Annotated in this window: 91 protein-coding genes and 2 pseudogenes (1 of these 93 only partly in view); 17 read left to right on the top strand and 76 right to left on the bottom strand. The window is 37.7% G+C overall.

What is annotated here, in order from left to right:
• Nucleotides 1-649 precede the first annotated feature (649 nt).
• A pseudogene (locus tag ABIB40_RS08580) lies at nucleotides 650-2,050 on the top strand (sugar porter family MFS transporter).
• Nucleotides 2,051-2,132: 82 nt separating this feature from the next.
• The gene (locus tag ABIB40_RS08575; RefSeq protein ID WP_354358016.1) at nucleotides 2,133-4,499 is read left to right on the top strand and encodes a GH92 family glycosyl hydrolase; all 2,367 of its coding nucleotides are present in this window, start codon (nucleotides 2,133-2,135) and stop codon (nucleotides 4,497-4,499) included.
• Nucleotides 4,500-4,735: 236 nt separating this feature from the next.
• Here ABIB40_RS08575 and ABIB40_RS08570 read toward each other — a convergent pair whose 3' ends face one another.
• The 32 genes from ABIB40_RS08570 to ABIB40_RS20710 form a co-directional block, all read right to left on the bottom strand.
• Entirely contained in the window at nucleotides 4,736-7,258 is a 2,523-nt protein-coding gene (locus ABIB40_RS08570) for a heavy metal translocating P-type ATPase (protein WP_354358014.1), read from the bottom strand.
• A 70-nt stretch (nucleotides 7,259-7,328) separates the two neighbouring features.
• On the bottom strand, nucleotides 7,329-7,889 hold the full coding sequence (locus ABIB40_RS08565) for a helix-turn-helix domain-containing protein (protein WP_354358012.1): 561 nt from the start codon (nucleotides 7,887-7,889) through the stop codon (nucleotides 7,329-7,331).
• A gap of 95 nt (nucleotides 7,890-7,984) precedes the next feature.
• Nucleotides 7,985-9,316, bottom strand: a complete 1,332-nt coding sequence (locus ABIB40_RS08560) for an APC family permease (protein WP_354358010.1) — start codon at nucleotides 9,314-9,316, stop codon at nucleotides 7,985-7,987.
• A 27-nt stretch (nucleotides 9,317-9,343) separates the two neighbouring features.
• Nucleotides 9,344-10,375, bottom strand: coding sequence for a class I fructose-bisphosphate aldolase (locus tag ABIB40_RS08555; protein ID WP_354358008.1), 1,032 nt, complete (start codon nucleotides 10,373-10,375; stop codon nucleotides 9,344-9,346).
• Between the two features lie 4 nt (nucleotides 10,376-10,379).
• Complete coding sequence (locus ABIB40_RS08550; protein WP_354358006.1) at nucleotides 10,380-12,584, bottom strand: phosphoketolase family protein; 2,205 nt, start codon at nucleotides 12,582-12,584, stop codon at nucleotides 10,380-10,382.
• Nucleotides 12,530-12,763, bottom strand: a complete 234-nt coding sequence (locus tag ABIB40_RS08545; protein WP_354358004.1) for a phosphoketolase family protein — start codon at nucleotides 12,761-12,763, stop codon at nucleotides 12,530-12,532. The genes ABIB40_RS08550 and ABIB40_RS08545 overlap by 55 nt, the downstream gene beginning before the upstream one ends.
• A 12-nt stretch (nucleotides 12,764-12,775) precedes the next feature.
• Complete coding sequence (locus tag ABIB40_RS08540; protein ID WP_354358002.1) at nucleotides 12,776-13,975, bottom strand: acetate/propionate family kinase; 1,200 nt, start codon at nucleotides 13,973-13,975, stop codon at nucleotides 12,776-12,778.
• Entirely contained in the window at nucleotides 13,972-14,598 is a 627-nt protein-coding gene (locus tag ABIB40_RS08535) for an HAD family hydrolase (RefSeq protein ID WP_354358001.1), read from the bottom strand. Before ABIB40_RS08535 ends, ABIB40_RS08540 begins: the two co-directional genes overlap by 4 nt.
• A 56-nt stretch (nucleotides 14,599-14,654) precedes the next feature.
• Entirely contained in the window at nucleotides 14,655-16,886 is a 2,232-nt protein-coding gene (locus tag ABIB40_RS08530; protein WP_354358000.1) for a copper-translocating P-type ATPase, read from the bottom strand.
• 86 nt (nucleotides 16,887-16,972) lie between these two features.
• Nucleotides 16,973-17,227 carry a hypothetical protein gene (locus ABIB40_RS08525; protein ID WP_354357998.1) on the bottom strand — a complete coding sequence of 85 codons (255 nt, stop codon included), beginning with the start codon at nucleotides 17,225-17,227 and terminating at the stop codon, nucleotides 16,973-16,975.
• A 104-nt stretch (nucleotides 17,228-17,331) separates the two neighbouring features.
• Nucleotides 17,332-17,538: an SHOCT domain-containing protein gene (locus ABIB40_RS08520; protein WP_354357996.1), complete on the bottom strand. Its 207-nt coding sequence runs from the start codon at nucleotides 17,536-17,538 to the stop codon at nucleotides 17,332-17,334.
• A gap of 207 nt (nucleotides 17,539-17,745) precedes the next feature.
• Complete coding sequence (locus ABIB40_RS08515; RefSeq protein ID WP_354357994.1) at nucleotides 17,746-17,973, bottom strand: heavy-metal-associated domain-containing protein; 228 nt, start codon at nucleotides 17,971-17,973, stop codon at nucleotides 17,746-17,748.
• A 140-nt stretch (nucleotides 17,974-18,113) separates the two neighbouring features.
• Complete coding sequence (locus ABIB40_RS08510) at nucleotides 18,114-18,482, bottom strand: DUF6799 domain-containing protein (RefSeq protein WP_354357992.1); 369 nt, start codon at nucleotides 18,480-18,482, stop codon at nucleotides 18,114-18,116.
• Between the two features lie 158 nt (nucleotides 18,483-18,640).
• A complete protein-coding gene (locus ABIB40_RS08505) occupies nucleotides 18,641-18,916 on the bottom strand; it encodes a DUF5676 family membrane protein (protein WP_354357990.1) in 276 nt (91 codons plus the stop codon).
• A 19-nt stretch (nucleotides 18,917-18,935) separates the two neighbouring features.
• Nucleotides 18,936-19,127 (bottom strand): hypothetical protein, encoded by a 192-nt coding sequence (locus ABIB40_RS08500; protein ID WP_354357988.1) that lies wholly within the window; start codon nucleotides 19,125-19,127, stop codon nucleotides 18,936-18,938.
• Nucleotides 19,128-19,229: 102 nt separating this feature from the next.
• A complete protein-coding gene (locus ABIB40_RS08495; RefSeq protein ID WP_354357986.1) occupies nucleotides 19,230-20,012 on the bottom strand; it encodes a four-helix bundle copper-binding protein in 783 nt (260 codons plus the stop codon).
• A 19-nt stretch (nucleotides 20,013-20,031) separates the two neighbouring features.
• Nucleotides 20,032-20,244 (bottom strand): SHOCT domain-containing protein, encoded by a 213-nt coding sequence (locus ABIB40_RS08490; RefSeq protein WP_354357984.1) that lies wholly within the window; start codon nucleotides 20,242-20,244, stop codon nucleotides 20,032-20,034.
• A 224-nt stretch (nucleotides 20,245-20,468) separates the two neighbouring features.
• The gene (locus tag ABIB40_RS08485; protein ID WP_354357982.1) at nucleotides 20,469-21,077 is read right to left on the bottom strand and encodes a helix-turn-helix domain-containing protein; all 609 of its coding nucleotides are present in this window, start codon (nucleotides 21,075-21,077) and stop codon (nucleotides 20,469-20,471) included.
• Nucleotides 21,078-21,349: 272 nt separating this feature from the next.
• Entirely contained in the window at nucleotides 21,350-21,739 is a 390-nt protein-coding gene (locus ABIB40_RS20715; protein WP_502931055.1) for an HYC_CC_PP family protein, read from the bottom strand.
• A gap of 536 nt (nucleotides 21,740-22,275) precedes the next feature.
• Nucleotides 22,276-22,605 carry a hypothetical protein gene (locus ABIB40_RS08480; protein WP_354357980.1) on the bottom strand — a complete coding sequence of 110 codons (330 nt, stop codon included), beginning with the start codon at nucleotides 22,603-22,605 and terminating at the stop codon, nucleotides 22,276-22,278.
• 596 nt (nucleotides 22,606-23,201) lie between these two features.
• A complete protein-coding gene (locus tag ABIB40_RS08475) occupies nucleotides 23,202-23,480 on the bottom strand; it encodes a DUF6799 domain-containing protein (RefSeq protein ID WP_354357978.1) in 279 nt (92 codons plus the stop codon).
• Between the two features lie 287 nt (nucleotides 23,481-23,767).
• Nucleotides 23,768-24,250, bottom strand: a complete 483-nt coding sequence (locus tag ABIB40_RS08470) for a DUF305 domain-containing protein (RefSeq protein ID WP_354357976.1) — start codon at nucleotides 24,248-24,250, stop codon at nucleotides 23,768-23,770.
• 21 nt (nucleotides 24,251-24,271) lie between these two features.
• Nucleotides 24,272-24,799: a DUF2231 domain-containing protein gene (locus ABIB40_RS08465; protein ID WP_354357974.1), complete on the bottom strand. Its 528-nt coding sequence runs from the start codon at nucleotides 24,797-24,799 to the stop codon at nucleotides 24,272-24,274.
• A gap of 10 nt (nucleotides 24,800-24,809) precedes the next feature.
• Nucleotides 24,810-27,461 (bottom strand): multicopper oxidase domain-containing protein, encoded by a 2,652-nt coding sequence (locus tag ABIB40_RS08460; RefSeq protein WP_354357972.1) that lies wholly within the window; start codon nucleotides 27,459-27,461, stop codon nucleotides 24,810-24,812.
• 22 nt (nucleotides 27,462-27,483) lie between these two features.
• Nucleotides 27,484-27,936, bottom strand: a complete 453-nt coding sequence (locus tag ABIB40_RS08455) for a heme-binding domain-containing protein (protein WP_354357970.1) — start codon at nucleotides 27,934-27,936, stop codon at nucleotides 27,484-27,486.
• Between the two features lie 6 nt (nucleotides 27,937-27,942).
• The gene (locus ABIB40_RS08450) at nucleotides 27,943-28,506 is read right to left on the bottom strand and encodes a DUF3347 domain-containing protein (protein WP_354357968.1); all 564 of its coding nucleotides are present in this window, start codon (nucleotides 28,504-28,506) and stop codon (nucleotides 27,943-27,945) included.
• A gap of 41 nt (nucleotides 28,507-28,547) precedes the next feature.
• Complete coding sequence (locus tag ABIB40_RS08445; RefSeq protein WP_354357966.1) at nucleotides 28,548-29,759, bottom strand: efflux RND transporter periplasmic adaptor subunit; 1,212 nt, start codon at nucleotides 29,757-29,759, stop codon at nucleotides 28,548-28,550.
• 1 nt (nucleotide 29,760) lies between these two features.
• Nucleotides 29,761-31,056 carry a heavy metal-binding domain-containing protein gene (locus tag ABIB40_RS08440; RefSeq protein WP_354357964.1) on the bottom strand — a complete coding sequence of 432 codons (1,296 nt, stop codon included), beginning with the start codon at nucleotides 31,054-31,056 and terminating at the stop codon, nucleotides 29,761-29,763.
• A complete protein-coding gene (locus ABIB40_RS08435) occupies nucleotides 31,034-32,281 on the bottom strand; it encodes a TolC family protein (RefSeq protein WP_354357962.1) in 1,248 nt (415 codons plus the stop codon). The genes ABIB40_RS08440 and ABIB40_RS08435 overlap by 23 nt, the downstream gene beginning before the upstream one ends.
• Complete coding sequence (locus ABIB40_RS08430; protein ID WP_354357960.1) at nucleotides 32,268-34,202, bottom strand: efflux RND transporter permease subunit; 1,935 nt, start codon at nucleotides 34,200-34,202, stop codon at nucleotides 32,268-32,270. The genes ABIB40_RS08435 and ABIB40_RS08430 overlap by 14 nt, the downstream gene beginning before the upstream one ends.
• 1 nt (nucleotide 34,203) lies before the next feature.
• The gene (locus ABIB40_RS08425) at nucleotides 34,204-35,493 is read right to left on the bottom strand and encodes an efflux RND transporter permease subunit (RefSeq protein ID WP_354357958.1); all 1,290 of its coding nucleotides are present in this window, start codon (nucleotides 35,491-35,493) and stop codon (nucleotides 34,204-34,206) included.
• A gap of 72 nt (nucleotides 35,494-35,565) precedes the next feature.
• Nucleotides 35,566-36,003 (bottom strand): HYC_CC_PP family protein, encoded by a 438-nt coding sequence (locus tag ABIB40_RS20710; protein ID WP_502931054.1) that lies wholly within the window; start codon nucleotides 36,001-36,003, stop codon nucleotides 35,566-35,568.
• 252 nt (nucleotides 36,004-36,255) lie between these two features.
• On the opposite strand from ABIB40_RS20710, the gene ABIB40_RS08420 reads away from it, so the two are divergent.
• The 3 genes from ABIB40_RS08420 to kdpA all read left to right on the top strand — a co-directional run bounded on the left by ABIB40_RS08420 (nucleotide 36,256) and on the right by kdpA (nucleotide 40,016).
• Nucleotides 36,256-37,599: a sigma-54-dependent transcriptional regulator gene (locus ABIB40_RS08420; RefSeq protein ID WP_354357956.1), complete on the top strand. Its 1,344-nt coding sequence runs from the start codon at nucleotides 36,256-36,258 to the stop codon at nucleotides 37,597-37,599.
• A 523-nt stretch (nucleotides 37,600-38,122) separates the two neighbouring features.
• The gene (gene kdpF, locus ABIB40_RS08415; RefSeq protein ID WP_133575248.1) at nucleotides 38,123-38,200 is read left to right on the top strand and encodes a K(+)-transporting ATPase subunit F; all 78 of its coding nucleotides are present in this window, start codon (nucleotides 38,123-38,125) and stop codon (nucleotides 38,198-38,200) included.
• Nucleotides 38,201-38,294: 94 nt separating this feature from the next.
• On the top strand, nucleotides 38,295-40,016 hold the full coding sequence (gene kdpA / locus ABIB40_RS08410; protein ID WP_354357954.1) for a potassium-transporting ATPase subunit KdpA: 1,722 nt from the start codon (nucleotides 38,295-38,297) through the stop codon (nucleotides 40,014-40,016).
• A gap of 264 nt (nucleotides 40,017-40,280) precedes the next feature.
• Here kdpA and ABIB40_RS08405 read toward each other — a convergent pair whose 3' ends face one another.
• Nucleotides 40,281-40,655 (bottom strand): four helix bundle protein, encoded by a 375-nt coding sequence (locus ABIB40_RS08405; RefSeq protein ID WP_354357952.1) that lies wholly within the window; start codon nucleotides 40,653-40,655, stop codon nucleotides 40,281-40,283.
• Nucleotides 40,656-40,948: 293 nt separating this feature from the next.
• On the opposite strand from ABIB40_RS08405, the pseudogene kdpB reads away from it, so the two are divergent.
• From kdpB to ABIB40_RS08380, 5 genes and pseudogenes are all read left to right on the top strand, one after another.
• Nucleotides 40,949-42,978 (top strand): annotated as a pseudogene (kdpB, locus tag ABIB40_RS08400) (potassium-transporting ATPase subunit KdpB).
• Nucleotides 42,979-43,150: 172 nt separating this feature from the next.
• Nucleotides 43,151-43,717, top strand: coding sequence for a K(+)-transporting ATPase subunit C (locus ABIB40_RS08395; protein WP_354357950.1), 567 nt, complete (start codon nucleotides 43,151-43,153; stop codon nucleotides 43,715-43,717).
• A gap of 192 nt (nucleotides 43,718-43,909) precedes the next feature.
• A complete protein-coding gene (locus tag ABIB40_RS08390) occupies nucleotides 43,910-44,980 on the top strand; it encodes a porin (protein ID WP_354357948.1) in 1,071 nt (356 codons plus the stop codon).
• Nucleotides 44,981-45,118: 138 nt separating this feature from the next.
• Complete coding sequence (locus ABIB40_RS08385; protein WP_354357946.1) at nucleotides 45,119-46,249, top strand: sensor protein KdpD; 1,131 nt, start codon at nucleotides 45,119-45,121, stop codon at nucleotides 46,247-46,249.
• Between the two features lie 21 nt (nucleotides 46,250-46,270).
• Nucleotides 46,271-48,031, top strand: coding sequence for an ATP-binding protein (locus ABIB40_RS08380; RefSeq protein WP_354357944.1), 1,761 nt, complete (start codon nucleotides 46,271-46,273; stop codon nucleotides 48,029-48,031).
• A gap of 250 nt (nucleotides 48,032-48,281) precedes the next feature.
• On the opposite strand, the gene ABIB40_RS08375 is transcribed toward ABIB40_RS08380, so the two are convergent.
• The gene (locus ABIB40_RS08375; protein WP_354357942.1) at nucleotides 48,282-48,461 is read right to left on the bottom strand and encodes a hypothetical protein; all 180 of its coding nucleotides are present in this window, start codon (nucleotides 48,459-48,461) and stop codon (nucleotides 48,282-48,284) included.
• A gap of 215 nt (nucleotides 48,462-48,676) precedes the next feature.
• On the opposite strand from ABIB40_RS08375, the gene ABIB40_RS08370 reads away from it, so the two are divergent.
• Together ABIB40_RS08370 and ABIB40_RS08365 are read left to right on the top strand one after the other, a co-directional pair.
• Nucleotides 48,677-48,844, top strand: coding sequence for an RNA polymerase sigma factor (locus ABIB40_RS08370; protein WP_354357940.1), 168 nt, complete (start codon nucleotides 48,677-48,679; stop codon nucleotides 48,842-48,844).
• Nucleotides 48,845-48,981: 137 nt separating this feature from the next.
• Nucleotides 48,982-51,894, top strand: a complete 2,913-nt coding sequence (locus ABIB40_RS08365; RefSeq protein WP_354357938.1) for a glycosyl hydrolase 115 family protein — start codon at nucleotides 48,982-48,984, stop codon at nucleotides 51,892-51,894.
• A gap of 83 nt (nucleotides 51,895-51,977) precedes the next feature.
• Here ABIB40_RS08365 and ABIB40_RS08360 read toward each other — a convergent pair whose 3' ends face one another.
• The 22 genes from ABIB40_RS08360 to ABIB40_RS08255 form a co-directional block, all read right to left on the bottom strand.
• Complete coding sequence (locus ABIB40_RS08360; protein WP_354357936.1) at nucleotides 51,978-52,466, bottom strand: hypothetical protein; 489 nt, start codon at nucleotides 52,464-52,466, stop codon at nucleotides 51,978-51,980.
• Between the two features lie 278 nt (nucleotides 52,467-52,744).
• Nucleotides 52,745-53,452 carry a DUF2071 domain-containing protein gene (locus tag ABIB40_RS08355; protein WP_354357934.1) on the bottom strand — a complete coding sequence of 236 codons (708 nt, stop codon included), beginning with the start codon at nucleotides 53,450-53,452 and terminating at the stop codon, nucleotides 52,745-52,747.
• Nucleotides 53,453-53,625: 173 nt separating this feature from the next.
• Entirely contained in the window at nucleotides 53,626-54,594 is a 969-nt protein-coding gene (locus ABIB40_RS08350; protein WP_354357932.1) for a hypothetical protein, read from the bottom strand.
• A 514-nt stretch (nucleotides 54,595-55,108) separates the two neighbouring features.
• Complete coding sequence (locus ABIB40_RS08345) at nucleotides 55,109-55,582, bottom strand: group II truncated hemoglobin (protein ID WP_354357930.1); 474 nt, start codon at nucleotides 55,580-55,582, stop codon at nucleotides 55,109-55,111.
• A 34-nt stretch (nucleotides 55,583-55,616) separates the two neighbouring features.
• Nucleotides 55,617-56,120 carry a transposase gene (locus ABIB40_RS08340; RefSeq protein WP_354357928.1) on the bottom strand — a complete coding sequence of 168 codons (504 nt, stop codon included), beginning with the start codon at nucleotides 56,118-56,120 and terminating at the stop codon, nucleotides 55,617-55,619.
• Between the two features lie 11 nt (nucleotides 56,121-56,131).
• The gene (locus tag ABIB40_RS08335) at nucleotides 56,132-56,587 is read right to left on the bottom strand and encodes a MarR family winged helix-turn-helix transcriptional regulator (protein WP_354357926.1); all 456 of its coding nucleotides are present in this window, start codon (nucleotides 56,585-56,587) and stop codon (nucleotides 56,132-56,134) included.
• A 297-nt stretch (nucleotides 56,588-56,884) separates the two neighbouring features.
• On the bottom strand, nucleotides 56,885-57,553 hold the full coding sequence (locus tag ABIB40_RS08330; RefSeq protein WP_354357924.1) for a hypothetical protein: 669 nt from the start codon (nucleotides 57,551-57,553) through the stop codon (nucleotides 56,885-56,887).
• Nucleotides 57,554-57,620: 67 nt separating this feature from the next.
• A complete protein-coding gene (locus tag ABIB40_RS08325; RefSeq protein ID WP_354357922.1) occupies nucleotides 57,621-58,184 on the bottom strand; it encodes a Crp/Fnr family transcriptional regulator in 564 nt (187 codons plus the stop codon).
• Nucleotides 58,185-58,371: 187 nt separating this feature from the next.
• Nucleotides 58,372-59,193 carry a DUF8758 domain-containing protein gene (locus tag ABIB40_RS08320; protein WP_354357920.1) on the bottom strand — a complete coding sequence of 274 codons (822 nt, stop codon included), beginning with the start codon at nucleotides 59,191-59,193 and terminating at the stop codon, nucleotides 58,372-58,374.
• Nucleotides 59,194-59,195: 2 nt separating this feature from the next.
• The gene (locus tag ABIB40_RS08315; protein ID WP_354357918.1) at nucleotides 59,196-60,080 is read right to left on the bottom strand and encodes a DUF488 domain-containing protein; all 885 of its coding nucleotides are present in this window, start codon (nucleotides 60,078-60,080) and stop codon (nucleotides 59,196-59,198) included.
• Between the two features lie 371 nt (nucleotides 60,081-60,451).
• On the bottom strand, nucleotides 60,452-60,940 hold the full coding sequence (locus tag ABIB40_RS08310) for an SH3 domain-containing protein (protein WP_354357916.1): 489 nt from the start codon (nucleotides 60,938-60,940) through the stop codon (nucleotides 60,452-60,454).
• Nucleotides 60,941-60,978: 38 nt separating this feature from the next.
• Nucleotides 60,979-61,464: a hypothetical protein gene (locus ABIB40_RS08305; protein WP_354357914.1), complete on the bottom strand. Its 486-nt coding sequence runs from the start codon at nucleotides 61,462-61,464 to the stop codon at nucleotides 60,979-60,981.
• Nucleotides 61,465-61,522: 58 nt separating this feature from the next.
• Nucleotides 61,523-61,951 carry a hypothetical protein gene (locus ABIB40_RS08300; RefSeq protein WP_354357912.1) on the bottom strand — a complete coding sequence of 143 codons (429 nt, stop codon included), beginning with the start codon at nucleotides 61,949-61,951 and terminating at the stop codon, nucleotides 61,523-61,525.
• The gene (locus ABIB40_RS08295) at nucleotides 61,938-63,830 is read right to left on the bottom strand and encodes a WG repeat-containing protein (protein WP_354357910.1); all 1,893 of its coding nucleotides are present in this window, start codon (nucleotides 63,828-63,830) and stop codon (nucleotides 61,938-61,940) included. Before ABIB40_RS08295 ends, ABIB40_RS08300 begins: the two co-directional genes overlap by 14 nt.
• Before the next feature lie 49 nt (nucleotides 63,831-63,879).
• Nucleotides 63,880-64,986, bottom strand: a complete 1,107-nt coding sequence (locus tag ABIB40_RS08290) for a DUF3298 and DUF4163 domain-containing protein (protein ID WP_354357908.1) — start codon at nucleotides 64,984-64,986, stop codon at nucleotides 63,880-63,882.
• 113 nt (nucleotides 64,987-65,099) lie between these two features.
• Nucleotides 65,100-67,001, bottom strand: a complete 1,902-nt coding sequence (locus ABIB40_RS08285; protein ID WP_354357906.1) for a WG repeat-containing protein — start codon at nucleotides 66,999-67,001, stop codon at nucleotides 65,100-65,102.
• A gap of 65 nt (nucleotides 67,002-67,066) precedes the next feature.
• On the bottom strand, nucleotides 67,067-67,810 hold the full coding sequence (locus ABIB40_RS08280; RefSeq protein ID WP_354357904.1) for a hypothetical protein: 744 nt from the start codon (nucleotides 67,808-67,810) through the stop codon (nucleotides 67,067-67,069).
• Nucleotides 67,794-68,522, bottom strand: coding sequence for a hypothetical protein (locus ABIB40_RS08275; protein WP_354357902.1), 729 nt, complete (start codon nucleotides 68,520-68,522; stop codon nucleotides 67,794-67,796). The genes ABIB40_RS08280 and ABIB40_RS08275 overlap by 17 nt, the downstream gene beginning before the upstream one ends.
• 34 nt (nucleotides 68,523-68,556) lie before the next feature.
• Nucleotides 68,557-70,533, bottom strand: a complete 1,977-nt coding sequence (locus ABIB40_RS08270) for a WG repeat-containing protein (protein WP_354357900.1) — start codon at nucleotides 70,531-70,533, stop codon at nucleotides 68,557-68,559.
• A 21-nt stretch (nucleotides 70,534-70,554) separates the two neighbouring features.
• The gene (locus tag ABIB40_RS08265) at nucleotides 70,555-71,376 is read right to left on the bottom strand and encodes a hypothetical protein (protein WP_354357898.1); all 822 of its coding nucleotides are present in this window, start codon (nucleotides 71,374-71,376) and stop codon (nucleotides 70,555-70,557) included.
• Nucleotides 71,377-71,728: 352 nt separating this feature from the next.
• Entirely contained in the window at nucleotides 71,729-72,058 is a 330-nt protein-coding gene (locus ABIB40_RS08260; RefSeq protein WP_354357896.1) for a DUF4870 domain-containing protein, read from the bottom strand.
• 10 nt (nucleotides 72,059-72,068) lie between these two features.
• Nucleotides 72,069-72,686: a hypothetical protein gene (locus tag ABIB40_RS08255; RefSeq protein WP_354357894.1), complete on the bottom strand. Its 618-nt coding sequence runs from the start codon at nucleotides 72,684-72,686 to the stop codon at nucleotides 72,069-72,071.
• A gap of 328 nt (nucleotides 72,687-73,014) precedes the next feature.
• On the opposite strand from ABIB40_RS08255, the gene ABIB40_RS08250 reads away from it, so the two are divergent.
• A complete protein-coding gene (locus ABIB40_RS08250; RefSeq protein WP_354357892.1) occupies nucleotides 73,015-74,862 on the top strand; it encodes a hypothetical protein in 1,848 nt (615 codons plus the stop codon).
• A 23-nt stretch (nucleotides 74,863-74,885) separates the two neighbouring features.
• On the opposite strand, the gene ABIB40_RS08245 is transcribed toward ABIB40_RS08250, so the two are convergent.
• The 11 genes from ABIB40_RS08245 to ABIB40_RS08195 form a co-directional block, all read right to left on the bottom strand.
• Nucleotides 74,886-75,644 carry an oxygenase MpaB family protein gene (locus ABIB40_RS08245; RefSeq protein WP_354357890.1) on the bottom strand — a complete coding sequence of 253 codons (759 nt, stop codon included), beginning with the start codon at nucleotides 75,642-75,644 and terminating at the stop codon, nucleotides 74,886-74,888.
• 2 nt (nucleotides 75,645-75,646) lie between these two features.
• Nucleotides 75,647-76,060 (bottom strand): ribosomal maturation YjgA family protein, encoded by a 414-nt coding sequence (locus tag ABIB40_RS08240; RefSeq protein ID WP_354357888.1) that lies wholly within the window; start codon nucleotides 76,058-76,060, stop codon nucleotides 75,647-75,649.
• Complete coding sequence (locus tag ABIB40_RS08235) at nucleotides 76,054-76,539, bottom strand: hypothetical protein (protein ID WP_354357886.1); 486 nt, start codon at nucleotides 76,537-76,539, stop codon at nucleotides 76,054-76,056. The genes ABIB40_RS08240 and ABIB40_RS08235 overlap by 7 nt, the downstream gene beginning before the upstream one ends.
• A 251-nt stretch (nucleotides 76,540-76,790) precedes the next feature.
• Nucleotides 76,791-78,164: a cell envelope integrity protein CreD gene (gene creD / locus ABIB40_RS08230; RefSeq protein ID WP_354357884.1), complete on the bottom strand. Its 1,374-nt coding sequence runs from the start codon at nucleotides 78,162-78,164 to the stop codon at nucleotides 76,791-76,793.
• A gap of 52 nt (nucleotides 78,165-78,216) precedes the next feature.
• Nucleotides 78,217-78,513, bottom strand: coding sequence for a winged helix-turn-helix domain-containing protein (locus ABIB40_RS08225; RefSeq protein WP_354357882.1), 297 nt, complete (start codon nucleotides 78,511-78,513; stop codon nucleotides 78,217-78,219).
• Nucleotides 78,510-79,130 carry a hypothetical protein gene (locus ABIB40_RS08220; RefSeq protein WP_354357880.1) on the bottom strand — a complete coding sequence of 207 codons (621 nt, stop codon included), beginning with the start codon at nucleotides 79,128-79,130 and terminating at the stop codon, nucleotides 78,510-78,512. The genes ABIB40_RS08225 and ABIB40_RS08220 overlap by 4 nt, the downstream gene beginning before the upstream one ends.
• A gap of 106 nt (nucleotides 79,131-79,236) precedes the next feature.
• Nucleotides 79,237-79,782 carry a peptide-methionine (S)-S-oxide reductase MsrA gene (gene msrA / locus ABIB40_RS08215; protein WP_354357878.1) on the bottom strand — a complete coding sequence of 182 codons (546 nt, stop codon included), beginning with the start codon at nucleotides 79,780-79,782 and terminating at the stop codon, nucleotides 79,237-79,239.
• Nucleotides 79,783-80,021: 239 nt separating this feature from the next.
• Entirely contained in the window at nucleotides 80,022-81,065 is a 1,044-nt protein-coding gene (locus ABIB40_RS08210; RefSeq protein WP_354357876.1) for a hypothetical protein, read from the bottom strand.
• Between the two features lie 96 nt (nucleotides 81,066-81,161).
• Complete coding sequence (locus ABIB40_RS08205; protein WP_354357874.1) at nucleotides 81,162-82,043, bottom strand: class I SAM-dependent methyltransferase; 882 nt, start codon at nucleotides 82,041-82,043, stop codon at nucleotides 81,162-81,164.
• Between the two features lie 82 nt (nucleotides 82,044-82,125).
• Nucleotides 82,126-82,878 (bottom strand): ABC transporter ATP-binding protein, encoded by a 753-nt coding sequence (locus tag ABIB40_RS08200; protein ID WP_354357872.1) that lies wholly within the window; start codon nucleotides 82,876-82,878, stop codon nucleotides 82,126-82,128.
• Nucleotides 82,878-83,612: an MlaE family ABC transporter permease gene (locus ABIB40_RS08195; RefSeq protein WP_354357870.1), complete on the bottom strand. Its 735-nt coding sequence runs from the start codon at nucleotides 83,610-83,612 to the stop codon at nucleotides 82,878-82,880. Before ABIB40_RS08195 ends, ABIB40_RS08200 begins: the two co-directional genes overlap by 1 nt.
• A 146-nt stretch (nucleotides 83,613-83,758) precedes the next feature.
• Here ABIB40_RS08195 and ABIB40_RS08190 point away from each other — a divergent pair, with 146 nt between their 5' ends.
• The 4 genes from ABIB40_RS08190 (at nucleotide 83,759) to ABIB40_RS08175 (ending at nucleotide 87,159) form a co-directional block, all read left to right on the top strand.
• A complete protein-coding gene (locus ABIB40_RS08190; RefSeq protein WP_354357868.1) occupies nucleotides 83,759-84,451 on the top strand; it encodes an SDR family NAD(P)-dependent oxidoreductase in 693 nt (230 codons plus the stop codon).
• Nucleotides 84,452-84,511: 60 nt separating this feature from the next.
• Nucleotides 84,512-85,231, top strand: coding sequence for a PspC domain-containing protein (locus tag ABIB40_RS08185; protein WP_354357866.1), 720 nt, complete (start codon nucleotides 84,512-84,514; stop codon nucleotides 85,229-85,231).
• A 5-nt stretch (nucleotides 85,232-85,236) separates the two neighbouring features.
• Nucleotides 85,237-86,220, top strand: coding sequence for a toast rack family protein (locus tag ABIB40_RS08180; protein WP_354357864.1), 984 nt, complete (start codon nucleotides 85,237-85,239; stop codon nucleotides 86,218-86,220).
• A gap of 282 nt (nucleotides 86,221-86,502) precedes the next feature.
• Nucleotides 86,503-87,159, top strand: a complete 657-nt coding sequence (locus ABIB40_RS08175; RefSeq protein ID WP_354357862.1) for an RDD family protein — start codon at nucleotides 86,503-86,505, stop codon at nucleotides 87,157-87,159.
• A gap of 80 nt (nucleotides 87,160-87,239) precedes the next feature.
• On the opposite strand, the gene hemJ is transcribed toward ABIB40_RS08175, so the two are convergent.
• The 9 genes from hemJ to hemB all read right to left on the bottom strand — a co-directional run.
• Nucleotides 87,240-87,800: a protoporphyrinogen oxidase HemJ gene (hemJ, locus tag ABIB40_RS08170; RefSeq protein ID WP_354357860.1), complete on the bottom strand. Its 561-nt coding sequence runs from the start codon at nucleotides 87,798-87,800 to the stop codon at nucleotides 87,240-87,242.
• Nucleotides 87,800-88,543, bottom strand: coding sequence for an ATPase (locus tag ABIB40_RS08165; RefSeq protein WP_354357858.1), 744 nt, complete (start codon nucleotides 88,541-88,543; stop codon nucleotides 87,800-87,802). The genes hemJ and ABIB40_RS08165 overlap by 1 nt, the downstream gene beginning before the upstream one ends.
• A 2-nt stretch (nucleotides 88,544-88,545) precedes the next feature.
• The gene (locus ABIB40_RS08160; RefSeq protein ID WP_354357856.1) at nucleotides 88,546-88,779 is read right to left on the bottom strand and encodes a hypothetical protein; all 234 of its coding nucleotides are present in this window, start codon (nucleotides 88,777-88,779) and stop codon (nucleotides 88,546-88,548) included.
• 53 nt (nucleotides 88,780-88,832) lie between these two features.
• On the bottom strand, nucleotides 88,833-89,858 hold the full coding sequence (hemE, locus tag ABIB40_RS08155) for a uroporphyrinogen decarboxylase (protein WP_354357854.1): 1,026 nt from the start codon (nucleotides 89,856-89,858) through the stop codon (nucleotides 88,833-88,835).
• Between the two features lie 32 nt (nucleotides 89,859-89,890).
• Nucleotides 89,891-90,418 (bottom strand): hypothetical protein, encoded by a 528-nt coding sequence (locus ABIB40_RS08150; RefSeq protein WP_354357852.1) that lies wholly within the window; start codon nucleotides 90,416-90,418, stop codon nucleotides 89,891-89,893.
• A complete protein-coding gene (locus ABIB40_RS08145; protein WP_354357850.1) occupies nucleotides 90,418-91,122 on the bottom strand; it encodes a response regulator transcription factor in 705 nt (234 codons plus the stop codon). Before ABIB40_RS08145 ends, ABIB40_RS08150 begins: the two co-directional genes overlap by 1 nt.
• Nucleotides 91,123-91,133: 11 nt before the next feature.
• On the bottom strand, nucleotides 91,134-92,000 hold the full coding sequence (locus ABIB40_RS08140) for a sensor histidine kinase (RefSeq protein WP_354357848.1): 867 nt from the start codon (nucleotides 91,998-92,000) through the stop codon (nucleotides 91,134-91,136).
• Nucleotides 92,001-92,064: 64 nt separating this feature from the next.
• Entirely contained in the window at nucleotides 92,065-93,435 is a 1,371-nt protein-coding gene (hemL, locus tag ABIB40_RS08135) for a glutamate-1-semialdehyde 2,1-aminomutase (RefSeq protein WP_354357846.1), read from the bottom strand.
• Nucleotides 93,436-93,564: 129 nt separating this feature from the next.
• On the bottom strand, nucleotides 93,565-93,901 hold the 3' portion of the coding sequence (gene hemB, locus ABIB40_RS08130) for a porphobilinogen synthase (RefSeq protein WP_354357844.1). Its footprint extends 632 nt past the window's final position; the window shows 337 of its 969 coding nt (coding positions 633-969); the start codon falls outside the window, past its right edge; its stop codon occupies nucleotides 93,565-93,567.

Here is a 93,901-nt window from a genome sequence, read left to right as displayed (position 1 = left end):
GGAAAAAAGATAAAGAAATGGCGTCATCCTATGGTTTAATACATTTCATATAAATCAATGTAAATGACGTTTTGTGCTAAATTGGCTATGGCCAGCCTGGTGGAATCGGCCTAGCAGCTGTTTGGAGGAAAAAACGCCTAAAGCTGCTTGCAGAAGCCGGACACTTTGTAGCTATAAAGAGGATTCGCAGCCTTGCAAGGGAAAAAGCCTAGGGAAAGGCCTCGAACCATCGATGTAAAACAGCTTGGCGAATTTTTACACAAAGAGGTGTCAGCCTTGATTTTTTGTTACTTTTTTATCAAAAAAAAAAGTAAGACGCCCCTCCGGCTAGGAGAACGTAAGGAAGAGTTGGTGGCCATTTTTTATATGATTGAAGGAACGAGCAAATAAAGATGAGATATAATTTAATTACAGTAAGTGACTTATGTAAAAACGGCAATGGTAGCCAGTTGAGGGACAATAACTTTTAAATATTTTCGATTTCTGGATGTCTTCGACTACTTGTCCCGACCATTCGGGAAGCTTAGACTGACAATAAACGAACTTAACCAAACGAGGTTTTTTAATAAATCATTACAATTATCGGCGAAAAAAAACTAAACGAGTATATTTATTTCTTCGCTTAAACATCAACCAAATATCAAATATCATGAAAGGCAAAAAAATTAATCTCAAAATCGTCACCTTGGTCGCTTCTCTAGGCGGCTTCTTGTTCGGTTTTGATATGGCGGTAATTTCTGGTGTGTTACCTTTTGTAGAAAAGCAATTTTCTTTTTCACCGGCTCAAGAAGGATTGTTTGTTTCGATAGCTTTGGTTGGCTGTATCATCGGTGTAGCACTTTCTGGAGAATTAAGCGATAGGATGGGGAGAAAAAAGCCGCTATTGCTTTCCGCAACATTATTTTTTATTTCGGCGCTTGGTTGTGCATTTTTGCCAAGCTTGTCTTAAGTAATTTTTTCAAGACTTTTAGGCGGCATTGGAATTGGTATTGCATCTAATGTTGTGCCGCTTTATATTTCAGAAATTGCACCCGCAAAAATTAGAGGAAGACTGGTAACTTTCTATCAATTTGCGCTAACTTTTGGAATTCTTGTGGCTTACCTTAGCAATGCCGCGTTGGTACATTATGCCACAGACTTTACCAGCGGCAGTCTTTTTCAACATGAAATATGGCGGGTAATGTTTGGAGTTGGAGCAATTCCTGCGTTGTTTTTCCTTATCGGATTATTCGTTGTGCCAGAAAGCCCTAGATGGCTGATCCAAAACGGACGCGTGGCGGAGGGAAGAGACATTATCAGTAGAATTTCGGGGGCTGATGCCGAGATAGCATCCACAGAGTTGACACCACAAAAGGAAGGTTCCTATAAAGAATTATTTGCACCAGGTATGCGTAAAGCATTGTTGATTGGGATTCTGCTTCCACTATTTTCTCAGTTCAGCGGCATTAACGCCATCATTTATTACGGCCCAACAATTTTAAGTAATGCAGGCGTATCTCTCAGTAATTCTTTACTAAGTCAGATTATTTTTGGTTTTGCAAATATGTTGTTTACACTCATTGCCATTTGGAAAGTTGACAGTTGGGGTCGTAGGCCGTTATATTTATGGGGAACGGCTGGTGCAGCGATTACTTTATTTCTTACAGGAATTTGCTTTATAACCGGCGCAACAACTAGCATTTGGCTCTTAGTTTGCGTATTGGGATTTTTGGCATGTTTCGCATTTTCCATTGGCCCATTAAAATTTGTAGTGGCATCAGAAATATTTCCGAGCGCAATTAGAGGAAGAGCTTTGGCCATTAGCATTATGACGATGTGGGTTGCCGATACGATTGTTGGGCAATTAACGCCAATTATGTTAAAAGGATTTGGCAGCGCCGGAACATTTTGGGTGTTCTCTTTCTTTTGCGTAGTAGCTTTTATTGTGGTTTACAAATTACTGCCCGAAACTAAAGGGCAGTCTTTAGAACACATCGAACAGTATTGGAAGGGAAAAGGCTTGGAATCGAAAGATAAAGAAAGTATTAATGAGAATATGCCGTTGCATTAAAGTGTGCGATAGTGCAAATATTTAGAACTTTCAACGACAGAAAAAATAAAAGCGCGGGCTGCCGCAATTATAACTACATACTATGAGAATTAAGTTTGGGGCGAGTATGACTTTAATTGCTTTGATGCTGGCAAGTTGCGGTATTAAGAAGGAAAGTGTTTTAAAATACGTTGATCCTACTATTGGCACAGCGCACAGTCGTTGGTTTTTTTATACGCCCGCCGCAGTGCCTTATGGCATGGCAAAACTTGCCCCATCCACCAATGGACATTACGGCAATGCCTCTGGTTGGGAGACGGTTGGATATGACACTCGGCAAAATTCTATAGAAGGTTTTGTGCATTTCCACGAATGGCAAGTAGGCGGTGTAAGTTATATGCCAACTACGGGAGCACTTAAAGTTAATCCAGGCGAACTCGAAAAGCCGGCAAGTGGCTACCGATCTAAATTCGACCGTAAGAACCAAGTGGCAGAACCGGGGTATTATAAAGTTTTGTTAGATGATTATCATATCACTGCAGAACTTACCGCAACCAAAAGAGTTGGCTTCCAGAGATATACATTCCCAAAGAACAATCAATCGCACATTATCCTCGATATTGGCCATACACAGGGCGAAAGTGGGGGAGTTACCGATGCCTCTATAAAAATGATCGATGATACCCATTTTGAGGGTTTTGTAAATACTTATCCAAAATATGTTAAAACAGACGATCCAGATGGAACGGTAAATATGTATATCTACGGCGAATTAAGTAAAAAACCCGAAACTGTTACCGCGTTTGTTGGGAAAAATATTCAGCAAAACACAACTGCCGCAAATGGCAAGGGAGCTGGGCTGGTATTGAATTATCAAACAGATGATAGCGAAATTATTGAAGTTAAGACAGGACTTTCCTACACCTCCATAGCCAACGCTAAGCTAAATTTTGATACAGAAGCAACCGGCTTAACGTTTGAGCAGGCCCGTAGAAACGCACAGCAAACTTGGAAAGAGCAACTGGGGAAAATCGCAGTAAAAGGTGCAAATGAACAGAATAAAACCAAGTTTTATACCGGGCTTTTCCATGGGCTGCTGGGTAGGGGCATAGCCAGCGATGTTAACGGCGCTTATCCAAAACACAAGGGCTTAATCGGGCAGTTGCCAGCACAAACAGATAAAAACCTTAAAGCAGAATTTATCAATACCGATGCTATTTGGGGTGCTTTTTGGAACATAACTCAATTGTGGTCGCTTTCATATCCAGAGTGGTATGGCAGTTTTGTAAACACGCAATTGCAATTATATAAAGACAAGGGGTGGTTTAGCGATGGCGTTGCCAATAGCGAATTTGCATCTGGTGTAGGTACAAACTTTGTTGGCCTTGCAATAGTTGGTGCTTACAACTCTGGAATCCGAAATTACGATGTTGATTTAGCTTATGAAGTAGTGAAAGCAAATGAGTTAAATTATAGAGATCGGCCAACTGGTTCGGGCAAGTTAGATACAAAGGCATTTTTAAAGTATGGCTACGTACCATTTATAGATGGAGCCGGGCGAGCGTTAGAAACCGATTCTCTCGGGTCTAATTTTTCTGGTTCGCACACGTTGGAGTATAGTTATAGTGCTTTTGCTGCTGCGCAAATGGCAAAGGCATTAGGCAAAACAGACGATTATACCAAGTTTATCAAATATTCTAATGGATGGAGATACCTTTTTAATCCGCAGAATAATCTAATCCAGCCAAAAACAGTTGATGGAAAATTCATCAAAGATTTTGATCCCTACCAGCCTTGGCGAGGATTTCAAGAGGGCAATGCTGTACAGTACACTTTTTATGTGCCTCAAAATCCGGCCGGACTAATCAACGCAATTGGCAAAGACAATTTTAATAAGCGGCTTGATAGCATTTTTACCGTGTCAGAAAAATTGGGATTTGGCGGTGGAAAAACCATTGATGCTTTTGCCGGCGTAAATTCTATTTATAACCACGGTAACCAGCCTAATTTGCACGTCAGCTGGTTGTTTAATTTTTCTGGCAAACCCTGGTTAACGCAAAAATGGACAAGGCGTATTGGCGAAGAGTTTTATGGAACCGAGCCCATACACGGTTATGGTTATGGGCAAGATGAAGACCAAGGGCAGTTAGGTTCTTGGTATGTAATGAATGCATTGGGCTTGTTTGATGTGAAGGGGCTAACAGATATGCGCCCAATTATTGAGATTGGTAGCCCCTTATTTGATGAGGCCAAAATTACCTTAGGTAACAAAAAAATATTGACCATCGAGGCCAAAAATAATTCAAAAGAGAACATGTATGTGCAATCCGCATCGTTTAACGGAAAACCATTAGATAATTGTTGGCTATATCGCGATGAATTGATGAAGGGCGGTAGCTTAATCTTTACCATGGGCAGCACGCCAAATACTAGTTGGGGAACAAAAATACCTCCGCCATCTACGCAATAAAATAGATTTTTTGGAGAGTGGCAGGTGCCTCCAGACGACCATAAAATCGTCCTTGCGAGGCACGAAGCAATCTTCTTTTTAGTCTTCTTTATGGATGTTGTATTATCGAAGTCATCATTTTGGCTCGGTTCTACTGTAGCAATCGATGCTAGGATTGTGTTTTACCGAGATGGCAATAGCAAGCCCTAAATATCTTGCAGTTTAGCGGCTTGCCCAAAACCTAATGCCTAGTACCTTTAATCTATCTTCGCATTCCTCAACCTTAACGCATTTAAAATAACAGATACCGAACTAAAACTCATGGCCAATGCAGCAATCATTGGGGAAAGTAACAACCCAAATATCGGGTAAAGTACACCTGCAGCAATTGGGATACCGATGACGTTATAGCCGAGCGCAAACCAAAGGTTCTGTCTGATGTTGCTCATCACTTTATGGCTTAACATTTTCGCTTTTGCGATACCGTTCAAATCGCCTTTAACCAAAGTGATTGCTGCGCTTTCTATCGCCACATCTGTTCCGGTGCCCATTGCTATGCCAATATCTGCCTGAGAAAGTGCCGGTGCATCATTAATCCCGTCACCAGCCATAGCCACTTTTTTGCCTTGAGCTTGCAGTTTTTTAATTTCTTCCTGCTTATCTTCAGGCAGCATTTGGGCTTTGTATCCATTTAAGCCGAGGGTTTCGCTCACTGCTTTAGCGGTATCTTCGTTATCGCCAGTAAACATAATTACTTCCAACCCTTCCGCTTGTAATCGTTGGATGGCTTCTTTGCTAGATGCTTTTATCTTATCAGAAATAACCACAAAGCCAACAGCTTTTTTACCAACCGATAAATAAGAAACTGTTTTGCCTTGCTTTTGCTCGGCGCTTACTTTTTGGCTCAAATCGGCATCAATTTCTGCCCCTACTTGCTCCATCAATTTGGCGTTTCCAAGCGCCAACGCCGCTCCATCTAACTTGCCAATAACTCCTTTTCCGGTAACTGCTTCAAAATCTTCTACGGCATTAATTTTTATGTTTTTCTCTTCTCCATATTTCAATGTTGCTTGCGCCAATGGATGCTCGCTATTTTTATTAAGTGAGATGATTTTCTCTAAAATGTCATCCTCCGAATAATTTTTATCGACAGAGATAATTTTTTCTACAGATGGTTTTCCCTCGGTAACCGTTCCTGTTTTATCAATAACAACTACATCCATTTTATCCATGCTTTCTAACGACTCTGCATTTTTTATAAGAATGCCATTTTGCGCCCCTTTGCCAACGCCAACCATAACAGACATTGGCGTAGCTAAGCCTAATGCACACGGACACGCAATAATTAACACGGCAATTGCATTTACAAGTGCGTAAACGTAAGATGGTTCTGGTCCATAGATTGCCCAAATAATAAAGGTTAAAATTGAAATCCCCACTACAATCGGCACAAAATACCCAGAAATTTTATCGGCAACTTTTTGGATGGGTGCTTTGGAACGACTTGCAGAATTTACCATCTCGATAATCTGCGAAAGCAAAGTCTCTGAACCGATTTTCTCGGTAACCATAACAAAAGATTTGTTGCCGTTAATAGTTCCAGCTTTTACCGCATCGCCTTTTTTCTTCTCTAATGGAATAGGTTCGCCAGAAATCATCGACTCATCTATAACCGCCTGACCTTCATGGATGCTTCCGTCAACTGGAATTTTATCGCCAGGTTTTACGCGCAATAAATCGCCTTCGTGTATATCATCGATAGAAACTTCTTTTTCTTGTCCGTCGATAATTTTAATTGCTTTATTTGGCGCGAGTTTTAGCAGTTCTTTAATGGCGCTATTGGTTTTGCCATGCGCTCTTGCTTCCATCACCTGCCCTAATAAAACCAGTGTCAAAATAACAGTTGCTGCTTCAAAATAGACATAAACGGTGCCAGAATGGGTTTTAAATTCATCGGGAAATAATCCAGGAAACAATAGAGCGACTAGGCTAAATATCCAAGCTATGCCAGAACCTATTCCAACTAGAGTAAACATATTTAGGTTCCAAGTAATCACCGAACGCCAAGCACGCTCAAAAAACATCCATGCCGCATAAAAAACAACCGGAATGGATAAGGCAAATTCTACCCAATTCCAATACCTCAAATCCATCAATTTATACAAAGGATTGTTTGGAATCATATCCGACATTGCAATTAAAAATATCGGCAGTGTAAAAGCAATGGCAATTTTTAGTTTACGAAGTAAATTTGTATAGGCTTGGTCTTCCTCATCCACATCTGGCTCCATCGGCACCAAATCCATCCCACAGATAGGGCAAGCTCCTGGCTCGTCCCTTACAATTTCGGGGTGCATTGGGCAAGTATATTTCGTAGCTTTTTTAGCTGAAGGTGCCTGAACCAAATCCATTCCACATACAGGACAACTGCCGGCTTTGTCGTAAGTTTTATCTCCTTCACAGTGCATAGGGCAATAAAATACTCCGGAAGCATTTTTCTCTGCCTGATTATTTTTTGGTTTAGCTGGTTGAGGCTTATCGTGGGATGAACAACAAGATTTTGTGTTTTCTGCATCGTGCGGAGCGATGGTATAATGCCCGGCCACATTAAGCGCTTCTTGAAGTTTTTCTATCGGCACATGTTCCTTCATTTTAACCACCGCTCTGGGCGGATCTAAAGTTACTTCAGCAGAAACGCCATTTATATTGTTTAGTGCTTTCTCTGCCGAAGTTCGACAGCCGTTGCAGCTCATTCCGGTAATTTTATAGGTATGTTCCATATCGTTTGATACAAAATTACCTATCCTCTAACGGAAAATGTTATCTAATTCTGTGTATGATTTGCATGATTTACAAATCGTCGATATTTGTTCTTTTTCTATTTTTTAACGATTTGTAAAAAGAAGGCGTTAACCCAGTTACCTTTTTAAATTGATTTGAAAGATGCGCGACATTGCTGTAGCCGAGTTGGTAAGCAATTTGAGAAAGGGATAGTTCATCATAAACAATCAGTTCCTTGGCCTTTTCTACCCGTTGGTTGATAAAATATTTTTCTATCGTAATCCCCTCAGCTTCTGAGAAAATATTGCTCAAATGGTTATAGTCGGCATTTAGATGGTCTGAAATAAGCTTTGAAAGTGTTGTTTGGACAAGGGTTTCGGAGTGATGTATTTGGTTGATTATAATGGTTTTTATCTTTTCGATGATTCTGCTTTTCCGGTCATCTATCAGTTCGAAGCCAATCTTTTTTAACGAGACGTTAAGCGCTAAAAGCTGTTGCTCATCTAAATTTTCTTCAGTCTCCACTTCACCCAACTCAAGAGTTATCGGTGTAATTTGGTGTTCATCTAATATGGTTTTTACGGCCATTGTACATCGGCTGCAGACCATGTGTTTTATGTGTAGTTTCATTTTTTTCAATTTTGGCCTTACCTTTTAAGGTTGATTTAAAGGTATCGTTTTTTGACCAAATACCCTCGTTAATTGTCCTCTGGTGCTGGGTTTTATTAACCCATGGTTTCCATTTCCATCGGCATATTTCCCTCATCGTCTGTATGCGAAAACATAAAAAGACGTTCCGCAATAATTATTAAAATTATCCCAATTGCTGCCACAATAAGCACCAATGGATCGCTTATGTATTTTAAATAAAGGAAGGCAAAAAGCACTGCAATATCCAATACGATGGCTATTAATGGAATGATAGGTTGAAATTTGACTTCTTTTTTTAGGTGAGGGAAAAGCCCCCAGTGGATTGCAATATCCATAACCAAGTAAAAAATAGCTCCGATGGATGCAATCCTTGTTAAATCGAATAGTAGAGTGAGTAAAATAGCGAGCGCCACTGTAAATATAAGGGCCGGGTTTTTAATGTTGCCCATCTTTTTTAACGATGGTACTTGCTTCATGCTACTTAACATTCCCAACAGGCGCGATGCTGAAAAAACACTGGCGACAACGCCTGAAAACGTTGCAACAATAGCTAATGCTATCGTAATCCAAGAACCCCAATCTCCAAAAATAGGTTTTGCTGCTGCTGCCAAGGCATAGTCTTTTGCTTTAATTATTTCTGGAATGCTTAAGCCTCCTGCAACAGCAAGTGCCAGAGCTACATAAATTAGGGTACAGATAAGGATGGAAAGAATTATGGATTTCCCAAGATTTTTATGGGGATTTTCGATATCTCCACCTTGGTTTGTAATTGTTGTGAAGCCTTTGTAGGCAAGAATTGCCAGAGCCAATGCAGCCATAAAAGCAAATCCCTGCGGCAATGCATCGGTGTTTTGAGGGATATATTTTCCTGAAATATCTGCAAATCCAGATACAATTAAACCGGCAATAGCGAGTACTGCAATCCCACCTACCTTAATAATTGCGGTGAAAGTGCCTGTTGCACCGATAACTTTATTCCCTAAAATATTTATGATGTAGGCAGTTACCAAAAGTATAATGCCAAGAACAGACGCATAAACGGCAAAATTATCTGGGAACAACCTAAGTGTGTAGGCGCCAAAAGTGCCAGCCACCAAACTTTCTGAAACCACCATGGACACATACATCAACAAAGAAAAAACACCTGTGGTTGTTCCCGGGCCATACGCTTTACTCAAGAACTTTACCACACCCCCCGAAGATGGAAAAGCATTGGAAAACTTTACGTAAGAATACGAACTGAAACCTACCACAACCGCACCGGCAATAAAAGCAATTGGGAATAGATCGCCTACCAACTCGGCTATTTGTCCCATGAGAACAAATATTCCCGCACCAATCATTACACCTGTACCCAGAGATATAGAACCTATTAAGGAAAGCTTATTGTCTTTTGTATTGGCCATGTTTATAATTGTACATTAAGAAAAATGCTATTCAATTAACTGCTTCTCCATAGAAGCATCATATTCTCCACGTCTTGCAGCTAAGTCACATTTAGTCCTAAGATATAATAATCTTTGTGCTTGTTCCACATTCGCCTCTTCGCCTTTCCATTTATCCAACGCGGGTTGCTGAATGGCCCTTCCAAAAGAAAAGCTAACTATCCACGGTAAGCGATTCTTAAATTTTGTATGTATCGCATTCAAATGTGCCGTCGCATCTTCTGGTGACTGTCCGCCCGATAAAAATGCAATAGCAGGAACAGCAGCTGGAACTGATTCCAGTAAACAGTTTACCGTGGCTTCAGCTACCTCGTCAACGCTATTTTGCACAATGCTTTCTATTCCTGCAATGATCATATTAGGCTTTAGTATCATTCCTTCCAAATAGATTTTGTAAACGGAGAATTGATAAAAGAGTGTTTTCAAAACCTGTGCGGTTATTGCATAGCAGTGCTCCAAATCATGGCTACCGTTCATCAATACTTCTGGTTCTACAATTGGTACAATATCAGCCTCTTGGCATAAAGCAGCATACCTGGCTAAGGCATGAATATTCGCCTCAATAGCGCCAGTAGTTGGGGCGCCATCGCCTATGGAAATTACAGCCCGCCATTTTGCAAACCTTGCACCCAACTTTCTATACTCTTGTAGTCGCTCCCTTAATCCGTCCAATCCTTCTGTCACTTTCTCATCAGAAAAACCAGCCATCAATTTAGCCCCCATATCAACCTTGATTCCCGGAATAATTCCAGCCTCAATCAATACGTCTGTAAAAGGAATCCCGTCTTTTGTTTGCTGACGAATAGTTTCATCATACAAGATTGCACCCCCAATGCTTTCGTTCAAGCCGGGCGTGGTAACAATCAGTTCACGGTATTTGCGCCGCATCTCGACTGTTTGCGGAATGCCTTCGAATGCAAAACGCTTATTACTGGTGCTTGTGCTTTCATCCATTGCAAGCAACCCTTTGCTACCAGCAAAGAGTTGCACAATGGTATCTTTTAATATTTGTTTGTCCATGATGTTAGTTTTTCCAGCTCCAATCTCTTATTTCAGGCATGTCCAACCCATTCTTCCGAATATAATATTTATGTTCGATAAGCTTATCCTGCATCTCTTGTTTTAGATAAGCTGTTTTATCTTTTAACTGCGGCAACCTGTCTATCACATCTTGCACAAGGTCAAAACGGTCTAACTGGTTTAGTACCGTCATATCAAAAGCGGTGGTGATGGTGCCTTCCTCCTTATAGCCCCGCACATGGATGTTGCTGTGATTGGTGCGCCTGTAAGTTAGTCTGTGGATAAGCCATGGATAACCATGAAATGCAAAAATTACCGGTTTGTTCTTAGTAAACAAGGTGTCAAAATTTGCATCGCTTAAACCGTGTGGATGTTCTATTTCGGGCTGCAGTTTCATAAGGTCAACTACATTTACCACGCGAACTTTCAGATCTGGCAATTTTTCCCTTAATATGGATACCGCTGCCAAGGTCTCAAGCGTTGGCACATCGCCGGCACAGGCCATCACCACATCGGGTTCTTCGTTTTCATCACTGCTTGCCCATCTCCATATTCCGATTCCCTTGGTGCAATGGATTACTGCTTCTTCCATAGAAAGCCATTGCGGTGCAGGATGCTTGCCTGCCACTATCACGTTTACGTAGTGCCTGCTGCGAAAACAGTGATCCATGACCGACACGAGGCAATTGGCATCTGGTGGCAGATACACACGCACAACAGATGCCTTTTTATTCATTACTACATCAAGAAACCCTGGATCTTGGTGGGTGAAGCCATTATGATCCTGCCGCCATACATGTGAGGCCAGCAAAATATTGAGTGAAGCGATTTTTCTTCGCCAAGGGAGTTTTGATGTTACCTCCAGCCACTTGGCATGCTGGTTAAACATCGAATCTATGATATGGATAAACGCTTCATAGCAATTGAACAATCCATGTCTTCCTGTTAAAAGATACCCTTCCAGCCAGCCTTCACACTGGTGTTCGCTCAACATTTCCATTACGCGGCCGTCTTTTTCCAAAAATTCATCTGCATCGATTATCGGTGCTTCCCACTGGCGGTTGGTCGCTTCGAACACGGCATTCAGCTTGTTTGACAACGTTTCATCAGGGCCAAAAACACGAAAGTTTCTTTTATCTGCATTTAATCTTATTATGTCCCTCATAAATGCACCTAAAGCCAGCGTATCGCCCGGCCCTATTTCTCCACGGATTTTTAAATTATTTCCGTAATCGCGAAAATCGGGCATACGAAGGTTGTGAAGCAACAAGCCTCCATTGGAATGTGGATTGTCGCCCATTCGATGCTTACCTTTTGGAGCTAGCTCAGCGAGGTCAGCATTGAACCGTCCATTTTCATCAAAGAGTTCTTCGGGTTTATAACTTTTAAGCCATTCTTCTAATTGCTTTAGATGTTCAGGATTTGTGGCAGGGTCTGTTATCGGTACCTGGTGGGCACGAAAATTACCTTCTATCTTTAAACCGTTCACATATTTTGGACCCGTCCAACCCTTGGGCGACTTTAAAATAATCATTGGCCAAATAGGACGTTTAACATCGCCGTTCTCAATTGCATTCTTTTTAATGGCTTTTATCTCCTCGACCACTTTATCCATCAATTGCGCCATTTTTTGATGCATTTCCATGGGATCATCGCCTTCTATTAGATAAGGCTTCCAGCCATAACCTCTAAATAGTTGATCCAATTCTTCGATACTGATGCGGGCTAAAACCGTTGGATTGGCAATTTTGTAGCCATTCAAATGCAGAATGGGCAGCACCACTCCATCGGTAATAGGATTTAGAAATTTATTGGAGTGCCATGCGGTGGCCAACGGGCCTGTTTCTGCTTCGCCATCGCCAACTACGCAACCCACAATTAAACCGGGATTATCAAAAACTGCCCCAAAAGCATGGCTGAGGGAATAACCCAATTCACCGCCCTCATGGATAGAACCCGGACATTCGGGGGAAACGTGGCTTGGTATTCCACCCGGGAAAGAAAATTGCGTAAATAATTTCTTTAGCCCTTCTTCATCTCGGCTGATATCTGGATACACCTCACTATACGTTCCTTCGAGATAAACATTACCAACAATTGCGGGTCCTCCGTGGCCTGGGCCAGAAATGTAGATCATGTCCAGATCATATTTCTTTATGATGCGGTTGAGGGCACATAAATAAAATTTTGTCCGGGCGTAGTGCCCCAATGCCCAAGCAGCATGTTCTTGATATTTTCCGGTTTCAGCGGCTCTCTTAATAGCGGGTTCTCATGTAAATAAATCTGACCCACTGAGAGGTAATTGGCAGCCCGCCAATAAGCATTTATTTTATTTAGAAGTTCGGGGGATAACTGTTCTTTGTCTGTTTCAATAGTTTGTATTTCCATAACTTAAAATTTTTAAGATGTTTTGACTTGAGTATTTATGTAAAGTTTCTTTGTGTTTTTAGCAATCACTATCTCCTCATCAGTAGGTATTACATATACCTTTACCGCGCTGTTTTTTGTTGAGATGATTGTTTTATTCTTTTTATTTTTTCTTTCGTCTATTTTGATTCCCAAATAATTAAAGCCTTTACAGATACGCGACCGTATTACGGGTGCATTCTCTCCAATACCACCAGAAAAAATCAATACATCAAGTCCACCCAAACTTGCGGTATATGCGCCGATGTATTTGTTTATTTGATAACAAAATATTTGTATGGCCAGGGCAGCATCTTTATTTTCTTTCTCCTGTTCAAGTAAATCCTCCATGTCAGAACTATAGCCCGAGATGCCGAGCAAACCAGATTGATGGTTGATCAAATCATTAAATTTTTCTGCATTAAGACCCTTTCGCATTAAGTACCCGGCCACACCAGGATCTAAATCACCACTTCTTGTACTCATAACTATACCTCCTGCAGGTGTAAACCCCATGCTGGTATCTATGGATTTGCCTTTCTTAATGGCCGCAACGCTCGCTCCGTTTCCCAGATGTGCAAGGATTATTTTCCCCTTAGCTTCGGTTTTACTTTTCTTTTTTAACTCATGCAATAAATAACTGTATGAAAGACCGTGGAATCCATATCTCTTAATGCCTTCGGTATAGTACTTTTTGGGTATGGCAAAAGTCTTTGCATACTGGGGTATGGTTGTGTGAAAGGAGGTATCAAAGCAGGCAATTTGCATCAACTGTGGAAACTGTTCTTTAAACAATTTTATCATTTCAATTTCCGCCGGAAGATGATCTGGATCAAATTCAACTATTTTATGCAGTTCCTCCAATAAATTATCATCAATAATTTCTGGACGGGAATGCTCCATGCCGTGAACAATGCGATGGCCGATACAGCTGATCTCTTCAAAATATTCTTGGTCTTTCAACCATTCAATGAAGACCCGTGTAGCTTCGTTGAAATTTGTTGCTTCTATTTTGATTTTACTCTTTTCGTCGGTGTGGTTATTGGTAACAGTAAATTCAGGATTCTTCAATCCGATTCTGTTTAGTTGCCCAGAAAGGATGTTCTTTAATTTTTTATCGCGGTGGTACACAGCGAACTTGATGCTAGACGAGCCGCCGTTGACTACCAGAATATGTGTTTTTAACGTTTTCATAATGTAGTCTTAAAACCTAATGATTGTAATTTTTTACAGGTTGTTTCATAGTTTACATGCCAAATGCCATTTATACCCATGCTTTTAGCAATGGTTATAAAAACCCCCGTGTCATCTATGTAAAGCACTTCATCCGGCTTTACATACGCCATATCAAGTGCCAGTTTAAAAATGTTCTTATCGGGCTTGCGTATGTGCACATAAGTGGAGGACACAAAAAAATCGATAAAGTCTGCCAATCCAAATTCGTCTATCCTATAGGTATTCAATTCCCTCGCTTCATTGCTTACCGCAATAATCTTTAAACCGTATTGTTTTTTTAGCATCTTCATTAATTCGATCATTTCCGGGTATGGCTTTGATTGCGTAAACATAAATTGCCGGAATTCATCTTTTGAAAAATCTCTTGGTTTATTAAAAACAGCAATGTCTAAATACTCATCTACGGTAAGTTTCCCTATTTCATAAGTTGCGAACGCAATAGCATGTCTGGTGTTGAAATCCGTATAATCCAGATGGAATTTTTCTGCTGCAAGTTGCCGCGATTCATGACCCCACCCGTTCGTTAGCAGCACTTCGCCAATGTCGAGAAATAGTGTTGTTATGTTTGTTGAAGATTGCATTTTTAAGTGTTGGTTTAATTCAAAAAAAATCAAATTTCAAGGCGCTTTCTTCAATATTATTTATTGCCTATCTTCTTTCTGAGCAGTTGCGCATTAACCGCTACTATAATCGTGCTCAGACTCATAAATACCGCACCAACTGCTGGTCCTAAGACAAAGCCGGCCTTGTACAAAACACCTGCGGCTAATGGTATTGCAACCACGTTATAAGCAGTTGCCCAAATTAAATTTTGTATCATCTTATTGTACGTGGCTTTACCGAAAAGAATAAGTTTAGCAATATCATTTGGATTACTATTTACCAAAATAATGTCTGCTGTTTCAGCGGCCACATCTGTACCAGACCCTATCGCTATGCCTACGTTTGATTGTGCAAGTGCAGGTGCATCATTTACACCATCGCCAGTCATGGCAACAAACTCGCCTTTGTCCTGTAGATCCTTTACAATTTTCACTTTTTGGTCGGGAAGCACTTCTGCAAAATAGCCATCTAAGCCTAATTGGTCGCTTACTGCTTTTGCTACTTTATCATTATCACCAGTTGCCATTAATACTTTTATGCCATTCTTTTTAAACACTTTTATGGCTTCAGCGCTTTCGGGTCTTATTTCGTCCGCCAAAGCGATGTACCCAGCAAGCTTTTCGTTAATAATAATAAATACCACCGTTTCTGCCTCGCTGCTATAGGCACCTTCGGGAACGGCAATGCTTTTATCTTTTAAATAACCGGGGCTAACTACTTTTATATCCTTTCCTTCTACACTTGCTTCCACACCTTTACCCGTTATGGCATTAAATTTTTCGGCCTTGGGAGTCGTAATCTTTTGATCTTTTGCTTTACGAACAATCCCAACAGCAATCGGATGCTCTGAACTTTGTTCCAGCGCCACCGTAAGCCGCAACAATTCATCTTCTGAGAATTGTTTATCGAGGGATACAATGCGGGTAACTCCAAAATCGCCCTTGGTAAGCGTGCCCGTTTTATCAAATAAAAGCGTCGTTATTTTTCTTGAGTCTTCAAAGGCAGTGCGGTTTCTAATTAAAAGTCCGTTTTGGGCAGATACTGCAGTAGAAATAGCAACCACCAATGGGATCGCCAAACCCAATGCATGAGGACAGGCAATTACCATTACGGTAACCATGCGCTCTAGTGCAAATACAAACGGAAAGCCTAGAAACAACCATACCGCTAAGGTACCAAAACCAAGCCCAAGCGCAATGTAGGTAAGCCATTTGGCAGCCCTGTCAGATAGATTCTGCATCTTGGATTTTGACTTCTGCGCATCTTCTACCAATTTGATTACTTTATTTAGATAGCTGTCTTTTCCTGTATGTTCTACTTTTACTTTAAGCGAACCATTACCGTTGATGGAGCCGCCAATTACTTTGTTTTCAGTCTCTTTTTTTACAGGTTTGGATTCGCCGGTTAGCATAGCTTCGTTCAGATGGCTGCTACCTTCTATGATGATGCCATCAGCAGGAACTTTTTCGCCCGGCTTAATCATAATCACATCATTTTGCTCCAGCACATCCAGTTTTACATCTTCCACTTGTCCGTCGGCCTTTACGCGATGCGCTTCTGCTGGCATCATGCTTACCAGTAACTGCAAAGCTTTAGAAGCACCAAGTACAGATTTCATTTCAATCCAATGCCCCAGTAACATAATTACGATCAGCGTACCCAATTCCCAGAAAAAATCAACTCCGGGCAATCCAAATACCGTAGCTGCACTGTAGAAATAAGCTACGGAAATGGCCATCGCAATCAATGTCATCATCCCTGGCGACGCTTTTTTTACTTCGCTCCAAAAACCTTTAAGAAATGGCCATCCACCCCAGAAATAAACAAAAGATGAAAGTGCCAGAAGGATATATGGATTTGCTGGCAATAAAAAATTATACCCAACAAAATTCTGAATCATTGGTGAGAAAACAAGAATGGGTATGGTAATAATTACACATACCCAAAATCGCTTTTTAAAATCGGCTATCATCATTTTATGATGGTCATGCCCTGCCATACCCATGGGAATGGCATCATGATCCATTTTTGAATGTTCCTCTTTGGTCATGTCCATTTTCTTCGGGTCATCTTTCTCTGAAGATTCATCCTGATTAGGTTCTTTTGCCGAAGAAGTTTCTTCTTTCTTTTCTTCTTCCGGTTGCTCTATCGGGGTTTCTTCTTTTGACGGCTCAACTTTAGGGGTGTCGGCATCAGTATTATCCGTCGAAGTGGTAACCTTTGGCTCATCGCCGTCTGTGTTGATATTGATAGTGATTTTTGCCATGGTTTTGGATGTTATCTATTTACATTCTGTTCTGAACCCTTTTTTAAGATAAGATACTTCACTCTGAAATATCTTATCCCAAAAGCCTATTTTTCAACCTCGGTTTTTGCTTGCTCCTCGTCCGCAATGTCCATTTTTTTCGGATTTTCTTTCTTTATAGATTCATCCTTTGAAACCTCGGTTTCCGAAGTGATTTCTTCCTTTGCTGCTACTTTCGGAGTTTCCTCTTTTACTGATAATTCTGCGCTTGGAACAGCGGTTTTAGCATTGTCTGTTGTAGCTGTAATCTTCGGCTCACTATTCTCTGAACCAGTGTTGATGTTGATGGTTATGTCTGTCATGATTGTAATTTTTTTATGGGTAAAAGTTACTTAGCAAGTTCAATTTGTGATCTTTCATGTGTTTCAACAATCGTACTTTGCCCGAAATATTTTCGGTCAGCTCATTACTGTGTATTAATCTGGATAGAGTCCTCAGCCAATGTCTCTTTTAAATTCAGGTACTCGTCCTTTGTTATCTCTCCTGAAGCGAAACGTCTCTGCAAAATTTCGAGCGGAGTATCTTTCTTTTTCCGCTGTCCGGGAATATTATAAGGTGTTGCAAAAATCCAGAATATCAATATCATCCAAATAAACCACCATATAAGGTTCATGCCTCCAAAGTGGTAACCATTATACATATACATTTTTTTAAAATTAAAACTGCTCTACAGTTTCGCTGTAGCCCGATTATCAATTAAACTACCTCGATCCGGGGTACGAGGTAGTAAAAAGGAATTGTTTTTTATTCAACGCAAGAATTGGGTGAATTAAACCCTAAAACTGAATAGACAATTTTTTGAACGTGACAGGATTTTTAATTAAGCTGCGTTAAGTTCTGAAATGGTGTAATGCGTATTCGTAAATGCATTCTGAAGTGTCTCTGCATTGATCGCCACAGAAGACGTGATTTCTGCTTGCTTTTTTCCCAGATCAACGGTTACAGATGTTACACCGGGCGCAGCCGATAATCTATTTTTAACTGATGCAACGCATCCACCACAACTCATACCACCAATGTGATACGTGTGCTTGATTGAATTTTCCATGATTTTTCTTTTTAATTGTTACTAATGTTTTATATTTTCTTTTAATTGATTTTTCCATTATCAAAACAAGTGAACATTTCGAGTATTCGGCGGTTTTGAATGATGATTCAAATGTTTAAACATTTGTTTAGTTTGTTCCTTTACATTTTCATCGATTCTTTCATGGGTTTTTCCGTTTTTTTGCTTTTCGTACCCATATTCATCATAGAACATTTACCCATTTTGCCACTCATTTCCATACAATCGCCTTCTTTCATCGTCATCTTTTTACCATCTTTCATGGTACACTCGCCATTAGTCATAACCATTGTTCCATTTTTCATGGTCATATCCTTTTTCATTGGCATTGTTTTGCCATCTTTCATTACCATCATTTTGCCGTCTTTCATCATACAATGATCCTTCATCATTGCAGCCTTCGTTTTAGTTTGTGCGAAAGAATTACTTGTTGTAAGAGATAGTGCCAGCATCAGCATCGAGGCAAATACTGTGGTAATTGTTTTTTTCATTTTCATTTTTATTATTTTTAAAATTATTTTCAGATACGCTGTTGCCCGTTCTTCAGTATCGCTGTTGCCCGATTTAATTTAATCTTGTTTTTTGACTCCATTCATGCGGCAGTACTTACTGCTCCGGTCGCTAAAAATTTACGTCTATCCATTTCAAGCTATTTTTTTATTGACATATTATAAAAACCTGCAATGCAGGCTCCCACCAACCAGCCAAGAATAAATGTTTTTACCAGGCCAATGCCTGCCTCCCATAAAGGAACATTCATTCTAAGAATTGTTGAAACATCTAGACCATGCAGTAGATTGTTAAAAAATTGCACGGAGCCGGCATGCCCTATTGTTACCATAACCAGCATACAGCCCAAATAGAGTAGAGATACGGTAAGGCCAACAGCTAGGCCAAATTTTTTGACATTAATGGTGGAGTTCATGATTTTCTTTTTTTAGTGTTTATGTATTTTGTTTATCCACATCTTCATGGTCTTCATGATGATGCATAGGCATGAGCAGATGACAAGCGAACATAAGTGCTATAAAAATAAAGAGGGAAACACCGGATCCTAAACCTAATGCAGGTGCAAAAAAAATCAGTAATAAGGGTAGGCCGCAGCCAATTATCATCCAGAGGGTGTGTTTGTTCATTTTTTTAGGTATTAATACTCAAATTTGCTTAGTTAGTAGGCTTATGATAATTTTAGACTCAGGCAAGTACTATGAGCTACCATTTATCCTCCGTCATTCTGTTCATAAAGAATAAAAAGTGTCTGTATTTGCAAAAGGGCTTCGTCTTCCCCTCACATCATAATTCGAATGAGGAGTTGCGTGTCGAGAGGGACTCCTCCAAACGGACGCGGCCAATAAAGCAGCAGAATGTTCTTTACTATTTTTTTGCGATTCATCCTCATTTAAAACTGTGAAGTCTTCCTCTGCTTTATCCTGCTTTTTCAGTTCCTCATGTACCTCATTTGCTACCGATGCACAGGCATTACAATGTTCCATTTCCATAGCCGCATGGCTTTGTAAATCCTCGGCCGCCGCGGTACAAATTTTTTCGTTTATTTCTGAAATCTGCATGGCGTAGGCGCTTTTTAGACTTATTAATTCTGCCGTAACCTCAGAAACAATTGCACACTCATCCTCAGTAACTAACCAGCGTTGGCCTTTTGTTTCTTGATCCTGCGCTTCCAACTTTTCGTAAATCCCCATCGTTTCTTTGGCACATGCCCTGCAGGCTTCTGCGCACGCTTTACAATCTTCCATTCCCATTGATGCATGTTTTTCACATTCGTCTGCACAGGCATTACAAATGGTAGCGCACAGTTGGCAAAGTTCTTTTGAATACGCACTTTCCATACTCATTAATTTCGCTGCTGCCTTGCAGATTGCTGCACATTCCCAATCGAGTATGATGCATTTGGTAAGGTGTTTAATCTCTTTTTCGTGCAGGCAGGAGATGGCGCAATCGGTACAGGTGGTTGCGCACGCTATACATGCATCCACGCAATTTTTTATTTCTTTACGAGTCATGGTCTTGTTTTTTAGATAATTAACTTTGTTCGATAATTTTTTTGTTTTCTTCGTATTCTTCTTTCTGAATTTCGCCCCTGGCCAACCTTTTCTTTAAAATATCCAATGGGGTGTCTTTACGAGTTCGCTGTCCGGGAATATCCCATGGTGTGGCAAAAATCCATACTAGCATGATGATCCAGAATAACCACCATAACAAGTGCATTCCCCAAAAATCGCCGTAATGTGTCATAATCTTTTGTTTTTAAATTGTTGATAATAAAATTGGTTGATAAATATTTTTCCGCATTTGTTGTGGCTTCTTTCGTTTGGCCAAATTCATGAGCAGAACGCGGTAAGGACTACTAATGTCTATGCAAATAAAAAATGCTTTTTTCCATGATTTCTATATCTTAATGATATGATTGTTAATTTTAGATGAGATATAAATATAGTTTTAACACAGCTATTTTTTGTTTAGCTTAATGACTGTAATTGTTTTAAATTCTCTGGAATTAGGTTAGGAAGATGAATTCTTTCAGGTATCGGTTCTTTCTTGTACTCGCCGGGCGTTTTTTCAGTTTCTCTCTTAAAGTGCGTGCTAAAATTCTGAGATGAACTATATCCCAGTAACCAGGCTATTTCGTTAATATCCATTTCATTCAGTATCAAAAGTTCCTTGGCCTTCTCTACTTTTAATTTAATGAAGTACCTCTCAATAGTTATATCAGTAACTTGTTTGAACACCTTGCTTAAATATTTATAGCTTTTAAAAAGTTTACCTGATAAATAACTCGAAATAGTGAGCGCCTTTTCTTTAGCTAAAAGGTATTCATGAAGATAGGTTACTAGTAATGTTTGGATATCTACGGCCAGTTTCTCATCAGCAGACAAGGCTAGGGCAAATCCGTGATCTTCCAATTTTTTAATAAGTTTTTCTTGTAAACCCTCGGGTATAGATTTTTCAACTACCACCTCTCCCAAATTAACCTGAAGAGGTGGTAAACCCAATCCTTCAAATATTCTCTTCACTTCTACAATACATCTGCCACAGCACATGTTTTTTATAGTCAAATGTATTTTCATCGGTATGTTTCTTAATTAAGTGGTCTCTTTCTAAAATTCATTTAGTGAATTTATTTGAATGGGACATTTATTTAATTGACCCAACCCACATCTTGTGAAATTCGTATCAATCGCAAATATTTTTTTTGAATAACACACATTTATGTGCTCAAAACACATTTATGAAGCAATGTGCTATTGGAGGGATATTTGAGGGTAAATTATATAGAAAATGCCAAATTGCTTGACAACAATGACTGCGCCTGATAAATTATACTCAAATAAGTCTGGTATTATATTCGTAGTGACCTAACAGATAGGTAGATGGGAAATAAGGCCGCTCGTCTAACTTGATAAGCAAAATAGTTGTTACTCCTTTTTACAGTCCATAAATTATAATTTGTATGGTCAGTAATAACAGGCAAATAACAATTAGAAGCCATTTCGTTAAAGCTAAATGATTCTATAAACTTCTTATGATTATCTGTTCTACTGAAAACCTTCTTGTCCTTACAACAGCCTTTGGGCATAGTACCGGGGGCACAGGAACAAGTATGTTTATTGCTAAAATTTGAGACAGAAACATGGTCTAATTTATCTCCACAATAATGAAAGTTGAGCGTTACCCCAAAAGTGGTAGCTGTGTAAAATACTAGAAGCAATAAGGCCGCCGTTTTTTTCATTACTTTTTACTGTCACATAAAAGTAGTTTAATCTAACTGGTTATAATTACACAATGTTGCTGATATGTTGTAGGATTCACACTTTCTAACTCGCCTTATTAAAAATATTATGTATCGAATTTTAAGTTTTCCAACGACACTAACCTAGGTTCGACCATTATTTTTGCTAAAATATTTTTGGATATTTTAATATTGTTTTTGTCTGTAGGTTTTGCTAGCCGGGTGGGCAATGTAATTAACTTAAAAACAATGAAGTCGTCGCGTCGAGCACAGCGAGAGGTCTCACAACTAGGGGAAAGCAATATCAAATCTTACATCGGTCATAGCCAGTGAGATTTTTCACTGCGTTCAAAATGACGAAACCGTTAAGTTAATGACATTGGGAGGGGAAGGTGGCTATTTGCCAAAAGTGCCGCAAGCATGCCCGTGGCATATCTCTTTAGGCAATGAAATTAAGTCAAGGAAAACTAATGAAATAAATGCCATCCAGACCTTGTCAAATTTAACTTGTGAGAATACAACAATAACGGACGCTTTTAACTAAAGAAACGCTTTGTCATGTTCAAGGATGGCGTGTAAATAAGCAAAGGTAAAATCATGAACTGCAAAACTGGAGAAAGGCCAGCATTCAAAATTGGGATCACATGCATGGTGTCTGCATAACTCCAAGTACCGATTGATAAATGCCTTGTTTCTGCAAGAACGGCACTTATCGCACCTGCCAATATCAAAAGAATAATTTTGCTGCGCTTTAGGTTTTCAATCCACGGGGCATTTTTATAAACCAGAGCAAAGCCAAAATAAATGAGCAATACCATTATAGCATCCGCCACCGAAGCCAATAGGCAAAAAAGAATATGGCTCAATGAATACGATCCTCCTTTATACAGAGGTATTTGCAAAATCTCCCAGATAGCATTCAGTAAAAATGCAATTGAGAGAACAGCAAGCACATAGTCTTTGAAAATCTTTCGTTGAGTAGATTTTTCAAACAGACTCGCATATTACAAAATGTCAAACAAGACAGCTTTAGCAGGAATTACAATGAAATCAATTTAAACACCAATTCATTATATTCTTTTTTCAGACTTACGACAAAATTGTGATGAAATATGTACGTGGACACCAATCAATGGATAAAATATGCAAGAAAATAGAATAACTATTATTAACAACAGTTAAGGTTTCGTTGGGCTAGCATAAGCCAACGATTTGGTTACGTTCTTTTTTGATGTCATTTTTTTGGATTTGCATTTGAAAGTTGCATTTCCTTTATGAATGTCTTTGATGCAGTTACTGCCTGTGGCTATCCGAAGAGAATATTCCCAAAAAATCCTCAGGGAAGTCGTGGAATAAACAAAAAAACCTCTGGACTATGTCCAGAGGTTTCATGCGTTGCTTAATTTCTGGCAGTGAATGACAATCGAAGTAGAACTTCTAAAATCAACCACACCGAATTTGTTTACATCTTCATTGTAGTATCTTTCTCCATTGTAGTATCTTTCTCCATTTTCATGTCTTTCATCTTCTTACCCTTCATTTTCATTGGCATCATCATTCCATCCATGTCCATAGCCTGACCGTTTTTCATCTTCATGGTTTTACCATCTTTCATTTTCATTTTACCGTCCATCATCACCATAGTGCCATTAGACATCGTCATGTCTTTATCCATCATTGTGGTTTTACCGGCTTTCATCACCATCATTTTGCCGTCCATCATCATAACGTGATCCTTCATTGTCGAATCACTCTTTGCCGAATCACTCGTTGACGAATCACTCTTTGTCGTTTGTGCCATTGCGCTAAAGCTGATTGCCATAACGAATAGGGCCATTAATACTTTTTTCATTTTCTTATGTTTTAATTTTGTTATCGTATAACATCGAGAAGATAATTTAGTTTCGATTTTTTTCGGTGTGATTTCTAGGGTTAAAATTTCATTTTTTGCCCTTAAATGCGTTTTCGGCGGGCTTTAGAGTATTTCCTCCAATGTGCTATGCCGATAATCAATAGTTTAGTTATCTTTTATTTCTCCATGCGCGCAAGAATTGCCTTCATCTCCGCGATTTCTTTTTTCTGGGCTTCGATAATGCCATCAGCGAGTTTTCTTACCTCGGGGTCTTTGATGTTGGCGTTTTCACTCGTCATTATTGCAGAGGAGTGGTGGGGGATCATCGCTTTCATGTATTGTTCATCTCCAACTGGGGTTTGCGTTCTTAAAGCTGTGAGCACAAGACCAAAAACGACTACGCTTCCAATTATGATAAGGTTATTTGTTTTTTTATTTGGATACATTTTGCCCATCATAAAAAGCATCACAATTGCCATCAAACTTACCATCAACAATGCCATATAAATCCTTGTTAAGCTGATGTAGAAATGATGTATATCCACAATGTTAATGAACATAATGCCGTACATAACTACAAAGGACACCGCCATAGTTAACGCAAATTTACGGTAGCCCATGTTCTGTGTTTGTTCTGTTTTAGAGGTTTGATTATCCATGTTTTTAAATTTTTATGATTATTAATTTTCCTGTTCCAGTTTTTTGCCCTCAGGGCCAATGCCGTATTTATATACCAGTTCTGCGCCATGATGGCCGGCGATGCTTACCGCAACAGCCGAGCCCAGCAACAAAACTAAAGCTAATGTCTCCACCCATTTCATCTTGATAAATAAACCGAGCAGTTTGACGCATGCGGCAATTCCGCTTAGCCAGATGGTAATGTTGGCAAATTTTTCATGGCTTTCAAATATCGCCATCTGGGCGGCTGGAATACTTTCTGAGGCATGTGCATGAAACAGATTAGACGCCAGTAGTCCGGTGACAAAGCCTATGATCGTAAATGCGATGATGGTGTAATTGTAAGCCTTGTTTTTAAAAAATAGCACACCTATTTGCATTACGGCCGCGGCCAATAGGAGGATGATTGGAAAGTGAACCACCAATGGGTGGTAATTTGGAAATCTAACTTCAGACTCGACCTGTTGTGTCTGCGCGAGCACGGCAAAGGTTAGCACAGTAAACCCCAAACTCAAAATTAATTTTTTCATTGCTTTAAATTTAATACATCACTCTTAAACCAGCCCCATAGCCATAATCGCTATCATAACTTGCAGATATACCCAGTTTTTTTCCTAAAATATAGGTGGTATTTAATCTATATTCGTTATCTGTATTCCAGCTTCCGCCAAACCTTATGCGGTTGGAAATGGGAATATCTGATCTGCCAATTTCAAAACGAACCTTTCCGCGCTGACTTATCCGTACATCTGTCTGGATAAATAGAGGCAATAGATAGCGAAGTCCTAAAAAGGCATTTTGCTTATCGTCCTTTACAAATGCACCACCTTTTGTATCATTCTTGAACTCTCCGCCCAAATAGGCAGATAGAAAAAATCGGTTATCTAAGTAGCGTTCCAACCTAGGTGTTACCTCATAACGCCCATCATAACTAAAACGCCAGTCGGAATTAAAACTATAGCGTGTGTTTGAGACATTGAACATGCCATAATTTCCCTGCGATTGGAAGGCGTTGCTTGCCCAGAAAAACGGATGGTTGGATTCTCTTAAAACAGGATTATTATCTCGATACTGCGCAACTTCTGGAGTTATTGGGGAGTTTTGGTAACGGACTATTCTCGCCATGCCCGCGTTCATGTGGTAGAGAATGTGGCAATGGAAAAACCAGTCTTTTTGTTCGTTGGCATCAAACTCTATGGTTACAGTTTGCATCGGTTCTACACTCACCGTATGTTTTAGCGGAGAAAGTTCTCCCTGACCGTTAAGCACTCTAAAAAAGTGGCCATGAAGATGCATCGGGTGTTCCATCATGGTGGTATTGTGCATTACAAACCTCACTTTTTCTCCTTTTTTTATGGATAAAACGTCTTGCTCTGAAAGCGTTTTGTTATTAATACTCCACACATACCTTAACATGGAGCCAGTTAAGTAAAGTTGAAATGTTCTTACCGGCTGCTTAGAATCTATCTCGGTTGATGCTTTGGCTTTTAGCATACCGTAAGTTAAAATCTTGCCGTCGCCGCCCAAACTATGCATCATAGAGCCTAGAACAGTCATTTTTACGCCCCTACCGTCGTCTTTTATGCCCATTGTCATATTCATTCCGCCACCCATGTCCATGCCGTCCATCTTCATCTCGTTATGGTTCATGTTGCCCATCTTCATTTTAGAAGAATCGGTTTTCATATCCATGCCCTTCATGCCGTCCATCTTCATGTCGTTATGGTTCATGTTGCCCATCTTCATTTTAGAAGAATCGGTTTTCATGTCCATGCCCTTCATGCCGTCCATCTTCATCTCGTTATGGTTCATGTTGGCCATTTTCATTTTAGAGGAGTCGGTTTTCGTGTCCATCCCCTTCATGCCGTCCATCTTCATGCCGTTATGGTTCATGTTGCCCATCTTCATTTTAGAAGAGTCGGTCTTCATGTCCATTCCCTCCATACCGTCCATCTTCATGTTGCCCATCTTCATGCCTCCCATATTCATTTCGTCTGTGTTGGGCGTTCCCATTTTGCCTTCCATCCCTTTGGGGGTTTCATAAAGCATCCCTGCTTTTTTGAGTTTTTCGTTTTTAACGGCGCTCATCTGCATGCCTTTCATGCCCATCATCATCTGGCTCATGCTGTGCATAATCCTAAAGTAGTTCATTTTCGGAATGTCTGGCGCTTTATGCATTTCTCCCTCACCAAAATAAGTAGAGACCTGGCCAGATACATCATGCGGCGTTGCCCTAAATTCATATTTTCCATTTTTTGGGATGGTGATAAGCACATCGTACGTTTCTGCAACGCCAATTAGCAATTTATCTACTTTGACCGGTTGTATTTCCAAGCCATCTGCTGCGATAACAGTCATCTGTCCACCGGCAAACTGCGTCCAGAAATAAGTAGAGGAAGAACCGTCTATCAACCTAAGCCTAACCGTTTCTCCAGGCTTAAAATTTTGTGCTACGTTTTCTTTTCCGTTGATGAAAAACTTATCGTATTTAACATCGCTTATGTCCATCGCGGGCATGCGCATCCACTCCATCTTCAGTTTATCGCTCCCATAACCTTTAGAAATGGCTTCGCCATAACTTTGCACTGCCCCTTTTTTAATCGCGAAATAATCGCTTCCACGTTTCAGCAATCGCAGTACATTCTTCGGGTTTTGGTTTGTCCAGTCAGAAAGCAACAAAACCTTATCAGGGTATTGATCTATTTTGTTTGATTTATCTTGCGCCTCAATTACGATGGAACCGAATAACCCGGTTTGCTCTTGCAATTTTGTATGAGAATGGTACCAATAAGTGCCCGTTTGGCGCAGCGGAAATATAAAATCGTGGGTTTGGCCCGGCATTATGGGAGCCGTTTCTAAATATGGAACGCCGTCATATTTATTAGGAATGAGGATGCCGTGCCAATGCAGTGAAGTTTCATCTTTCATCTTGTTATGCACGTGGATTACTGCGGTATCGCCCTCGGTAAAACGCAACGTAGGTCCGGGAATTTGGCCGTTAATGGCCTGGGCAAATACCTTTTTCCCTGTAAAATTGACAAGCGTGTCGGTTAAATATAAATCATAAACTACTCGCTTGCCCGGATGGATAAGATGGTCATCTGATGTTGAACTGATGCTCTTGATGTTTTGCTGAGCCATTGCAGTATAAACGCCCAACATTATTAGAATAAATAGTTTAATTTTTTTCATTTCATTTTTGATTTGTAAATTCTTAATAGCCTACCAATGTTTTGTCAGCCCACCTAATTAATAGTTCTTTCTGCTTCTTGCTAAGTCTAGCTTCGTTGTGGATAAGTGTGTAGGAAGTCAGTGGCATTGTTTTATCCCTTATCGCATCTTCTATTGCAGATAACTTGCTCTTTTGTCGCCTTGCCGAGTAATTACCGAAATCGCTAAAATTTAAATCGCTTTTGCCGTCTTTGATGTGATTGGCCAACACCCACGCTACCGGTTGGATGTTGGCATACCACGGGTAATTTGTATTATTGCTATGGCAATCATAGCAAGCTGTTTTTAAAATCATCGACACATTGGCCGGTACAGTTACCACTTTGGTAATGGCTACAGCCGATGGATTGCTTATAATGTTTCGCTCCGGTCGAAAAAATTGGATTGCAATTAAGCAGAAAATGATAAACAATGCGATAATTTTAAAATATTTCATCAGCGACTATTGATTGATCGTTTCTTTAACAGAACCACAAGTATTCATCTTTTGCCCCATATATGGGTTTTGGATGTTTTTTATCGAACTTATCCAAAAAGCCCCTTTTTTATCGTTAGCCATTGGACAAAAGTCTTTATATAAGGTTTGTTTGGTGCCCAAAGATTTAACCAGATCGTACATGTCTTCGCTTAGCAGTATAAAATGCTCTCTCTGATGGGCTATTTTATCGGCATTTTCACTTATATGTTCTGCGTTTTCGAGCGCATCTGGCTTTATATCATCAAACGTTTTTTTCTGCGCCGTATTTAAGCCACTTGCATCATAAGCTTTTAGGGTTTCTGCCAATGTCTTGCCAGCTTCTGCTGCAGTTTTGCTATCGTCTTTAACCAATGCGTCTTTAATGGAAAGATAATCGGCTATTAATGGGTTTTGATTCGGCTCTGGAGTCGAAGCGCTCATGGTTTCAGTTGTCGGCTTACTACTTACATCAGTTGTTTTGGTGTTGCCGTTATTGCATGCAGCTAAAATACTTGCTGCCAAACTCAATGTTAAAATTGTTCTTTTCATGATTTTAATTATTAGATTTTATTTAATTAGTTGTTTTCTATTTACATCTGCATCTTACCCATGCCATTGTTGCCATTTTTTAAAATAATTTCGCTGGTAAGCAGGTAAGCGCCACTTATTACCACCTGCTCTCCCTTCTTAATCCCACTTTTAATGATGATGTTTTCGTCGCTTTCTTGGCCAACCTCTACCATTCTCCTATCGAAATGGTCTTTACTGGTTTTAATCCAAACGTAATTTTCGTTTGTAGTTCTGGTCAGTGCATCATTGGGGATACTTATAACGCCTTTTTTATCGCCGGAAGGCAAACTGATATTTGCTTGCATACCAGGCTGGTACTTTTTTTGGCGATTGGGAATACTGGCTCTGATTGTTAAAATTTGTGTGCCGCCAGCAAATTGTGGACTGATGAATTCTATTTTTCCTGCAATGGGCTCATTTTCGTATCCTGCAACGGTAGCCACCATTGCTTGCCCAACTTTTATACCGCTAATTTCCGACGGGTAGGCATCCGCTTCGACCCAAAGCCTTTCTAGGTTCTCTATCTTTAAAACCGGCATTCCTTCAGTTAAATATTGGCCTTCTTCTATGTTAACCTCTGTAATCAAGCCGCTCTTCGGAGAATAGACCGTGATATAAGGATCGGTTGTGTTTTTATCGCTGAGCTGTTTAATCTGGTTTTTCGATAATCCGTAGAGCATCAGTTTGTTTTTCGCCGCCTCCGTTAAACGCTTATAAATAGTTTCGTTTGGAAAAGCATTTTGCTGTTTTTGGTTTAGGAGATAGTCTTTTTGGAGCGCCAGCAAGTCTTCACTGTAAATTTTATATAAGGCTTGCCCTGCATTTATTTGCTGGCCGGGTTCTTTAAAATACAACTTGTCTACTCTGCCGGCAAACTTACTGGCTACCGCCGCATTATTTTCAGGATTGCTCACCAAGCTGCCGTTCAATAATTTACTGTCTGTAAAATTACCTGTGCCAACCCTTATCGTTTTAACATTGGCCAACTGGATTTGGTTTTCGCTAAGGGTTAAACCCGATACGGTTTTTTGTTGGCTCACTTTTACCAGTTCCATTCCGCAAATTGGGCAGTCGCCGGGCTTTTCCTCTACGATTTGAGGATGCATTGGGCAGGTGTATTTTACATGCGTTTCTTCATGTTTGGCTGTTTTCTCATTTTGCGAACAAGCACTGATCAACAGAAAAAAGAAGCCTGCAACAAACAAGAAATAGCCATAGTTTGATCTTCTCATTTTAATTCTCGGTTTTGATGAAACTCTCTGTGTCTATTAAATAACTAGCATTGGAGGCAATCTGGTCGCCTTCGGCTAGTCCGTCCGCAATCAACGCCCTTGCATTTGCGATTTTTGAGACCTTAACTGCCCTGGCTCTTAAAACATTGTTTTGCTTTATGAAGACAACATTTTTATTACCCAATTTATAAACGGCCTCAATTGGTATCCAGAGACCAGTTTGGGGGGTAATGATTATTTTTCCCTGTAGCAATTCGCCAATTTTAAAGTTTTGCTTGAGGTTTGCCAGATAAACCCTAATCACGCTGTAGGATTGACCACCGTAAAAATAGGGCTGAACGAGACCTACTTTTGCATTAATATTGCCAGCGTTTGAATTAATGTTTATGGCCTGATTTTTCTTTAGCGCAGACGCCTCGGTCGCATTTGCGTAAAAATCTGCCCAAACATTGTTGCTGTTAAATACCTTGAACAAAGCATCTCCGGTTTTCACATACTGGCCTTCAATTATCGAAATGCTGGAGTTCTCTGTATTTAAAGTTGCTGGGTTTGATGGATCTACCTCATTGTTCGATTTGGCAGTGTTGGCATCTATCAAATATCCCGAAGCCGTACTGTAAATCGGTATGCGGTAATTTACTTTTTGGGTTTTTAAAATTTGTTCTATCTGGTTCTCTTCCACTCCCAATAGCCGAAGTTTGGTTTTGGTCTGCTGTAGCAAATTATAATCGCCCTTGGCTTTTACATACAACAAATCTTGTTGGGCAGCGGCCAATTCTGGACTGTAAATTTCCATGATTTTTTGTCCTTTCGTAATTTTTTGAAAGTTGTATTTAACAAAAAGCTTTTCTATCCTGCCACCTATGCGGGCCGAAATGGTTTTTAGGTTATTGGAGTCGTAAGTTACCATGCCGTTTAGCAAAAGGGTGTCGCTAACTGTTTTCTTACCAACCGTAATCGTATTGATATCGCTCAAAACCACTTCATTTGTTGCATGGATTACCTTTGAAAGCGACGAATCGACTGCTATTGTTAAATGCTCTTGATGTTTTATTGTCAACTCCATCCCGCAAATAGGGCAAGAACCGGGCTTATCTTCCAAAATTTGAGGGTGCATAGAGCAGGTGTATTTCACGTCTGCTTTCACACTACCATTAGAACTACTTTTGTTTTGGCAACTTGTAACCATAATTACTAAAAATAGCAGCATTGCAGTCTTTTTGAAGATGCTAGGCAAATCTTGATTTTTGATTCTTGATTCTTCCATCTCAGATCTATTTCTCCACATTTTTTCCATATTCTGCGAAGTTTTGGTAATACTTGTTTAACAAATCGATATATTCTAATTGACTGTCGTTTAGTTCTTTCCAGGAATTGAGTACATCTAAAATAGTTGCTTTGTTCTCTTGGTAACTGAGTAGCAGGGTTTCGTAGCTTTTTGTCATAGATGGCAAGATTTTATCGTCATACACCTTCAGTTCTTTCTGAATCTGTGTTAATTGTGTCTCTTGGGTTTTTATCATACCTACCAAATTGTTTATCATGTTTTCCTTCTGATAAGCCATGGCCGATGCATCAAAATTGTTTGCTTTTAGCTTTGCCTGATAAGATTTTGCAGCCCATGGAGCAATAGGAATGGTAATGCCCGCCATCAATGAAAACAGGTTTGTCTTATTGCTATTGTAGGTTTGCATGTGGTTAAACTGAATGCTAAACTCAGGCTTCCCCTCAGATGCTATGAGGCGATTTTCCAATCCCAAGCTTTTTGTCTGCGCATCAATCATTTTTACACTGCTTCTGTTTTCTGCAAGGCTGAGCACGTTATCTATCACACTTTTAGCAAAACCATACTCAACGGTATCTATTAAAAAATCGGTGTCTTTAGGTCTGTTCATCAACGCATTGAGCTTTATCTTCCCAATAGCTATCTTGGCATCTGCCGAGGTGATCTTATTTTGGGTTTCGTATATTTTGGCCTCCATACTATAAATCTGGGAAAGGCCAGCTTGGTTGTACGTGTACCTTATCTCAGCGAGTTTCTTTAAATTTTGGAGCGTAGTGAGATTCTTGCGAAGAAAATTTAATCCACGTTCTTCTGTCGAAATTTCAAAATAAGTTGACCGCGCCAAAGCCCTTAAATCATTAAAATTATCGGCATAAGCCTGCTCAGTAACCGCCGACTGTTGCGCTAAAAAAGCTTTGTTGGCTTTAAGTTTGGCTGGATTTGGAATCTTTTGTTCTGCAACCAACATCAAAGATCCGTCTTGCTGGCCGCCTGGCCTAGAAAAATTGTTGTAGGGCGTCATAAATGTTCCCACTCCAACCATCGGAGCCATCCATGCAGAAGCGCCTTCCACCAATGCATCTTTACTTTTTATGGTTTCCCGATACATTTTCAGTCCAGGATTGTTGGATTTTATTTTGCCTATAACAGAGTCTAAAGTCAACGTCTCTTGAGCCATCAAACCACCGGCCGTGAACATTAAGCTTAGCAAAAAGATTAGTTTTTTAGTGTGTAACATCTAGCACCTCCAGTTTTCCGAATTTTTTGAGTTCATACTCTTTTGTCATTAAAAATATCAATGGTGTAACCAACAGAATGTGCGTAGAAGAAGTGAGTACCCCCCCAATCATCGGCAATACAATCGGCAACATCACATCGCTACCCACGCCGGTGCTCCACAACACGGGAATTAATCCAAACAGTGCCACACAAACGGTCATTATTTTTGGGCGCAATCTTTTTGCGGCACCCATAATTACGTATTGTCTTAAATCTTCTTTTGTTATCGTCTCGCTAGAATTTCCTTTTTCCTTTACCAATTGCTGCATGGCATCGTTCAGGTAAATAACCATTACCACACCGGTTTCTACGGCAATTCCAAACAGGGCTATAAATCCAACGGCCACAGCTATGGAGAGATTAACGCCGTAAAAATAGACCATATAGGCGCCACCAATCAGAGCAAAAGGAATGGTAACCAAACTTAGCAAGGCTTCTCTTGCAGATTTGAAGGCAAGATAAAGGGATAGGAATATGATCACCAGGACAATGGGTAAAATCAGCAATAAGGTTTTTTGTCCACGTATTAAATTTTCGTACTGTCCGCTCCATTCCACAAAATATCCCTTGGGTAAATTCAGTTCTGTATTTATCTTATCAATGGCTTCTTTTACCGTTGTTCCCAAATCTCTATCTCTTACGTTGAACATTACAGCTCCACGCAAAAGGGCGTTTTCTGAGGTAATCATTGGTGGGCCGTCCGTTAATTTAAAATCAACTACAGACGACAGTGGAATTACGCCCGCATCCATAGATTTTAGAGGTATCCTTTTTAGTTTTTCGATGCTGTTTCTGTAATCTTGCCCCAAACGGATTGATATTCCAAACCGTTCCCTTCCTTCTATGGTGTTTGCAAAGGGAACGCCTCCAATTGCAGCTTCTACCGTGGCATTTACATCATCTACGCTTAATCCATACCTAGAAATCTGATCTTTTTTAATGTTCATATCCAGATATTTGCCGCCAGTAACAGGCTCTACATATAAATCCTTTACGCCGTTAATTCCTTCCAATTTGGCTTTGATCTGCTCTTCAACTTTATAGATGTCTTTTAAATTCTGCCCATAAACTTTCACGCCTACATCTGTTCTAATTCCTGTAGAAAGCATGTTTATCCGGTTGATGATGGGCTGTGTCCAGCCGTTTACCACGCCAGGTATCTGTAGCTTCTTGTCGAGTTCGGCAACAATCTTCTTTTTTGTCATTCCCTCCCGCCATTCGCTTTTAGGTTTAAGTTGAATGATTGTTTCAATCATACTGATGGGCGAATTATCCGTTGCAGTGTTTGCTCTGCCCGCTTTTCCCAAAACCTGTTCTACCTCTGGTGTAGCTTTGATGATCTTATCCTGAACCTGTAAAATCCTCTTAATCTCAGAATTGGAAATGTCTGGTAAGGTTACAGGCATAAAAAGAATAGATTGCTCATCCAGTGGAGGCATAAATTCTCTTCCCAAACTCATTAACATGGGTATGCTTACCAACAGTGCCAAAATATTTATGCCAAGCGTAGTTTTGCGATATTTGAGACAAGCTCTGATTGTTGGCTCATAAACTTTTTCTAAAAACCTGTTTATGGGATTATGATTGTCGGGTCTAAATCTCCCTTTCATAAAAAAGGAAATTAAAACCGGGGCCAAGGTTACCACCAAAAACGCATCAACAAATAAAATGAATGATTTGGTGTAGGCCAAGGGATGGAAAAGCTTGCCCTCTTGCCCCGTCAATAAAAAAACGGGCAGAAACGAGGTAATAATGATAACGGTAGAATAAAAAACACCTCGGGAGACTTGTTTACAGGCTCTTTCTATAATGCTCAATCTTTCTTTATTATCCAGTTTTACATAGTCCTTTTCGGAACTTTTTTTGAAAATATTTTTCATTTTATTCCGGTTTGATGGTTTTATTAAGTTCTTCTTGCCTAATGGACAGTTGTTTGTAAGCATTTTCGCTCATAATAATTCCATTATCTACAATCACCCCAATTGCCAAGGCGATTCCTGTTAAAGACATGATGTTGGAACTAATGCCAAACGCATTCAATAAAATAAAACTTGCGGCTATCGTTATCGGAATTTGTATAATAATGCTGATGGCACTTCGCCAATGCATCAAGAAGATGATAACGATGAGTGAGACCACAATCATTTCCTCTATTAAAGTGTGGCTGATGCTATTTATAGATTCCTCAATCAGTTTCCCTCGATCATAAACAATGTTGAAAGACATTCCCTTTGGCAGTCCTTTTGCAACTTCGTTCATTTTTAGTTTTACTCTTTTGATAACCTCATCTGCATTTTCGCCACTTCTCATTACCACTATTCCGCCAACTGCCTCTCCGGCTCCGTTTAGATCAAAAATGCCCAATCTGCCTTCGCCAGCCATTTGTACATTGGCAACATCTTTAATCCGTACTGGTATAGAATTTTTGGTTTTGATGGCGATGTTCTCTATCTCTTTTATAGATTTTATGTAACCCGAAGTCTTGATGATGTATCCAGTGCTACCAAGCTCAAACTTCCGTCCGCCAGCTTCGTTGTTGTTGGCGTTTACCGCATCCATAACTTCTTTAATGCCTACGTTAAAGTAGGCCATTTTATTCGGGTCGATGGTTATTTGATATTGCTTTTGGAAACCGCCGAAAGAAGCTATTTCACTTACGCCATCAACGTTTTGAAGTGCAAATTTTATGTACCAATCTTGGGTTGCACGCTGTTCTCCCAAATCCATTCCATCGGTTTTAAGGGTGTACCAAAGTACATGGCCAACGCCAGTTCCGTCTGGCCCAAGTGTTGGAACAACATCTTTTGGAAGCGTGTTATTAATGGTACTGAGTTTTTCTAAAACCCTAGATCTTGCCCAATAATTATCTACACCGTCTTTAAAAATAACGTAAATAAAGCTCATTCCAAACATAGAATTAGCGCGTACGTATTTCACATCCGGAATGCCCTGCAAACCGGTAACTAAGGGGTAAGTAACCTGGTCTTCTATAATTTGTGGGCTACGTCCTTGCCATTCGGTAAATACAATAACCTGGTTCTCTGATAAATCAGGGATGGCATCAATCTTATTGTTTTTGATGGCGAACAGACCAAAACCAAAAATTATGGCTGCCAAGAGTAACACCACGAATCTATTGCGGAGCGAAACCGCAATCAGTTTCTCTATCATGAAAAAAAAATTAAAATAGGATTATCATCGGCTTAAAGCCAATCGTTTATTAGAATAGGAAAAGGAAAAATCCTAATTACGGAAGTTTTGAACAAGCAGATAAATGCTGTTTTTTGGCGACAGAAACTCCCATTGAGGATGGGGGTTGACGTAGTTAAATTGTCTTAAATGAAAAGGCGTTAAAGCCAACCCTTGGCTGTATAAGGGAAAGTTTGCTTTGATTAAGTTTGATGTGAGACTTGTTTTCTCAGCTTTCTCTACGTTTTGAACTTTTACCTTGTTCTTTAACAGCAGGTTTTTACAACAATTATCTGTTTTTTTAACAGATTGTTTATGCTCGGCATTGGAAGACTTGCAAGTTTGCATTTCCATTCCGCAATCCATTTTTTCTGAAAAGGATATACTGCTTATCTTACCGCTACAAAAATGTATGGATAGGGATGCTGCTGAAGCATTATAACAAATCAGCAGGGCTAAAAATAAAACGGATATGTTTTTAAGCAGTTTCAAAATTTGTTGTTCTAATGGGCAGAGCTGTTTTCAGCCTATTAAAGACAAAGATAAACCTTTCTACGAATAATTTATTACAAGATTAAAGGAGAGTGTTGTAAGATTTTGTAACATCGTCTTAGACAAGTGCTCATCTATCAGGATTATATCAAAGGGCAGCTTAAATGTAGAAAAAAAGCAAAAAGCTTTCACTTGATATTCGAAAAAAATCGTTTGCAGTAAACTATACAAAATCGATAGCTTTGTAAAACGATGGCAAACCAATCTTCTGGCAAAATACTTATTATAGACGACGAGAAAAAACTCAGTCAGCTTTTGGCGCGGATATTAAGTTTAGAAGGTTACGAAGTGTTCGAGGCAATCAATGGGAAAGCAGGCCTTAATATGTTAAAGCAGCAAGAAATTGATGTGGTTATTAGTGATGTAAAACTACCCGACGTTAACGGTGTGGAGTTGGTGAGAGAGATTAAAAAAATTAGTCCGAATGTTGAGGTAATAAATCTAACTGCCTATGGCACCATCAAAGATGGCGTTATGGCTATGCGAAATGGTGCATTCGATTACATTACAAAAGGAGATGATAATGATCGGATTATCCCTTTAGTTTCCAAAGCCGTGGAAAAGGTAAAATTAAATTCGAAATTATCATATTTAGAAAATAAAGGAGGAACTAAATTTAGTTTTGCATCTATTTTGGGTCAGTCTGCCGCAATAAAGGAGGCCGTAACTTTGGCCCGAAAGGTTTCTACTACAGATACTACGGTACTTTTGCTCGGCGAAACGGGAACAGGTAAGGAAGTTTTTTCACAATCGATTCACTATGAAGGCCAAAGAAAATTAAAGCCCTTTGTAGCTCTTAATTGTAGTGGTTTTAATCCCAACTTGTTAGAAAGTGAGCTATTTGGTTACAAGGCAGGTGCATTTACTGGTGCAGATAAAGATAAACGCGGACTGCTCGAGGAAGCCGATGGAGGAACGCTTTTTCTAGATGAGATTGGCGAAATGAATATGGATCTACAAGCCAAACTGCTTAGGGTTTTAGAGAATCAAACCTTTATTAAAGTTGGAGATACCCAAACCAAAAAAGTCGATGTTAGAATTATTGCGGCTACGAATCGAGATCTTAAAAAGGAAGCAGAGCAAGGAAAATTTAGACTCGATCTTTTTTATCGGCTTTCTGTGTTCTCCATTGAACTCCCGCCTTTAACACAAAGAAGAGGCGATATCCTCCCAATCGCCATGCATTATTTGACCGAATTTACTGCAAATGCAAACAAGCCGACACTTATTATTGATGATGAATTTGCCACACTGTTAACTTCCTATAATTGGAAGGGAAACATCAGGGAACTTAAAAATGTGATGGAACGGGTAGTAATTCTTGCCGATGATGATAAAATCACCCCAAATTTACTCCCTTATGAATTTCATCATAAAGAAATTATGGACGATCCAATGAATATGCAAACGGTTGAAAAGCAGCACATTATTAAAGTACTGCATTATACCAAAGGAAATAAAACCGAATCCGCACGTCTATTAGGTATTGGGCTCACTACCCTTTATCGGAAGATTGACGAATATCAGATTCCTTAAACACAATTGTGTCTTAGTGTTGGCTGCTGTTGTACTCGAAAGTGCGATTAATGAACATTCTTCCAGTCCTTCCAATTCTTTATAAATAGTTGCCAGTCTCAGCATCCCGAATGGTCGGGACAAGTTCTCGAAGACCTTAGTAATTATCCAAATCTTACCTTTCGGCGTAATCGAAAAACTCTTCTTGATAAATTTAAAGTTCTACATAAAGCCATGTCGTTTTAATCTAATTGCGATCTCCTGCTGACTATCTTTTTCTTTAAATCTAGAATCGCCTTCCTTTCAAAATGATAATAACCTTACCATAATGGAAGGGTTTAGAATCAACTAAAATCAAATATTTTATTGTTAATATCTTACTATCAATTAGTTATGTATATTTTTTGTGCTTTGGTATGTAAGTTGGCAATCCCTTATCAAAATATAAAAACATGATGTTGACAATTCTCCTACTTCTTGCCCTGCTGATACTCTGTTGGGTGGCTTACAAATCAATCGACTGGTTCGAAAAAATCTAAAAATTATGATCGCATTATTCATTATCGCAGTTGCCGTATTTATCTATATGATTTACGTGCTGATTAAACCCGAAAAATTTTAACTAAAAGCGGGAGAAGTTTAACGGAAAGAAGATCAAAGACATTAAGTCCATTTTCCTATTTCCAATTTCTCCATCCCCTCAAAAAAGAAAAAAAATGAACGCAGAATTACTTGGAATAATTGTTACTTACCTGCTTACCCTGGTGATAGCAATTCCTTTAGGAATGTATCTGGCAAAGGTATTTGCCGGAGAGAAAGTGTGGACAGACTTTTTAAAGCCCGTAGAACGTGGTATCTATAAGCTGTCTGGAATAAATGTTAAAGCAGAGATGAATTGGAAACAGCATTTAAAAGCGCTGATAACCATTAATCTTGTCTGGTTGGTATACGGTTTTTTTGTCTTGATGTTTCAAGATAAGTTGCCATTAAATCCAGATGGCAACCCAGGGATGAGTCCTGATTTATCTTTCAACACGGCAATTAGTTTTGTGGTGAACTGTAATTTGCAACATTATTCTGGAGAAACTGGGTTAACCTATTTAACTCAGCACTTCGTAATTATGTTCCTACAATTTACAAGTGCTGCAACAGGTATTGCTGCGGCAATAGTTTTGTTTAAAGCTTTTCGCGATAAGACAACAGAAAAACTGGGAAACTTTTGGGAGTTTTTTGTCAGATCGATCACTCGCCTGTTGCTGCCAATATCATTTGTCATCGCCATCATCTTAGCTTTCAACGGAACACCAACAAGTTACCAAGGGAAAGACCAATTTATCTCCATGCAAGGCGATACGGTAAATGTATCTAGAGGGCCGGCAGCTGCTATGATTGCAATTAAACATCTAGGCACGAACGGCGGCGGCTGGTTTGGGGTAAATTCTGCGCATCCGTTAGAAAACCCAAGCTATGTAACCAATATGGTAGAATTAATAGCGCAAGTAATTATTCCAATCGCTTTGGTCATCGCATTCGGTATTTTCATTAGGAAAAGACGTCTAAGCTGGATGATTTTCGGGGTGATGACCATCGGTATGTTATTATTGTTAATTCCAATGGTCAAGTCAGAACTTGGTGGAAATCCCGCGATCGCTCGAATGGGTATTTCGCAACTTACCGGTGCCATGGAAGGGAAGGAAGTCCGATTTGGGCCGGCCATATCTGCCTATTGGAGTACGGTTACCACGATAATTTCTACAGGCTCCGTAAATAGTATGCACGATAGTACCATGCCAATGAGCGGTACATGGCAATTGCTTGGCATGATGATCAACTCCTTTTATGGAGGTTGTGGCGTTGGATTGCTGAACTATTTCATCTATCTAATTATTGCCGTATTTATTTCGGGATTAATGGTTGGGCGTACCCCAGAATTCTTGGGACATAAAGTGGAAGCTAGAGAAGTTAAGATCGCTGCAATAATTACATTGTTAAGTCCCTTCTTAATTCTATCTGGAACTGCATTGGCGAGTTATGTTTTTACAAATCATCCAGATGCTGCTTGGGCGGTACAACCAAAAACTTGGTTGAACAACCCCGGGTTTCACGGTTTTTCTGAGATGTTGTATGAGATGACCTCCTCTAACGCGAACAATGGTTCCGGATTCGAGGGTCTTGGAGATAATAATGTCTTCTGGAATGTGACTACAGGATTTGTTATGTTCCTCGGACGCTTTCTTCCAATTATAGGGCCAATTGCGATAGCAGGTTTACTTGGAGCTAAAAAATATGTGCCAGAATCTGTCGGAACACTTAAAATAGATACGTTGACATTTAGCCTTATGACCTTCGCAGTAATTTTTGTCCTTAACGCATTGTCTTACTTTCCTGCATTAACGTTAGGTCTAATAGCAGAATATTTTACGCTTATTGGGAAGTAGATGGCGGGTTAGGGGGAAATAGGGAATAGGGAGACAGAGTAGGGCGGATAAAAGATAATCGGGAATAGGAAATAGATAGGATAGCTAAAATGGAAAATACCGAATGGAGAATAAATAGGAAAAGAGAGAATGAAAAAACCTGGCTGGAGCACAATTGAAAATAGGAAAACTTGCTCTGACGAAAGAAATATGGAATTTTACCTAATACCTAATACCTAATACCTATTTCCAATTTACTATTCTCTGTTCCTTATTATCTATGCTCTATCTCCCTGTTCCCTCAATCCGTTTCTTAACCATATTTATAAAACCTAATAAAAGTTTAAAAATTAACTCTAAATCGATGGATACATTATCAAAATCATCAGAAGTAACAAATCCTAAATCTCTCGATAACAACAACAACGTGTCTAATTCACTGGCTGATCCAAGAGCAATGTATAGAAACTGCTGTAATTCTTTATCTGACCGTCTAGCAGAACCTTCGGCAATATTTACTGGGATTGACGTGCATGCTCTCCTAATTTGCGATGTCAGACCAAATCTCTCATCAGCAGGAAATTTTGAAGTAAGGGAATATAATCTCTTCACAAGATTAAAACTCTGTTTCCATACCTCTAAATTTTGGTGTGGTTTCATAGCGGTATTTTTTATGAAATTTACAGCTTTTCATTTGAATAAGGAAATGGCGAATAGGGAAATAGCAAGTGAGGAAATGGACAATAGGCAAACAGGGAATAGACGAGATGCGAACCTAACAATCCCATCAATTTCCCATTACCTATTTCTAGATAACTCGATAACAAACCCAGCCTATTCCCTATTTCCAATTCTTCATTTCCACTTCAGTAATAGCAAGCTCAATCAATTACCTATTCCCAATTTTCTATTTCCAAAACACCATAATTTCTCTTAATTAAAATACGAATAACATGAAATCTCAAAATAAATTATTTGAACCTGCATTAGTGCAAACTGCTCTAAAACAGTCATTCATCAAGTTAGATCCTAGGGTAATGATCAAAAACCCGGTGATGTTTACCGTAGAGGTAGGAACATTGGTAATGGGTTATGTTACGGTTTATTCTATAAATCACGAAGGGCAGGGATCGGCGATCTATAACTTCTGCATTTTCTTTGTATTGTTGCTTACCGTATTGTTTGCCAATTTTGCAGAAGCAATTGCCGAAGCTAGAGGTAAAGCACAAGCAGATTCGTTAAGGAAAACGCGCGAAGAAACACCTGCAAAAGTACTTTTAGCTGATGGAACTATAGAAACAAGGTCTTCAGCTTTGCTAAAAAAAGGTGATGTGTTTGTTTGCGAAACCGGCGATACTATTCCAACGGATGGAGAAATTATCGAAGGAATTGCAACCATAGATGAATCAGCCATTACAGGAGAATCTGCACCGGTTATCCGGGAGTCAGGTGGCGATAAATCTTCTGTAACTGGTGGAACAAAGGTATTGTCGGATGAGATTAAAGTAATGGTAAATACCCAACCTGGCGAGAGCTTTTTGGATAAAATGATTGCTTTGGTGGAAGGTGCATCTCGCCAAAAAACTCCAAATGAAATTGCCTTAACCATTTTATTGGCAAGTTTTACTTTGGTGTTTATTATTGTGTGTATCACACTAAAACCCTTTGCAGATTATGCAAATACACCCATCACCATTGCGGCTTTAATTTCTCTTTTCGTTTGTTTAATCCCTACCACTATTGGCGGCTTACTTTCTGCCATTGGTATTGCCGGAATGGACAGGGCTTTGAGAGCAAATGTGATTACCAAATCTGGTAAAGCAGTGGAAACCGCCGGAGATATTGATGTGTTACTGTTGGATAAAACAGGCACAATCACAATTGGAAATAGAAAGGCAACAAAATTTTACCCTACCGCGGGCGTAGATAATAAGAGCTTTACAGATGCTTGTGTATTGAGTTCATTAGCTGATGAAACTCCAGAAGGAAAATCGATTGTAGAATTGGCCGGGTTACAAGATAATGCGGTTTTAAGAACAGCTCCTCAAGGATCTACATTTATCAAATTTACAGCAGAGACTAGGTCTAGTGGTTTGGATACGATGGAAGGAAAAAGGATTCGTAAGGGTGCTTTTGATTCCATTCGTAACATCGTTTTGAAAGCATGAAATCCTTTTCCAGAAGACATTGAGGAATGGGTAAAAGCTATCGCCAGTAACGGTGGAACACCATTAGTGGTCTCAGAAAATGATAAAGCACTTGGTGTAGTCGAACTTCAGGATATCATTAAGCCAGGCATTAGCGAACGTTTTGAACGGTTAAGAAAAATGGGCGTGAAAACCGTAATGGTTACTGGAGACAATCCTTTAACCGCAAAGTTTATCGCAGAAAAAGCAGGTGTAGATGATTTCATCGCAGAAGCAAAGCCAGAAGATAAAATGACTACATTAAAGATGAACAAGCTTTAGGTAAGTTGGTGGCTATGATGGGCGATGGAACAAACGATGCTCCAGCACTTGCCCAGGCAGATGTTGGTGTGGCAATGAATAGCGGAACCCAAGCGGCTAAAGAAGCTGGTAACATGGTCGACTTAGACAATGATCCTACAAAGCTAATTGAGATTGTGGAGATTGGAAAGCAGTTGCTAATCACCCGCGGAACATTGACTACCTTTTCTATTGCGAATGATGTGGCTAAATATTTTGCCATTGTTCCTGCGCTATTTATCGCTTCTATTCCAGCCCTGCAAAGTTTAAATATTATGGGTTTACACAGTCCAGAAAGCGCAATACTTTCTGCCGTAATTTTCAATGCAATCATCATCCCAATACTTATACCACTTGCATTAAAAGGAGTGGAATATAAGCCAATCGGCGCAAGCGCATTATTGCGTAGAAATTTACTGATTTATGGTTTTGGAGGAGTGATTGCGCCTTTTATCGGCATTAAATTAATTGATTTACTTGTTGGCTTATTTGTTTAAGGAAGGGAATGGGGAATAGGAAATAGGGTAGTAGGTAATAGATAATAAAAAACAAAAAATAAACAAAAAATAAAAAAGCGGAAGCAGCGGATTAAAAGCCTGGGGTAGACATTGTATATTAAACTAGTCTATTCCCATTTTTCAATTTCCTATTCCCTAAAAAAACAACATCATGAAAAAATACATCATACAATCTTTACGTCTTACAGCAGTATTATTGGTATTGCTCTGCGTAATTTATCCACTCATCGTAGCATTTGTCGGCAGGTTTTCTAAGGGTAATGGCGGCGGAGAAACAATAAGTAAAAATGGAAAAGTAGTGGGCTATGCCCTCGAGGGGCAATCTTTCACCAAGCCAGAATATTTTTGGGGAAGACCATCTGCGGCAGGATATAATGCTGCCGGTTCTGGGGGTTCAAATAAAGGACCATCGAATGCCGAATACTTAAAACAAGTGTCTGATAGGATTGATACCTTGTTGAAGTATAATCCGACCATAAAGAAGGCAGATATTCCTGCTGATATGGTTACTGCTTCTGGTAGCGGGTTAGATCCTAACATTTCTGTGCAAGGTGCGGATATCCAGATTAAGCGGGTGGCCGCCTATCGGAAGTTGGATGAAAAAACTGTCTCAGACTTGGTAGATAAAAATACAAAAGGTCCACTTTTGGGTATGTTTGGTCCATCTTCTGTAAATGTGTTGGAACTAAATCTTGCCTTGGACGATTTAAAAAAATAACAAAAAAAGAATCCCCGGGCTTAAATCTTGATGCGTTTGCCGACCTGTTGAACAGACGGCCTGGTCGTTCTTTGCTCAGATTATAATTCTAAAAAAAAACATAGTTAGCTTGATTGGTGATTTTGATTTACAATTTCCCATGATTGTAATAAGATCATCGTCAGCTGCTCATTCATACAAAATTCAAATAAAATGAAAAAACTTTTAATATTAACCGCTGCTTTGGCAGTAGGAACAGTGGCATATAGCCAAGACAAACCTAAATTTACCGTTTCTGGCTACGTAGAAGCCTATTATGGTTATGATTTTAATAAGCCTGCAGACCACAGTAGGCCGTCATTTATCTATTCGCACAATAGAACAAATGAAGTAAACCTGAACTTAGGATTTATTAAAGGTGCGTACGATGATGGTACAGTGCGTGCGAATCTTTCATTGATGACAGGTACTTATGCCAATGCAAATCTGGCAGCAGAACCTGGTGTTTTAAAAAACATTTATGAGGCCAACGCAGGTGTGAAACTATCTAAAACTACTAATTTATGGATTGATGCGGGTATTTTTTCATCACACATTGGCTTCGAAAGCGCAATATCTAAGGACTGTTGGGTATTAACCAGAAATATCTCCTCTGAGAATACCCCTTTTTATGAATCTGGTGCCAAAGTTAGCTATAGTACTAGCGACAATAAGTTTTCGGCGGTTGTTTTATACCTAAACGGATGGCAAAGAATTACGCGCCAAGCAGGAAATAACAAACCAGCAGGCGGGTTGCAATTAACCTGGAAACCAACAGATAAAATTACAGTAAATTATAGCAATTATTTAGGTACCGAGGGTGCAGATTCTGTACGAGTAACCCGATTTTATCACGATATTTATGGAATATTCCAAGTTACAGACAAATTGGGACTTACCGTTGGCTTTGATTATGGAACGCAGCAAAAAGCGAAAGGAAATAGTGCTAAGAATGAGGTGCTGTCTCCGGTAGCTATAGTTCAGTATAAATTTGCGGATAAATTTGCCGTTGCGGGTAGAATAGAATATTATAAGGACAGAAACGGTTTGTTTATCTCCACAGGTACGCCAAACGGTTTTAAAACAACGGGATATTCTTTAAATTTAGATTATGCTCCAATAAGCAATGCCGTGATTAGGGTAGAGGGTAAGGTATATGACAGCAAGGACAAAGTATTTGCGAGAGGTTTAGATGCAGTGAATAATAACGCGTCAATCACTACAAGTATAGCCGTATCATTTTAAAACTTGCGATGGGCAAGAACGAATTTAATAAAATAAGTTGTAAAATTAATCCTTTGCTTTGGCAGGGATTAATTTTGACGTTACCAATTTTAAAGTTAATTAACGATACATCATTATCGAATGATAAATTAACGTTTAATGGAAGAACAAAATAAGGCCGATTCTGTAAAAAAATTCTTAGATCTCGTAAAGAAATCTCGAAGGGGAAAATTTAAGGTGTACATTGGCATGAGTGCTGGAGTAGGGAAAACTTACAGAATGCTGCAAGAAGCGCATGCTTTACTAAAAAACGGAATTGACATACAAATTGGCTATATAGAAACTCACATGCGAGAAGAAACGCATGCGCTCTTGGCCGGAATTCCGCTTATCCCAAGAAGAAAAATTTTTTATAAGGGAAAAGAGTTGGAAGAAATGGATGTACAGGCCATTATTAATATTCATCCAGAAGTTGTTATTGTAGATGAACTTGCACATTCTAATGTAGAAGGGAGCAAAAACAGCAAACGTTGGCAAGATGTTGTCGATATTTTAGATGCTGGTATTTCGGTAATTTCTGCGGTAAACATTCAGCATTTAGAAAGCATGAATGAAGAAATTGAGAAAATTACTGGTATTCCAATTACGGAGCGTATACCCGATAAAATTTTAGAGACTGCAGATGAAATTGTCAACATAGATTTAACGGCAGATGAACTGATCGATCGGCTTAAAGCAGGAAAAATTTACGATAAAAGTAAGATTCAACTTGCCTTAAATAATTTCTTTCAGCCAGAGCGAATTCTCCAATTGAGAGAACTTGCACTAAAAGAAGTTGCGCATCATTTAGAAAGGAAAATTGATATAGAAATTCCGAAGCAAATTAAACTGCGGCCCGAACGATTTATGGCCTGTATTTCTAGCAATCACGAAACGGCAAAAACCATCATCAGAAAGACCGCTAGGTTGGCGTCATATTATCGATCGCCATGGATTGTGCTTTATGTGCAACGGACTAGTGAGGGTGGAGATAAAATTAAATTAGATGCTCAGCGTTACCTGATTAACAATTTTAAGTTGGCCACAGAACTTGGCGCTGAGGTAATAAAAATAAAAAGTGATGACGTGACAAAAACCATTGTAAAAATCGCTTCAGAGAAAGAAATTACCACGATATGTATAGGTAAACCACATTTAAATCTTTTTCAAGTAATTATGCGAACCGCAATTTTTAATGAACTGCTAAAAGACATCTCGGCCACAGAGACAGATCTCGTAATTTTATCCTAAGTATTTAATAACTCTATCACCATGAAAATAAAAAAAAAATTACGATTAGGCTTTGGGTTTCTATTCATAGTTGTGCTTTCCTTCGGCGCGCTTTCACTCTACTATATGAACAAAATTTCTGTAAGTTCTAAGGTGATTTTGAAGGATAATTATGAGAGCCTAAAATACACGCGCGTAATGAGGGCTATCTTAGATGACAATGAGCTTCCCCTTTCTACCGACAATGCTTCTGCATTCAAACGTCAATTAAATCAAGAAGAAAAAAATATTACCGAAAAAGGAGAAGAACAAGCGGTTAGCATTATGAAAACTGCATTTTCCGAAATAAGTAGTCGGAATCTTGTACCAACCGAAATTGCGCGACTGCAAAAACAAATGCGGTTACAACTCCGGAATATCGACAAACTGAACATGGACGCAATTGTTCGGAAAAATGAAACGGCGCAACAAGGAGTAGAGAAAGCGGCAAGTTATTTGATTTTTGCCGCGTCAGTTTGTGCCTTAATTTTATTTTCTTTTGTAGTAAATTTTCCAAGTTTTGTCGCCAATCCATTAAAGGAGTTATCCGAAGCGATTAAGGGAATTAGTAGGAGAAATTATAAGCAACATTTAACTTTTAATGGAGATGATGAGTTTTCTGAACTTGCCGCTGAATTTAATGCGATGGCAAGTCAGCTTAATAAATGGGAAAACACAAATTTGGCTAAGCTTCAATCAGAAAAATTGAGAATTGATGCCATTATAGAACAGATGCAAGATGCTATTATCGGCTTAAATGAAAATAAAGAAATTTTATTTTTAAACCATGTGGCCATTCAGCTGCTTGGATTAAATGTTAAAGATGCTGTCGGTGCAAGCGCACTCAAACTGATGAAAAAAAACGATTTGCTGAACAAGGTTTTGCAAACTTGTGGAAATGAAAAACCAATGAAAATCTATGCAGATAATAAAGAATCATATTTTCAATTAGAGCGTAGAGAAATAATCGTTCCAACTTACGAAGAACAACATGACGCTGTGGTTATGCAAACCGGGAAAAATGCTGGCGAGGTTTACATCTTAAAAAACATTACCCAATACAAAGAGCTAGACGAAGCAAAAACTAATTTTATAGCGACGGTTTCTCACGAACTAAAAACCCCAATTGCCTCCATTAAAATGAGTTTAAAACTAATAAATGATGAACGCGTTGGTAAGATGAACACGGAACAAAAGGAATTGGTAAATAATATTGGTGAGGATTGTGGCCGTTTATTAAAGATTACGAGCGAATTGCTAGATCTCGCCCAAGTAGAAACCGGTAATTTACAACTTAAATTTTCTAAGACAGATCCACAAGAAATTGCTGATTATGCAATCGAAGCAGTAAAGTTTCAGGCAGAGCAAAAGGCTGTACAATTAGAATTAATTACCAAAGGTGGTTTGTCTTTTATCAATGTCGATATTGAAAAAACGGCTTGGGTATTGACAAATCTATTGTCAAACGCACTACGTTATAGTGCAGAAAAATCTAAAGTCATCATTCAAATTACAGAGAAAGGGAGTAATGTCGAATATTCCGTGCGAGATTTTGGTAAAGGCATAGAAGAGCAGTATCAAAAACGATTATTCGACCGCTATTACCAGGTGCCAACTGATGGCAGTAATAAATCTGGTTCGGGTTTAGGACTCGCTATTTCTAAAGATTTTATAGAAGCCGAAAACGGCAAAATTTGGGTAGAAAGCGCGGTTGGCGAAGGCAGCACTTTTACTTTTGCGTTGCCGATCGCAAAAGAGCTGTAACACGTTTTAAATGTGCTTAACAAATCGTCCCGGTAAGAATTTTTATTCAGCGAGTATAAAGCATCATCGCTCCAAGCTACTACTCAAATCCAACAAAATCCAAGAACGGTTTTTACTTTTAACTTATTTTGTTTTAAGAGCTTTATAAAATCGTTTGCGCCAATCTCTTCGTTACTATGTATAAATACAATGCTGTAGAATTATAATACCTAGTCTTTGACGAGAAATAATATATATTTTTTCATTTTAATTATGATGTAACCAGGTGCATGTTTCTATCTTTCACTTCATCTCTTTCGATGATGTAAAAGGGAAATTTAGTGTCTGGTTCGCTGTACGCAACCCTAAAACCTAAACCATTTACAAATAAGTTTAATCTGATGCTAACATCAGCATAGCATATCTTTGGTATAACTTTTATCAGTTTCATAGCTTTTTACTACAGAGAAGGTTTAAGAAACGTAATTTATAAAATTAAACATTAAATGTGTCCTTATTTTTAGCATACTGATTGATTTTTAGTCAAACTCTAGCGTACTGATGAAGAATTAAACCAAATTTTTAAATTGTAGAGGTTACTTTGTTTTTTTTTTGATTATTAATTCGCAACTTGGACGATGATTACCTTTTAACCATTTGTTCTGCATGAGTCACCTAGAAAAATTTTCTGATGCTGAGCTTCTATCCTTAATGCAGCGGGATGAGGTGCCTGCTTTTATTGAAATCTATAACCGCTATTGGGATAAACTTTTCTATGCCGCTTACAAAAGAGTGAAGAATACGGAAGAAATTATAACAGAATCCGGGATATAATTAATGAAATTACCTCAATTAAATGACGAAATAGGTTTGGCTATTTATCATTTATTACCTTGCCGCTAAAAATTCGACCACTAAATTAGCGCTCCTCAATTTATAGTCTAATATCTTTAAAAAAACATCGCGAAAAGATGAAAACCCAAAATTCACAAAAATGCATCGCAATTTGCATATTTCTATGTTCAGCTGTCATCGGGCAACTATCTGCCCAAGTAAAAATACTGCAAAACCACCAAAAAAGTGCTGGTGCTTTTCCACTTATAGTTAATGGGAAAGCGGCAAATATTTACTATGATAAGGCCGATGCAGAAGTTGTAGCTCAGGTTGCGCAGCTGTTTGCTAATGATATTAGCCTGGTTTCGGGCGGTAAAAGTCCGGTTTTTACAACCAAAAAGCCTGCGGGCAAAACCGCCATTATTATCGGTACCATAGGGGCAAATGAAGTAGTCGACAACCTTATCAAAACAAAAAAAATAAATGTAGATTCTATTAAGGGCGGTTGGGAACAATTTGTAATAAAAACCGTAAAAAACCCTATGCGTGGCGTTGCGCAGGCATTGGTAATTGTGGGTAGCGATAGGCGTGGAACAGCTTACGGAACGTTTACCATTTCTAAAGCCATAGGCATTTCTCCGTGGTACTGGTGGGCAGATGTTCCGGTTAAGAAAGACAAAAATGTTTACCTAGCACCATTAAATTATGTTTCTAAAGAGCCATCTGTTAAATATCGCGGCATTTTTATAAATGATGAAGATTGGGGAATGCACCCTTGGGCGGCAAAGAAAATGGATACCGACATTAAAGACATTGGGCCAAAAACTTATGCAAAAGTGTGCGAGCTTTTGCTAAGGCTTAAAGCCAATATGCTTGCGCCCGCAATGCACCCGGTATCTGGCGCTTTTAATAAATATCCCGAAAACAAAAAAGTGGCCGATCGCTTTGCAATTATGATGACCTCTAGCCACACCGAGCCGCTACTTTTTAACAACGCTAGCGAGTGGGACAAGAAAGTAAATGGCAATTGGAACTACCTTACCAATAAAAACGGAGTGCTGAACGTGCTAGACAAGCGCGTAAAAGAAAACTCGCCCTACGAGAATATTTACACCATGGGTATGCGCGGAATACACGACAGCGAAATGGCGGCGGTGCCAAAAGGCGTAACCAAGGTAAGCGTTTTAGAAGATGTAATTAAAGGCGAGAGAGGCATCTTAGAAAAATACATCAAAAAGCCGATTATAGACATTCCACAAATATTTGTGCCTTACAAAGAGGTTTTAAACATTTATGAGCAGGGACTAAAATTGCCCGATGATGTTACCATTGTTTGGCCTGATGATAACTTTGGCTACATTAAACGCTTAAGCGATAGTAAGGAAGCAGCGAGATCTGGAGGAGCTGGGGTTTACTATCATATTTCTTATTTGGGCGAGCCGAACGATTATTTATGGGTAAACACTACGCCGCCTGCTTTAATTTATGAGGAAATGCTTAAAGCTTATCAAACGGGAGCGAAACGTTATTGGCTTTTAAACGTAGGCGATATTAAACCGGGCGAGCTTGGTATGCAGTTCTTTTTGGATATGGCCTGGAATATAAACGATTTTAATTTCGACAATATTCCGAACTATGAAAGCAATTTTCTGACCTCTATTTTTGGCGAGCAATATAGAACAGACTTAACTGATGTTATCCATCGTTATTATAAACTTGGTTTTACACGTAAACCAGAATATATGGGCTGGGATTTTAGGTGGAACGCCATGTTTACCGAAGAGCACATATACGATACCGATTTCTCCTTTCAAAATTATAACGAGGCTCAAAATAGGATCGATAGTTACGATGAAATATCAGCGAAAGCAGAAAAAATAATGAAAGATTTGCCCACAGCGTATGTTCCCTCGTTTTACGAACTGCTCTATTATCCGGTAAAAGGTGCAGATTTAATGAACAAAAAAATGTTGGTTGCCCAAAAGAATCGCTGGTACGCACGGCAAGGTAGATCGATTACCAATCAACTGGCAAAAGATGTTGTCGCATATCACGATAGTATTGCGATGATTACCAAACATTACAATGGCTTGCTTAACGGCAAATGGGACGGGATGATGACGGCGCCGGATGCGTTGCCGAAACCTCAGGTAGCTCCAACAGAAACCATCTCTTTGCCAGAAAATGCCGAGATGGGGATTTTCGTTTCTGGCGAAGACGGCGTTCATGGTTTTAACAATTTTCATTTGCTACCGCGATTTAATTCTTTTACGAAAAGGAAATATCACATCGAGGTTTATAATAAGGGCAAAGACGAATTAAGCTGGAAAGCGTCAACTAAAAACGATTGGATTAAGCTTAGTAAAACCAGTGGAAAGACGCCCACACAAGAGAAGATTTGGGTTTCGGTTGATTGGGAGAAGGCGCCAATCGGAGTAGATGGCAAAGGCGAAATAGAAGTTAGCGGAGCTGGAAAATCTGAAAAAATCTTCGTTTCTCTTTTTAATCAGGCAGCCACCGAGCTGAATAATTTAAAGGGAATGCCAATTGAAGATAACGGCGTTGTTGTAATTAGTCCTGCAAATTTTAACAGAAAAACAGAGAAGAACGGCGTAAAAATTCAGGTAATCAATCAGTTGGGTTATGAGGGCAAGAGCTTGCAGTTGGGAAATGTAACAGATAATGCCTGGAATTCTAGCAGTACGGAGTACGATTTTTACACTACCGATGCAGGTTCTGCCACCGTTTACACCTACGCTTTACCTGTATTTGCAAAGAACAAAGAACATAAAACCCAATACGGCGTATCAATAGACGACAGTTATACCCATTGGATGACCACGGCATCAGAAGAATATTCTTTTGCTTGGAAGCAAAATGTAATTAGAAACAGTGCGATTGGAACAACCACAATAAGCATAGATAAACCCGGCAAACACACGCTAAAATTAATTGCTGGCGATCCTGGCATGGTAATTCAAAAAGTGGTGATAGATTTTGGTGGATTAAAAAGGTCTTACCTTGGGCCAAAACCTACCTTGGTTAAATAGTAATTTAGAACGGCTGTTTCTTTAATCGGAGCAGCCGTTTACTTTTCCATACCTTTTTAAACCTATTTTTAGGTGAAGCCAAATTAACAAGGCGACCAGTAGGTAATCTTAGAAAGTAGTCCGCCAGCAAATGAGAAAACTAAAGCGTCGTCGGAATTTTTATAGAATATGGAAATTTTATTTTCAGTAACCTTAACTGCAAACATACGTTCAAATTCTTTTATCGTTGTTTTATATGAAAGGAGGAGGTTTTTATAGGTTATTTTATGCTTCATTTTGGGGTTAAACAATACTTCCTCTAATTGATAGTTTAAGGTGTTTCCAGTAAACGTTATGTAGGAATATTGCATGGAGTAATGCGTTCCACCCGGTTGGCTATCTGAGAGAAAGCCACATTCATAATTGGGTTTAAATACTTTAATAGGTTTCCCAAATTTTTTTAGTAGGTCTTGCTTATTCGTTCTAAAACATAATCCATCAACCCTAAAGTCTTTATAATAAACCGTTCTCGCTTGGGAAAAAGCAAGAGTCGTAAAAATTGCGATAAAAAAAGCTAGTGTAAGTTTTTTCATAGACGATTGCGGGGTTGAGTTAGTTTAAAGGTAACAAAAGATTGGAAGCAATTTCCCGTAAATTTTAAACCTGAATTACACCCAAAGAGCGTAAAGAGAAAGAACGTTAATAACAAGAGGAATGTCATCTTCATAAATTTACATATAACGTTTGCAAGTTTTAAGGCGAACCTTTAATTATTTACAGAGCAGAACCTACTCTACTAAACTAAATAATTTACTTAAAATTTTCGTGCTACTACTTCGGCTTAACTTAATGCTGCTTTTATAGCATTTGGTTACTTATCCGTTTCGCTTTTCCATTCGTGTTCAATGTTTGTCATTAGCAATGCGTTGTCAAAAATTACCGAATCTTTGGGAAAAATTTCTTCGTTTTCAAAAAAGCTAGATTTTACTTTCAACACGTCAAGTGGTGTAACTTCCCATTTATATGCTTTCAATCTCAACCCGTCAAATTTGTCTTTGTTTGGTAAATAACCAAGGTCGCCGTTTTCAAAAAAGTTAGAGGCATTTTTTAATGTTTCAAAAATAGATGTGTCATTAAACAGCGTTGTTTCATTAGCGTCAATTAGTATTTCGGTGTCGTCCGAGCTTTTGAAGTCGATGTGAAAGGTCCCTTTACTTTCTTTTACGTTGAATTTGGCGTAATAATGTTTACCGGGAAATATTCGTCCACCAACAAGCGCATTCAGTTTTAGAGATGTGTCTCTCCGAGGAATATAAACACCAGATTTTGTTTCACCGTTTTCGTCCCATTCTACCGCAATTCTGTGAGCGCCATTTTCAGAGTTTACCCCCATAAAGTCCGGAAGTCCTTTTGGTTTTATGTTTTTTAGTCTGATTAGGCAAATTCCAACGATAGCTTTTTCTTTATAAATTTTTGGTCTAAAAGGAAACGGAATAATTTTCTCCACCGCGTTTGGGTCAGCAGTAAAGTTGATTAATATTCTTCTCTCGATATATCCATGAATTGTTGGGATTTTCATTGCCGTGTCGGTTTTAATATCATTGGTTATTATGGTTTACAGGTTTGTGCAGAAATGGCATTAATGCAAAACCATTGTCGCACTGCACCAAATTAAGTAAATAACAGATGAAATAATGTAAACCGCCGACAGCCATTTTCGAGCAAATTTGCTGTTGTAGCCATTGGTTTTTATTACTCAATTGTCCGTATATGTTTGTCCTTACAGTAATTTTCAACTTCTGTATCATTTGCAAAATAGTTGTCACAAAATTCGTCAAGTTCTTTTTCTGCTCCAGAAACATATTTTTCGCTGGCTGTCATTAACGTTTCAGTTTGTTCAATGAATTTTTCAAACTCTTTATTCATCTTACAAAGTTTGTCAATTGTCTTAAAATCCAAGTCACGAAATACAGAAGGATAAAGTACCTTACTTTGATATGGATTTGCATTAAGTTCGATTATTCCTATTCCGAACGATTGGTTAAGCCTCGCCATTTCTTCATTCAAACTGTCGCTAAATTCAAAAGCAACTAAGTAGCCATAATTTGCCCAGCTCGAATTTGAAACTGCCTGAAAAAATGCTTTTTTAAGTTCGCTATCGCTATTTATTTCTCTTTTAAGTTCGTAAGAGCTAATTTTAAAAGTGTCAATACGATTTATAGATTTTAAAAAATTCTGACTAGCTTTTGTCTGTAAGTTCAAAAATTTAATTCCAACCATATCTGGATGTGTCCAAATTTGATTGTTGTCTTTTCCGTTTGATTGTTCGTGAAAAATTGTCTTTGAGTAAGTGTCAGTATTTTTCAAGTAACTGCTCAAAAGTTTGTGCAAATCTCGTTCTTCGTAAGTTTTTGACTTGTTTGTTTTTTTTGGTTTTATTGTCGGAACTTCAGTTTCGCCACTCAAGATTTCTATTCCGATATTTTGTTCATTTTTTGTCAAGTAATAGGAATAAGTTCCGCCGTCTTGCTTTATACGTTTTACTCTAGTATCTCCATTGCGAATGAAGTCGCCTAAAACAGCCGAAATTGTCGAACCCGGCGTCTTTGAAACAGTAAAGTCATAATATTTATTGTCAAGAATATGGTTAAGGACTGCCAAATAATTTGTTACGTTATTGATGTCTTCTAAGCTTTTTAATACTGCTTCTTTTAATGTCATTTTCGTTTGTTTTCGGTTAGTCGTTTAGTTCGGTCGGACAACTCCCAAATATACGCAACGATTCTCCTAAAAAACCGGCCATCGAACTTATGGAATAAGATTTTGTTTGCGTCTTTCGGGTTTACTTTACATCTTAAAAACATCATCGTTAAAATGAAAAGATATTTTTAGCGCGTATGGTTGGTTATCCCACAACTAATATACCAACCAGTTTTGGTATTAGAAAACGGGAAAACGTAAAAAGTAATTTTTTAAAGCGTTAAAGAATCTGATCTTTTAATTTCCAAGCTTTAAAGGGTTTGTGATTATTTAAAAAATCTAAAATGGTCATATACAACCGTATCTGGTTGATTAATCGTAATTTCACTTATGATTGTGTAGTCCTTTTTTGTAAAAATAGCTGCAAGTAAAATAAGAGCAATTAAGCCTAAAATTGAATAAAGTGCTGTTATCATTTTACTCTTCCTTTTTGTTAGTTTATTAGCATTTCGTTGTTAGTCTTCACTACGCCGTTTTATTTTTGAATATAAGGCCCGCCTGTTTCTCCCCAGCCCCATTTTGGCATTGGTTCGCTTTCAACCATTGTATTTTCTGTCAGTTGAGAATTGATAACTGCAAGTCTTGATCCCCATTCTAAATAACCAACAAAAGCAGAACGAAATTCTGGGTCGCTTTTTAAACCTATTTCATCTGCCGTTTGAAGTAACAATTGAACCCATCGCTGCCGTTTTTGTTCTGTCAGCATTTTTCCAATATGTTCTCCAATCATTTTAGAATGACTGCCATGGTCTTCGGTTGTGTAAAGTTTAGGTCCTCCAAAAACCTCTGCTACAAAATGAGCAACGTGTTTAATATGCTCCGGAGACATATGCTTAAATACTTCTTCTAATAAATCGTCTTTCAAAACCTTGTCGTAAAACTTGGTAAACAAGGTTTCAAAGGTTTGAATGTTGCCCGTCCATTCGTAAAGTGTAGGTATGGTTTTCATCTTTTTTTTATTTTTCGTGTTGTTTGCTTATTGTCTAAAATATTTTCAAGTTCATTAACTTCACACACAGTGGAATTAGCCCCAATGAAACGGCAATAAAAATCCCAACTCTAATATAGTTTAGGTTTCGCCACATTATAGTTTTGTTTAATAAGTCTGTTCCAATACTTTCTAAGTTCGCTATTTTTTGAAACTCGATTATATTAGTTGCAAAATACATTAATGTCCAAACACGAACTGAAAAATGAATAGCAAATAAAATCAAAAGTGAATTTCTAATATCTAATTTCCAACAGAAAATAATTGCTAAAATAAAAGTGATTTCGTGTAAAGAATGGATAACTATCCAAAAAGTTTTAAGGTCAAGTCCATACTTACCTTTAAACATTTGAAACGTTTCTGGTGGCGCAGCTGTCCATTTTGGAACGATTACAGCGGTTTCAAAAATTTGTGCACCGTTCATTAAAAAATAAACAAGCGTTGTAATCAATAGCCAAATTTCGGCCCTGTTTATGTATTCAGAAGTTATATTTTGCATTTTTAATGGTATTATTTTGTGTTGAGCTTATTTGTTGTTTCGTTCATTATTTCAATTGCTTGTGAAAAGTAGGCTTCGATAATTTTAATTTCATTCTCTGTAAATGAACCGATCAAATCTTCAGATTTTTTTTGCAGTTCAGCAAAAAGTGGCTCTAAAAGTTCCATTATATTTTTAGTGTTAGGTTCAATAATAACTTTCCGCCTGTCTTCTTTTAAAAATTGTCTTTTTACTAATTTTTTCTTTTCAAGTCGGTCAATTAACCCTGTTATAGCACCTGTTGTCAATCCTGTTAAATTTGAGAGTTCTCCAGCGGTCATTTGCCCCTTTTGGATTAAAAGCCCTAAGTATTTATGGTCAGTTCCAGAAAGCCCAGCTTTTCGGGCAATCGCTTCATGCATCAGGATAGAAGTGTCCGAATATTGTCGGCTCAAAATTCTTAGCCGTTTAATTAAGTCGGTATTCATTTTGTGTCTTATTAAATAATTATCTTAGTCACAAAGATAAAATTAAAAATACAATTTGTCCAAATAAAGTTGGAATCATGAAAATTGAGTTGCCTAAATGTATTTTGTCGGAATTTTGTGATATGTAGAGTGTCCGTTTACCATAAGTGTTAACGAGTTGGAGATTTCAGAAATTGAGGTTCTAATTGCAGAAACTCCTTCAGCCCGCACAAAAACTAGTTAAAACTGACGAAGGAAGTGAAGGAACTTCGCCGGCAACTTTTTAAACCTGTAGTTAACGGCTGCCTTATCCTGGATCTAATTTGTTTTCTTCGACTGTATTTTGTGCTCTTTTATCAACCGATATATTGAATAGATACCGGGAATCATTGGTAAAATTGCAGTATACATGCCTGCAAAATAGTAATGCCCTGTTGCTCTTATATAATAGTTTGGCATGTTTGTAACTGCTATACCGTTAATAGTTTGAGTTACATTTTTGAGGTTTGTAGGTTCAAGTTGCGGTTGTATTAAGGGAAAGATAAAATGAGTAAATTCCATTACACCGGGACCAATAAAAATAAACCAAGCAATGAAACCTGCTAATGGAATACGGTAATATAAGCCAAGTGCTGTAAGAATATAAATCGTCGGCCCTACAAGCGCAAAAACCATTAAAAAGCTTTTTTCACTCCAAGGGATATCAAATAATCTACTCATAGCAGGCCCAAAATGGGTCAAGTATTCTTCAACAATATGAATTTGGAGACAAGCAACAGTTATTACGAAAAGGGGGAGAATTATTTTTGGGTCGGTTGGGTTTCTAAGATAGGTAAAGTACCAAAAGAAAAAACCAATAATTGCAGCTCCCCCTACTATGATTACTGGCGGTAGTCCAATTTTTAAATAACCCATTGTTGGGGCTGCGACACAAAATAGTACAGCTACCAATAAGCTTATTTTTTGAAGATTATTTAGTGTTTTCATCTCAAAATGATTTGTTTGCACAAATCTAATTGATGCCGACGTTATTTTTTTTTACAAATGTTAAAAATTATTTTTTAGCCCTAATTCTGCTTAATGTAACTTGGGAGACACCTATGTAGTTTGCCAAATCTCCTAAATTTATCCGTTGCATTAATTGATTATTTTCTTGCACAAAATGATGATACTTTTGCGTGGCATTTTCTTCAAGCATTTCGCTAATACGCTTCATCATGTTGATTGAAGCTAGAGAAATTAATTTTCTATAAAAAATTTCAAAGCAAGGGCGGTTTTCACAAAGTTTTTCTATATCAATTTTACTAATGTAAGCGAGTTTGGTGTGTTCTAGCGCCAAAATATTATATGTAGATGGCGTTTCAGAAATAAAACTGTCGAGGACGGTAAACATTGAGTACTCAGGAAAAAACCGCATAATAAATTCCTTATCTTCCTTATAGAAAAACGTTTTGGCAAGTCCATAATTAATAAAATATAAATATTTACATACTTTACCGCTTCTTAGAATAAAATCATTTTTAGCGAATGTTTTGAATTTTAGTCTATTTGATATTTCATCTATCGTTGGATTGTCAAATTGCGAAAGTTTATTGCAGAATTTTACAAAGTCGTTCATTTTTTGAATGCTTATTATTGTGTTTAGATTACTGTTAACGGCGTTTACGGGTTTGCGCACAAATGCCATTGCTTGCAAAACCGTTGTCGCACCGCACCAAATTAACTAAATAACTGTTGAAATAATGTAAACCGCCGACAGCCATTTTCGAGCAAATTTGCTGTTGGTGGCTGGGCTTTTTTGTGTATTAAAATAATTTTTGTTGGGTTTCTATCATAGGATGAAAAGTACCTATAATCATAAAAGGATTTTTTGCAGTGAAATGTCGCAGTTTTGACGTTCCTAAAAATAAATGCAAATCTTTTGTTTTTGCAAGATCGTCAAAGTATACTTTTTTAACATATTCAGTAGCCTGTTTTTCATTTCCCTCATAATAAGAAAGACGTTTCCAATAGAGGGCTCCTATCTCCCAATCTTCAATCATCATTTTGCTTTGTTTGCCATTACAATCTTTTAAAACATAAGAAAATTTATAAGGCAATTTTCTAACAACTTCAAATAAGTCTTTTACTTCTTGAGTAAATAGACTTCTTCTTTCTTGTTTCAATTTTTCAAGTTTCCCTTTATCCCAATCTCTTTCAACTGATTCAATTATGAAATCTATAATTTCGGTTGGTTTGAACACTGCAAGAGAGGTCTTAATATCTTTATTTTTTGCTTCCAGAATTAATCCTCCAAGGTCAGTGTAAACTTTATTTTTAAACACGATTTGTTTCCGTAAAAACCAATTGCTTTTTGTGTCTAAATGGTCTAAAATTTTTATTTCAGTTTCGTAAGAAACCGGTCTATAACTTTCTTTTCTATTATCATCTGTGTTTTTAACAAGGTCAATTTCAATCCAATCATATTTTTTATATTGCTCTTCATAAGATTTTTTTCTAAATTGAATTGGGTAAATTCTAATCCAAGTTCCATCCTCAAGAAATCCAGCAGTACAAACCAATTCGTCATATTTACCTGATATTGCAGGATAAGTTTTTACGGTGATTAATACTTTGGTCTTTGCCATTTTTAAATATGTCGTACGTTATAATTGAAATTTGGTAAATTTTGGATTGACTCTGCTAAATGTTTTCTATGGCATTGGCAAATATCTGCTTCAAAGCAAGTTAAAGCGATTCTACTATGTTTTTCTAAAAGTTCTAAAATTTTCACTTGTGAAGAAGTTGTCTTTTTTAGATTGTTTTCACAATAAGTAGAAAATAGATTATCGTAATCAAGTTGTGTATTTAATTGTTGACGCTGTTCGGATTGTATTCCAACTTCTGGAAAATGTACATATTCAATTCCTAGACTACCACAATATCGTTGTAATTGACTTTTGCTAAATCCATATTTCATACTTAAAGCATTTCTACGGACGTCAACCAATATTTTAACATCATTTTTGAGTAACCGATTTAAGTACTCTTCCAATGAAATCCCTTCATAACCTATTGTAAACAAAATTACTTCGTTATTTTTAGGGCGACTATTTTTAACTCTTTTAAGTTGCTCGCTCGATAAAATTTCGCCTGCTTTTACGCTATTTATTGCCCAATATGGAAAGTTTAAATATGTATGCTTCATTAAAGCATCAGCATTCATTTTTCCATAATGGGTTTTTATTTCCAGCAATAATTTTTTGTCGGTTTCTTTTAGAGCTTTAAAGTAATCTGTTTTTTCGTTACTTGAAAAATGGGTCTTTGTTTCTGATAGCATTTCTTTATTAACCATAGTCGTTAAATCAGCGTTTGCAGAATATGAATAACAACCAAAACGATATGGAATAAAATCATATTCTGCTTTATTTTGTCGTTGGGTAAATAGAAATAACAACTTTTGCAGGCTAATTTTATCAATTTGTCCTTCAAAAAGTTGTAATAATGCTAATATAATTTTTCTTCTATAAAACATTCTTCAAAGGTAGAAAAATTACTCTTTACTATTTGATAACTTGAAGTAGATGTTACGTTCTGTTTTGATTGCCTCTGTCGTTGAGGTTCTTGTAGTAGTCTTGCTACCAACTCCCAAATATACGCAACGATTCTCCTAAAAAATTGGCCATCAAATTTATGGAATAAGATTTTGTTTGAGTCTTTCGTGTTTACTTTACATCTTAAAAATATCGCCGTTAAAACGAATAAATATTTTTTAGCGCGTATAGTTGGTTGTCTCACAACTAAGATATTAACCAGTTTTGGTATTAGAAAACGCGAAACCGTAAAAAGTAATTTTATTTAAAGCGTTAAAGAATTTGATCTTTTAATTTCCAAGCTTTAGAGAATTCATCCCGACAGCTTTTCATCAAACACAAAAATCCCTTTCTCTTTATCAAAAATATATTCATCGTAATAGGTTTTATCTCCGTCTTTGTAAGTTTCTAAAAAATCGGGCGCGCCATCTGCATTATAATCTCCGGTTTGGAAAAGGCTATCTATTGGCTCTGATGGATTATCTGTAAAAATAATTTGAAAAGGTTTATTGGTTTTTTTATCTATAACTTTAATGGCAACACAGCTGGTACTATCAGAAATTTCGAAGCGGTTGAGCGGTGTTTCTGCGCTAAGTTTTATCCAATCTTTAGAGAGCAAATCTTCTTTTAAAATCCATCCGTTAACGTTTTTTGTAGAAGTGCCGATGATTTGTTGTGCGAGTACTTTCATCCAAAGTGGCGTTTCTTCTTTTACATCCATCCAGTCGTTTGTTTTAAGCTTGGCAATTATTTTAGATTGCTTGTTTGGTGCTGCAAAAACTGTGAGGCTATTTGTGTTCACCGGCCCGCTTTTAGATTCCTTAATTATCCATTTGCCATTTACAAGGTTAGATGTTGTCTCTTTGCAGAAAATGCCATCGCCACAAGTCTGATCCCATTTAGCAATCTTTTCCAATTTACCTGCCCTAAAAGTATAAGTTTCGCCACCATGCTCCAATCTTCGTTATAATAAGTTGACGTACGATTTGCCCTTAATCTTTGCAAAGCCATTTCCCCACTTTTACTTACTGTATCTCTTAAAAAAGCGACTTTAAGAATTCCATTTCCATTAAGGGTGTCTAAAGAAAACAAAGCGTAACCCAATCCAAAAGTGCTTACTTCTTTATTTGGGGCGATATTTACGTTATAAAAATCCCCAAAATTAAAAATCTGTTTGGCGTAATATTGCGCATCGGAATAATTGTTGTCGTATCGGTCTAACCGATAAATTTTGGTGCTCGGGATTTGTGCTTTTGCAAAAAAGCTTGTTGCAGAAAGAACAGTTAAGCATAATATTTTAATCAAAACACCCGATAATATTTTCATTGGTTATTTATTGTGCAATTCATTGAATAGTAGTCGTTTAGTGTTAGATTAGTAATTTTTAATAAAGTGGAGATGCTAAATACACCTTGCTTTTAATGGGCAACTTCTCTCTATTCGGTTTTAGGTAATACCACCAATCGCCTTGTTTGGCGGGTGTTAATGAGTTTAAAGGATTCTCGTCGGTAATCAACTTATCGTATTTTGGTTGAACTCTTATTTTGCCAGTTCCATCTACTATTCCTTCCTTACCGTTCTTTAAAAAAGTGAAAAGGTTTTTGCTTTTCAGCGAATCCGTTTGAATCCATTGTAAAGATTTATTGGAAGAAAATATTGCTTTCCCTGCGGTATCTATTATAGTTCGCTCTTGGTTGTTGCTGGCAATGGACAAACCAAATATAAATGGTGCAACTTGTTTATATTTCGGGAAATTTTTCACCTTACCGTTTCTATCCACAAATTTATAAATGTCATTATCATTTTTTGGCATATTTTTTAAATAAGGTGAGTAAGCCATCTTTAAAACTCCCTTGTAAAGCACCCGAGTTAGATTGGAATAAAATCTCACCGTTTTCATCAATCAATTTAGCATGCAAATAATTTTCTGCGCCTTTTGTATTAATCACAAAGCGGTTGTTACTGGCAGCAAACATTTTAGTTTTCTTTTCACCATCATCAAGGGCTGGCGTAATAAATTTTCCGCTGAGCGTATTCAACAAAAAGGTTGTGGTATCGATTTTGTGTAAACGCAATACCACATCGCTCAGCCAATCTTTCGCATTATTACTCTCGAAACGAATAGTAAACCCTTCGCTTTCGGGTATGAGTTTTTTGCCGCTAATGTTGTATATAGCCGCTGCATTTTGCTTCTCATCGACTGTTCTTAATGCCAAGACCGTTTGCTCATAAGCGCTTCCGCGGATGTAGTCTTTGTCGTTACGAATGCGGTTATAATTTGGGTTAGGAAAAATAATTTTATCATAAGCTAAAGGAATAATCATTTTTCCTTCATCGTTAAACAAACCTTGTTTTTCGCCTTCGGTAACTAAAAAAAACCATTTGCTATTGCGATAGATTAACTTAACATCATTATATGTGGCAGGTAAAAGTATTTTGCCTTGCAGGTTTTTGATGCCCCACTTTTTATTTTCAGAATAAGCAAGAAATAGATAAAATGGTTTAGAGAATTGATTGTAAGAAGTTGCCGAATTGAGGTAGGCGTTTGTAAAACGGTTTCTATCGTTTAGGGTAAGGTTTGCCCGCTCGGGATCCAAAAGCTTTAGTGATCCTTTTTGTAACGGAATAATTGTTTTGCCAGTTACTACATCCAGCATCGTCATTTTATGATCCTTTATTAGCGTTATATAGTTGCCAATAGGTTGTGAGAAACCATACTCACCATCATAAATTGGCGGAATCACTTCCTTTCCAGATTTTGGGTTAAAATAGCCCACTTTTCCGTTTCGCTCAAAAGCAATAAGCCTTTCATCATTGAGCGAACTGTTGTACAAGTCTTTGTAAATAGGTTTACTCAGCACTTTTCCTTTATCATTAATTAAACCCCAAAGGTGTGTTTTAACATCGAAACTGTAACGCATAAGTCCCGTTTTATAGCACAGGTAATACACATATTGATATTTAGGTTTCGTTATCTTTTTACCATTGGGGTGCGATAATCCTAATTTCCCATTTTTATAAGTCATAATATTGCCGAAGGTAGGCCGCACTTTTAGCGCAAGTGGCTGCTCGCTTCTGTAGGCTATAGAATCGAATTTTGGGTGTTGAATTATTTTCCTGTTATAAATATCAAACCAGCCCCATTTTTCTCTTCTACTAAAAGCGACCATATTTGGGGCTAAAGTTTTTATTTGATCATGTCGGGGCAGGTTTACTGGTTTTCCCACACTATCAAAAAGGGTAGTTTTGCCATTTTTGTAAGCAATAAAATAATCAAAGTCAAAGCCACCCAAACCCATCATTGTCCATTCGTTTTTATGCTGTACCGCAACAGAATCATAAACAATGGGTACAATTTCGTGGCCGTTACTGTCTATTACACCTGCCATAACTTTTGTATTGGAAGTATAGCCCATATCGCCTTTTGTAGGGCCTAAATATTCGGTAAAAGTGGTGCTATCTCTAAAGGCTAGCATTTTACCTTTATCGCCTTGCGTTGAAACAGAATCGAGTAATATGTTTCCATTGGCATAAAAATATTGCCAACGTCCATGTACAAAAACCGGGGCAAAAGATTGGCTAGCCGCTTTAATCGTGTCAGCGACAAGAACTTTTTCCTGGCATTTTGCAGTTACCGGTATTGTTGCTACTGTTACGATGATTATGAGAACTTTGCTGAGTTTAAGTTGCATTTTTTGACATTAACCTTTTACTATTGGTACTTATTTTTAGAGTTGATCATTATCGATTTAACTTTAACTTCATCCTTTTTTCAAACTCGGGAACTAAATATTTTTTTAGTTTTTCGAACGGAATTAGGATAGATAATATCCCTTCTACATACGGCGCCACTTCATAAGGGATGTATGTAAACTCGATTCCCGATTGCGTAAACAAGAAGTTCTTATTGGGAGGGAGGTTGTTCTCGAAAAGAATGCTGGTAAGTGAATCGGTTGGTTTAAGGTTGTTGTCTTTTCTAAATTGACTTTCTAACAAACGTTGTAGCGTTAAAGAGTCGGCAGTTACCAGGTCTTTCAAAACCATTTTTCGTTGGTGAACTATATCAAAACAATAGTTGGCCAACCATGGATTGCCATGTGCACCACCCGAATACTCGTAACCTTCTAACTGTAGCACAACATAACCGTTTTCATTGTATTGGACAGTTATATTTTTCTCATCGTCCCAATGTGTTTGAAGATTTAAATTGGTGGAATCGTACCCGGCATTTTCCCGGTAATCGGCGATATTACTGTCTTGCATTTTTTTTAATGCATTTTCGAACGACAAACTGGTATCTACATCAAGTATTTTTTTAATCTCCGTGTTTAGCCAGTTGGCTTTGTTATCTATGGCAACAGGAAAAGCACCACTAATATCATAATTTGATGATTTTTTTGCCTTGGGGGAATAAACCGCAGTCGTATCATAAGTTATGATGTTAAATTGAGTTACGCCAACCGGATAATCTTCTTTTAGCAAAATAGGGTAGGTTTTAGTTCGATTACCGTTATACCATTTTCCGGTAATTTTCCCATTGCGGTAATAGCATTTCCAAATGGGTAATCCTGTAATCGATTCATCATCATTTAAACCTTCAGAAAATACTAATAAATTAACTTTACTGCTATCCTTACGAAACACCAAATCGATAGGTTCATTGTGTTTGGTGTACGCATAAGAGCCAGTTACGGTTTCAGCTATACTCTGTAATTGCACGGAAACTGGTTGGCCGGCAATGGTTCCAGAAAAGTGTTTGTAAAAGCTTTTTGGCAGCGCCTTGTTTTGGGCTGCGGCGGTAAAGCCGAAAGCAAGCATTATTGCAAGTAGCGTAAGGTTTGTTTTCATTTGTAAATTGTTTAGTTTTCTGTGCTTCAACTTGGTGTTGTTTTAATAAAAATTTGCGCTTTATTATTTTTTATGCTAAAATGGAAGGTGTTAAAATTCGTCTTTTTCATTTTCTAAGGCATTTTAAATTCTTCCCCTTCGGTGTTTACATAAAAATAATCTTCTCCTTGTTGTGCCATCAATAAATCTGACGATTGCTCCCACAAATAGCGATATTTAAATGGAACTAAAACTTTCCCCGATTTATCTAAAACCCCGTATTTGTTATCTTTGCAGCAGGATAAATAACTATATGTAAAATCCATTTTGGTATAGCTGCTGTCCGTTAGTGGTTTCCCCGCGGTGCTTAGCAACTGATGATAGTAGTCATTATCCTTTCTTTTAGCTACAATTATAAAATCAGAATAGGGCGCTGTAGCATCATAAATTGGAGGAACTATTACGCCTGTTTTAATGTTGTATAACCCGCGGTATATACGCTTGGCGTCCTCGGTAAATACCCAACCCTGTTTAAAATCTTCTTTGTTGACAGACAGATAGCCATAATCAAAGGGAACCAAGATTTTGCCCACACTATCTAACAGCCCCCATTTTCCGTCTTTTTCTGCAGTATAATAGGTTTTGGCGGTGCTATCAATTTCTTTGGTATTAAACAAAGATTTGTAGATAACCGGAATCACCTCTTTTCCTGTGGTATCGATTACGCCTTCTTTTCCGTTTTCTACTACATTTGCTAAACCATTTTCATTGAAATAAGTACCTAATTGGTATTTAAAATTGATGATTGTTTTCCCCTTATCGTCAATTACTCCGTATTTATCACCTTTTTCTGCCCTAAACCGATGGTTTTTCATATGCTCGAGCGAGTTGAATTCGAAAGGAATAATTTGTTTTCCGTATTTATTTATGATGCCGTATTTATAATTTTCAAGACTTTCGGCAATGACCAATGCGGATGTAGCTGCCGTTAAATTTGAGTACTTTGCAGAAACAAGCTCTTTTCCATTTTTATCTTTTAACCCATGTTTTCCTCCGTTAGCAAAAATGGTATAATCAAATTGCGGTGTTTTTTCTGGGGCGGCGATGGTTTTTCCATCTATTAAACTAAAATAATGGGGAATAGCTTGTGTTTGGTACGTGCCAATGCTATCATTAAGTACATCTGCTTGGTATTCTGAAGAAAATTGTGCCAACGTTTTTCCTTCAGTATTTAGCAGGTAAATCCAAATCTCAAAACCATCTCTTTTTTGACTTTCTAAGGCTTTTAAAATTTGCAAAACGGTAATATTTTCTTTTAGTCCACTTACTAAAATCCGCTTTATTTCGGGTAGGTATGTGACCTCTAAAAATTCTGGTGGCACCAATATTTTACCTTCCCAAGTGCAAAGTCCATTGTGTAAATCGTCTTCTTTCTGGATGTAGAGCAGATGGTTCTCTTGATCTGCGTACGTAATGGTGCATCCACTTGGTGCATTATACTTTTTGCCTTCAAGCACTATTGTTTTTTTATCTATGATGAAGTAGTCTTTATCGTAGAAAAAAAAATCATGATATTTTCCAGGAGTTAACAGCCATTTGCCTTCTGGCCAAGAAATGATGCCCATCTTATCATCGGCGGTGTTCACTTCTGTCAACGTGGGAATTACGTCTTGATTTGAAAATCTTTTAATTTGTGATACATGGGTGAACTGAGGTGCGAAAATTTCTTTTCCGGTGGTGTCAATCCAGCCTACAAGTCCATCCTCATAATATTTTGCGTCTGGTTTAACGTTCGATACTTCTGCTATGCCATTGATAAACAAACTAACCTGATCGTATTTTGGTTCAATTGCAACTTCCCCCGTCTTAGCGTTTATATAGCCCCATTTGTGCTGGGTGTTTTGGACAGGAATAAGCACCTCTTTCATGTTTGTGTTTTCTTTTTGTGCGTTGGCAATAAGGGGAGTAATAAAACTTGATATTAGCACCACCGGTAAAAATGCCTTAATACGTTTATGTAAATTATTTGTACTCATGTTTTAAGTGTTGATTGACAACGGTAAAGCTATGTTGGTCGATTTTCTCAATTGGCTCGATTAAATTAAAGTACATCTTCTTTTTCGTAATCTGTGGGAACGCTAAATAAGGTGTTTGCTACGGTTAGTTTCTCAACTATTTTGGCCTCTATGCCTACCATTAATTTTTGTTGCTTGCTAAAAATAGACAGCGCACAACCTGGTAATTTTTGGAGGTAGGTATATTTCCCCCAATACATTGGCGGTAGTTGTGGGCTGTACCAAACGGTTATTTCTTGAGCTGGATAATCATCCATGCTAAAAACAGCTTTTTTACAAAAGTAGCCCGCCACCGTAGCAGTATCTTCTGATTGTTTTAGTTTGAAGTCATCAGAACTGATAACAATCATAGAATCTCCAGCCATTTGAACATCAACATAAGGGCGATTTATTGCGCTTCTGTAGGCCACTTTTTGGGCAGTATCTAAACGGTAATAGCTTGTATCTGGTTGTTGATAAACGATTACCGAAGAAGATAATCCCTTTTCTTCTACGCGGTACTTGCCTTTGGAAAGGTAACAGCGTAATATCGGGCCTTCATCATCTCCCATTGTTAATGCTTTTGCAAGTTCTAACTCAGAAAGCTGACCGTTATCTTGCTTAGCTTTATTTAGAGGGTCGATGCTTTTAAAAACTAATCCATAATCAATTTTCCATACTTCGCTAACTGAGGCAGTTTTTTCTTGTGCGTTAATCTTCGACGCGAATAGCATGCAAAAGCTTAGCACCAACAGAACGTATTGTTGCTTAAATTTAATTTCTAATTTCATGTGGATGATTTAATTGGTTGGTATTATCGCTTGGTACAATAGCCAACAAAATGTTTGGGTCAAGAAACGAAGTAACCACTTCTTTGTTTTCTAAATTTTTAAAGCTTATTGGACGGCCAGATACGTACATCCCCAACATTTTCTCATTGCTTACGTTAAAAGACATTTCTTGTTCGCCATCATTAATTAGGACTTTCCAAAAAGAGCGCGTATAAATTGCCTTTCCTGTATTTACCTGCTCTTGTTGTTGAGAGGCAGAAGCGAGTATTCCGGTAAATACCGTTTTTTCTTTTTGAGACAGCTCAGATTTTATTTCTTGGTGTTTCTCCAGTTTAAAGAGATACACAATTCCCAAAACAGCGTACAGTATCAATGGCGTTATTAAAGACATTCCTCCTTCGAAAAAGGCAGAAACAATGACTATAATTATTGCAATAAAAGGAAATATTTTTCTGAACAAAGCATATTTGACACAGGCAATCGCTGTACCTACAAATGAACCGATACCTGTAAGAAAAACGATGCATAAACCCCAAAATACATTGATGCTTTTATTCAAGGCAATTGGATCTATCAACATCGAAACACTTAAAGAAAATGCCGCAACAGATACCACGTCGATGCCAATTTGCATGCCCATACTTTTGCCAGCTTTATCTGCTTGGAGATAGTTCTTGATTTCTTGCTGAGAAAGGGGCTTTTTTTGTAGCATTAAAAAAATAATATTTTTTGATGAAATAATAAACTCACTGGTTATTCGGTTCATTTAATAAAAAAGCTTTAACACGTTCTACATCATAAAATATTTTATTCTCAAACTCATTCATCATCGGAGGAGTACTTACCAAATCGGGAATTGCGTTCGCCTTTTGATTGGGTAAATAATGCATATTTTCGTGTCGAATTCCCTTTTTCCTTCCTGCATATAAACTGCCGTTTTCATCAACATACATTGGATAGTTTACCATCATGCCAAGCGTATTTGTTTTATCGGGCACAATCAATAATTCATTATACTTTTCTGTTAGCGGATTATCAAAAGTATAAGCTAAAACCACTTCATCTCCACGTTTTGATTTTGTGGAAATCCATAAGGAATCTGCTTTTTTAGTGTTGCAAATAAAAGTGGTATCATTTATTTTTTCGCTATTCCGAAAGGTTAGAAAATCGCCTGCATCTGCATAGTTTTTTCCCATTTTGTATTTGATGGTAGAACTTTTAAAGCCCTTAAAAATTAATTTCAATTTATTCTTGGCTATACTTTTATCTTCGGTTCCAGATAATTTTATCTCATCCAAATTGGGCGCACTAGTTAGGTAAGCGGTATCATTAATAACCTTAAAACTTCCCTCTTCGTAATTTTGATCGATTATTTTTACAGAAACTATAAAATGATGGTTGGTTCCGAAAAATAGTTTCACATCCATCAAATTGTTTTTTAGACCAAAACTTCCTTCGTATTTATTTGCTCTTTTTTTAGCAGTTGGTTGAGCAGATACTTCCAGCTTTAAAGGGTTTTTAATCAGGGCTATTTTTCCATCGGAAGTTGTCACGACCGCAAATCCTTCAGAGAAACTTGTGGCCTCCTCAAACTGTGGTTTTATGATAAGTTCCCCCATTTTATCCATATATCCCCAAAGGGCATCAATTTTTACAGCTAGAAGCCCCTCGTGAAATGCCAGTTTAGAATCATAAACACAACCCCTAGCGGGCGCAAGAGGTATTTTTGCTATTACTTCTCCAGTTTTGTTTAGGGTTAAAAGATAACCGTCTTTATTAGTATCGGTAAGGCCATCTATTTGTACGCAAGAAATTCCATCAGAAAATATATATGGTTTGTTGTAAAACTTAGCATCGAAAACTATTGTTCCCTGCTTATTGATCACACCAAAATTTTCATCCTTGTAAAAAATTGCCATTCCATCGTGAAAATCTTCTAACTGATCTGCATCTAAAGAAAAAAGTACTTTTCCAGTCGTATCAACTACACTCCAAATGTAATCTTCAGGGCCATCAGGCAGTTTGTTGTATAATTTCGAAAGCTCATCGTTGCCCTTCATGTCTGGATATTTTTTAACTTGGGTAGATACAACTGCCATGCCATCAGAAAAATCACGAGCAAATAATAGCTTACGTGGGATAACAATTTTTCCGTTTAAATCTGTAAATCCGAACTTATCATTGTTTCGCGTCAGCATTCTATTGTCTCGAAAGGCAGGCGGTTCAGTGTCTTCCCATCTACTCGTTTTTGCAGCCAGGTCAGTTACCTCAGTTTCGGTAATTAACAGAGAATCGGTGATTATTTTTTTGCCATTTTGGTTGATGATTTGCCAAACGCCATCCTTATTTACGGCACTTCGGTTGCAAGAAAAATCTTCTACCTCATCATAAACACATGGGATAACCAATTGTCCTTTCTTATCTACAAACCCAAATTTAGTGTCTCCATTAACGGTTTTTCTCACCCATGCTCTACCGCAGTTAAAATTGCCAGCGTCTTCAACTGTGTCTCGAAAAACTAATTTCCCTACAGGATTAATGAAACCAGTATTCTTAAAATTGATTTCGACCCTGGCCAATCCATCAGAAAAATTACTAATGCTACTATAAGCGCTACCTGGTGCAATTAAATAAGTTACTTGTTGTGCAAAAAGCGTTAGCGGGGTAATTAAAACGAATAGAATTATTGAGCAACGTTTAAAATTGATGTTTGGCTTTTTCATTTTAGAACTGTTTGTTAGGTCTTAATAAGAGTTTACCGCTGATAAAACATTAACGCATAAATTGTCATACAACTGATAAGACAATTCTTCGTATAATTCTTGGTCTGCTTCTTTTTCAAAATTCAAATCATTCCAAGACCCCATTCCGCCAAATACCCAAGCTTTATCAGCTGCAAATAGTAGCTGCTTTGCGATTAAGGAATAATTCTCTGACGGAATCATTTCCATATTAAAACCACTTTTTGCAGGTTCTGTGCTATTTAACATGGCATAAGCATCTTCAAATATGTTGTGCCAGCTGTCTAGTTTTTGTTCTTTTGCAAAAGTTTTTATAGCAGAAAATCGCTCTAGACTTACCTTTTTAATTACATCTAAGTTGCATGGCAATTCTGTTGGCGCTGTCTCGCTGTGTAACAAGCCATAAGTTACCGACCAAATGTTTCGCTGTGGGTCGTCTTTTTGGGTAACTTCCCAACGGCTCGCCCAACTATCGTAACGGTTTTCGTATTGCGCTTCTATTCTCCAGAAGCCGCCACCGCCAACCATTCCAGCAGTTTTATAATCTGGTGGCGAGCCTTCCCGATTAGAATATTGAAAATATAACCTCAATTTTTTGCAGCCGCGTTGTTTAAGGTGTAGAAACCATTGCTTTGGATCTGTCGCTACTAACTTTCCATCAGCAACCGCTTTCGGGCTGTTTTTTCTAAAATCTTTAAAAATTACTGAATCGCAGAACCTAAAAGCAATATGCTCTGGATAGAACGAGTCTGGTAACCTATCATTCGCTAGGTAGTCGTTCGCATAAGTTACCAAGCTTATAAATTGTAATACGATGCCTGTCATAGTTGTTTTATTTTTGTTAATATGTTGAAATGCTTACTAATGCATCACGGAATATATAAATCGAAATAGAAAATATAAGGAAAGAAAAAAACATAAGCGGCCAAGCCAAATAGTTTTTACGATTAAGACAAACCGTAATAAATGAAAAGAGGAAAGTGAGAAATAGAGGCCACAAAATTTGCCCTACACCATTTAAATTTGAGTAGAGAGTCGTATTAAAAAAATCAAAAATGTCTTTTAAAAAAATTAATAAGGAAAATACCGCTAATACACTAAAGATAATGGATGTTTTTTTTCTTGTTATTTTCATTTTTACAATTAATTATTTTCCAGTCTTCCAATTTCACAATGCTTACTGGATAAATGTGAATTTGTGCTCGAAGAATTTTCCGACTATCGGGATAGGCCGCTCTGCCTCATTGGCAGCGTTAATCATGCCCATAACTGCTAAGATGAAAAAAGGTAATGAGAGCCAGCTCAAAAGCAATAAATCTATCGGCATTATAAAATTGATAAATAGAAGTAATATATTAAATCCACTCATCGCCAGGAAAATACCCAATGATTGCTCTAGATGATACCTAAGCAAATGAGTTTTTTTACTTTTTTTAAAACTTACATAGGAGAATAGCCAACCAATAATGGTGAAGTATGAAATGATTGCTAGCGGTTTTTTCGTCATGATTTTGCTGTTAAAAATTTGTGGCGCTTTGTTTTAGCGGACTTAATGGAACGTTGGCCATTCTTGTTTCCATTTTACGTTGCCCTATACAGGTAAAAAAAGGCAGCGCCAAAACAGAAGCTAAGGCAGTTAATATATACCCGATAGCGCCAAAAACACCCAGCACTTTATATACGTTGTTGTTCACTTTGCCTTCGGCATGAAAAAAGGCGACAATCAAAAAAATTACCACCATCATAAAGCATGCAAATAAGGTAATTTGTAGCCATTTTTCGTCTCGCGATGCAATTACACAGAGTTCGAAAATGATATACCCGACTAAAGCTAAAATGCCCAACGCCCAATTTGGGTCATCATATAACCTATGCTTTTGCAAGAGATGTAAAAAGGTTGTTTCTTGGTGTTCTGGTAAAAAACCTAAAAGCATAGTCCCATTCTTTTTCAATTGGTTAAAAACAAGAGTTCCATTCACAGATAAGCCAAAACCATCTGCCAGAGATTGGTTTTCCTCGGCTTTTCTACCCTTTTGCCAAAAAATGCCAACTGTTATGCCTGGCTGCTCCACATCTCTTTTAAATTCAAGCAATCTTTCTTGATTGAACTCGCCTATTCTAAATTGTGCTCTCATTTTCTATGTTCATGTTTTGTACGTTCATGGAATTAAATTTGAGACTCAGGCTCCATTAAATTCTTTTGTCTTTTGTACACCACAAAGATGCAGCCTGCCACAGGCTAACTCCAAAATTTTAACAACTACATATCATCTACAAACTAAAAACGGGCGTCTACAAAGCATCTACAATAATTGTAGGTGTTTGATTGTCATTTGCTTATAAATATGTATTTTTGGTCTTTATGGGTGCGCCCGTTGCCTATTGTTAATGAACTATTGGAAAATCTATTTTGTCTATTTCATCCTAACTGGGTGCTTTTTTAATGCGAACGCCCAAAAGTTGGTGATTGATTCTTTGCAAAACGAACTAATCTACGGGAGTACAGACAATCACCTCAAAGCCATGACAATGGTTAGGTTGGCAGATGCATATTCGTATAACAATCCATCATTAGGATTACAAAAGAATACAGAAGCCCTAAGCTTTGCCAAAAAAAATAGAGATGATGCTGCGGGTTCTTTCGCGTTTTCGTCTAGGGCAATAATGGAGTTTATTGATAACCAGCCAACATTGGCTCAAAAAGCTGTAGATAGTGCTTTTTTTTATGCGAAGAAGGCGCCCGATTTTTACAAAGGTGTTGCGTGGTATAAGCAAGGTTTTTTGCAGAATATGCAAAACTACCCCGATAAAGCTTTGACAAGCTGGCAAACTGCATTAAATTATTTAAAGCAACCAAGTGGAGCGCTTTACAAGTCGAGTATTCACTATTTAATTTACGGAATTTATGCAGAAAGAAACGATGCAAAAAAAGCTAGCGAAAATGCTCATCTTAGCCTAAAGGCTGCAGTGCAAAGCAAAGATGCGGGTATGATGACCGCCGCATGGCAAATTAACGGAACAGACTACCTTCAATCATTTCAGACGAGCAAAGATTCTGTTTTTTTAGATTCGGCGCTTTTCGCGTTTCAGAAATCGGTAAAAATTTTTAAAAACAGAAAGGGTTGGATTAAGAATCAGAGCGTGGTGGCTTTGTCTGCATTGAACATCGCAGACATTTATTTAGATTATTATCCGCCTTGGTATAAAGATTCTATTTTAAATCAGGTAAACCTTGCCTTAGAGGTTTCATTAAAAAGTGGCAATAAGGCAATGCAAGCAAATTCTTACCAGATTATAAGTAAGTTAAACATTCGAAATGGGGCGTTAGACAAGGCAGAAGATGCTTTACAAAAGGAAATGCAAGTGGTTGAGGCAATTGATCCACCAAACTATTACCTCTTGGTAGATCTTTATCAATCGCTTTCAGAACTTATGGAAAAAAAGGGCGATAATGTTTCGGCATTAAAATACTACAAACGCTATCTCGAGTTTTATCAGAAAGAGTTTGATGCTAAGCAGTTTGCCACTATCCAACAGTTGGATGCCCGTTACCAAAGTGAAAAGAAGAACAAAGAGCTCTCGTTGCTACAACAGAAAAATTCTTTTCAAAAAAAGCAAACCTATTTATACACAGGAATTTCTGCTGCTGCGGTATTAAGTTTGATATTTTTGTTTACGGCTTATAATTTTCGATTGAAATACTCACTTCAGAGAGAAAAATTGCTCAAGCAAGAAAAAGACGATGCGAATCTGTTGGCGCAACTAAAACAGAAAGAGGCTGATAGACTTACATTAGAAAAACAAGAGGCTGAGCTACAATCTAGGTTAAAAACAGAAGAAGCTGCGCGATTGCAGGCAGAGCAAAAGCTAATGACCAGCCAGAAAGAACAATTGCAGAAAGAATTGATGGCAGGAGTTCTACAAATAGAGCATAAAAACCAGCTTTTAGGAAACTTAAAGGAAAAGCTTAACGCTAGCTTAGGAAATGGGTCGGCGGCAGGTCTGTTAGAAAAAATTATTAATGAAGAAATGCGGGTTGACGAGGATTTCGAAAATATCAAATCTGAATTTAAGGAGGTAAATCCAGAGTTTTTTGGTCTATTACAGCGCAAGGCAGTAGAGAAGCTGAGTCAGCTGGATTTAAAATATTGCGCCTACATCTATATGAAACTTTCCACCAAACAAATTGCTTTATTGCTGCATGTAGAACCAAAAAGCGTGCGGATGGCGCGCTACAGAATTAAACAAAAATTGGGTTTAACGAAAGGAGAGGAGCTGGACGATTTTATTCAACAGGAGCGTATAAGCTAAATTATATAAAGAATCAATTGGTTTTAAAACCTATCTAAGTCTAGAATCTGCTGCTTGTATTGTGCTGGCAAAATACTATTTCTTATTACATTGTTTATTTTCATTTTCTTACTCCATTTATATACCTTAATGATTGGCGAAAGCCATAAGATTTTTTTAAAACCTAATAGCCAAATAACTTCTTTTGGTAGAATCATCAATTGAGCTTGTTTTAAGAATAAAAACCTAATTAAGCCTAAACGAATGCGGTATTGTTTGTAGAGGTGCTTGGAATACTTGCTTTTTATCAAATCTTTTTTTGAGTGCTTTTCTCTATCAACAAGCCAATTCACATAATCAATGGGTAGATCTTTAATCCCCATTTCTAAACCTACGCGTTTAAATACTTCAAAAATTGCTACTTTCTCTTTTTCAGAAAGGCCGTATTCTATTATTTCAAACGCCCTGATAGAATAATCAATCAGCATATATAAAACATCTCTATAAGCCCAATCGGGGATTTCTGCCGCTCTTGCTTTTTCTACACCTTTATGTATCTCTGTAATTTGATGTATAGCTTTTATTGCGACAGAGTTTTCCGAAAAAATTATTTTTCTAGCGTAAGCAACTGTAGAAAATAGTCTGCCCAAAGGGTCTTTTGGCAGTTTACCAGTAAAGTAAAGCCAATCTACAGCTTTGTTAAGTGCAAATTCTGCCGAGGCGCCAGCAAAAATAAATAGAATCGTATCTCCATTGCCCCAAACTTTTCTGATTATATGATTTTTTTCTACAAAACCGCTCATTTTTAAATGAATATATGTGTTTCTGAATGTTTTAATTTCGAACTATAAGCACGATGCTTGAAGTATTCTGTCACTAGGACTAGCATGATGCCCAAGGTGTACATCAATAAATCCATCCAAGCAAAAGAAGTGCCTATTAAAATGGTTGCCCATTTTATTTTGTCTAAGCCCAACAAGTTAACAATATGAAAATACTGTAAGATTTCTACTGCATAAGAGCATAATAAAACGGCAACCGCTATTGATGTGTTGCGTGCTTTAATGAAACTCTTTACAAGGCAATATAAAAGGATAACCACTAACAAATCGCCAATAAATGGCCTGATAATATCATCTTGGGCGTAAATGGCTATTAAAAACTCGATTATAAATAGTGCAATAGCCAGTAAAAAGTAGTTGATGTTAAATTTTAACATGATTTAGTCGGTTTTAATAATAGCCCAATTAATCGTTTAACATACAATAGAGGAATGATGGCAAGCAAACCAAAAGAGCAATCTACCAGTTGCCAGTAAAAAGGTATTTCCCTTATGGATTCTGCAATTAATGCTAAGGGGATAATGCCGATACAAGAGATTATCCCAAAATCGATAACCCAAACGTTTTTTACTGGATTTTTTAAAGGGCCATAAAATAAAATGGCTAATAAAATATGCGCAAAGGCAAACCAATCGGTTCCGTATGCTAGCCAAGGGTAAGCTACATTTGTACTTCTAACAGATTGATAGACAGTTTTTATCCAAGCGTTCAAAAAGCCTAAATCCAATTTGCTTAGCTCTTTAAGTTCAGTTTGTATTGGGAATGCGGTAATGCCACTTATTATCAAACCAATAATGATAATCAATACGCAGAATTTGATTTTATTTAAAACTTTAACTTTATTTTTCTCTAGCATTTTGGGCCGAATTTGAATTGATACTTAATTGTTGAAAGGTGATTTAAATTTTATAAAGAGAGCCCCCAATGTGATTAACCTAAGCAGAAACTCTAACAATGGTGTCATCCTGAGCTTGTCGAAGGGTCGGGACAAGTAGTCGAAGGGCGATTTTATTGGGTTTTCAGGTAGCTTAGGGTCTTCGAGAGGCTCAGATTGACAGGCTGTTTATTTCAACTTATGGTATTGAGGGCGAGCCTCTCTATACTCTTTTATTGCTCCTGACTAATTATTCTTTTATTCCAATCTATTTTAGACGATAAGAACATCATTGCCGCAATAATTATAAAAAGACCAATACTTCCGCACAGAAGTGCCAAATCTTGAAGCTGAATAATGACGAAAATAAAGCCATAAAATATGCTGAGTATGACTGCGAATATCAGCGCAGCTTTCTTGTTTTTTAACACCGATGCAATAAACACACTTATCAGCGCAATGGTGGCAACAGAAGCAATTAAATAAGCAATATTAAATCCAACCTGCTCGCTAAAAGACAATAGCAAAGCGTAGTAAATAATCATGGCCGCACCAATGAGTACATATTGTAAGAGGTGCACTTTTTTCTTGTTCAACAGCTCCGTAAAAAATAGAGAGATGAACGTTAAAAGGACAATTAGTATCCCATATTTAGCGGTACGCATTGTTTTTTGGTATTGGTCAATCGAGAGCATAAATTTAACACCAAAAGACGCATCTGCACTTTTCGAAATTAAGCTGGTATTAGCCTCTTCCCACTGTTGCGGAAACGGACGGTTGAAATAGGGTATTTTCCAATTGGCGGTAAAGTTGCTGTTTGTTATATCTGGGTTTTCAGGCAAATATCTACCCGTAAAACTAGGGTTATTCCAATTGCCAGAAACATGAACTTTGGTACTCTTTCCTAATGGCAAGAAATTAAGTTCCTTGCTTCCCCTTAATTCTAAATCAAAACCAAAGTTTAACGAAGTAGATTTACTTGCGCTTAGATCGGGCAACGCAATTAGGTTGTTCGAAAATAATTTCACCGACGTAAAGTCTGGTTCTACTTGATAGTTTATGCCGCCTAATTTTAAGTTAGGATTATTTTTCATTCCTTTTAGATCGCTTAATCCAATAACAATTTTTGCTTTGTCCCATTGGATCATGTTAGGGTTTATGCCAGATTTTTCTAATTCCAACTCGCTAAATTTTCCACTTACGCTTACTTTTGTATCATAAACTACGGCGTCAAAAATACCTCTATGTCTTATTTGGGGCACAACCTTGCTTTCCATATTTAGCTGCTCTGGTAATATATACACGTTGGTTATTACCTCTTTTGTCGTTATTTTACCCTTGGGGTCTTTATCGTTAATGAATTTTTTATAAGGAAGAACCATTACCGGCCCTTCAACTAATTGCTGGTCGCCCCATTTGTCAGAAATTTCTGAAGTCACTTCTTCCTGCCTCGTTTGTCTTTCATGAATTAAATTTTGAATTAACGAAGACGGTATCAATAAAATTAGCGTAAGCAGCCCAATAAGGAGTAATTTAACCAATACCGATTCGCCAAACCATTTGGCAAATCCATTAACAGGTTGTTGTTGTTGTTCTTGTGTATCCATTTTTTTGTTATTTAAAAGTACTTTGTATTTCAAAGTAAATGATTAAAAAAAATTATTTTTGTTGTTTGATTAAATTTTCAAGAGCTTCTAAATGTTTTTTAAAAGCTTGTCTACCCAAATTAGAAGCACTATATTGTGTATTTGGCTTTCGCCCGATGAAACTCTTATTTACCATGATGTATTGTTCTTTCTCTAATGCTTTTAAATGCGAGGCAAGATTGCCGTCGGTTACATCTAACAGTTCTTTTAACGCATTAAAATCGTAATGATCATTTGCAACCAACACGCTCATAATGTGTAACCGTAACCGGTTTTCAAAAGCCTTATCAAAATGCTCAAATATCTTCACTGCTTATATTTAAAGTGCATGATGGTTCCATAAACAATATGCAATAAGCCAAATCCTATCGTCCAAAAAACAATGCCATACCCTGGAAAAGCTGCTGCCGATAATCCCAAACCAATTTCGCAGAAGCCTAGCCATTTCACATCAGTAAAGGTATATTGGCTCCCCGCAATTAGAGATAAACCATAAAAAATTAAGCTGGAGGAAGCTACCATTCCAAAAGCACCTTGGTAAATTAATATCAAGATAAATAAACCTCCGGTAAATAATGGTATAGCGAGGTTAGCAAGCAACCTTTTACTAACAGGATTCCAAAAACGTTCGCCTTTTTTATTTGCTTGCCTAATGGTAAGCCATATTCCGGTAGCGATGGATAAAATTAAAACAGCTGCTGCAATGCCAAATAGTGAAAAAAGGATAGCAGAATCATTAACATAATAATCACGATATTTCAAACCTCCAGTAGCAGGGTAGACCATCTTGTAGGCAAAAAAAGCTCCGACAAGGGCATAAACTCCAGCCATTATACCAGATAATCCCGTCAGGGAAATAAACTTGGTCGAACGTTCCATCAAATTTCTGATAGAGCTAAGCTCTGCATAAACATCTTCTTCTTTCATTTTTAAAAGAACTTTGAATTTCAAAGTAAAATATAAAAAATGAGATTAGCAAATAAATTCGGTAAAATAATTTTAAGGGTTTTTATTTTGTCGATTAAAAAGCTGTTTAGTGATGCTCCATTCCTGGCTTAATTTTTTCCTTAAAATCTGACGAAAACTTATCTAACTTGGGCTGAATGACGAAAGCGCAATAAGGTTTGTTTTTGTTTTGATTGAAATAATTTTGATGATAGTCTTCTGCCTCGTAAAATTGAGAAATTGGAGCTAGTTCTGTGATGATTGGTTTGTCGTAAACTTTCTCTGCCGTTAGTTTAGCTATCATTTGCGTCGTTTGTTGTTTTTGTTCCTCAATCTCGTAAAAAACCACCGACCGATATTGTGTTCCAACATCGTTGCCCTGTCTGTTTAGAGTAGTAGGATCGTGTGTTTTGAAAAAAACCAACAATAATTCTCCAAAACCAACTTTAGCCTCATCGAAGGTAAGTTGGATGATTTCTGCATGGCCGCTATCGCCGTTGCAAACCTCCATATAAGTTGGATGTTTGGTCGTGCCGCCCATATAGCCAGAAACGACAGTTTCTACCCCATTAACGTTTTGAAAAACAGCTTCGGTACACCAAAAGCATCCTCCGCCAAATGTTGCTTTTTGCATGTTGTACTAACGGATTTTTATGTCGGAAGGTTTTCGTCTATTTATTTTTGCTCAAAATTTAGTGTTTAATCGGCGTTATCTTTTTTCTTGTCTCCAACATAGCAAGGGCAATTATCTTGGTGCAACAACAACTTTACTAGGCTTTGTTGCATGCCGAAATTGGAAGATGTTTTGTTAAAAAAAAGTCCCCAAATAGTTTTTTAACTTTTTGGGGACAGTGTTTTTATTAGAACTCTTAACTATTGGTATTGAATGTAAATTGGTTTTGGAGTAAGCTTAAGTAGTTCTTCTGGCGTTAGCATCCTATGAGGAGCCTTTTTAATGTCATTTTTATAAAAGAGCTTAAACCCAGTAAACTGTACTGGCTCATTTTGGATGAAATAACGGTAAGTGCCAAATTTTAGATCTGGCTCTCCCCATCCATCCATGTGCATTACTACCTGTACTTCGGGGTGTAACTTTATGTTTTTATAGTTGGTCACCATTTTTTTTGTAAACCTGTGCATCGTAAGAATTTTTGGAGGCAAATTGTATTTCTTTACAATATTAGCCAGGTATTGAGTAACATAATTAATGTCTGCCGCATCATAAGTTCCTATTTTTTTTCCGGGTAAACTTCCGTCTTTCATAGAAAACTCTGGGTCTATACCCAAATGTACAAATGGCATTTCTAAATATTTCTCTATATGAGGAAGCTCGTTCTTTAATGTACTTAGCGATACTTGTAAATCTAGAAAAACGATGGTTCCGGGATACATTTTAGATATGGTAATGACAGAATCTATTTGTTTGTTTGCCATTCGGTTAATGTATTTTCCATCTCTACCTGGCGTACCGCTTGCAACCGCTGCAATGTAATGCAAAGCAGGTTGTACCGGGGTAGAAGGGTCTGCCTTTTCCCAATGTTTTGTTTCTATGTGCAGGCGGCGCCACATTTCTTTCGGGGCATATTCGCCCAAAGCGCCCATTTTTTTTGAGTGAAGGTTGCCATAATAAGCTATTACACGTTTAAATGGAAGTATGGCGCCAGCTAGTGGATACGGAGTGTTTTTTACGGGCCATTTCCCTGTTGTATCGCCATTGGCTAACTTCAACATCATTGAATCATAAACTTTGTGATCTACAGGGTTCATGGTGCTTACCGAGCTGACCGAATCTTTTTTAGTAGAATCTTTAAGCGTTTTACTGCCTGTTTTGCTCTGCCCGTCAGAGTTGCAACTTGTAAAAAAAGTAACGGTAAGAAAAGTTAACAGGACTACTCCCGTTAATTTAGGAATTTTCATAATAAGTAGGATTGATTTTTAAGCAGTTTTTCCGAATCTGATTTTGCTGGAAAGATACAGGAGTTTGTCGATCGGCAAAAATAAAGTAATCAACATTTAAACATTACAAAACTTTCCGAAAACGCCCAAAGGCAACTTGATGCCAGAAGTTGCTTGCAGATAAAGTTCTCCTGTTGAAAGGTTTTTTACTTGTGGATACGAGGTTTTTATTAAATTTTCTACAATAACCGACGAGAATCCTAAAGAATAGGTGTTTAAGATTAGAAAGTGTTCTTCCTCATCTAGCAGTTGCACCACCTCTTTCATCATTTCTTGAATATGGTTTTCTAATTTCCACTTTTCGCCATTTGGCCCATGGCCGTAAGCTGGCGGATCTAAAATAATACCGTTGTATTTTTTGCCGCGTTTTATTTCCTTTTTTACAAATTTAAGGGCATCTTCTAGCATCCAACGAATGTCTTTCAGCCCAGATAATTCTTGATTTTCGTTTGCCCAAGTAATTACTTGTTTTATAGAGTCTACGTGGGTGGTTTCTGCACCCGCGGCTCGCGCAACCAAAGATGCGCCACCTGTGTAGGCAAACAGGTTTAATACCTTGGGATTTGGGTTTTTAAATTTTTTGAGCGAAGATGAAATGAAATCCCAATTTACAGCTTGTTCTGGAAAGATGCCAACGTGCTTAAAAGAGGTTAAGCCGAGCCTAAACTTTATAGATACGTCTGCATTATCATAGCTAACATGCCATCTATCAGAGATAGAGTCATTTTTTTTTAACCATTCGCCAGAAGTTGCAGACCTGCCTTTAAAAATTACATTTGCCTTTTTTTTCCATTCTTGTTCTGAAAGTGCTTTTTTCCAAACCGCTTGCGGCTCAGGTCTAATAAGTATGTGGTCTCCAAAACGTTCTAGCTTTTCGAAATCTCCACAATCTATCAGTTCATAATCTTTCCAATGGCTTGGCGCAACTAGTTCTATCATGTATTTATGTAAATTTTATCAAGAGAAAATTAAATTTGTAAAATTATTTCTCGAGATGGGTATGGCTTTACCCCTGTATTGTTTAAAGTTTTCCTTTTGCAGCTTTCATAAATCGACTAGCGAATACAAAATCGTTCAACTCTTTAATATCGGTATTTGCAATCTCTTTATTACTTCCTTCCCAAAATTTTACGCCATTGTGCAAAAATAAAATATAGTCTCCAATACCCATTACCGAATTCATATCGTGGGTAACCACAATGGTTGTGGTATTGTACTCTTCTGTTATCTCTTTAATCAACTCATCAATAACAATAGAGGTTTTGGGGTCTAAGCCCGAGTTGGGCTCATCGCAAAATAAATATTTTGGATTCATGGCAATTGCTCTTGCAATTCCAACACGTTTCATCATACCGCCAGAAAGTTCTGCCGGAAAAAGCTTGTTGGTATCTGCAAGGTTTACCCTTTTTAAGCAAAAGTTAACCCGGTCTAGTTTTTCCTCACGAGATTGGTCAGTAAACATATTTAAGGGGAACATAATATTGTCCTCAACCGTCATACTATCAAACAGGGCAGAACCTTGAAACAACATTCCTATCTCTTTCCTAATCTCAATCTTCTCTCCATAATCCATAATGGTAAACTCTCTGCCATCATACACCACCGAACCTTTATCTGGTTTTTGCAAGCCAACCATACACTTTAATAGAGTAGATTTCCCAGACCCAGAAGCACCAATTATTAAGTTTGTAACCCCAGCATCAAAAGTAGCTGAGATGTCCTTCAACACATCATTGTCTCCAAAAGACTTATCAATATCTGTTACTTCAATCATTATAATAAAAGTTGAGTTACTAAATAATCACAAACCAAAATAGAGATACAGCTAATTACTACAGCTCTAGTACTTGCTTGCGAAACTTCTAAAGCCCCGCCTTTAACATAAAAACCTTCGTAAGCAGGTACCGATGTAATGATAAAACCAAAAACAAACGCTTTTGTTAAAGCTACTACAATAGTATAAGGATTAAAACCAGTAGTTATGCCGAGTATGTAATCTGATGGCGTAACAGCTCCCGATAAAGTTCCTCCAAGATAGCCGCCAAGAATACTTAAAAACATCGACATGATAACAAGCACGGGGACCATGGTAATGCCAGAAATTATTTTTGGTAAAATAAGATATCCCGGTGCATTTATCCCCATAATTTCTAAGGCATCTATTTGTTCGGTAACACGCATAGATCCAATTTCAGATGAGATGGCAGAGCCAATTTTCCCCGCAAGCACAATGGCACTAATTGTAGGGCTGAGTTCTAAAATACTAGAGTCTCTATTTACGGATCCAATAATAGTTTTTGGAATGAAATCACTTACTAGCTGAAAAGCAATCTGCAAGGTCATTACCGCTCCAATAAAAGTAGAGATGATTGCAATAAGGCCTAAAGAACCAACGCCAACATAATCCATCTGTTTCGCTATTTCTTTAAGATATATTTTTAGTTTTTCTGGCTTTCTAAATACTGATTTTAGAAGTAGAAGGTACTTGCCGAAATTGGTAAAATTCATTTCGTATATATATGGGTTTAATTTATAACTTCTAATTGGTAATACAAAGAAACAACAAATAAAATTAGTGACTTATGTTTTGTCAAAATAATTGGTGTTTCGGAAATAAATATTGTTTTTTGTTAACAAATATTAAACCATAAAAAATGATTGCTTTAATTACTGGGTCTACCAAAGGGATAGGAAGGGCTATTGCCGAAAAGTTAGCTCAACATAATTATGACCTTGTGCTTATTGCGCGAAATGCTGCCGATCTAGAAAAGACGGCACAAGAGCTAAGTGTATATGGCAACAAAGTCTTCCACTTTCAGCTAGATGGTTCTAAACCTGATCAGATTGAAAGGTTTTTTAATTTAGCTGCGCCAGAGTTCGGAACAATTAATGTACTGGTAAATAACATGGGTGTTTTTTTACCCGGTAGTATTTTGGAAGAACCTAATGAGAATTTTCTACATCAACAAGAGATAAATGTAAATGCTGCGTATTACTTTTCTAAATTTTTTGGAAAGCAAATGGCAGCGGTGAAGAACGGCCACATATTTAACATCTGCTCTGTAGCCAGCAAGAACATAGCAATGGATGCGGGGAGCTATAGTGTAACAAAAGCAGCGATGCTAAGTCTTAACAATATATTGCGAGCAGAATTAGCACCGAGCCGAGTTAAGGTGACAGCTTTTTTGCCAGGCCCTACATTAACCGCTTCTTGGAAAGACACAGAATTGCCGAAAGAAAAATTTGTGTTGCCAGGGGACATTGCAGAGTTAGTTTACGTGATTTTAAATTTAAGCGCAGGTGCAAATGTAGACGAGGTGCTAATAACGCCGCTAGATTTTACTTAGTTGATTAGATGTGAGATAGGCTAGTTAGACTAATATATTTTACTAAATGAAATAAAAGACATGATTGAGAAAAGGCTTTTTAGAAACGAACACGACAAAATGATTGCAGGAGTTGCGTCTGGCCTAGCAGATTATATGCAGGTAGAAATTACCATAGTGCGTTTGTTGTTTGTGCTTTCTGCCATTTTTATGGCAGGCTTGGGGCTTGTAGCCTATATTGTAATGTGGATTATTGTACCTGTGAATAGTGATCCCGCTGTTAAGTTTTCTAAATTTAACGACTACTTTAAAAACAATCCTGGTGCTGCGGGTTTTGGAAATCCAAATCCTTTCGAAGCTGGCCCGCAAGCAACTCCAAACTGGACGCAACCAGTAAATGACCCGCAAGAAAAGAAGCCTTTTGAAACTCAGACGGATTTCTCGAATTTCCCGAAGCCAAATAATACCGCACGTACTGTTTTAGGTTTGGTTTTAGTGGTTTTTGGATGCTTTTTTATGCTAAGGCAATTTGATTTAATCCCCGATTTTTTCCGGTTGAGGAACCTAGCACCAATCGTGCTTATAGCCATCGGGGTAAGCATTATTGCAAAATCTCGTAGAAAGAGCGATTGGGCAGCATGGCAAAATCAACAAACTGCTCCTTTTTCAAATCAAGAGGCGCCAGCCAACCCTCAAGCTGAGGGTCAAACTAATGCTACAGAAGAAGAAATGCCGACTGTAGCCGACACAACTGACGATTCTTTGAAATCTACCACAAACACTGAAAACCCTTTAAAATAAACGCCATGAGACTTAATAGATTAATTTGGGGAATTTTACTTTTGTTTATTGGCGGCGTTTTATTGCTCCAAAACTTCAACGTAATTAACTTTTATTGGGGAAATATTTGGCGCTTCTGGCCTATGCTGCTCATTATATTCGGAGTAAACATACTATTTAACAAAAGTAATTCTAACACTGGGCAAATTATTTCTTTGGTGTTGTTGGTTGCTACACTTAGCTTTCTGTTTTTTAGGGGGCAACAGCCGTCTGATTATTCGGATAACTTTACCAAACATTTAAACCTTAAAAATAATGATGACGCTTTAAGCTTTAATTGGGATGATGAAGGCAATTCCGATGATACTCTAAGCTCAGCAAATCAATTGAGTTTTTCTGAGCCAATGGTTCCTGCAGATTCTACAAAAGAAACAGTTCTAAACATTTCTGGCGGAGGAATCTCGTTTAACCTAGACGGAGAAACAACAGCTTTGTTCGATGCGAAAGTAAAGAACAAGAGGAGTAATTTTTCACTCAATAAAATGATTACGGATTCGCTTACCGTGCTAAATTTTAAAATGTTGGATAAAAACAACAAATTTAACTTTGGCGAGGGTGGTAACAACGTTGATTTTAGATTGAATAAGTCTTCTATATGGACTGTTGATATGAAGCTTGGTGCAGGCGAATCTGACTTCGATTTTGAGCATTTTAAAGTCAGGACTTTTACCTTTAATGGTGGTGCATCTGCCTTAAAACTTAAATTTGGGGCGTTGTTGCCCATTGCAGACGTGGTGGTAAAATCGGGCGTAGCCGATATTAAAATAGAAGTACCACAAACTGTTGGCTGTAGAATTACTGCAAAAACGGGCCTTTCTTCCAAAGATTTTAATGGTTTTGATAAAATAGGCGACGGGGTTTACCAAACTTCCAATTATAATTCCTCAACCAAAAAAATATTTATAAAGCTAGATGGTGGTTTAAGCAGCTTTGAGGTTGATAGATATTGAGGTTGAGGCCTAGGTTGAGATTTAGGTTGAGTCAAGGTCTAGGAAAGAGAGGTGCGAAAAGTCGTTATTCTAGCCAAATAGGGCAGGCCTTTAGTTGATAAAGAATTAGATTTAAATTAGATTCTGTTAAGCTTTGCAGCGGCCCAATTAATAATGGTAGGTTTCAACCCACCAAGAAATTAGGGGTAATTTTGTGTTGAATCCTACAGAAATCAATAGTTTAAATTAGCGTAGACGAAAACTAAGACGTCGATTATTTTTTTTAATTTTCGTACCTTCAATGTGTTAATTTATAAAGATAAAGTTGTTGATGCAATTGCAATGAATCCTGAAACAGATAAGTACTTAATTGTTATTAAAGGCAAACCAACAGGGCCTTTCTTGTTTTCTCAGCTCAAAGATTTAGTAATTAATCCAGAGACCTTTGTGCGGAAACCTGGAATGGATGATTTTAAGCAGGCGCATGATTTCCCCGAACTTAGAACGCTATTTGGCTTCGTCCAACAGAAAACAGCACCGCAGTACTATGCAAGTTTCGATTTGAGGTTGCTTGCTTCTGTGATAGATCATTTCGTTATTTTTATTTTCTACGCAGTCTTAATTTTAATCAGCTTTATCTTTATAGAAGGGAAAGACCAACGCATTATGGTATTTACGGCACCGCTTGCGCTTATTTTTATCGTCAAGCTAGTTTACGGTAGTTTTGTTGAAGCTGGAAAAACTCAAGCTACCTTAGGGAAAAGATTGGTTGGTATTAAAGTAACAGATTTGGCGGGCACCAAACTTTTCCTCGGCAACTCTTTGCTGCGTAATTTTAGTAAAATCATTTCTGTTTTACCCTTTATGTTTGGCTATTTCTATAGTTTTCTAAATAAAAAAAACCAGTGCTTTCATGATCTTATTGCCAATACCTTAGTGGTAAAAGATAGACTGATTTAAGGTTGAAGCCGAATTTAAGGTTGGGGTTGAAAGATTTCGGTTAAAAGGGATTTGTCACAAAAACTGACTTGTGTACAAGTTTAATCTTTGCTTTTCTCGCGATATTTCTTGTATAGTTTTACGAATGTCATAATCACCATAGAAAATATAATTAGCCCAGCAAGGCCATAAAGCCAATCTACCGCGCTTTTTAGCACTACGGTAAACACTATGGCAACTAATAAAATTGTGGCAACCTCATTCCAAAGTCTAAGCTGGAAAGAGCTTAGCGTAAAAATTCCCCGTTTTAGCTGTCGCATAATGCGTTGGCAAATAAAGTGATAAGCAATTAACAACACCACAAAACCAAGCTTTACATGTAGCCAAGGCATCTTTAATAGCGCTGGATTGACAAATATCATGGTTACACCCGCAGCTATTGTTAAAATCATTGCAGGCGTGGCAATGATGTTCCAAAGCCGTGCTTCTATTTTCTCAAACTCAGTTTGAAGAATAACCCGTTCCACTTCAGGTCTATCATTAGCTTCTGTATGATAGATAAATAGCCGAACGCTGTAAAACAAGCCCGCCATCCAACTTACCACAAAAATAATGTGAACAGACTGGATGTAGTAATAATATGGGGATAGGTAATCCGTCATTATTTAAATTTTTTCAAGACGTAAGTATCAACCCAACTTGGAATTTCCAGAGATTCTAGATTTAACGTTCCATCTTTAACACAACCCAAAAAATTATGCTTAATTTGAGAATTATCCCAAAGATAGGTCTCGTCGGCGGCTTTTAACATATTCATTAATAAGTCCATTGTAAGAAAATACCGTTTTTCAATTTTTTCGCTATCAACGGAATGGCCACCTTTTTTCACCCTATCACTTACTCTTTCTAAGTTCATTATTGGGGTTTCTGTGCCGATAAAGTATAGATAAACTTTATAATTATTTTGGTGAGCGAACTCAATGAGTTCTAGCTTTGATGGGTGAGAAAATACAGTTTCAAAGGAAAAGGATTTCTTATCTCCAATTAACTTATAGCGAATAAAATCGGCAATTATGGCAAAATGATAAGAATTATAAGTTACATCAGTCTTTACATCTCTAACAATTACATTGTCTTTAACAACCAAATTCCAGCTATTATAATTAAAACATGCTTTTAAATATAACCCACTTGCTTTATAAAAATTTTCGAATTCTAAATTTGTGCAGGATATGTCAAAATCAGAAAGATTTAAATAGTTATTTCTCTTGAAATCGACCTCTAAATTATCGGCGTTTACAAATAGCTGGGTAGAAAAATAAATAGGTTTTATGGAATTGTAGAGCGTAGTTTTACCCGAACCATTGGGCCCGGCAAAAATTCGTAATTTAGGCTTAACGGCCATCCTTAAAATAATTTGATCTTTTTGGCCGCAACTTTTCTCTTGGTAAAATTCCCTTCTGAAATTTTAACTGAACCACCATCATTAAAAGTTCTGTAAACGCCATCAGCTTTGACAACAGTACGTCCTAAATTCAATGCATCCACTACACGAATAACGTCATTCATTTTTTTATTGACGGCTTTAATTACCTTTTTTATCGGTAAATTATCTTCGTCTTTTAACGATATAACTGTCATATTAATTTTATTAAATTAAGCTAATATAATCAAATCGAGGTAAGTTATTCGCATTAATACTTAAATTTCCTTACCACCTCAAAAGCATATTTCACATTGTCAAAAGGAATATCGGGCATAATGCCATGACCTAGATTAAAAATAAATCCATTGGTGCCGCGCATGCGCTCAAATAATTTATGAATATGTGCCTTAATCACCGGCTTATCTGCATACAAAATATGAGGGTCTAAATTTCCTTGTACGGCTATCTGTGTTGGAAGCGCATTTTTTATGTTTAATAAATCTGCATTCCAATCTACAGAAATCACATCTGGCTTTGCTTCTGCCATAATTGGCGCAAATACAGAACTTCCTTTACAAAACGAAATAACAGGAATATCTTTTCTATTTAATTTTGAAATTATTTCTTGAATGTATCTGTGCGAAAATTCCTTGTAGTCATCCCAAGATAAACTTTGCGCCCAACTATCAAAAATTTGCACGGCATTTACGCCGGCAGCAATTTGCAGGTTAAGGTAATTGGCAGTCACCGTGGCGATTTTAGAGAGCAATGCATGCGCTAATTTTGGCTGGTTATGCAGCATCAACTTAGTTAGCTTAAAATCTTTAGAAGATCCGCCTTCAACCAAATAGCTCATTACCGTAAAGGGAGCGCCTGCGAAGCCAATAAGGGGAATCTTTTTATCTAAGCGTTTCTGAATCTCTATAATTGCATCTGCCACATATTGAAGTTCATCCAAACAATCTACATTTAGTTTCGCTATATCTGCTTCGGTACGCACTGGGTTTGCAAATCTGGGGCCTATACCTTGAGTAAAGCTTAAATCGCCGCCCATTGCTTCGCCAGTTACCAAAATATCGCAAAACAATATTGCAGCATCTACATTTAACAAATTAACGGGCAACATGGTCACATCAGCAGCAATTTCTGGCGTTTTGCACATTTCTAAAAAAGAATATTTATTCTTTATTTCCCAATATTCTGGCATAAATCTACCTGCTTGTCTCATCATCCAAACTGGTGGGCGCTCCGTCTGTTTTGAAAATGCCGCGTCTAAAAATAAATTGTTAATCATGAGGATAAAATGGTTTTAGCAGCCAGCGCCAGCTATGCACTAGCTTCTATTTTCTTAATTTCTTTTTCTATTTTATTGATAATTTCTTTCGATCGATTGCTTTTGGATAATTCTTTGGCTTTTTCTGCATAAGCGGCCGCCCTAACGGTGTCTTTTTTTCGTAGCGCCAAATTAGCCAGATGGATGAGGACATAAGATTTTTCGTTTCTTCCGCCTACTGTAAACCGACTAGCGATCTGAAAATGATACTCTGCCTGGTTATAATCTTCGTCTCTCAAGGCCATGTTTCCTTGCATAAACTCATAATATCCACGTCTGCTTTTCGCAAGGCGCTCTGGGTTTTTTGTCTCTGCTAAAAATTTTCTTGCTTTAGAAAAATCGTTGTTTTTAAAATACTTAGACGCCATTAATATAGAGCCATGTTTAAAATGACTCCAAAGCACAAAGCAAAACAGCAATATAGACAATAACCCAAGCTGCAATTGATCGTAGAAAAAACATACCACAGCAGATAGGCCAAAAACGGCCATTAAAGCAAATCTGCCCTTACTGTTAAACATTAATTTACATCAGTGAATTTATACCCAACACCCCTAATAGAATGGAAGTAAACTGGGTTTTTTTGATCTGGCTCGAAATATTTACGGAAAGTTAAAATAAAATTATCAATCGTTCTGGTAGATGGATAAACATCATAGTTCCAAACGGTTTCTAAAATCTGCTCGCGAGATACGGCCTCGTTTTTTCGTTCGATGAGCAATTTAAGCAACATGGTTTCCTTCTTAGTTAAAGGAGTAATGGTGCCATCATCATTCTTTAATTCAAAAGAATTAAAATAGATGGTTTTATCGCCAATTTTATAAGAGTTAAGTTCTTTTAAATCATCTGGTTTTAAGCTTCGCTTTACCAAAATACCAACGCGCAAAATCAATTCCTCTAAATTAAATGGCTTAACCAAATAATCATCTGCACCCTTTTTAAGACCTAACACGCGATCCTCGGAAGTGTTTTTGGCAGTTAAAAACATAATTGGCACTTCGTTATTTTCTAAACGAATGGTTTCGCAAACCTGAAAGCCATCCATTTCTGGCAGCATAACATCTAATATAATCAGGTTAAAGCGCTCTTCTTTAAAGATTTTTAAAGCGGTTTTGCCGTTTTTTACAGCATGCACTTTATAACCCTCTAGCTCTAGGTTTAGCTTTATGGCATCTAACAAATGGTCTTCGTCTTCTACCAATAATATTCTTAATTTTTGCGACATAATTTTTTGTTTTAACCAAACGTTACTTCAAAGATGGTTCCGCGAGGTAGATTATCTTTTACAGTAATATCTGCATCATGGCTTTGTAAAACCTCTTTAACAATAAACAAGCCCAAACCTGTTCCTTTTGCTTTTCTGACATTTTCGTTACCAACGCGATAGAACTTGTCGAATATAAGCATTTTTTCGGCATCTATTATACCTTGTCCAACATCGGCCACACTAAATACAATATTATCCCCAACCTGTTTTAAAATCACTTTTATTTCCTCGCAAGGGTCAGAATACTTAATGGCATTTTCTATTAAATTTGTTACAACAGATGACAATGCAAATCTGTCACCTTCAATCTGCAAATTTGGCTGTATATCGGCATCTATAATCTGCTCTATCTCGCAGGAGTGAACTTGCAGCCTATCGGTAATTTTGTAGACCATTTCTGAGAAGTTAAATGTCTCTTTCGGAAAACTGTAAGATTTGTTCTCGATTTTTGTAGCCAGTAACATATTTTCAACCAGGTCGTCGAGTCTGTCTATGTCTTTTAAAGAATTGCTTAGCAAAGAGTTTTGTCTTTCTGGATCTAATTTCCGCTTAACAATAGTTTGCAAGGATAATTTAATGGAAGCCAAAGGCGATTTTAGCTCGTGGGTAACGGATAACAGAAAATTTTGTTGTTGCTCTTTCAATTTCGCCTCACCTTTAAGTGCTTCGTGGAGGATAAAGGCCCCAATTCCAATCAGAAATAGAAACACTGCACCTTCGCCCATAATCATGGTCATCCGGCTCGGCTCTAAACGTACCACAAGCGACCCCCAAGAAACCAGTTGAATCAATGCGTAAAGCAGCAGGCAGTAAAATATGATGATGGATTTTTTCATTTACAGGTATGATTAAAGCAGCATGATGATTTTAAGGGTATGAATATATTAAGGTCAAAAAAAATTAAGATTTAAAAGCCACATCTAAGCTTTCGAAAATTGCACGCTTTGCTTTCTCTAGCTCAACTTTGGTATGGGCTGCAGATACAAAACCTACCTCGTACCCAGATGGGCCTAAATAAATGCCTCTATTTAACAGTTGGTTGTGGAAAACCTTAAACTTATCCATGCTAGTTGTTTCTATGTCGTCTGCCGATTTAACCGCATCTTTGTCAGTAAAAGAAAACCAAAAGATAGAGCCAACAGAAAACACCTTGAATTTATAGTTCCTTGCGGTTGCAAATCGTTGTACACTTGATGCAAAATCTTCGGTCTTCTTATTTAAATCTTTATAAAATCCACTTTTTAATAATTCTGTAAGGGTGGCTATTCCAGCCGCCATAGCCACGGGATTACCAGATAAAGTACCAGCTTGATAAACAGCGCCATCTGGAGAAATGTGGCCCATAATTTCGGCAGATGCGCCGTACATGCCCACCGGTAAGCCACCGCCTATAATTTTACCATAAGTTAAAATATCTGGTTTTACGTCATAATATTCTGCAGCACCTTCAAAACCTAACCTAAAGCCAGTAATTACCTCATCAAAAATTAATAGTGCATTGTTCTCGGTACAAATCTCCCTTAAAAAATGAATATAATCTTTATCTTGAATAATTAAGCCGTTATTGGCAGGGATTCCCTCTATAATTACGGCGGCAATTTGACCTTTAAATTGTTCAAAAGCTTGAGTAACGGCATTCTTATCATTAAGCGCAACCACAATGGTTTCCTCGGCAAAAGATTTAGGTACACCTGCCGAAGAGGTTTCTCCAAAAGTAACAAGGCCAGAGCCAGCTTTTACCAATAGAGAATCGCTGTGGCCATGGTAACAACCTTCGAATTTTAGAATTTTGTCGCGCCCGGTAAACCCTCTGGCCAAGCGAACAGCACTCATTACCGCTTCGGTACCTGAACTTGTAAACCTTATTTTTTCTACAAAGCGATTGTTCTTGATGATTAGTGCAGCCAACTGATTTTCTAACACAGTTGGAGCACCGAAACTCATGCCTTTTTGCATAGTCTCCGTTACCTTTTCTCTAATCTTGGCGTTATTATGGCCTAAAATTAATGGTCCCCAACTGTTGCAAAAATCTATAAACTGGTTTCCATCCGCATCCCAAATGAAACAGCCATCTCCTTTTTCTATAAAAAGCGGAGTTCCGTACACCGATTTAAAAGCCCTAACCGGCGAGTTAACTCCGCCCGGAAAATAGGTCTTCGATTTTTCGTACAGGGCAGCCGATTTTTCCCTTGAGATATCAGGTTTGCTGCCCGTATTTACGGGGAAATCTGCTTCGTTTCCACTAAATATTTTTTTTAAAGAGTCTAACATCGTTAAGTTATAAGTAATAGGTTCTAAGTTCTAAGTTTATTTCGCTGCAACCTAAAACAGAAAAGCTAGCGAACTTTAAAGGTGTTTGTTTTTGTTACTTAATACTTATAACATAAAACGTATAACTTTTTAAAGCCAATTATTATTTAAAATATCTTTTATATGATAGGTAGTGATAATGCTTGCTCCTGCTCTTGCAAAGGCATACATAGTCTCCATTACTACTTTTTCTTCGTCCAACCAACCCATTTGTGCTGCGGCCTTTACTTTTGCGTACTCGCCCGAAACATTATAAACTGCAATGGGCATATTGGTGCTTTGCTTTAAGCGATAAATAATGTCTAAATATGCCAAACCAGGTTTAACCATCAGCACATCAGCACCTTCGCGCTCATCTTGAAGTGCCTCTCGTACTGCCTCTGTAGGGTTTCTAAAATCCATTTGATATGCTTTTCTATCTCCCTTA

The sequence above is a fragment of the Pedobacter sp. UYP30 genome, from assembly GCF_040547165.1.
Taxonomy (GTDB): domain Bacteria; phylum Bacteroidota; class Bacteroidia; order Sphingobacteriales; family Sphingobacteriaceae; genus Pedobacter.
The sequence above is the reverse complement of the archived record's forward strand: the minus strand, read 5'-3'. Positions and strand labels throughout refer to the sequence as shown.

Excerpts from the sequence above, each read along its gene's own strand:
- ABIB40_RS08575 (WP_354358016.1), top strand. The coding sequence starts at position 2,133 with ATGAGAATTAAGTTTGGGGCGAGTATGACTTTAATTGCTTTGATGCTG.
- ABIB40_RS08570 (WP_354358014.1), bottom strand. The coding sequence starts at position 7,258 with ATGGAACATACCTATAAAATTACCGGAATGAGCTGCAACGGCTGTCGA.
- ABIB40_RS08565 (WP_354358012.1), bottom strand. The coding sequence starts at position 7,889 with ATGAAACTACACATAAAACACATGGTCTGCAGCCGATGTACAATGGCC.
- ABIB40_RS08560 (WP_354358010.1), bottom strand. The coding sequence starts at position 9,316 with ATGGCCAATACAAAAGACAATAAGCTTTCCTTAATAGGTTCTATATCT.
- ABIB40_RS08555 (WP_354358008.1), bottom strand. The coding sequence starts at position 10,375 with ATGGACAAACAAATATTAAAAGATACCATTGTGCAACTCTTTGCTGGT.
- ABIB40_RS08545 (WP_354358004.1), bottom strand. The coding sequence starts at position 12,763 with ATGGAAATACAAACTATTGAAACAGACAAAGAACAGTTATCCCCCGAA.
- ABIB40_RS08540 (WP_354358002.1), bottom strand. The coding sequence starts at position 13,975 with ATGAAAACGTTAAAAACACATATTCTGGTAGTCAACGGCGGCTCGTCT.
- ABIB40_RS08535 (WP_354358001.1), bottom strand. The coding sequence starts at position 14,598 with ATGCAATCTTCAACAAACATAACAACACTATTTCTCGACATTGGCGAA.
- ABIB40_RS08530 (WP_354358000.1), bottom strand. The coding sequence starts at position 16,886 with ATGGCAAAAATCACTATCAATATCAACACAGACGGCGATGAGCCAAAG.
- ABIB40_RS08525 (WP_354357998.1), bottom strand. The coding sequence starts at position 17,227 with ATGACAGACATAACCATCAACATCAACACTGGTTCAGAGAATAGTGAG.
- ABIB40_RS08520 (WP_354357996.1), bottom strand. The coding sequence starts at position 17,538 with ATGAACCTTATATGGTGGTTTATTTGGATGATATTGATATTCTGGATT.
- ABIB40_RS08515 (WP_354357994.1), bottom strand. The coding sequence starts at position 17,973 with ATGGAAAATTCAATCAAGCACACGTATCACATTGGTGGTATGAGTTGT.
- ABIB40_RS08510 (WP_354357992.1), bottom strand. The coding sequence starts at position 18,482 with ATGAAAAAAACAATTACCACAGTATTTGCCTCGATGCTGATGCTGGCA.
- ABIB40_RS08505 (WP_354357990.1), bottom strand. The coding sequence starts at position 18,916 with ATGAACTCCACCATTAATGTCAAAAAATTTGGCCTAGCTGTTGGCCTT.
- ABIB40_RS08500 (WP_354357988.1), bottom strand. The coding sequence starts at position 19,127 with ATGAACAAACACACCCTCTGGATGATAATTGGCTGCGGCCTACCCTTA.
- ABIB40_RS08495 (WP_354357986.1), bottom strand. The coding sequence starts at position 20,012 with ATGACTCGTAAAGAAATAAAAAATTGCGTGGATGCATGTATAGCGTGC.
- ABIB40_RS08490 (WP_354357984.1), bottom strand. The coding sequence starts at position 20,244 with ATGACACATTACGGCGATTTTTGGGGAATGCACTTGTTATGGTGGTTA.
- ABIB40_RS08485 (WP_354357982.1), bottom strand. The coding sequence starts at position 21,077 with ATGAAAATACATTTGACTATAAAAAACATGTGCTGTGGCAGATGTATT.
- ABIB40_RS20715 (WP_502931055.1), bottom strand. The coding sequence starts at position 21,739 with ATGAAAAAAACGGCGGCCTTATTGCTTCTAGTATTTTACACAGCTACC.
- ABIB40_RS08475 (WP_354357978.1), bottom strand. The coding sequence starts at position 23,480 with ATGAAGGATCACGTTATGATGATGGACGGCAAAATGATGGTGATGAAA.
- ABIB40_RS08470 (WP_354357976.1), bottom strand. The coding sequence starts at position 24,250 with ATGGATAATCAAACCTCTAAAACAGAACAAACACAGAACATGGGCTAC.
- ABIB40_RS08465 (WP_354357974.1), bottom strand. The coding sequence starts at position 24,799 with ATGAAAAAATTAATTTTGAGTTTGGGGTTTACTGTGCTAACCTTTGCC.
- ABIB40_RS08460 (WP_354357972.1), bottom strand. The coding sequence starts at position 27,461 with ATGAAAAAAATTAAACTATTTATTCTAATAATGTTGGGCGTTTATACT.
- ABIB40_RS08455 (WP_354357970.1), bottom strand. The coding sequence starts at position 27,936 with ATGAAATATTTTAAAATTATCGCATTGTTTATCATTTTCTGCTTAATT.
- ABIB40_RS08450 (WP_354357968.1), bottom strand. The coding sequence starts at position 28,506 with ATGAAAAGAACAATTTTAACATTGAGTTTGGCAGCAAGTATTTTAGCT.
- ABIB40_RS08445 (WP_354357966.1), bottom strand. The coding sequence starts at position 29,759 with ATGAGAAGATCAAACTATGGCTATTTCTTGTTTGTTGCAGGCTTCTTT.
- ABIB40_RS08440 (WP_354357964.1), bottom strand. The coding sequence starts at position 31,056 with ATGGAAAAAATGTGGAGAAATAGATCTGAGATGGAAGAATCAAGAATC.
- ABIB40_RS08435 (WP_354357962.1), bottom strand. The coding sequence starts at position 32,281 with ATGTTACACACTAAAAAACTAATCTTTTTGCTAAGCTTAATGTTCACG.
- ABIB40_RS08430 (WP_354357960.1), bottom strand. The coding sequence starts at position 34,202 with ATGAAAAATATTTTCAAAAAAAGTTCCGAAAAGGACTATGTAAAACTG.
- ABIB40_RS08425 (WP_354357958.1), bottom strand. The coding sequence starts at position 35,493 with ATGATAGAGAAACTGATTGCGGTTTCGCTCCGCAATAGATTCGTGGTG.
- ABIB40_RS08420 (WP_354357956.1), top strand. The coding sequence starts at position 36,256 with ATGGCAAACCAATCTTCTGGCAAAATACTTATTATAGACGACGAGAAA.
- kdpF (WP_133575248.1), top strand. The coding sequence starts at position 38,123 with ATGATCGCATTATTCATTATCGCAGTTGCCGTATTTATCTATATGATT.
- kdpA (WP_354357954.1), top strand. The coding sequence starts at position 38,295 with ATGAACGCAGAATTACTTGGAATAATTGTTACTTACCTGCTTACCCTG.
- ABIB40_RS08405 (WP_354357952.1), bottom strand. The coding sequence starts at position 40,655 with ATGAAACCACACCAAAATTTAGAGGTATGGAAACAGAGTTTTAATCTT.
- ABIB40_RS08395 (WP_354357950.1), top strand. The coding sequence starts at position 43,151 with ATGAAAAAATACATCATACAATCTTTACGTCTTACAGCAGTATTATTG.
- ABIB40_RS08390 (WP_354357948.1), top strand. The coding sequence starts at position 43,910 with ATGAAAAAACTTTTAATATTAACCGCTGCTTTGGCAGTAGGAACAGTG.
- ABIB40_RS08385 (WP_354357946.1), top strand. The coding sequence starts at position 45,119 with ATGGAAGAACAAAATAAGGCCGATTCTGTAAAAAAATTCTTAGATCTC.
- ABIB40_RS08380 (WP_354357944.1), top strand. The coding sequence starts at position 46,271 with ATGAAAATAAAAAAAAAATTACGATTAGGCTTTGGGTTTCTATTCATA.
- ABIB40_RS08375 (WP_354357942.1), bottom strand. The coding sequence starts at position 48,461 with ATGAAACTGATAAAAGTTATACCAAAGATATGCTATGCTGATGTTAGC.
- ABIB40_RS08370 (WP_354357940.1), top strand. The coding sequence starts at position 48,677 with ATGAGTCACCTAGAAAAATTTTCTGATGCTGAGCTTCTATCCTTAATG.
- ABIB40_RS08365 (WP_354357938.1), top strand. The coding sequence starts at position 48,982 with ATGAAAACCCAAAATTCACAAAAATGCATCGCAATTTGCATATTTCTA.
- ABIB40_RS08360 (WP_354357936.1), bottom strand. The coding sequence starts at position 52,466 with ATGAAAAAACTTACACTAGCTTTTTTTATCGCAATTTTTACGACTCTT.
- ABIB40_RS08355 (WP_354357934.1), bottom strand. The coding sequence starts at position 53,452 with ATGAAAATCCCAACAATTCATGGATATATCGAGAGAAGAATATTAATC.
- ABIB40_RS08350 (WP_354357932.1), bottom strand. The coding sequence starts at position 54,594 with ATGACATTAAAAGAAGCAGTATTAAAAAGCTTAGAAGACATCAATAAC.
- ABIB40_RS08345 (WP_354357930.1), bottom strand. The coding sequence starts at position 55,582 with ATGAAAACCATACCTACACTTTACGAATGGACGGGCAACATTCAAACC.
- ABIB40_RS08340 (WP_354357928.1), bottom strand. The coding sequence starts at position 56,120 with ATGCAAAATATAACTTCTGAATACATAAACAGGGCCGAAATTTGGCTA.
- ABIB40_RS08335 (WP_354357926.1), bottom strand. The coding sequence starts at position 56,587 with ATGAATACCGACTTAATTAAACGGCTAAGAATTTTGAGCCGACAATAT.
- ABIB40_RS08330 (WP_354357924.1), bottom strand. The coding sequence starts at position 57,553 with ATGAAAACACTAAATAATCTTCAAAAAATAAGCTTATTGGTAGCTGTA.
- ABIB40_RS08325 (WP_354357922.1), bottom strand. The coding sequence starts at position 58,184 with ATGAACGACTTTGTAAAATTCTGCAATAAACTTTCGCAATTTGACAAT.
- ABIB40_RS08320 (WP_354357920.1), bottom strand. The coding sequence starts at position 59,193 with ATGGCAAAGACCAAAGTATTAATCACCGTAAAAACTTATCCTGCAATA.
- ABIB40_RS08315 (WP_354357918.1), bottom strand. The coding sequence starts at position 60,080 with ATGTTTTATAGAAGAAAAATTATATTAGCATTATTACAACTTTTTGAA.
- ABIB40_RS08305 (WP_354357914.1), bottom strand. The coding sequence starts at position 61,464 with ATGAAAATATTATCGGGTGTTTTGATTAAAATATTATGCTTAACTGTT.
- ABIB40_RS08300 (WP_354357912.1), bottom strand. The coding sequence starts at position 61,951 with ATGCCAAAAAATGATAATGACATTTATAAATTTGTGGATAGAAACGGT.
- ABIB40_RS08295 (WP_354357910.1), bottom strand. The coding sequence starts at position 63,830 with ATGCAACTTAAACTCAGCAAAGTTCTCATAATCATCGTAACAGTAGCA.
- ABIB40_RS08290 (WP_354357908.1), bottom strand. The coding sequence starts at position 64,986 with ATGAAAACAAACCTTACGCTACTTGCAATAATGCTTGCTTTCGGCTTT.
- ABIB40_RS08285 (WP_354357906.1), bottom strand. The coding sequence starts at position 67,001 with ATGAGTACAAATAATTTACATAAACGTATTAAGGCATTTTTACCGGTG.
- ABIB40_RS08280 (WP_354357904.1), bottom strand. The coding sequence starts at position 67,810 with ATGAAATTAGAAATTAAATTTAAGCAACAATACGTTCTGTTGGTGCTA.
- ABIB40_RS08275 (WP_354357902.1), bottom strand. The coding sequence starts at position 68,522 with ATGCTACAAAAAAAGCCCCTTTCTCAGCAAGAAATCAAGAACTATCTC.
- ABIB40_RS08270 (WP_354357900.1), bottom strand. The coding sequence starts at position 70,533 with ATGAAAAAGCCAAACATCAATTTTAAACGTTGCTCAATAATTCTATTC.
- ABIB40_RS08265 (WP_354357898.1), bottom strand. The coding sequence starts at position 71,376 with ATGACAGGCATCGTATTACAATTTATAAGCTTGGTAACTTATGCGAAC.
- ABIB40_RS08260 (WP_354357896.1), bottom strand. The coding sequence starts at position 72,058 with ATGACGAAAAAACCGCTAGCAATCATTTCATACTTCACCATTATTGGT.
- ABIB40_RS08255 (WP_354357894.1), bottom strand. The coding sequence starts at position 72,686 with ATGAGAGCACAATTTAGAATAGGCGAGTTCAATCAAGAAAGATTGCTT.
- ABIB40_RS08245 (WP_354357890.1), bottom strand. The coding sequence starts at position 75,644 with ATGAGCGGTTTTGTAGAAAAAAATCATATAATCAGAAAAGTTTGGGGC.
- ABIB40_RS08240 (WP_354357888.1), bottom strand. The coding sequence starts at position 76,060 with ATGTTAAAATTTAACATCAACTACTTTTTACTGGCTATTGCACTATTT.
- ABIB40_RS08235 (WP_354357886.1), bottom strand. The coding sequence starts at position 76,539 with ATGCTAGAGAAAAATAAAGTTAAAGTTTTAAATAAAATCAAATTCTGC.
- creD (WP_354357884.1), bottom strand. The coding sequence starts at position 78,164 with ATGGATACACAAGAACAACAACAACAACCTGTTAATGGATTTGCCAAA.
- ABIB40_RS08220 (WP_354357880.1), bottom strand. The coding sequence starts at position 79,130 with ATGAAAGAAGAAGATGTTTATGCAGAGCTTAGCTCTATCAGAAATTTG.
- msrA (WP_354357878.1), bottom strand. The coding sequence starts at position 79,782 with ATGCAAAAAGCAACATTTGGCGGAGGATGCTTTTGGTGTACCGAAGCT.
- ABIB40_RS08210 (WP_354357876.1), bottom strand. The coding sequence starts at position 81,065 with ATGAAAATTCCTAAATTAACGGGAGTAGTCCTGTTAACTTTTCTTACC.
- ABIB40_RS08205 (WP_354357874.1), bottom strand. The coding sequence starts at position 82,043 with ATGATAGAACTAGTTGCGCCAAGCCATTGGAAAGATTATGAACTGATA.
- ABIB40_RS08200 (WP_354357872.1), bottom strand. The coding sequence starts at position 82,878 with ATGATTGAAGTAACAGATATTGATAAGTCTTTTGGAGACAATGATGTG.
- ABIB40_RS08195 (WP_354357870.1), bottom strand. The coding sequence starts at position 83,612 with ATGAATTTTACCAATTTCGGCAAGTACCTTCTACTTCTAAAATCAGTA.
- ABIB40_RS08190 (WP_354357868.1), top strand. The coding sequence starts at position 83,759 with ATGATTGCTTTAATTACTGGGTCTACCAAAGGGATAGGAAGGGCTATT.
- ABIB40_RS08185 (WP_354357866.1), top strand. The coding sequence starts at position 84,512 with ATGATTGAGAAAAGGCTTTTTAGAAACGAACACGACAAAATGATTGCA.
- ABIB40_RS08180 (WP_354357864.1), top strand. The coding sequence starts at position 85,237 with ATGAGACTTAATAGATTAATTTGGGGAATTTTACTTTTGTTTATTGGC.
- hemJ (WP_354357860.1), bottom strand. The coding sequence starts at position 87,800 with ATGACGGATTACCTATCCCCATATTATTACTACATCCAGTCTGTTCAC.
- ABIB40_RS08165 (WP_354357858.1), bottom strand. The coding sequence starts at position 88,543 with ATGGCCGTTAAGCCTAAATTACGAATTTTTGCCGGGCCCAATGGTTCG.
- ABIB40_RS08160 (WP_354357856.1), bottom strand. The coding sequence starts at position 88,779 with ATGACAGTTATATCGTTAAAAGACGAAGATAATTTACCGATAAAAAAG.
- hemE (WP_354357854.1), bottom strand. The coding sequence starts at position 89,858 with ATGATTAACAATTTATTTTTAGACGCGGCATTTTCAAAACAGACGGAG.
- ABIB40_RS08150 (WP_354357852.1), bottom strand. The coding sequence starts at position 90,418 with ATGTTTAACAGTAAGGGCAGATTTGCTTTAATGGCCGTTTTTGGCCTA.
- ABIB40_RS08145 (WP_354357850.1), bottom strand. The coding sequence starts at position 91,122 with ATGTCGCAAAAATTAAGAATATTATTGGTAGAAGACGAAGACCATTTG.
- ABIB40_RS08140 (WP_354357848.1), bottom strand. The coding sequence starts at position 92,000 with ATGAAAAAATCCATCATCATATTTTACTGCCTGCTGCTTTACGCATTG.
- hemL (WP_354357846.1), bottom strand. The coding sequence starts at position 93,435 with ATGTTAGACTCTTTAAAAAAAATATTTAGTGGAAACGAAGCAGATTTC.